The organism is Embleya sp. NPDC059237, from assembly GCF_042754105.1.
Lineage (GTDB): Bacteria > Actinomycetota > Actinomycetes > Streptomycetales > Streptomycetaceae > Embleya.
In genome coordinates, this window is sequence record NZ_JBHZAE010000007.1 from 504,979 (window position 1) to 590,169 (window position 85,191).

Annotated in this window: 57 protein-coding genes and 1 CRISPR repeat array (1 of these 58 only partly in view); of the genes, 37 read left to right on the forward strand and 20 right to left on the reverse strand. The window is 71.2% G+C overall.

Annotated features, from left to right (window positions below; genetic code table 11):
* Positions 1-881, forward strand: partial view of a tRNA pseudouridine(55) synthase TruB gene (truB, locus tag ACFXKZ_RS24480; protein ID WP_380003087.1) — the 3' portion only. 13 nt of this gene lie to the left of the window's left edge; the window shows 881 of its 894 coding nt (coding positions 14-894); the start codon falls outside the window, past its left edge; its stop codon occupies positions 879-881.
* Positions 882-996: 115 nt separating this feature from the next.
* Positions 997-1,947, forward strand: coding sequence for a bifunctional riboflavin kinase/FAD synthetase (locus ACFXKZ_RS24485; protein ID WP_380003088.1), 951 nt, complete (start codon positions 997-999; stop codon positions 1,945-1,947).
* Positions 1,948-2,000: 53 nt separating this feature from the next.
* Here the strand turns inward: ACFXKZ_RS24485 and ACFXKZ_RS24490 are convergent, their stop codons facing one another.
* The 3 genes from ACFXKZ_RS24490 to eccE form a co-directional block, all read right to left on the reverse strand.
* Complete coding sequence (locus ACFXKZ_RS24490) at positions 2,001-5,909, reverse strand: AAA family ATPase (RefSeq protein WP_380003089.1); 3,909 nt, start codon at positions 5,907-5,909, stop codon at positions 2,001-2,003.
* A 204-nt stretch (positions 5,910-6,113) separates the two neighbouring features.
* Entirely contained in the window at positions 6,114-6,944 is an 831-nt protein-coding gene (locus tag ACFXKZ_RS24495; protein WP_380003090.1) for a hypothetical protein, read from the reverse strand.
* Between the two features lie 40 nt (positions 6,945-6,984).
* Positions 6,985-8,271, reverse strand: coding sequence for a type VII secretion protein EccE (gene eccE, locus ACFXKZ_RS24500; protein WP_380003091.1), 1,287 nt, complete (start codon positions 8,269-8,271; stop codon positions 6,985-6,987).
* Positions 8,272-8,438: 167 nt separating this feature from the next.
* Between eccE and eccB the strand changes: the two genes are divergently transcribed.
* From eccB to ACFXKZ_RS24535, 7 genes are all read left to right on the forward strand, one after another.
* Positions 8,439-9,914: a type VII secretion protein EccB gene (eccB, locus tag ACFXKZ_RS24505; protein ID WP_380003092.1), complete on the forward strand. Its 1,476-nt coding sequence runs from the start codon at positions 8,439-8,441 to the stop codon at positions 9,912-9,914.
* Positions 9,915-10,190: 276 nt separating this feature from the next.
* Complete coding sequence (locus ACFXKZ_RS24510; protein WP_380003093.1) at positions 10,191-10,496, forward strand: WXG100 family type VII secretion target; 306 nt, start codon at positions 10,191-10,193, stop codon at positions 10,494-10,496.
* A 136-nt stretch (positions 10,497-10,632) separates the two neighbouring features.
* The gene (locus tag ACFXKZ_RS24515) at positions 10,633-10,920 is read left to right on the forward strand and encodes a WXG100 family type VII secretion target (RefSeq protein WP_078977448.1); all 288 of its coding nucleotides are present in this window, start codon (positions 10,633-10,635) and stop codon (positions 10,918-10,920) included.
* Positions 10,921-11,207: 287 nt separating this feature from the next.
* Positions 11,208-12,440 carry a type VII secretion-associated serine protease mycosin gene (gene mycP, locus ACFXKZ_RS24520; protein ID WP_380003095.1) on the forward strand — a complete coding sequence of 411 codons (1,233 nt, stop codon included), beginning with the start codon at positions 11,208-11,210 and terminating at the stop codon, positions 12,438-12,440.
* Between the two features lie 93 nt (positions 12,441-12,533).
* Positions 12,534-13,112 carry a hypothetical protein gene (locus ACFXKZ_RS24525; RefSeq protein ID WP_380003096.1) on the forward strand — a complete coding sequence of 193 codons (579 nt, stop codon included), beginning with the start codon at positions 12,534-12,536 and terminating at the stop codon, positions 13,110-13,112.
* A gap of 2 nt (positions 13,113-13,114) precedes the next feature.
* Positions 13,115-14,815, forward strand: coding sequence for an alpha/beta hydrolase (locus tag ACFXKZ_RS24530; protein WP_380003097.1), 1,701 nt, complete (start codon positions 13,115-13,117; stop codon positions 14,813-14,815).
* A 23-nt stretch (positions 14,816-14,838) separates the two neighbouring features.
* Positions 14,839-15,327 carry a hypothetical protein gene (locus ACFXKZ_RS24535; protein ID WP_380003098.1) on the forward strand — a complete coding sequence of 163 codons (489 nt, stop codon included), beginning with the start codon at positions 14,839-14,841 and terminating at the stop codon, positions 15,325-15,327.
* Between the two features lie 94 nt (positions 15,328-15,421).
* Here ACFXKZ_RS24535 and ACFXKZ_RS24540 read toward each other — a convergent pair whose 3' ends face one another.
* The 3 genes from ACFXKZ_RS24540 to eccCa form a co-directional block, all read right to left on the reverse strand.
* Positions 15,422-16,693: a S8 family serine peptidase gene (locus tag ACFXKZ_RS24540; RefSeq protein WP_380003099.1), complete on the reverse strand. Its 1,272-nt coding sequence runs from the start codon at positions 16,691-16,693 to the stop codon at positions 15,422-15,424.
* 1,657 nt (positions 16,694-18,350) lie between these two features.
* Complete coding sequence (locus ACFXKZ_RS24545; protein WP_380003100.1) at positions 18,351-18,752, reverse strand: hypothetical protein; 402 nt, start codon at positions 18,750-18,752, stop codon at positions 18,351-18,353.
* Between the two features lie 182 nt (positions 18,753-18,934).
* Positions 18,935-22,885 (reverse strand): type VII secretion protein EccCa, encoded by a 3,951-nt coding sequence (gene eccCa / locus ACFXKZ_RS24550; RefSeq protein ID WP_380003101.1) that lies wholly within the window; start codon positions 22,883-22,885, stop codon positions 18,935-18,937.
* A gap of 273 nt (positions 22,886-23,158) precedes the next feature.
* Between eccCa and eccD the strand changes: the two genes are divergently transcribed.
* The 6 genes from eccD to ACFXKZ_RS24580 all read left to right on the forward strand — a co-directional run bounded on the left by eccD (position 23,159) and on the right by ACFXKZ_RS24580 (position 30,240).
* The gene (gene eccD, locus ACFXKZ_RS24555; RefSeq protein WP_380003102.1) at positions 23,159-24,559 is read left to right on the forward strand and encodes a type VII secretion integral membrane protein EccD; all 1,401 of its coding nucleotides are present in this window, start codon (positions 23,159-23,161) and stop codon (positions 24,557-24,559) included.
* A 144-nt stretch (positions 24,560-24,703) separates the two neighbouring features.
* A complete protein-coding gene (gene rpsO, locus ACFXKZ_RS24560; protein WP_020553079.1) occupies positions 24,704-24,991 on the forward strand; it encodes a 30S ribosomal protein S15 in 288 nt (95 codons plus the stop codon).
* 327 nt (positions 24,992-25,318) lie between these two features.
* Complete coding sequence (locus ACFXKZ_RS24565) at positions 25,319-27,544, forward strand: polyribonucleotide nucleotidyltransferase (RefSeq protein ID WP_380003103.1); 2,226 nt, start codon at positions 25,319-25,321, stop codon at positions 27,542-27,544.
* On the forward strand, positions 27,541-28,902 hold the full coding sequence (locus ACFXKZ_RS24570) for a M16 family metallopeptidase (protein WP_380003104.1): 1,362 nt from the start codon (positions 27,541-27,543) through the stop codon (positions 28,900-28,902). Before ACFXKZ_RS24565 ends, ACFXKZ_RS24570 begins: the two co-directional genes overlap by 4 nt.
* A 124-nt stretch (positions 28,903-29,026) precedes the next feature.
* Entirely contained in the window at positions 29,027-29,779 is a 753-nt protein-coding gene (gene dapB, locus ACFXKZ_RS24575; RefSeq protein WP_380003105.1) for a 4-hydroxy-tetrahydrodipicolinate reductase, read from the forward strand.
* A 5-nt stretch (positions 29,780-29,784) separates the two neighbouring features.
* Positions 29,785-30,240 (forward strand): hypothetical protein, encoded by a 456-nt coding sequence (locus tag ACFXKZ_RS24580; protein ID WP_380003106.1) that lies wholly within the window; start codon positions 29,785-29,787, stop codon positions 30,238-30,240.
* Between the two features lie 159 nt (positions 30,241-30,399).
* Here ACFXKZ_RS24580 and ACFXKZ_RS24585 read toward each other — a convergent pair whose 3' ends face one another.
* Positions 30,400-31,119 (reverse strand): TetR/AcrR family transcriptional regulator, encoded by a 720-nt coding sequence (locus ACFXKZ_RS24585; protein WP_380003107.1) that lies wholly within the window; start codon positions 31,117-31,119, stop codon positions 30,400-30,402.
* 169 nt (positions 31,120-31,288) lie between these two features.
* Positions 31,289-31,834: a GNAT family N-acetyltransferase gene (locus tag ACFXKZ_RS24590; protein WP_380003108.1), complete on the reverse strand. Its 546-nt coding sequence runs from the start codon at positions 31,832-31,834 to the stop codon at positions 31,289-31,291.
* Between the two features lie 174 nt (positions 31,835-32,008).
* Between ACFXKZ_RS24590 and ACFXKZ_RS24595 the strand changes: the two genes are divergently transcribed.
* From ACFXKZ_RS24595 to ACFXKZ_RS24625, 7 genes are all read left to right on the forward strand, one after another.
* Positions 32,009-32,731, forward strand: coding sequence for a hypothetical protein (locus ACFXKZ_RS24595; RefSeq protein ID WP_380003109.1), 723 nt, complete (start codon positions 32,009-32,011; stop codon positions 32,729-32,731).
* 72 nt (positions 32,732-32,803) lie between these two features.
* Positions 32,804-33,544 carry an FAD-dependent thymidylate synthase gene (gene thyX, locus ACFXKZ_RS24600; RefSeq protein ID WP_380003110.1) on the forward strand — a complete coding sequence of 247 codons (741 nt, stop codon included), beginning with the start codon at positions 32,804-32,806 and terminating at the stop codon, positions 33,542-33,544.
* A 312-nt stretch (positions 33,545-33,856) separates the two neighbouring features.
* The gene (gene dapA, locus ACFXKZ_RS24605) at positions 33,857-34,756 is read left to right on the forward strand and encodes a 4-hydroxy-tetrahydrodipicolinate synthase (RefSeq protein ID WP_380003111.1); all 900 of its coding nucleotides are present in this window, start codon (positions 33,857-33,859) and stop codon (positions 34,754-34,756) included.
* Positions 34,757-34,883: 127 nt separating this feature from the next.
* Positions 34,884-36,572: a ribonuclease J gene (locus ACFXKZ_RS24610; RefSeq protein ID WP_126638412.1), complete on the forward strand. Its 1,689-nt coding sequence runs from the start codon at positions 34,884-34,886 to the stop codon at positions 36,570-36,572.
* 429 nt (positions 36,573-37,001) lie between these two features.
* Positions 37,002-37,505, forward strand: coding sequence for a peptidoglycan-binding protein (locus tag ACFXKZ_RS24615; protein WP_380003112.1), 504 nt, complete (start codon positions 37,002-37,004; stop codon positions 37,503-37,505).
* A 172-nt stretch (positions 37,506-37,677) separates the two neighbouring features.
* Entirely contained in the window at positions 37,678-38,598 is a 921-nt protein-coding gene (locus ACFXKZ_RS24620) for a type IV toxin-antitoxin system AbiEi family antitoxin domain-containing protein (protein WP_380003113.1), read from the forward strand.
* A 19-nt stretch (positions 38,599-38,617) separates the two neighbouring features.
* Positions 38,618-39,139, forward strand: coding sequence for a GNAT family N-acetyltransferase (locus ACFXKZ_RS24625; protein WP_380003114.1), 522 nt, complete (start codon positions 38,618-38,620; stop codon positions 39,137-39,139).
* Between the two features lie 677 nt (positions 39,140-39,816).
* Here the strand turns inward: ACFXKZ_RS24625 and ACFXKZ_RS24630 are convergent.
* Positions 39,817-42,339 carry a SpoIIE family protein phosphatase gene (locus ACFXKZ_RS24630; RefSeq protein ID WP_380003116.1) on the reverse strand — a complete coding sequence of 841 codons (2,523 nt, stop codon included), beginning with the start codon at positions 42,337-42,339 and terminating at the stop codon, positions 39,817-39,819.
* 319 nt (positions 42,340-42,658) lie between these two features.
* On the opposite strand from ACFXKZ_RS24630, the gene ACFXKZ_RS24635 reads away from it, so the two are divergent.
* From ACFXKZ_RS24635 to ACFXKZ_RS24670, 8 genes are all read left to right on the forward strand, one after another.
* Positions 42,659-48,352, forward strand: a complete 5,694-nt coding sequence (locus ACFXKZ_RS24635) for a HAMP domain-containing protein (protein ID WP_380003117.1) — start codon at positions 42,659-42,661, stop codon at positions 48,350-48,352.
* 401 nt (positions 48,353-48,753) lie between these two features.
* Positions 48,754-49,446, forward strand: coding sequence for a two-component system response regulator (locus tag ACFXKZ_RS24640; RefSeq protein WP_380003118.1), 693 nt, complete (start codon positions 48,754-48,756; stop codon positions 49,444-49,446).
* A gap of 110 nt (positions 49,447-49,556) precedes the next feature.
* Positions 49,557-52,070 (forward strand): DNA translocase FtsK, encoded by a 2,514-nt coding sequence (locus tag ACFXKZ_RS24645; RefSeq protein ID WP_380003119.1) that lies wholly within the window; start codon positions 49,557-49,559, stop codon positions 52,068-52,070.
* 57 nt (positions 52,071-52,127) lie between these two features.
* Positions 52,128-52,922 carry a helix-turn-helix domain-containing protein gene (locus tag ACFXKZ_RS24650; protein WP_380003120.1) on the forward strand — a complete coding sequence of 265 codons (795 nt, stop codon included), beginning with the start codon at positions 52,128-52,130 and terminating at the stop codon, positions 52,920-52,922.
* A gap of 81 nt (positions 52,923-53,003) precedes the next feature.
* Positions 53,004-54,503, forward strand: coding sequence for a 30S ribosomal protein S12 methylthiotransferase RimO (gene rimO, locus ACFXKZ_RS24655; RefSeq protein ID WP_380003122.1), 1,500 nt, complete (start codon positions 53,004-53,006; stop codon positions 54,501-54,503).
* Complete coding sequence (gene pgsA, locus ACFXKZ_RS24660) at positions 54,500-55,174, forward strand: CDP-diacylglycerol--glycerol-3-phosphate 3-phosphatidyltransferase (RefSeq protein WP_380003123.1); 675 nt, start codon at positions 54,500-54,502, stop codon at positions 55,172-55,174. The genes rimO and pgsA overlap by 4 nt, the downstream gene beginning before the upstream one ends.
* A 46-nt stretch (positions 55,175-55,220) precedes the next feature.
* Entirely contained in the window at positions 55,221-56,498 is a 1,278-nt protein-coding gene (locus ACFXKZ_RS24665; protein ID WP_380003124.1) for a CinA family nicotinamide mononucleotide deamidase-related protein, read from the forward strand.
* 244 nt (positions 56,499-56,742) lie between these two features.
* On the forward strand, positions 56,743-57,132 hold the full coding sequence (locus tag ACFXKZ_RS24670) for a helix-turn-helix domain-containing protein (RefSeq protein ID WP_078977475.1): 390 nt from the start codon (positions 56,743-56,745) through the stop codon (positions 57,130-57,132).
* 139 nt (positions 57,133-57,271) lie between these two features.
* On the opposite strand, the gene ACFXKZ_RS24675 is transcribed toward ACFXKZ_RS24670, so the two are convergent.
* The 4 genes from ACFXKZ_RS24675 to ACFXKZ_RS24690 all read right to left on the reverse strand — a co-directional run bounded on the left by ACFXKZ_RS24675 (position 57,272) and on the right by ACFXKZ_RS24690 (position 64,425).
* The gene (locus tag ACFXKZ_RS24675) at positions 57,272-58,069 is read right to left on the reverse strand and encodes an SDR family NAD(P)-dependent oxidoreductase (protein ID WP_380003125.1); all 798 of its coding nucleotides are present in this window, start codon (positions 58,067-58,069) and stop codon (positions 57,272-57,274) included.
* Positions 58,070-58,162: 93 nt separating this feature from the next.
* Positions 58,163-58,636, reverse strand: a complete 474-nt coding sequence (locus tag ACFXKZ_RS24680; protein ID WP_380003126.1) for a hypothetical protein — start codon at positions 58,634-58,636, stop codon at positions 58,163-58,165.
* Complete coding sequence (locus tag ACFXKZ_RS24685; RefSeq protein ID WP_380003128.1) at positions 58,633-59,466, reverse strand: DNA-formamidopyrimidine glycosylase family protein; 834 nt, start codon at positions 59,464-59,466, stop codon at positions 58,633-58,635. Before ACFXKZ_RS24685 ends, ACFXKZ_RS24680 begins: the two co-directional genes overlap by 4 nt.
* 354 nt (positions 59,467-59,820) lie before the next feature.
* The gene (locus ACFXKZ_RS24690; protein WP_380003129.1) at positions 59,821-64,425 is read right to left on the reverse strand and encodes an ATP-dependent helicase; all 4,605 of its coding nucleotides are present in this window, start codon (positions 64,423-64,425) and stop codon (positions 59,821-59,823) included.
* A gap of 101 nt (positions 64,426-64,526) precedes the next feature.
* On the opposite strand from ACFXKZ_RS24690, the gene ACFXKZ_RS24695 reads away from it, so the two are divergent.
* Entirely contained in the window at positions 64,527-64,724 is a 198-nt protein-coding gene (locus tag ACFXKZ_RS24695; protein WP_078977480.1) for a DUF3046 domain-containing protein, read from the forward strand.
* A 171-nt stretch (positions 64,725-64,895) separates the two neighbouring features.
* Positions 64,896-66,110, forward strand: coding sequence for an AI-2E family transporter (locus tag ACFXKZ_RS24700; RefSeq protein WP_380003130.1), 1,215 nt, complete (start codon positions 64,896-64,898; stop codon positions 66,108-66,110).
* Here the strand turns inward: ACFXKZ_RS24700 and ACFXKZ_RS24705 are convergent.
* Both ACFXKZ_RS24705 and panB read right to left on the reverse strand, forming a co-directional pair.
* Complete coding sequence (locus ACFXKZ_RS24705) at positions 66,083-66,889, reverse strand: site-2 protease family protein (protein ID WP_380003131.1); 807 nt, start codon at positions 66,887-66,889, stop codon at positions 66,083-66,085. The genes ACFXKZ_RS24700 and ACFXKZ_RS24705 overlap by 28 nt on opposite strands.
* Positions 66,890-66,957: 68 nt before the next feature.
* Positions 66,958-67,839, reverse strand: coding sequence for a 3-methyl-2-oxobutanoate hydroxymethyltransferase (gene panB / locus ACFXKZ_RS24710; protein WP_380003132.1), 882 nt, complete (start codon positions 67,837-67,839; stop codon positions 66,958-66,960).
* Between the two features lie 268 nt (positions 67,840-68,107).
* On the opposite strand from panB, the gene ACFXKZ_RS24715 reads away from it, so the two are divergent.
* From ACFXKZ_RS24715 to ACFXKZ_RS24725, 3 genes are all read left to right on the forward strand, one after another.
* A complete protein-coding gene (locus tag ACFXKZ_RS24715; RefSeq protein WP_380003133.1) occupies positions 68,108-69,715 on the forward strand; it encodes an MFS transporter in 1,608 nt (535 codons plus the stop codon).
* A 1-nt stretch (position 69,716) separates the two neighbouring features.
* A complete protein-coding gene (locus ACFXKZ_RS24720; protein WP_380003134.1) occupies positions 69,717-70,433 on the forward strand; it encodes a TetR/AcrR family transcriptional regulator in 717 nt (238 codons plus the stop codon).
* A 114-nt stretch (positions 70,434-70,547) separates the two neighbouring features.
* Positions 70,548-71,603: an endonuclease/exonuclease/phosphatase family protein gene (locus ACFXKZ_RS24725; RefSeq protein ID WP_380003135.1), complete on the forward strand. Its 1,056-nt coding sequence runs from the start codon at positions 70,548-70,550 to the stop codon at positions 71,601-71,603.
* Between the two features lie 72 nt (positions 71,604-71,675).
* Here ACFXKZ_RS24725 and ACFXKZ_RS24730 read toward each other — a convergent pair whose 3' ends face one another.
* Positions 71,676-73,463 carry an NAD+ synthase gene (locus ACFXKZ_RS24730; protein ID WP_380003136.1) on the reverse strand — a complete coding sequence of 596 codons (1,788 nt, stop codon included), beginning with the start codon at positions 73,461-73,463 and terminating at the stop codon, positions 71,676-71,678.
* 505 nt (positions 73,464-73,968) lie between these two features.
* Here ACFXKZ_RS24730 and ACFXKZ_RS24735 point away from each other — a divergent pair.
* On the forward strand, positions 73,969-75,330 hold the full coding sequence (locus ACFXKZ_RS24735) for a glutamine synthetase family protein (protein WP_078977486.1): 1,362 nt from the start codon (positions 73,969-73,971) through the stop codon (positions 75,328-75,330).
* Between the two features lie 297 nt (positions 75,331-75,627).
* Here the strand turns inward: ACFXKZ_RS24735 and ACFXKZ_RS24740 are convergent, their stop codons facing one another.
* On the reverse strand, positions 75,628-76,254 hold the full coding sequence (locus ACFXKZ_RS24740; protein WP_078977487.1) for a TetR/AcrR family transcriptional regulator: 627 nt from the start codon (positions 76,252-76,254) through the stop codon (positions 75,628-75,630).
* 244 nt (positions 76,255-76,498) lie between these two features.
* On the opposite strand from ACFXKZ_RS24740, the gene ACFXKZ_RS24745 reads away from it, so the two are divergent.
* Positions 76,499-79,516, forward strand: a complete 3,018-nt coding sequence (locus ACFXKZ_RS24745) for a bifunctional [glutamine synthetase] adenylyltransferase/[glutamine synthetase]-adenylyl-L-tyrosine phosphorylase (RefSeq protein WP_380003138.1) — start codon at positions 76,499-76,501, stop codon at positions 79,514-79,516.
* Here ACFXKZ_RS24745 and ACFXKZ_RS24750 read toward each other — a convergent pair.
* The 3 genes from ACFXKZ_RS24750 to ACFXKZ_RS24760 form a co-directional block, all read right to left on the reverse strand.
* Positions 79,480-80,439: a phosphatase PAP2 family protein gene (locus ACFXKZ_RS24750; protein WP_380003139.1), complete on the reverse strand. Its 960-nt coding sequence runs from the start codon at positions 80,437-80,439 to the stop codon at positions 79,480-79,482. The genes ACFXKZ_RS24745 and ACFXKZ_RS24750 overlap by 37 nt on opposite strands.
* 197 nt (positions 80,440-80,636) lie before the next feature.
* Positions 80,637-82,082, reverse strand: coding sequence for an MFS transporter (locus ACFXKZ_RS24755; protein ID WP_380003140.1), 1,446 nt, complete (start codon positions 82,080-82,082; stop codon positions 80,637-80,639).
* Between the two features lie 247 nt (positions 82,083-82,329).
* Positions 82,330-83,322: an HNH endonuclease gene (locus ACFXKZ_RS24760; protein WP_380003141.1), complete on the reverse strand. Its 993-nt coding sequence runs from the start codon at positions 83,320-83,322 to the stop codon at positions 82,330-82,332.
* 956 nt (positions 83,323-84,278) lie between these two features.
* A CRISPR array of direct repeats spans positions 84,279-85,099; the repeat unit is 29 nt; unit sequence CTGCTCCCCGCGCACGCGGGGATGGTCCC.
* The last annotated feature ends 92 nt before the right edge of the window (positions 85,100-85,191 follow it).

Below are 85,191 nucleotides of genomic sequence, written 5' to 3' on the forward strand. Positions count from 1 at the left end.
ACGCAGGACCCCCGCCGCCCGACGGTCTGGTGATCGTGGACAAGCCGGCCGGACTGACCTCGCACGACGTGGTGGGCCGGCTGCGCCGGATCGCCGGCACCCGTCGGGTGGGCCACGCCGGGACGTTGGACCCGATGGCCACCGGCGTCCTGGTGATCGGTGTCGAGAAGGCCACCCGCCTGCTCGGCCACCTCGCGCTCACCGAGAAGGGCTACGACGGCACGATCCGGCTCGGGCAGAACACGGTCACCGACGATGCCGAGGGCGAGGTCACCGATGCGACCCCGGCCGGGCATGTGGGCGACGCCGCGATCGCGGCGGGAGTGGCCGCGCTGACCGGGCCGATCATGCAGGTGCCCTCGAAGGTGTCGGCGATCAAGATCGACGGCAAGCGTTCCTACTCGCGGGTGCGGGCCGGCGAGGAGTTCGAGCTGGCCGCCCGACCGGTCACCGTGTCCGCGTTCGAGGTGCTGGCCACCCGGCGCGAGGGCGAGACGATCGACCTGGACGTGCGGGTGACCTGCTCGTCCGGCACCTACATCCGGGCGCTGGCCCGGGACTTGGGCACCGGGCTCGGCGTGGGCGGCCACCTGACGGCGCTGCGGCGCACCAGGGTCGGTCCGTACGGCCTGGACCGGGCTCGCACGCTGGAGGAGCTGGAGGAGTCCTTCGGCGTGTTGCCGATCGCGGACGCGGCGGCGGCGGCCTTCCCGCGCCGCGAGGTGAGCGAGGACGAGGCGCGGGCGGTCTCGCACGGCGGGCGGCTGCCGGCGGACGCGGCGTCGGGGCCGGTGGGCGTGTTCGGGCCGGACGGGACCTTTCTGGCGTTGGTGGAGAACAGCGGGGGCGTGGCCCGGCCGCTTGCGGTGTTCGTGGGCTGAGGTTGTCGGCTCGGGTCCGGGGTGATCGTTGCCACGGCGGGGTCGGGGCCGGGTGGGGGCCGGTACGTGGGAGGCTGGACCCGCGACACACCACGGAGAACGAGGAGCGGTTACGGTGCAGCGTTGGCGGGGCTTGGAGGACGTCCCCAGCGATTGGGGACGCTCCGTCGTCACGATCGGGTCCTATGACGGTGTGCATCGCGGACACCGGCGGACGATCGGCCGAGCGGTCGAGATCGGTCGCGAGCGCGGTCTGCCCGTGGTCGTGGTCACGTTCGACCCGCACCCCAGCGAGGTGGTCCGCCCGGGCAGCCATCCGCCGCTGCTGACGCCGCATTACCGGCGCGCGCAGTTGATGGCGGACCTCGGGGTGGCGGCGGTCCTGGTGCTCCCGTTCACCCTCGAATTCTCCCGGCAGAGCGCGGTCGACTTCGTCCGCCAGGTACTGGTGGACACGCTGCACGCGGCCGTGGTGGTCGAGGGACGCAACTTCCGTTTCGGCCACAAGGCGACGGGCAACGTCGCCCTCTTGGAGGAGTTGGGCGTGGCGAACGACTTCACCGTCGTCGAGCCGGAGCTGTTCGTCTCCGGCGAGGTGACCTTCTCGTCCACCGTGGTCCGGGCCCGGGTCGCCGAGGGCGACGTGGCGGGCGCGGCCGAACTGCTCGGCCGGCCGCACCGGGTCGAGGGTGTGGTGGTGCGCGGGGACCAGCGCGGGCGCGAACTGGGCTATCCGACGGCCAACCTCGAGGTGCTTCCGTATACGGCGATTCCGGCCGACGGGGTGTACGCGGGGTGGCTGGTGATCGACGGCGAGCGGTTGCCGGCGGCGATCTCGATCGGGACGAACCCGACCTTCGACGGTACGGAGCGCCGGGTCGAGGCGTACGCGCTGGACCGGACCGACCTCGACCTGTACGGGGTGCACGTCGCCGTGGACTTCCTCGAATACCTGCGCGGGACCGTGCGGTTCGAGTCGGTCGACGACCTGCTCGACCAGATGGCGCGGGACGTGAAGCGGGCACGCGAGTTGATCGACGCGACGGATCTCGACACCGCGGGCTGAGTGAACCGACGAGGGCCGCCCCGGAGATGTTCTCCGGGGCGGCCCTCGTGCGTTCAGCCCTGTCGCGGTGGTTGCCAGTCGCCGGGCGGGGGCTGCTGGTAGTACGGCTGTTGGGGCTGTGGTTGTTGCGGGTGCTGCGGCTGTTGTTGGTGTTGTTGGTGTTGTGGGTGCGGTTGTTGCGGGTGCTGTTGCTGCTGTTGGTATGGCTGCTGTTGCGGTTGGCCGTAATAGGGCTGCTGCGGCGGTTGTTGCCCGTACTGCGGTTGCCACTGCTGCTGTTGCTCGCCGGGCTGGGTGCGGTGGAAGTCCTCGGCGACCAGCGCGGCGAGTTCGAAGTACGCCTCGCGGGTCTTGGGGCGCATCATGTCGAGGTCCAACTCGGCGCCCGCGGACAGGTGTTCGTCGAAGGGGACGACCACGACCGCGCGGCAGCGGGTCTCGAAGTGGGCGACGATGTCCTCGGTCTTGACCATCTTGCCGGTCTCGCGGACCCCGGAGATCACCGTGATGCTGTTGGCCACGAGGTCGGCGTAGCCGTGTGCGACCAGCCAGTCGAGTGTGGTGCTGGCGCTGGTCGCGCCGTCCACGCTGGGCGTGCTGATCACGATCAACTGGTGGGCCAGGTCCAGGACTCCGCGCATCGCGCTGTAGAGCAGGCCGGTGCCGGAGTCGGTCAGGATGATCGGGTACTGCTTGCCGAGCAGGTCGATCACCGAGCGGTAGTCGTCGTCGTTGAACGTGGTCGACACCGCCGGGTCCACGTCGTTGGCCAGGATCTCCAGGCCGCTGGACGACTGTGAGGTGAACCGCCGGATGTCCATGTAACTGTGCACGTGGGCCATCGAGTTGACCAGGTCGCGAATGGTCGCGCCGGTCTCCCGGCGGACCCGGCGGCCGAGGGTGCCGGCGTCCGGGTTGGCGTCGATCGCGATCACCCGGTCCTGGCGCTCGGTGGCCAGGGTCGAGCCGAGGGCGGTGGTGGTCGTGGTCTTGCCGACGCCGCCCTTGAGGCTGATCACCGCGATCCGGTAGCAGCCCAGGACGGGTGTGCGGATGCGTTCGAGGCGTTCGGCGCGACGGGCGTCGGCGGACTTGCCGCCGAGCCGGAAGCGCGGGGTCTGCCGGCGGGGTTGCGGTTGTTTGCGCAGCAGGCGGTCGCTGGTCAGTTCGACGGCCGCGGTGTAGCCGAGGGGGGCGCCGCCGACGGTGCGCGCCGGGGCGCCGCCGCCGTCGGGGGACCAGGGCTGCTGCTGGGGCTGCGGGTTGCCCTGGGGCGGGGTGCCCGGGTGGTAGGGCTGGGGCGCCTCGGGGGGTTGGGCGGCGTATGGGTCGGCCGGGTTGAGGTGTTGGGGTGTGGGGTGGTTGGGGTATCCCGGTTGCCCTGGCTGTCCCGGTTGTCCCGGTTGTCCCGGTTGTACTGGCTGTCCCTGTGCTGCCGGTGCCGCCTGGGGGCCGGGGGCGCCGTGTGGGGGCGTGCCCTGGTGGGGCGGTTGGGCCTCGGGGGGCTGGGCGGCGACGGGGGGTTGGCCGTACGGGGGCTGCTGCGGGGCCGGGGCGCCCTGGGGCGGGGTGCCCTGGGCGTAGGGCGGTTGCGGGTGGCCGGGGTTGGGCTGTCCGTAGGGCGCGCCCTGGGCGTAGTCCGGTCCCTGGGGGCCGGGGGGTGCCTGGCCGTAGGGCGGCTGACCCGGCTGTGCCTGGGCGTACGGGTTGGGGCCGCCCTGCTGCGGATCGGGCTGTGGGTATGGGGCGTGGGCCTGTGGGCCGGGGGCGCCGTGCGGCGGGGTGCCCTGGGCGTACGGGGCGGGGGCCTGCTGGTAGGGGCCGGGGGCCTGGGCGTACGGCGGTTGGCCGCCGTGCTCCTGTTGCTCCGGCGCGGTGGTCTGGTCGTTGCCGCCGCCGAAGGCACGGCGCATCCACGAACGTTCGTCGCGCTGCTGCTGCGGGGGCGCGATCGGCGCACCACTCGGCGGCGGCAGCGGTTGCCCGGTCGGCGGCGGTGCCGAGCCGCCCCAGGCCTCGCCGTGGCCGGGGGCGGAGCCGGTCCAGGCCGGCGGCGGCAGCGGCGAACCCTGCGGGGCCGTCATCGGGCGCGGCGGGGCACCGGTCGGCGGGCCCTGCTGCGGGACGCCGGGCGGTGCGGCCATGTCGTCGGTGACGGGTGGGATCAGCCGGGTCGCCTGATCGGGGGTCGGGGCGCCCTGCTGACCGGGATAGGGCTGCGGGGCGCCCGGGTGCGCCGGGCCCTGGTACTGCGGGTAGGGCAGCGGCCCGCCCTGGGGCGGGGGCGGCTGCTGGGGCTGTCCGTAGGGCGGGTACGCGCCGGCGGGCGGCTGTTGCGCGGGGGCGGCCGGCGGGGCGGGGGGCTGGGGCTGTTGCGGATGCGCGGCGGCCGGTGGCTGCGGCACCTCCGTCGCTTCGGGGGCCCGGGGCGGCTGTGCTTCGCCGGCGTGGGGGGTGTACGGGTCCGCCTGGGGGTGCTGGTCGTAGCCCTGTGGCGACTGCGGTGGCGGCGCGGGTGCGTCGGCCGGCTGGGTCGGGAGGGCTTCCGGGGCGGCCGGGGCCGGTTCGTCGGCGGAGAGGCCGGGGATCGGCGTGCCGCCGGCGGGGGTGGTGGGTACGTCCTGCGGGTCGAACGGCGCGGGCGTGTCCGGGCGGGCTTCCGCCGCCGGGGGCGCGTCGTCGGCGCGGTCGGGTGCGGAGTCGGGCTGCGGGGCGGCGTCGCCGGGCGGACCGGCGGGCGACTGCTCCGGGGCCGCGGTGTCGGCCGGGCGCGCGTCGCCGGCCTCGACGTCGGGGCGGGGCGGCTCGATCGGCTCCGGGCGCTCCGAGCCGTCCGGGGCCGCGTCGACCGGAGCGCCGGTGGGCGGGTCGGCGGGACCGGGCTCGGCCGGTTCCGTGGTCGGCCGGCTCGGGTCGTGGGAAGGCGGTACGACCATGGTCGGGTCGCCGGGTGTGTGGGCCGGGCCGGGGTGGTTGGGGTCGCCGGACAGCGGGACGACGGTGGTGCGGTCGTCGGCCGGGGGAGTGGGCTCGGTCCGGTTTCCGTCGAACGACGGCGGGACGACCATCGTCGGGTCACCCGGGGTGAAGGTCGGGTCCGGGCGGTTTTGGTCGTGGGAGGGCGGTGCGACCGTCGTCCGGTCGTCCGTCGGTACGGGCGCGCCCGGGTGGTCCCGGTCGAGGGACGGGGGCACGACCGTTGTCGGGTCGCCGGGGGTGAACGGCTGATCCGGTCGGTTGTCCCGGGCGGCCGGCGGGGTGGCCGGGCCCGGGCGGTCCGGATCGGTCACCGGCGGCATGACCATGGTCTGGTCGCCGGGGGTGAAGGTCGGGCCGGGGCGGTCCTGCGCGACGGGTGGTTGGCCGCCGTACGGCAGGGGGGCCGCGGGCTCGGGTGGGGTGTACTGCGGCGGGACGACGGTGGTCGGCTCGCCCGTGCCGAACGCCGGTGGGGCCTGGGGCGCGGTGTTCGGGTGCGCCTCGCCGGGCCCGGCCGGGCGGTGCGCGCCGTGGTCGACGGCGGCCGGGGGCGCGGGCTCGTGCGTGCGGGCCTCGTGCGCGCGGGGGTCGCCGGCCGGCGGTCGGTGGGTGGGCTCGTGCGGCGGGGCGCCCGTTCCGGGCGGACCGGCGGGCGGCGGTACCGGTGCGCCGGAGCCGTACGGGCCCGGTGCGCCGGCGGTCGGTCCGGCCGGGTGCGCGGCGCCGTGGTCCGCCCCGTACGGCAGCGGCGCGGGCGCGTCCGGCGTGCGTGCCGGCGGCACGAGCGTGGGGTCCTCACTGCCGTAGCGGGGCGCCTGGCTCGGCCCCGGTGGTGCGGGCGCACGGACCCCGGACGGGGGTGGCGCGGGCGCGCCGCCGTCCTGGTGGGTGTACCACGAGGGCATGGTGAAGTCGGGTCCCGACCACTCCTCTTCCTCGTCCGCCCCCGCCTCGATGTGTGCGCCGTCCTGCTCGCTGCTCACGGTGTGGTCCTTCCGATCGTCCGGAGGCGGCTCGGCATCAGAGCACACGGCGCCGCCGTCGGCCGTACCCCGACCAGGGTCGAGGTTGCCCCCTACACGAGCCTCACAGCGTAGTCAGCGGCGTCGGCGGTCGTCGCCGGTCCGTCCCCTGTTCGCGTCGAGGCGGTGCGCGGAACCGCGCGGTCGGTGTGCCCGGACACCGGGTCAGTCCATCCGGCGCGGCGGTCCGAGCAGGTCGAGTTCGGCCCGAGTGGGCGTCAGCATCACGTACTTGCGCGATTTCCTGGTGCTCCACAGGGTCAGCTCGTCGGCGAGCGTGGGCAGCGCGGCCTCGTCCTCGCCGGGCAGGCTCAGCACGGTCGCGGCAGCCTGCGCCTCCATCGGCGAGACCCGCTGGATGCCGATCAGCCCGACGCCCGCGCCGATCCGCTGCCGGGCCTGCGCCGGGTCGAGGAAGGGCAGCAGGGTCAGCGTGGTCTGCCAGGCGGCCGGCGCGAGCCGATTGCGCGGCGGCCGGGCGCCGCAGTCGCGGACGACCAGGACCGGGCTGCCCGGAGTGGGGCCTTGCGGGCCGAGCCGACCCACCTGATGCACCGTCACGCACGGCTGCGCGCCGCCCGCGGCCTGGGCCATCGCGGACCACAGCTGCGGACGGCCGGACTCGATCGCCACCCGGGCGCCGATCGCCGCCGCCCGCAACGCGATGATCTGCACCACATACGCGCCGCCGACGAACGCCACCTCCAGCGGCTCGGGCCGGAACAGGCCCAGGACCGCCGGATCACGATCCGCGTCGACCCCGATCACCACGCCGTCGTCGCCCACCGGCAGGCCGAGCGCGGGCAACTGGGCGGCGGTCAGCAGGTGTCGCTCGTGGCGCGGGCCGATCAAGCGGGCCAGGCCCCCGCGGCGCGCCGGCCGTGGTGCGGGGGTGCCGGACCCCGGGGTCGGGGTCGGGGTCGGCGTCGGCGCGGGGGCCGGATTGCGCCCGTTCGGCGCCCGACGTCGGCCGCGGCCGGTGTTGGTCGTGCTCACAGGTGGATCCTCCCCGTACACATGCACATGTGACGCTTCGTCACGACAGGCCGCCGAGCGGCAGCGTGGCCAGCAGGGCCGGCTGCTGCTCCCAGTCGAGACGGGTCAGCCCGATCCGCTCGGAGCGCGCCCGGCGCTCCAGTTGCCGGGTCACGTCCGCCAGTTCGCTGCCGGAGCGGGCGGCGATCCGTACGTGCGTGGTGAGCGCGGTGGTCCCGCCCACGCCGTGGGTGGCGGTCAGCGCGAAGGTGGTGGCGATCGCCGGCGTCGCGGTCAGCGCGCCCACCAGGTCGGAGGTGCGCCTCTGGGTCAACTGCGGCCAGTGGTTCGCCCAATAGGTGGTGTGCCACCGGTCGTCGCAGCGCCACGCGCGCTTGGACTCGGTGGTCCGCCGCCCGCCGCGCCCGTACTGGCGCGTGGTGCGGTTCACGCTGCACGAGGTGGCGAGCGCCTGGACCAACTCGGCCTCGTCCAGGGCCCGGGCCTCGAAACCGGCCCCGGTCAGGTTGCCGGCGAGCTGGTTGACCGCGCGCAACAGCGCCCGCTGGGCGCCCTCCTCGCCACCGCCGCGCGCGGCCACCGCGCCCGCGCACAGCTCGGGTTCGAAGCGCAGCGCGATCCAGGTCAGCCGCAGCGCGGGCACGTCGTGCAGGCCCTGCTCGACGAGTTGCCGGTAGGAACGGGTGGCCAGCGCCTCCTCGGGCAGGTGGGTGGCCGGCGCCGGCTGGGTGTGCTGGACCACCTGGACCGAGGCCAGCGTCACGTCGTCCACGTCGAGCGTGCTCACGATCGCGGGCAGCGGCAGCGGGCGTTGGGCCCGCGAGGGGCGCAGCGGTTCGTCGCGCGAGGTGACCAGCAGTACGGCGGTGAGGAAGGTGCCGTCGCCGATCAGGCCGATCGAGCGGCGGTCGCGGTCGGTGACCGAGGTGGTGGTCAACCGCGGCGCGCACTCCAATACCGGGACCAGGACCGGGTCCGCGTCGTCCGGCACGGCCGGCATCCGACGCCTGCGGCGGAAGTCGTACACGATCGGCAACCACTGCGCGAGCCACCGGCCGCGCAGCCGCACGAGCGCGGGCACCACCAGCAGGATCGCCACCGCGCCCAGACCGATCAGCACCGCGAGGTTGGTGGCCAGGCCGATCGCGACCAGCAGTACGGCGAGTTGGATCAGTACGATCTGCTGGACCAGCACGCCGCCGATCCGCCCCGCGCGCGGATGTACCCGCAACGAGGCGCGTTGGGGCGGCGTCGGTGGTGACGTCCCGTCGGGTGGTGTGGGCGGGCGGGTCTGCCGATGCGTCCCTACCGGCGTGGGTGCGGCCACGTTTGTAGATCCCCCATGTCACGACTTGTCCCCGTACGCCGTCGCCCGAGTGTCACAACGGGTGCGGCACACCGTACGGTACGGGGCCGGGGGTCTGGCCGCGACCCTGCGACCGCGGCGGTGGTAGAACCGTCAGCCGGAGCGTTCGGTCGATCACGGGGAGAACGATGGCATCGCGCCGCGAGCAACTTGAGGCGTACATCTTCGCGCGCCGCCGCATGGTGGCGGCCTTCCTGCAACCCGCGCCCGGCGGGGGCACCGAGGAGAACGCCCCCAAGCCGATGCGGATGGTCACGCCCAGCATCGTGGTCGCGATGCTGGTGCTGGCCGGGTTCGGGGTCGTCGGTCTGATCAAGCCCGGGACGCCGCCCGGTTGGAAGGACAAGAGCAGTCTGATCGTGGGCCGCGACTCGGCCAGCCGATACGTCTTCCTCGACGGCAAGCTGCACCCCGTGCTCAATATCGCTTCGGGCCGACTGCTCCTGGACCCGGGCAACTTCAAGGTCAACATGGTGCCGGAGAAGCAGCTCAACAGCGTGAGTCACGGCGCGCCGCTGGGTATTCCGAACGCGCCGGACCGGCTGCCCACGGCCAAGGAGGTCCGGGGGCGCAAGTCCTGGACCGTGTGCGAGCGTCCGGCGATCGGCAAGGACGGCAGGCCCGACCCGGCCGGCGAGCCGCAGCGCAGCGTGTTCATCGGCGCGGCTCCGGCGGACGGGCCGCTCGCCCCCGGGCAGGGGCTGTTCGTCCAGGACCGCAACCAGCGCAAGTACCTCGTCTACCAGGGCAAGCGCTACGCGGTGGAGGCGCCGACCGTGATCGGCGCGCTCAACCTGGTCGGCATACCGGCACAGCCGATGAGCGACTCGTGGCTGGCCACGCTGATCGACGGCGGGGTGATCGACCACCCGCTGCCGGCCGACTACGGCAAGCCCACCTCGCTGCCGCTGGCTCGGGAGTACAACAGGATCGGCATCGTGTTGCGGGCCGAGGGTGGTGCCCAGCGGCAGAACTACGTGGTCACCGGGGAGGGTGTGATGCCGATCAGCGAGCTGACCGCCGTCCTGCTCACCACGAACCCGAGGGTCAAGGAGGCGTACGGCAACACGCCGCCGAACGCGTTCCCGGTGAACATCGGCACGCTCGGCACCGCCGTGGTGCAGGACCGCACCTACGCCGCGGACAAGGGGTGGCCGGAGATCCCGCCGACCCCGATGAACCGGATGACTCGCAACGACCTGGAGCTGCCGCGCAACGTGGTGTGCAACACCTTCGCCGACGACTGGCGCGGCACCCAGCCGGTGACCACGCAGTCCGCGGGGACCCGGCCGCCGGAGCAACTGGTCGACGGCATGGGCGGGGTGTGGGTCAAGCCCGGCGCGGGGGCGCTGTACCGCGAGGTCACCGGTACGCCCGAGGGCGGTCCGATGTATCTGGTCGCCGACTCGGGACTGCGCTACAGCGTGCCGGAGGAGGCGCAGGTCGGCGGTGCGCAGGCGCAGTCCGGGCAGGAGAGCGAGGCGAAGCAGCGCCTGGGGTACAAGGGTGTGGAGGCGAAGCCGTTGCCCCGGGCGTGGTCGGAACTGGTGTCGCGGGGACCGCAGTTGAGTACGGCCGATGCCAAGAAGCCACAGGGATCCTGAGCCTGGGGGCCGGAGTTGAGGTAGCGTCGTGGGGGTCGTGAGTGGCGACGAACCGACCCGAAAGCACCACTGAAGACCTGCGCATTGCACTGGACCCGCAGGGGTATTCACTGGGTCAAGGTTCCGTAACCTTGCGTAGGGCGTCGCTTGGGTGGCGTCCGGGGTTGCGGTTAGAGTTCCCACGACGTCGCAACGGTGACGTTGGTGCGGGGGCGCCCGACACGGGTGACACGAACCTTCCCTCGCGCACGTCTGTCTCATGGGGGATGGTGAAACATGGCAGGTGAAGCGTTCAAGATCACTCCGCAGATGTTGGCGGAGTTGTCGAAGAAGGTTCAGGGTGTCGCGACCGACCTCGAGGCGGCCATCCAGGAGATGAACCGCAAGGTCGACGCGATCGAGGGTCAGTGGCAGGGCGCTGCCAGGACCCAGTTCGACCCGCTGCAGGAGCAGGCCGTACAGAAGGCGCTCGGGGTCAAGCGCGCTCTGGAGGCCATCTCGGGGGCGATGGGCCACAACGCCAATTCGTACGACCAGACCGAGACGACGGTGTCCGGCAACATCTCGAAGTTGATGTTCTGACCGAGGTTCGTTCCGGGATTCGTACCGTCGTCGCCGTGCGCCTGGTCGCCCCCGTCGCCGACGGTCGAGTCCGCTCTCGTGGCGCTCGGGGCGATGCCCCGGTCGTACGCCCGTCATCCGACACTGGGGAGAAAGCATGTCGCAGGTAGTTGTCACTTTCGCTGCGCTCGAACAGGCCGCAGCCGATATTCGCGCCCTCAACGCCCGTCTCGCCGACATGCAGTCGGGTCTGAAGCGGGACATCTCGCCGGTCACCGAGTCGTGGTCCGGTGACGCCCGCGAGGGTTACCTCGTCCAGCAGGCGAGCTGGGACCAGAACGCGCAGGGGCTGCAGGACGCGCTCAACGGCATCGCCGACGGCCTGATGCGCGCGGCCGACGCGTACCGCCAGACCGAGGCGTCGAACGCCAAGATGTGGCAGTAGTCGCTGCTTCGATCTCGGCGCGGTGCGTCGTCGGCGAAGTGCGTGTGTGCGAGTGCGCGTGCGCATGTGTGCGCGAAGGCGTGAGTGTGCGAGTGCATGTGTGTGCGAGAGCGTGTGTGAGTGAGAGCGTGTGTGCGTGAGTGGCGTGATGTGAGGAGGCGGGCCGGTGCCCGCCTCCTCCCGCGTCCGTCATCGGTCTTACGGGGGCCGGGGACACCCAGAAGACGAATCGCCCGGCCCGGTGGACCGGGATCGGGCGGACGGTGATCCGGAAGGCGAACGAACCGATGCGACCCGTGCGGCGACGGTGGGCGGCACCCCTTCTGGCGCTGGGTCTGGTGCTTCCCGCCGGATCGGTGGGCGCTGCCTCGGCCGACGGGGGTCCGGCGCACACCGCACTGCTCGCGGGGAGCGACTGCCAGTACCCGTCCAAGCCGATGCCCGGCAAGCCGTGGTCGTTGCAACGGGTGTTGCTCGACGAGCTGTGGCAGAAGGCGACCGGCAAGGGCGTCACGGTCGCGGTGATCGACAGCGGGATAGACGACGACAACCCGCAGTTGGCGCCCGCGATCGTGGCCGGCAAGGACTTCTTCAACGACAAGGCGAACGGCACCGACGACACCAACGGCCACGGCACGATGGCCGCGGGCATCATCGCGGCCCGGCCCGGGGATCGGCTCACCCCCAGGCTGGAGACCGGATTCGCCGGGATCGCGCCCGAGGCGATGCTGCTGCCGATCCGGCAGAACGGCGGCGACGACGCGACCAAGGGCAACGAGGACACCCTGGCCCAGGCGATCGACTTCGCGGTCGCGGGAGGTGCTTCGGTGATCAACATCTCGCAGGACACCGTGGGCGGCCAGGAGCCGGGCCAAAAGTTGCAGGACGCGATCCAGCGCGCGCTGGCCAAGCAGGTCGTGGTGGTGGCCGCGGCCGGCAACTCCGGCGACAAGGACAACCTCGACTCGTGGCCCGCGAAGTATCCGGGCGTGCTGGGCGTCGGCGCCGCCGACCGCAACAACGAGCGAGCGCCGTTCTCGCAGAACAAGCCGTACGTGGGCGTGATGGCGCCCGGCGTGGACATGTGGTCGACGGTCCCCAAGGGCGGCCACTGCCGGGGCGACGGCACCTCGTTCGCGACGCCGTACGTGGCGGGCGTCGCGGCGCTGATCCGCTCGGCGCACCCGAACTACACCGCGGCCCAGGTGATCACCCTGATCGAACAGACCGCACAGCGCACCGCCCCGGGCCACGTGGACGGCGTCGGCTGGGGCGTGGTCGACCCCCTGCGCGCCCTCGCCTTCACCGGGGTACCCGGCTCCGTCCCGGTCCCCGACCCCAAGGTCGACCGCAGCACGGAACTGGTCAACGTGGCCCCACTGGCCCACGGCCCCTCCCGAGCCGACCGCGACCGCCGCAAGGCCTCGGTGATCCTTTTCGTCGCGATCGGGCTCACGATCGTGGTGATCTGCGGCGCAATCGTCATCCGCGACGCCCGCAACCCCCCTTCACCCGGCTGAACCCCGACCGGCACTTGGTTTCCGACCACCAGGGCCTGCCCGACCGTCGTCGGCGCGCTTGGTGACTCCTTTACCCCGATCAGCGGAGCGAGAATGACTGAGCACAACATTCCCGACACAAATATAAACCGGGCTCTGTCACCCGAATATTTCCGAGTGGACCCGACCGGCCCGACTTCGAATCCACTCCTTTCTGCTCCGGCCGCGTCCCGGCCACCCGTGCCGTCGGCGGACACCGATCCGGCTCTGTTCAATGTTGGGCCCAAGTTCGCCGACAACCCGGACGGTGAGCGGGCCGAGCCGGGGATGAATCAGATTCTCAGTGGCCCCGGGGCGCGTACGGCATTACCCGAGGTCATGTCTCCGGTCCTTTCGTCCCCGGGGAACAACTTCACGGTCGATATCGAGAAACTCGTTCCTGCGGCCGGCAAGGCAGTCTCCATCGGCCAAGACCTCAAAGTTGTGAGTGGAGACGTGGGCCACGGTCCGCCGATCGGGACGCCGGGCTTCAAAACCGGATTCCAGATGGGTGAATTGAGCCGGGAATGGTCGGCCGCAATAATGCGACTGGCGAATGGATCCCAGGCGGCTGCCGACAAGATCTATCGCACTCGGACAAAGTATCGTGAGAACGAGACCGAGTTGAAGACGATGTTCGGCGGAAAGCCCTAGATATGGTCAACTTTGTCGAACTCAGGGACGCAAAGTTCGATGGGTGGCGTGAGTTTGCCGCTGCCTGGAGTAAAGCGACCACCCGTCTGCACGACCTGGAGAGATCCTTTCGGGCCGGCGTCAACGACGTGGTCGAGCAGGCCGGGTGGAAGGGTATATCGGCGCAGACCGCCGACAAGGATCTCGAACGTGTCGTTCGACAGATTGCCCTCTCCGCCATGCAGGCCCAATCGATAGGGTCCGCTGCCGACCAGGCGGCAGCCGAGATGCCGGTCATCCAGAACGCCTTGTTGACAGCCGTGCGGGAGGCGGAGGCGGCCGGGATAAAGGTCTCGGATTCAGGTGGGGGTTTCGTCCTCGACGCTTCTGCACCTCGCGGCGCAGGTGGAGGGGCTGCACCCGGCGATCCGGCCAAAATGCAAACCTTGCTGGATGAATTCAAGCGGCGCTTGGATACGATCATTCGTCAGGCATGCGAGGTGGATGACAAGTTTGCCGGAGTGCTTGCCGGACTCAATCCCTCGGATGTTGCCGCGACGGCACTGAACTCGTGGGAAAATGCCCAGGAGGATGCTCGTCGCGTCGCCGCTCTCCACGGTGTGAACGGCCTTCCAAAGGATATGGACCCCGCCGGATCGGCAGCCTGGTGGAGAGGGTTGACGGAGGAGCAGCGGCGCCTTTACCTGAGCAGCTACCCACACGAGATAGGGAGTATGGACGGGATTCCGGCCGCCGACCGTGACAAGGCGAATCGGAGGGCGCTCGATGCGCGACTGGCCGATTTGTCGGGACGGCCGCTGAGCGATGGAGAATTCCGGGAGATCAAGAATCTCCAGGCTATAGAGTCCGCCTTGACGAAGAACGGAACCTGTGCCGCGGACGACTCGGGAATACTGCTGCTGAAGTTCGGCAACAAGTTCCTCGACGGCCAGGTGGTCATGTCGATCGGAAATCCAGACCTGGCTCGGCACACCGCGATCCTGATACCTGGCACGAATACCGATGTGGCGGGTGGTTTGGAAGGGCAGATGAAGCGTCTGGACAAGATCCAGGATGCTTCCGACCGGCTGACTCCCCAGGCAGGTGATGTGGCGTCGGTTTTCTGGCTGGACTACGACGCTCCCGAAGCTTCTTTCGGTGGACTCGACAAGCCTTGGGAATCGAAAGTCTCCAGCGTCATCGGCTGGGATCGATCGCAGGAGGGCGCGCCGCGTCTCGATACCTTCGTCGGTGGCCTGCGTGCTCAATCCACGGACCACCACATCAGTGTCGTCGCACACAGCTATGGATCGTCTCTTCTGGGTGATGCCGGACGGAAGGGCGACGGCATTGCGGTCGACGACATGATCGTGGTGGGGAGTCCCGGCACGCATACCAACAGCGCCGATGACCTGCACATCGACCCTCGCCACTTTTGGGCCGAGGCCGCGGACGACGACGGAATACCAGGACTGGGCGCGGCAAGCCACGCCGGATGGCAGGCCGAGCACGGTAAGACTCTGCCGCATGAAAAGGACTTCGGCGGAAATCGGCTCGTGGCATCACCGGGCGATCACAGTAGCTACTGGAGCATGAATGGCGATCAACCGGCTTCGAGTCTCGAGAATCAGGCAAGAGTGATCATGGGGCTCTACGACGATCCCAACCCTGCTCGCCGTCCGGAACTCGAGCACGGTCGGCTCCCGACTGCACCGAAGCCATGAGGACCGGTCGAATCCTGGTTTCGGTGCTCGGTTTGCTCGTCTTCGGTTCAGCATGCGGAGGAGATATGTCGAAAAACGACGAGCCGTTGCGCGTCAAGCCCCTAGATGATACTCGGGCGATCGCGGAGCGGTATGCCCGAGCCGTGCTGGACGTCATCGGCGCCCCGGTCACACCGCAGGGGCTTTCCTCGAAGGATGGCCCCTGTGAAGGTCTCGACGGCAGCGTCTCCGACGCCGATTCCTATTCCCTGCTGCATATGTACAACGTGATCGTGGCGCCCGCGCACCAAGTGGAGGCGCTTCGCCGAGTCCGCGATGCATTTACGGCGCAGGGGGTGAAGGTTGTGCAGGACGAGATCTATGACATTCCGGAAAGTCCGGGAGGTAAGGTTTCAGGAGTCGGCGAGGCCGATGGCTTTCGAATCCTGGTGAGCAGTACTGCGCCACCCGAGCAAATCACGGTCTGGGTGACCTCCCCTTGCTTTGCGAAACCGGGTCGGGGTCCGAAATAGACCGACCGCTGCGGTTGCGCCGGACCGGCTCTGCCCGCGTGGCGTCGCGCCTGCCGACGAGCGCGAATGTGGTGACGTCCTTCCGGTGACCCGTTCAGCGCCCGTCGTAGGTGCGGCCTTGGTGGTAGGGCGGCGGCGCGAGGGGGGCTTGGTGATAGGCGAGTTCGCGGGCTCGGCGGCGGCGCATGGTGACGACGGCGGCGCCGGCGCCGAGGACGACGACGGCTGCGGTGCCGATGAGGATCGGGATGAGGAGGCTGTCCCCGTCGTCGGACTTGCCGGCGACTGCCGCCGAGGGCGCGGTACTTGCGGGTGGCGCAGTTGGCGCAGGTGGGCCGCTGGACGCGCCGGTGGTGGGCGGCGCACTCGGCTTGTCCCCACGCACGCCGACGAGCGGATTCACATCGGCCGGCCCAGGCGTGTCGGTGGCAGCAAGGGCTTTGCGGGGACTCACGGCCCCATAGCCAAAGGTGTCGGAAGGAACAGGCTCGGTAGGCCGGTTGGCAGTATCGATCAGCCGCCGAATGACCTGATTCGCAGTCCAATCGGGATGCACCGACCACACAAGCGCCGCCACCCCAGAGGTAAGTGCGGTGGCATCACTGGAACCGGTGCCAAGGCAGTAGTGCGTCTGCGTGACGCAAGCGCTGGGGATGTCTTGTCCCGGCGCGGCGAGAGAGATCCACGACCCTTGCACGCTGTTCGAGGCTGGCTCACCAGCACGATTTACCGCGCTGACCGATAGAACGCCTGGATAGGCGGCGGGATATACGGGCACACCTGACTGGTTCCGTGGTGTGTTGCCCCCAGCCGCGACGAGCAGTTTCCCCTTGCTGAGGGCATACGCGACGGCTTCCCTCAGCTCCGGGATGGTGAGCTGTATGCCGACTGAGAGATTGATGACCTTGGCCGGAGAATCAGCGGCGCGGCGTATACCTTCGGCTGTAGACGCTGGGTCGATCCCTCCTACTGGAGCTGGATTGATGCGGAAGGGCAGGATCTTGGAATCCGGAGCGACCCCGAAGGCTCCTTGACCGCCCCCTGCTCGGCCTTGCCCGGCAATGAGGCTGGCCATACCGGTGCCGTGCCCCTCCTGGTCGCCTGGAGTATTGAGACTCGGCAGAACACGTCCGGCAAGATCCTCATGGGTGGCATCGACGCCCGTGTCGACAACGGCAACCGTGACCCCCGCTCCGCGCGAAATCCTCCAGATGTCGTCGATCTTCCATGTATCCAGGTGCCACTGTTGAGCGCGGATGGAGTCGGCATGAGCGGGGGTGGCGGAGACTCCCGCGCCGATCATGGTCGTCAAGAGCAAGCCGACCACAACAGACATCTGGGAGGCTCGGGCGAAGCGTCCGCTCATGCGGCGAAGGTGTCCTTCCTCAGGCAGCGCTGTGAGCGCTGGTCATTCGATGACCGGTGGTACTACGCCGGGCTGGCGTGAACCGTCCCAGACATTGTCGTCATCCTGTGCGGGGCGGGGAGCGCGTCGAATCTGTTCCGAGCGTGCTCCGCCAGTGAAAGGCGTTCGACGGCCGGGACTCGGCCTCGGCGCCCGATCATCGGTACCCCCGGAAGCTGGCTCGTCGCCTTGCGCTGGCAATGCGCGCAGCCTGGGGGAGTGGCGACGTGTCGGAGTTCCCGAGGCGTCCCCTACAGAACCGCCCCTCGACGCCGCAAGCCTGCGGTTGGATCCGCCGGTGGAGGAGGGGCTGCCAGCGATACCCATACCCGGCGCTCCGGGCATACCGCTAGTACGCCCGTGCGAACCGCCACCGGCCGGACCACCCGACCCGTTTGCATTCATGGTGCGTGCATCCTGGCCGGTGGTGAACAATCCTCGCCCGCCGCTGGTGCCGGGCGTAACGCCACTACGAGGCATGGCTCCCGGTATCCCCGGGCCTCCGCCCGGTATAGCGCCGGGGATGGTTCCGCTGCGGGAAGGTGAACCGGGGACACCGTTGCGCGGGCGGGAGCCGGGGATGCCAGCAGCGCGTCCCTGGCCTGGCACTCCAGGGCTGCTGCTAGGGAACGAGGGGAGGTTGCTCAGCGGAACTCCGGTCGGCCCGCTGCCCACCGGAGGGCTCGACCCCGCTGGCCCATTGGAAGCTTGAGGTGTCCAGGAAATGTCCGCCGTCGTGGCTGGCGCATTGAGGGGACCGTTCCCTTGAAGATTGGTGGATTGCGGCACATAGGGGCCGACCGGCCCGCTTGCGCCAGAAGTTCCGCCATACGGTGGGGAGCCTTGCGGAGCGGAGTAGATGCCGGAGCTTGGGCGACTCGAACCCGAAGTGGTCTTGCTGTCAACGTAACCAGGGTTGGTTGATCGACTGCTCCCTGCGTTATCTCCCGGTCCGACAATGGCCGTCCAACCGTGCTCGGGATCGCCCGGTGGCTTCGGGAACACCGGTGCTGGTAGCGCTTGTAGGTCTGCGGCGGCGACTCTGTATGTCGAGGCCAATGTGCGCATTTGGGTTACTGCTTCGCGGTGGGCTGCGTCTACCTGGGCCTTGGCTTCCTCGTGGGCCTTGATTGGGTCGACGCCGCCGGGGGGTGGGTTTGTGGCGGCTGAGACGACCGCTACCGGGCCCTGGTTGGCTGTGGCCAGGACTGTCGGGGGCACCCGTGGCATGCGCATCTTGGCCACGAAGATTTGTTGGCCCACGTGGTTGACGTGGGTGCCGGCTGCCGAGACGTAGTCGCCGAGGCCGGTTGCGGCGGCCGTGACGCCGCCGGCCCACGTGCGGAAGCTTTCCGCTGCCGGGCCCTCCCAGGCGCCGCTGAGGGCCTGGATGCACTTGGTGAGGCCGTCGGTGGCGGTTTGGATGCGTTGGGCGGTTCCGTGCAGCTTGTCGGCGTAGACACCCAGTGCCGAGGGGTTCGCCCCGGCGATCATCGCCTGCAGTTGTTCGAGCGTGTATCCCTCGAAGTCGGTTCCGCCGCCGCCCGGTCCCCCGGTCGGCGCGCCGTCCGCGTGCACCATCAGATTCCCCCCACGACGCCGGATTCGTGTAGTCGTGTCATTCCAGACCCACCGTGCCGCCCGACTTGGTCGTCGATCCCGTCGTCACCGGCGTCTGTCCACCCTGGCCGATCCGCGCCATGATCTCGTTCAGCGCGCGGCGCGTGTCGTCGTCCACGTCGGCCGTGTTCGCGCCGGTCACCTTGATCGACAACTTCATTGCCGTGATCTGGTCGTGCAGCGTGGCGATCAGTGCGCGCAATCGGGTGGCGGTCTCCTGGATCACTCCGCCGATCATCGGGGCCTCCGCGAAGGACACGCCCAAGTCGGTCGCGCCGATCCCGTGTTCGGCCGCGTTCGCCCCCGGATCCTCGCCGATCAGATCGGCGAGCACTCCCTCCAACGCCCCCTGAAACTTCTCCAGCATCTCCAGGCTGATCTGAAAACCGGATCCCGCCATAGCCAACGTTTCCCCCGGGCTTGGTGACCTTCGGCCGCGACCCTCCCCGGCGGACGTCGGACACGCCTGCGCGTCGCGGCGCTGACCATTGATCCACGAATGGTCAGCGGACCGCAAGAGGAGGCTGACGTTCCGTTATAACTATTCGGATGGTGGGTTCGGCATACCGACGCGAAATGCCGTCAGTTGTCCGGCAGCCAGGCCGTCTGGATCAGCTGCACGCCTCGCCGCCTGGTGATCAACTGGCCACGCCCCGGCGGGAGTTGGGTCGGTTTGACATTGGCCATCAGGGCGCCCTCGTCCCGGTTGCCGGACAGGATCAGGCCGGACGTGCCCAGGTCGAGGAGCTTTTGCAGCACGGGCTCGTACAGCGCGCGGCCCGCACCGCCGCTGCTGCGGGCGATGATCAGGTGCAGGCCGACATCGCGGGCCAGCGGCAGGAACTCGGCGATGCTGCCCACCGGGTTGCCGCTGGAGGAGGCCACCAAGTCGTAGTCGTCGATCAGCAGGAACAGCTCCGGGCCGCTCCACCAGCTCCGGTTGCGCAGCTGTTCCTGCGTCACCTCCGGCCCCGGGAGCCGCCGTTCGATGCCGCCGCGGATCTCGGCCATGAACGAGGTCAGCGCCGGTGCCGCCGCCGCGTACTCCAGCAGGTGCGACTCCGGGACCACGTCCAAGAGCGTGCGCCGGTAATCGGACACGATGATCCGCGCCTCGGCCGGGGTGTACCGCTCGGCGATGCCCCGGGAGAGCAGCCGCAGGAAGTTGGTCTTGCCCGACTCGCTCTCGCCGAACAGCACGAAGTTCGTGTCGACGTTGAAGTCCAGGTACACCGGGCTGAGCGTCTGCTCGTCCACACCGATCGGGATCCCCCGGCCGGACACCTGCGCCGGCGTCGGCAACTGCTCGTACGGCAGCAACATCGGCAACACCCGCACCGGCGGCGCGGGCGGGCCCGCCCACGCCGCCTTGACCGCGCCGACCATCGCCGCCATGCCCTCGCCCAGGTCCTCCGCCGTCGACGAGCCGTCGATCCGGGGCAGCGCGGCCAGGAAGTGCAGCTTGTCCGGGGACAGACCGCGACCGGGCGCGCCGGAGGGCACGTTCGCCGCGAGCCGCCGGTCGACCTCGGACTCCATCGTCTCGCCGAGCCGCAGTTCGAGCCGGGTCTGGATCTGGTCCTTCAGCGCGGGCCGGATCTCCGGATGCCGGGACGCGGAGAGCACCACGTGCACCCCGAAGCCCAGACCGCGCGTGGCGATGTCGGTGACCTCGGCCTCCAGCGCGTCGAAGTCGTTGCGCAGGGTCAACCAGCCGTCGACGAACAGGAAGACGTCACCCCACGCCTCGTCCGGCAGCGTGCCCGCGGCGCGGCGTCGGCGGAATGTGTCGATCGAGTCGATGTTGTTGACCCGGAACATCTCTTCGCGCCGGTCCAGGATGCCCTTGACCTCGCTGACGATCCGGCGCACCCGCTCGGCGTCGAGCCGGCCCGCCACCCCGCCCACGTGCGGCAGATCGCTCAGCGCGACCATCCCGCCGCCGCCGAAGTCCAGGACGTAGAACTGCACCTCGGCCGGCGTGTGGGTGAGCGCGAACGAGGTGATCATGGTGCGCATCAGCGTGCTCTTGCCGCTGCGCGGGCCGCCCACGACGAGGGCGTGGCCGGCCGCGCCGGACAGGTCCGCGTACATCACGTCGCGGCGCTGCTCGAACGGCTTGTCCACCAGGCCCAGCGGCACCACGAGGCGGCCGTTCGCCCCCCATTCGGGCGAGCTCAACCCGCGCTCCGCGGTGACGCGCAGCGGCGGCAACATCCGGTCCACCGAGTTGGACTCGGCCAGCGGCGGCAGCCACACCTGGTGCGCCGGCGGGCCCTGGTTGACCATCCGCCGCACGATCACGTCGAGCACGGTGTCCGCGAGCGCGCTGTCGACGTCCGGCTCGGGCTCGGGCTCCGGTGGCAGGTCCGGCTGTCGGTTCCACGTGTTCGCGGCCGTCCACCGGCTGTCGAACAGCACCGGCATCGGCGAGCCCGTGCGGTTGCGCCGGATCCGGTCCGAGGCGCGGTAGGTGCCGGACACGTACGCGGCCTTGAACTGCACCATCGACTCGGTGTCGAACTTGAGGTAACCCGCGCCGGGCACCGACGGCAGGTGGTACGCGTCGGGCACGCCGATCGCCGCGCGCGACTCGGCGGCGGAGAAGGTGCGCAACCCGATCCGGTAGGACAGATAGGTGTCCAACCCGCGCAGCCGACCCTCCTCCAGCCGCTGCGACGCGAGCAGCAGGTGTACGCCGAGCGATCGGCCGATGCGGCCGATCTGGATGAACATGTCGATGAAGTCCGGCTTGGCGGTCAGCAGTTCGCTGAACTCGTCGATGATGATCACCAGCGAGGGCAGCGGCTCCAGGGCCGCGCCGGCCACCCGGGCCCGCTCGTAGTCGTGCATGTTGGCGTAGTTGCCCGCCGAACGCAGCAACTCCTGGCGTCGGTTCAGCTCACCGGTGATCGAGTCGCGCATGCGGTCGACCAGGGTCAGGTCGTCGGAGAGGTTGGTGATCACCGCCGCCACGTGCGGCATGTCCGACATTCCGGAGAAGGTCGCGCCACCCTTGAAGTCGGCGAGCACGAAGTTGAGGATCTCCGAGCTGTGCGTGGTCGCCAGGCCGAGCACCAGGGTGCGCAGCAGCTCCGACTTGCCGGAACCGGTCGCGCCGACGCACAGGCCGTGCGGACCCATGCCCTCCATCGCCGCTTCCTTGAGGTCCAGCATGATCGGCTCGCCGTTCTGGCCGATCCCGATCGGCACCCGCAGCCGGTCGTTCGGCGGCCTGGGCCGCCAGGTCTGCGATACGTCCACCTGGGCCGCGTCGCCGATGCCCATCAGGTCGGTGAAGTCCAGATTGGCCAGCAGCGGTTCGTCGTCGTCGTTCGCCGACAGCCGCAGCGGCGCGAGCTTGCGGGCCAGCGCCTCCGCGTCGCCCGCCGACAGGAAGTCGGGCACCCCCTCGTACGCGCCCGCCGTCGACTCCAGCGTCAGCCGGTCCTCCTCGGCGATGATCGCCAGCCCGCCGCGCAACTCGTCCAGCGGCCCGGGGACCACCTCGACGATGGTCACGCCCTGCAACCCGTCCGCGCCCGCCAGCAGCGAGTTGGCCGGCACCCCGCCGCCGTCGAGCACCACCACCAGATGCGGCTGGTCCGGCACCGGCTGCGCACCGGCCGCGAACCGCGAACGCCCGGCCAACTCCTCGGCCAGCCACTCCTCGATCTCGCCGAGGTCGCCGGCGATCATCCGCACCGAGCCCGCGCCGTCCGACTGGGACGGGTGCTGCACGTGCGGCAGCCACTTGAGCCAGTCCCAACGAGGCAGCGAGTTCGTGTCGCACGCGACCACGATGCGCACGTCGTCGGGGGAGTGCAGCACCGCGAGTTGGCCCAGCATCGACCGGGTCAGCCCGTACACCCGCTCCGGCTCGCCCGAGACGGTCAGGTGATAGAAGGAGCGCAGCGAGACCGCCATCGGCAGATCGTCCAGCGTCGCCTGGGTGCGCAGGAACCGCCGCATGGCGTCCGCGCACAGCGGCTCCAACTCCTCCAGCGGCGCGGTGTCCGGAGCCACCAGCGGGGTGGACAACTGCTGCTGACCCACCCCGACCCGGACCTGCCCGAAGTCGGGGTCACCGGCCCGCCGTTCCCAGATCCGCCGCTCGCCCGCGGCCACCGACCACAACTGGCCCGGATCCGGATGCGTCCACAACTGCGCGTCGCGCTGCTTGCGGGCGGTCCGCCGGACCTCCTTGCGCTGCTGGGCGAGGTACTTGAGGTAGTCGCGCCGGGAGTCGAGCATCTGCACCCGGTTGCCGCCACGCGACTTGAGGATGTTCGCGACCACCATGACCAGCGACGAGATCATCATCATGCCGCCCATGACCATCATCATCTTGGGCGCGCCCGGCATGAAGAAGAAGCCCGCCGACCCGAGCATGCCCATCATCGGGAGCACGCTCATGATCCAGTTCTGATCGGTCGGGCGCTCCAACTCGGGTGGCGATTGGAGTCGGATCTCCTCCGTGGGGACAGGAGAGGGCAGCACCCTGGGCGGGCGCTTGACGATGACCACGGTCAAGGTGAATCAGCCTCATCCGTCGCGAGGATCCCGGACACGGATCGAACCCGCCGCAAAGCACGGAAAAGGAGCAGGTGATGTGAGTCAACCCACCCCGTCAGGGTCGTCTCCATGACACACGGTGGACCGGTGGTCCGTTCGTGTGTGCGCCGCATACTACTGGCCGGTCTTCCCGGCGCCACCGTCGCGCGAAGCGGTGACGTATAGAGTCGTCGTCCCGCCCCCTCGGGGTCGCGGGACACGGGGCGGCTACAAGCAGGGGGATCTGCACAGGTGAACTCCACGACCACGACGGTCACCACCGGGTTCGCCCGGATCACCGTCATCGCACCGGACTGTCGCGTAGACCTCGCGCTGCCGGAGGAGGTCCCGCTCGCGGAGCTGTACCCGGAGATCCTGCGGCTGTCGGGGCAGACCCAGCGCAACGGCGCGGTGACCGGCTTTCAGCTCACCAGGCTCGACGGCGAGGCGTTGGACAGCGGACTCACGCTGGCCGCGCAAAACGTGCGCGACGGCGAACTGCTGCGCTTCACGGCGCTCGCGGACGCGCCGCCCCCGCCGGTGTACGACGACGTCGCCGACTCGGTGGCCACCTCCGTCACCGGCGACAACCGGCTGTGGACGCCGGAGATGTTGCGCATCGCCGGCCTGTCCGGCGCGGCCGTCTTCTTCACCCTCGGCGCCGTCGTGCTCTGGCGCATGACCCCCCTGCCGCACGGCCTGCCCGCCATCGTCGGCGGCTCGCTGGCTCTGGTGCTGACCGTGGTCGCAGGCGTGCGCGCCCGGGTGTACGGGGACCACTCCGGCGGCGCCGTGCTCGGCCTCGGTGCGCTGCCGAACGCGTTCCTGGCGGGCCTGGGCCTGATCGAGCCGCCGGTCCGCGAGGGCCCGGGCCGGGTCCAGTTCCTGGTCGCCTGCGTCGCCGTGCTCGTCGTCTCCACCCTGATCGCCGCCCTGCTGCCCGCCCGCGGCGCCGTCTACATCGCGGGCGCCGGCGCCGGCGCCCTGGGCACGCTCGCCACCTTCGGCCTGATCACCGTCGACGGCGCCCCCCGCGAGGCCGCCGCGGTCACCGGCACCGTCGCCCTCGCCATGATCGCCTTCCTGCCCTCCTGGGCGGCCCGCCTGGCCCGGCTGCCGATCGGCTTCCTGCCCTCCGACGCGCCGACCTCCCGCCAGAGCGACACCCTCGACCACGCCGACGTCGCCGCCCGCGCCCGCCGCGGCCACGAGGTGCTCAGCGGCCTGGCCGGCGCCTGCGCCGCCGCGCTCGTCGCCTCCTGCGTCGTGCTCGGCAGCGTCGACACCCTGTGGGCCCGGGCCCTGACCGCCGTACTCGCCCTGGTCACCCTGTGCCGGGCCCGCCTGTTCCGGCACACCACCCAGGTCACCGTCCTGTACACGGCCGGCCTGCTCGCCCTGGCGATGTTGTTCGTCGGACTGGCCCTGGACACCGGCATGGCGGACAAGGAGCGCCAGGGTTGGATCTTCGCGCTGGTCTGCGTGGTCGGCGCGCTGCTCGCGATCGTGGCGACCACCGTGCCCTCGCGCGGCCTGTCCCCCTTCTGGGGGCGGCTGATGGACGTGCTCGAAGGCATGCTGATGGTGTCGGTCGTACCGCTGTGCCTGGCGGTGCTGGATCTGTACGACAAGCTGCGGAACATCACGGCCTGATGCGCTCCTGCTAGGGTTGTCCGTATCCCGGAGCCGCGTGCCCGGGATGCGTGCTGCCCACGGGCCGCGCGCCCGCACCATGTGAGCCCAGTCGCCGCCGTGAGTAAGACCGGTGGCGCTCACCACCTTGCAGAGGGAGAACACGTGTCGCTCGACACCGCAACGAAGAAGCAGATCATGGCCGACTACGCCACCAAGGAAGGCGACACCGGCTCCCCCGAGGTGCAGGTCGCGATCCTGAGCTACCGGATCAACGAGCTCACCGCGCACCTCAAGGAGCACAAGCACGACCACCACAGCCGCCGGGGCCTGCTGCTCCTGGTCGGCCAGCGTCGTCGCCTGCTCGGCTACCTGGCCAAGAAGGACATCGAGCGCTACCGCACGCTGACCGACCGCCTGAGCATCCGCCGCAGCGGCGTCGGCATCCGCTAGCAACACACGACGGGGGAGCGGCTTGCACAAGCCGCTCCTTCGCCGTATCCGGACGCCGTCTTTGTAGGCTGTGTTCCGCACGCGGGCATCCGCGGTGAGATAGAACAAGACAATCGACGTCGGTCGTGCCTCGCGCACGCCCGACGACGAGGACGAACGACAAACACTGGGAGCGCCGCGTCGCGACCAAGGCGCCGACCTCCAGCGCCGGTCCTCGGTAGTGGCCCCCGGGTAACGCACCCGGGTGCTTCGATCGAAGACCGGCACGGTCGGCCCTCAGGCGTCATGCGCCGCGGACCTCCCTCGAAACGAACGAGGAGGGCACCCGTGGAGGGTCCCGACATCAGCTTCGCCGAAGCAGTCATCGAGAACGGCACCTTCGGCAACCGCACCATCCGCTTCGAGACCGGCCGCCTCGCCAAGCAGGCCGCCGGCTCCGCCGTGGTCTACCTGGACGACGACACCATGGTGCTCTCGGCCACCACCGCCTCGAAGCGCCCCAAGGACCAGCTCGACTTCTTCCCCCTGACGGTGGACGTCGAGGAGCGCATGTACGCCGCGGGCAAGATCCCCGGCTCCTTCTTCCGCCGCGAGGGCCGCCCGTCCGAGGACGCCGTGCTCACCTGTCGGCTGATCGACCGTCCGCTGCGCCCGTCCTTCAAGAAGGGCCTGCGCAACGAGATCCAGATCGTCGAGACGATCATGGCGCTCAACCCGGACCACCTGTACGACGTGGTCGCGATCAACGCGGCCTCGATGTCCACCCAGCTCGCGGGCCTGCCGTTCTCCGGCCCGATCGGCGGCGTCCGGGTGGCGCTGATCGACGGCACCTGGGTCGGCTTCCCGACGCACACCGAGCTCGAGCGCGCCGTGTTCGACATGGTCGTCGCGGGCCGTGTGCTCGACGACGGCGACGTGGCGATCATGATGGTCGAGGCCGAGGCCACGACCGGCACGATCGAGCTGGTCAAGGGCGGCGCCGAGGCGCCGACCGAGGAGGTCGTCGCCGACGGCCTCGAGGCCGCCAAGAAGTTCATCAAGGCGCTGTGCGCCGCGCAGGTCGAGGTGGCCGACAAGGCCGCCAAGGAGACCGGCGAGTTCCCGGTCTACCTGGACTACCAGGACGACGTCTTCGAGGCGCTGGCCGCCGCGGTGACCGACGAGCTGTCGGCCGCGCTGACCATCGCCGGCAAGCAGGCCCGCGAGAGCGAGCTCGACCGGGTCAAGGACCTGGCCGCGGAGAAGCTGCTCCCGGCGTTCGAGGGTCGCGAGAAGGAGATCGGCGGCGCGTTCCGCGCGCTGACCAAGAAGCTCGTCCGGCAGCGCGTGCTGCGCGACAAGGTGCGCATCGACGGTCGCGGGCTGACCGACATCCGCACCCTGTCGGCCGAGGTCGAGGTCATCCCGCGCGTGCACGGCTCGGCCCTGTTCGAGCGCGGCGAGACCCAGATCCTGGGCATCACCACGCTGAACATGCTGCGCATGGAGCAGATGCTCGACACGCTCTCGCCCGAGACGCGCAAGCGCTACATGCACAACTACAACTTCCCGCCGTACTCGGTCGGCGAGACCGGCCGCGTGGGCTCGCCCAAGCGCCGCGAGATCGGCCACGGTGCGCTCGCCGAGCGCGCCCTGCTGCCGGTGCTGCCCGCGCGCGAGGACTTCCCGTACGCGATCCGCCAGGTGTCCGAGGCGCTCGGCTCCAACGGCTCGACCTCGATGGGCTCGGTCTGCGCGTCCACGATGTCGCTGCTCAACGCCGGTGTGCCGCTCCGGGCGCCGGTCGCGGGCATCGCGATGGGCCTGATCTCGGACGAGGTCGACGGCAAGACCGAGTACGTGTGCCTGACCGACATCCTCGGTGCCGAGGACGCGTACGGCGACATGGACTTCAAGGTCGCCGGCACCAAGGAGTTCGTCACCGCGCTCCAGCTCGACACCAAGCTGGACGGCATTCCCGCGTCGGTGCTGGCCGCGGCGCTCAAGCAGGCCAAGGACGCCCGTCTGCACATCCTCGACGTGATGATGGAGGCGATCGACACTCCGGACGAGATGTCGAAGTTCGCGCCGCGCATCATCACCGTCAAGATCCCGGTGGACAAGATCGGCGAGGTCATCGGCCCGAAGGGCAAGATGATCAACCAGATCCAGGACGACACCGGTGCCGAGATCACCATCGAGGACGATGGCACGATCTACATCGGTGCCTCGGACGGCACCTCGGCCGAGGCCGCGCGGGCGACGATCAACGCGATCGCCAACCCGACGATGCCCGAGGTCGGGGAGCGTTACCTGGGTACGGTTGTCAAGACCACCACGTTCGGCGCGTTCGTGTCGCTCATGCCCGGCAAGGACGGCCTGCTGCACATCTCGCAGCTGCGCAAGATCGCCGGTGGCAAGCGCGTCGAGAACGTCGACGACGTGATCAAGGTCGGCGACAAGGTGCAGGTCGAGATCGCCGAGATCGACCAGCGCGGCAAGCTGTCGCTCGTCCCGGTCATCGAGGGCGAAGGCGACGCCGCCGAGGACACCGAGGACGCTGCCGCCAAGTGACGTCCTCCTCGTCGAAGAACCAGGCCGCTGCGTCCGCGCAGCGGCCTGGTTCCACGAAGACCCTGCTGCGTGACGCGGACGGTGTGGGTGCCGTCCGCCGCACGGTCCTGCCCGGCGGCCTGCGGGTGATCACCGAGAACATGCCGTCCGTGCGCTCCGCGACCTTCGGCATCTGGGTCGGGGTGGGCTCGCGCGACGAGACCCCCGCCCTGGCCGGCACCTCGCACTACCTCGAACACCTGCTGTTCAAGGGCACCGCGAAGCGCGACGCACTGGAGATCTCCGCGGAACTGGACGCCGTCGGTGGTGAGATGAACGCGTTCACCACCAAGGAGTACACGTGCTACTACGCACGCGTGCTCGACACCGACCTCCCGCTCGCCATCGACGTGATCTGCGACATGGTGACCGGCTCGCTGATCGACTCCGAGGACGTGGACGCCGAACGCGGCGTGATCCTCGAGGAGATCGCGATGAACGAGGACGAGCCCGGCGACCTGGTGCACGAACTCTTCTACGACGCGATGCTCGGCGACGCCCCGCTCGGGCGGCCCGTATTGGGCACCGTCGAGTCGATCAACGCGCTCACCCGGACCCAGATCAACGGTTACTACCGGCGCCGGTACAAGGCGCCGAACATGGTGGTGACCGCGGCCGGCAACGTCGACCACGCCAAGGTGGTCCGGCTGGTCAAGAAGGCGTTCGCGCAGGTCAAGGTGGACGAGGGCGCGGTGGCCGCGGCGCCGCGCGTCGGCGGTCGCGGGACCCGCGCGGCCGGCAGCGTCCGGGTGCTCAACCGGCCGACCGAGCAGGCCCACCTGGTCCTGGGGATGCCCGGCCTGGCCCGCGACGACGACCGGCGGTTCGCGCTCAGCGTGCTCAACACGGCGCTGGGCGGCGGGATGAGCTCGCGCCTGTTCCAGGAGATCCGGGAAAAGCGCGGGCTGGCCTACTCGGTCTACTCGTTCCACTCCGGCTACGCCGACCTGGGCGTGTTCGGGATCTATGCCGGCTGCCAGCCCAAGAAGGCCCGCCAGGTGATCGAGATCTGCCGGACCGAGCTGGAGCGGGTGGTGCACGACGGGCTGCCCCGGGACGAGATCGATCGGGCGATCGGCCAGCTGCGCGGCTCGACCGTGCTCGGCCTGGAGGACACCGGGTCGCGGATGAGCCGGATCGGCAAGAGCGAACTCGTCTACGGCGAGCACCTGTCCGTCGACGAGGTGCTGGCCCGGATCGCCGCGGTGACCGCCGACGAGATCCACGACGTGGCGAAGGTCCTGTTCGCCGCGCGGCCGACGCTGGCCGTGGTCGGACCGTTCGCCGACGACGCGGACTTCGTCGCCGTGTCGGCCTGAACGACGGCGAAACCGTGCCGGCCGGGTCGCGAGCGGGTCGGCGGGCACGGAAGTTGGTGCGCTGCGATCGGCCGCGGTGCCGATCGGGGCGAAGAACTGTGCTGACGGGAGAGTGCGCGACATCATGACTGCGATCCGGGTGGGTGTGATCGGTGCGGCCGGCCGCATGGGCACCGAGGTGTGCCGTGCCGTCGAGGCGGCGGACGACCTCGAACTGGTGGCGCGTGTCGACGAGGGAGACGACCTCGCCGACCTCGCGAAGGCGGGTGCGCAGGTCGCCGTGGACTTCACCCATCCGGGTGTGGTCATGGGCAACCTGGAGTACTGCGCGGGCGCCGGGATCCACGCCGTCGTCGGCACCAGCGGCTTCACCCCCGACCGCTTGGCGCAGTTGCGCGAGTGGCTGGCGAAGAGCCCGGAAACCGGCGTTTTGATCGCGCCGAACTTCGGCATCGGCGCGGTGCTGATGATGCGGTTCGCGGCCCAGGCGGCGCGCTTTTACGAGTCGGTCGAGATCGTCGAACTGCACCACCCGAACAAGGTCGACGCGCCCAGCGGCACCGCCCGCCGGACCGCCGAGCTGATCGCCGAGGCACGGGAGGGCGCCGGCCTCGGGGAGATGCCCGACGCGACGGTGGACGACCCGGACGGTGCGCGCGGTGGCAAGGTCGACGGCGTGCCGGTGCACGCGGTCCGGCTGCGCGGCCTGGTCGCCCACCAGGAGGTGCTGCTCGGCGACGACGGCGAGATGTTGACCATCCGGCACGACTCGTTCCAGCGCACGTCCTTCATGCCGGGTGTGCTGCTCGGGGTGCGTCGTGTGGTCTCCACGCCCGGCCTGACCGTGGGCCTGGAACACTTCCTCGATCTGGGCTGAGCATCGTGAGGCAACGTGTCACCGCGCTCGTGCTGATCGCGGTTCTGGTCTTCTACGTGTTCCTCGTCGGCAGTCGCGGCATGATCGCGATTCGCGACGGGCGGCCGGTCACCGTCGTGCTCGGGCTGGCGATCCTGCTCGTGCCGGTGGTGGGCGCCTGGTACATCTGGCGCGAGGTGCGCTTCGGCTTCGCGATGCAGCGGCTGGCCCGCGAGTTGGCGGCCGAGGGCGGGCTGCCGGCCGACGAGTTGGCCCGCACCCCCGGCGGGCGGGTCGATCGGGACAGCGCCGACGAGGTGTTCGAGCGGCGCAAGGCCGAGGTGGAGGCCGCGCCGGACGACTGGCGGGGCTGGTATCGGCTGGCCGTGGCCTACGGCGACGCGCGCGACAACGCGCGCGGGCGCCGGGCGATGCTGACCGCGATCCGCCTGCACGCGGGCCGGGCGCCGGCCACGCGTTAGCGCGTGTCTTCAAGCCCCCGTCGGGTTCCGCGGCGTTCGGTGCTGTGCATCGGCGTGCCGGAGAAGCAGGTGCATAGTGGTTCTATTCGCCTGTTTCTCCGGGGCGGCGAGGTGCGGTGCCGGGCGTTGTGGAGCCCGACAGGGGCTTGAAGACACGCGCTAGGGTCTGGCGCCGGCCGGGTGGTCGAGTGTCGCGGGGCCGGGCGGGTGGGGCGTGGCCGGCTGCGCGGCGGTCGGGTCCAGGGCGGTGAGCAGCCGGGCCGATACGGGCGCGGCCAGGATGCCCGCCACCGCGTCCACCAGGTCCTCCACGAACGCCGCGGGCGGCAGCACGTCGTGCGCCTGCCCCTCGTGGACGCGCTGCTCGCGATCGGCCGTCGCGTGTACGGCCAGGCTGCCGCCCAGGCGCAGCCGGTTGCGTCGCACCGCGCTCGGCAGGTGGCCCAGGGCCAGATCGATCAGGTGGGCGAACTCCGGCGAGCTGCCCTCCAGGCCCATCGCCGGCAGCGCATAGGCGGAGGCGCCCGGGTGCTGGTGCACCCGGGCCAGAAAGCGTAGGTAGAAGCTGCCCCCGACGTCGATCTGTTCGGCCAGCGGGCGCACCATGGCCTCGGCCAGGGCCCGGGGGTCCCGGTCGAGGCCGGCCCGGACCAGTGCGCGGACCAGGTCCTCGCGGCGCCCGTTGACCGCCGCGAGCCGGAAGCCGAAGATCGCCCGGATCAATTCCTCTTTGCTGCCGAAGTGGTACTGCGCGGCGGAATTGTTGCGCTGACTCGCCGCGACACTGATCCGGCGCAGCGAGACCGCGTCGATTCCGTGTACGGCGAACAGCCGCTCGGCGGTGAGCAGAAGGCGCTCGCGGGTCGGAGTTCGGCTCACGGCGCCCACGTTAAGTCGGCTGACTTACCCACTTCAATGGCACGTCGGTGTGGTCTTCACCGTGTTCGTCGGCCGTTTCGCCGCCGATTTCCCGCTCGCGTCACGGGATTGCCGTCGGGCGGAAACGGATCGACCCCGGAGTGGGGCGACGAACGTGGTCGGATTTTGCTCAGGGCATCGGGGAGACCGCCGTGTGCAGTCGCACCTGGCGGATCACCGCGCCGCCGGGCTCGTCCACCCACAGTTCGCGGGTGGCGCCGTCCGCGGCCCAGCCCGCGCCGGTCAGGAAGTCGTACAGCGGCTTGTCGTTCTCCAGGACCCAGGTCACCAGCGTGTCCACGCCGTCGGACACCGCGTCCGCGACGACCGCGGTGAGCAGCCGGGAGGCGTGCCCCTCGCGCTGTCGGGCCGGGTCGATCACCAGGATCGCCAACTCGCCCGCCCGGGCCGGGTCGAGGTCCTCGTCCGAGCCGGGGACGAGGGCCGCGAAGCCGGCCGCGGTGGAGCCCGTGCAGGCCACGAGCACGCGGTGGCGCGGTGAGGGTGGCGCGATCGCGGCGTCCTCCCACTCGGCGGCCAACGCCTCGGGTGTGGCCGCCGCCAAGGCCGCGGCGGGCAGCACGCCGGTGTAGGCGTCGTGCCAGGCCCGGGCGTGCGCGGCGCCCAGGGCGGGGCCGTCTCCGGCGTGGGCCGGCCGTACGTAGCAATCGCTCATGTGGTGCCCCCATCGTCGAGTTCGGCCGATTCTCGCGCGCCCGACGGTTTCCTGTCCGCCGCTCGCCGAACGCACACACCCGTGGGCGACACGCGCCGCCGGCGTTCCCGCCCCCGCGCGCGTCGTGCGACGCTGTCGGCCAAGGATTGGTGGGCGCGGCAGCGGAGGATGGTCATGGGGGTCCGGGTCCGACGAATCGCCCCGGTGTGCGCGGTGGTCGCGGTGCTCGCGACCGGCTGCATGGTGGGTCCGACGATCGACGACGAGAAGCCGAAGCCGGCCGCGGCCGGCCCCACCGGCAATCCGCCGGATCTGCCCGACAAGAATCCGACCGACGGCTCGACCCCGGCGGCCCCGCCGCCCTCGGGCGCGCCGCCGCCGTCCGGCGGGACCGGACAGAAGAAGCAGACGCACACCTACTCGAACGGGCTGACCGTCACCGCCCTGGCGCCGGCGGTGACCCGGACGGCGGCCGTGCCCGGCGAGCGGCGGGAGACGGTCGACGTGGCGATTCCGATCCGCTACGGCAACCGCACCGGATCGAACCTGGTCGCCGAACTGTTCCAGGTGACCCTGTACGCGGGGCCGGACGCGCTGCCGTGCGCCCTCGCCAAGGTCGGCTCGGCGCGCAGCGGCCCGGGTGAGGTCGCGGTGAACGCCGACACGGTGATCACCTACAACTTCGCGGTGCCGAGGGAGCTGGTCGGGAAGCTGGAGGTCCAGGTGCAGCCGTACATGGGCCGACTGGACCGGGTGACCTTCACGACATCCGCGGCGCTGCCGGCGGGTGCGCCGACGCGGCCCGCCGAGGGGCCGTCGACCCAGCCGAGCACGGTGGTGGTGCCGCGCTCCACGCCGACGGGCACGGGGACGAGCGCGGCTCCGAGCGGTGGTTAGGCTTATCCGCCGCCGCACCCCCCTTCATCGACGCACGGCTGCGTGCGTTCGTCCGACGAGGAGCCACCCCGCGTGACCGAAACACCCCAGGAGAAGTCGGCTGTTCGATTCCGGGACGACGTGACCGTCGAACTGATCAAGCACAGCGCCTCGGACCAGGACGTGCTGTGGGCCGCCAGGGTCTCCACGGCGGGGGAGAAGTCCCTCGACGAGTTGGACAAGGACGCCTCGCGCTCCAGGGGATTGATCAACTACCTGATGCGCGACAAGCACGGCAGCCCGTTCGAGCACAACTCGATGACCTTCTTCGTCAGCGCCCCGATCTTCGTCTTCCGCGAATTCCACCGCCACCGCGTCGGATGGTCTTACAACGAGGAAAGCGGGCGTTATCGGGAGCTATTGCCGGTGTTCTATGTGCCTGCGACGGAGCGGCGGCTGGTGCAGCGGGGCAAGCCGGGGGCGTACGAGTTCGTCGACGGCACGGCCGAGCAGCACGCGGTGGTCGACGAGGCGACGCGGGCGGGCTACGAGGCGGCGTACGCGGCCTACCGGCGCATGCTGGAGGCGGGTGTCGCGCGGGAGGTGGCGCGAACCACGTTGCCGGTCGGGCTGTACTCGTCGATGTACGCGACCTGCAACGCGCGCTCCCTGATGCACTTCCTGGGACTGCGCACCAGGCATGACGACGCGACCTTCCCATCGTTCCCGCAGCGCGAGATCGAGATGGTCGCGGAGCGGATGGAGGCGGCCTGGGCGGAGTTGATGCCGCTGACGTACGCGGCGTTCAACGCCAACGGTCGGGTCGCGCCGTAGGGGGCGAGGGCGGGGCAGGGGCCGGCTGAGCCGTCCGAGTGGTCAAATCGGCACATAGGGTGACATTGGAAATTTTTCGCCAGAATCCCTAAGGTTTCGCCCCTCGTGGTCGATACTGAAAGAGATCAGGCGCTGCTCGAACCCCCGAGCGGGCAGCGCCTGGTCCCTTGTTTTGTGCGGCCCGGTCCCCGGTTTCGTTCGGGTCTCGTTCGGGCCGATGGGGCGGGCTCCCGGGCGATGGAGGTCTCGGTGGAGGTCTCATAGGGCGGGTGCTACCCGCAGGTCAGGTGCGGGCCCGGTACGGTTTGGGCCATGGCTCCGACGTCTACCCCCCAGACCCCCTTCGGCCGGGTCCTCACCGCGATGGTGACCCCCTTCACGGCCGACGGTGCGCTCGACCTCCCCGGCGCCCAGCGCCTGGCCGCTCATCTTGTCGATGCCGGCAACGACGGACTCGTCGTCAACGGCACCACCGGCGAGTCGCCCACCACGAGCGACGCGGAGAAAGAGCAGCTGGTCCGGGCGGTTCTGGAGGCCGTGGGCGATCGCGCGTTCGTGGTCGCCGGTGTGGGTACCAACGACACTCGGCACACGGTCGAGCTGGCCCGGCAGGCGGAGGCCGCCGGTGCGCACGGTCTGCTCGCGGTCACCCCGTACTACAGCAAGCCCCCGCAGGAGGGCCTGTACCGGCACTTCACCACGGTCGCCGACGCGACCGGGCTGCCGGTGATGCTGTACGACATCCCCGGTCGCAGCGCCGTGCCGGTCGAGACCGAGACCCTGGTCCGGCTCGCGGAGCACCCCCGGATCGTGGCGAACAAGGACGCCAAGGGCGACCTCGCCTCGGCTAGTTGGGTGATGGCGCGCACCGACATGGTGTACTACAGCGGTGAGGACATGCTGAACCTGCCGCTCCTGTCCATCGGCGCGGTCGGTGTGGTGAGCGTGGTCGGACACCTCGTTTCGGCGGAGCTCCGCGCGATGATCGACGCCTTCACGGCCGGCGACGTCGCCAAGGCGCGCGAGATCCACCAGCGTCTTCTTCCGGTGTACACCGGCATTTTTCGTACCCAGGGCGTGATCCTCACCAAGGCCGCACTGGGATTGCAGGGCCTGCCCGCCGGGCCGCTGCGGCTGCCGCTGATCGATGCCGACGAGGCACAGATCGCGCAGCTGAGGCAGGATCTTTCGGCGGGTGGGGTAGAGCTGTAAACAGGAATATCTGTAAGTAGTGCCCCGGGCGGGTACCACACCCGCTCGGGCCGAACACGAGCTTTTGCGCGTTCCCGTCCGGCCGAGTATCGATCGGCCGGACGGCGGCACGTGGCGAGGAGAGAACTTGAGCCATCCCCACCCCGAATTCGGCCCGCCGCCGGTGCTGCCGAAGGGCGGCCTTCGGGTCACCCCGCTGGGCGGCCTCGGCGAGATCGGCCGAAACATGACCGTCTTCGAGTTCGACGGCCGGCTGCTGATCGTCGACTGCGGGGTGCTGTTCCCCGAGGAGGAGCAGCCCGGAGTCGACCTCATCCTGCCGGACTTCAGCTCGATCCGGGATCGCCTCGACGACATCGAGGCGGTCATCCTGACCCACGGGCACGAGGACCACATCGGTGCGGTCCCGTACCTGCTGCGGGAGAAGGCCGACATCCCGCTGATCGGGTCGAAGCTGACCCTCGCCTTCATCGAGGCGAAGCTCACCGAGCACCGCATCCGGCCGTACACCCTCGAGGTCAAGGAAGGCGACATCGAGCGGCTGGGGCCGTTCGAGTGCGAGTTCATCTCGGTGAACCACTCGATCCCGGACGCGCTCGCACTGGCGATCCGCACCGAGGCCGGCACCGTCGTGCACACCGGCGACTTCAAGATGGACCAGTTGCCGCTGGACAACCGGCTCACCGACCTGCCGGCGTTCGCCCGGCTGGGCACCGAGGGCATCGATCTGCTGCTCGTGGACTCCACGAACGCCGAGGTCCCGGGCTTCATCCCGGCCGAGCGGGACATCGCGGGCGTGCTGGACCGGGTCTTCGCCGACGCCGACCAGCGGATCATCGTGGCCAGCTTCGCGAGCCACGTGCACCGCATCCAGCAGGTGCTCGACACTGCGTACGCCTACGAGCGCAAGGTCGCCTTCGTCGGCCGCTCGATGGTGCGCAACATGAAGATCGCCGGGGAACTCGGCTATCTGAAGATCCCCGCAGGCCTGGTCGTGGACGTCAAGACGCTCGACGACCTGCCGCCGGACGAGGTGGTCCTCGTCTGTACCGGCTCGCAGGGCGAGCCGATGGCGGCGCTGTCGCGGATGGCCAACCGTTCGCACCAGCAGATCCGGATCGTCGAGGGCGACACCGTGGTGCTCGCGTCCTCGCTGATCCCGGGCAACGAGACCTCGGTCTACCGGGTGATCAACGGGCTGACCCGGTGGGGCGCCAAGGTCGTGCACAAGGGCAACGCCAAGGTGCACGTCTCCGGCCACGCCTCGGCCGGTGAACTGCTGTACTTCTTCAACCTCACGCGCCCGCGCAACCTGATGCCCGTGCACGGCGAATGGCGCCATCTGCGCGCCGCCGCCGATCTGGGCGTCAAGACCGGGGTGCGCAAGGACCGGGTGGTCCTCGCCGAGGACGGGCTGACCGTCGACCTGGTCGACGGTGTCGCCAAGATCACCGGGAAGGTGCAGGCCGGATACGTCTACGTTGACGGTTTGTCCGTGGGCGACGTGACCGAGTCCTCGCTCAAGGACCGTCGGATCCTGGGCGAGGAGGGCTTCGTGTCCGTGTTCCTCGCCGTGGACTCCAGCTCGGGCAAGGTGGTCGGCGGGCCGACCATCACGGCGCGGGGATCGGGTATCGACGACGCCCGGTTCGACGCGGTGATCCCGAAGATCGAGGAGATGCTGCAGAAGGCCGCCGCCGACGGGGTGGCGGAGCCGTATCAGTTGCAGCAGCAGGTGCGGCGGATCGTGGGCAAGTGGGTGTCGGACACCTATCGGCGCCGGCCGATGATTCTGCCGGTTGTGGTGGAGGTCTGAGACCTCCTCGATCGTTTTGCGCGGGGCCCGCTACGAAATCTTCGTAGCGGGCCCTGTGTGGTTTGGGGGCGGGGGGTGGGCGTGGGCGTGGGCGTGGTTCGGGGGAGTCGGCGGTTGTGGTCGGTGGCGGTGGCGGGTTGTCGACCGGATGTGCGAGGCGGTGGGTGTGGGGGTGGCTGCGTTTGGCGGGTCTTGGCGGGGCCTTGGTGGGCCTTGGCGGGCTTGTCGTGGTGCGGGGGAGGGTGATGGTGGCGTGAAGCTGGGGTGGCTGGGGAGTTTGTGGCCTTTTTTGTGGTGTGAAGGTCGGGTTCTCGTACTTATGGGTGGCTCGACTGCCGGCTCCTAACGTCGGTCGTGTTCGGAGGGCAGCCGCTCTCCGGGCGCTGGACAGGTCGACACGGTCGACAGGATCGGCAGTCAGGAGCACACATGTATGCGGTACAGCGGAATCGGCGTTGCGGCGGCCCACGACGGGGCGCTCCGCCGCCCGCGCCGTGGGGCGCGCCGATCTCGGTGCCCGGGCGGCGGCCGGTCGCCCGGTTCGGGCGATCGCGGCGTGGGCGGGTCGCGGCGCTCGCGCTGAGCTCGTGTGCGGCGCTGGGTCTGGGCGCGGGGATGACGGGCCCCGTCTCGCCGGCGGCGGCCGCCCCGCGCTGCGACCACGTGGCGAAGGACAACCGGCCGGAGCTGCGTGAGGGGGATCGGGACGACGCGGTCGCCCAGGTGCAGTGCCTGATCGACACGAGGTCCGGAGCCCCCGGCGAGTTGCCTGAGACCGGGGTGTTCGACGCGGCCACCGCGGACGGGGTCCGGTGGGTGCAGAAGTGCAACGGCCTCGATCCGTCGGGGGTCACGAACGAGGCCACCTGGAAGGTGCTCTATCGCGCGAAGAAGGGATGCGGGCGGCAGGCGGAGCACACCGGCACCGAGTAGCGGGTGCGGGCCGGGCGGGAGGCGGAAGGGGCGTCGGCGGGTCGGCCGGGGTCGGGTCGTGGGGGCGGCCGGGCCGAAGTCGTACACAGGCCGGGTGTGATGGTCACACCCATCCCGGGGGCTGTGGACGACGGGCGGCGCGCGTGGAGGGGGCGCGCGCACACTGGCCCGCATGACGCCGACCGATCTTTCCGCACTGCTGTCCCGGCCCTTCACCCTCGCCGTCGCCGCCCGCCACGGGGTCGGCCGGTCGGTCGTCCGACGCCTGGTGCGCGACGGCGACGTGCGTCGGGTCATACACGGGGTCTACGTCGGCGCGCACGTCGACGACACGCCGGAGGTGCGGGCCCGGGCCGCGGTCATGGTTCTGCCCCGCGGGGCCGTGGTCTGTGGGCGCACCGCGGCGAGGTTGTACGGCGTGCGGGTTCCGGCGCGGCCCCGGACGCAGGCACGGCGCGTGGCACCGATCGAAGTGGTCGTGCCGGTGGGGGCGGCTCTGCCCCGCCGGCACGGCTGCCGGGCGCGGATCATGGCGCTCGGGCCGGGGGAGACGGTGTGGCGGGCCGGGATTCCGGTCACCTCGCCCGCCCGGACCGCGGCGGACCTGGTCCGGACCTCGGATCGGGAGACCGGCGTGGTGGTGCTCGACGGGTTCCTGCGGGCCGGGCTGATCGCGCCCGACGCGTTGTCGGCAATGGTCGAGCGCTACGCCGGACATCCGGGGCGCCATCGGCTCGCCGAGGTGGTGCGGCTGGCCGACCGGCGCAGCGCGGGTGAGGACGAGACCCGGCTGCGGCTGGCGCTGCTCGACGCCGGGGTGCCGGCGGCCGAGGTCGGCTGGGAGATCCGGTCGGCGTTCGGTCGGGTCCTGAAGCGCTTTGCGCTGGCCTGGCCGGGGGCGCGGGTCGGGGTGGAGCTGACCGACGACCGGCAGTGGGTCAGGGCGCGGCCTCGGAGCATCGCCGGGCAGAGCTGGCTCGTGTTGCACTGCCCGACGCTCCAGGCGCGCGAGCGGCCGGCGGCCACGGTCGCCCGGATCGGATCGGAGTTGCGGCTGCGGGAGCGGCGAAATCGCGGCGACATCGCCGCGTAGGCGCCGGCATGCTGCGGCGATGAACGTGAACGAGGCAGGGCCGGTGGTCACCGATCGGCTGGAGTTGATTCCGGTCGAGGTCGGTCACGCCGAGGAGATGGCGCGGGTGCTGGGCGATCCGGCGCTGCACACCTTCATCGGTGGTGAGCCGGAGGACGTGGACGCGCTGCGGGCGCGCTACACGCGCTGGGCGAAGGGATCGCCGGATCCCGGCGTGGTCTGGTTGAACCGGGTGATCCGGCTGCGGTCGCGGGGGTCTCTGGTGGGCACGGTCCAGGCCACGGTGGGGCCAGGTCCGGTCGCCGAGGTGGCCTGGGTGGTGGGAACCGCCTGGCAGGGCCGGGGCATCGCCAAGGAGGCGGCGGTCGCGTGGGTGGCCTGGCTCCGGGCCGGAGGCATCGAAGAGATCCGCGCCCACATCCACCCGGCCAACACGGCCTCCGCCGCAGTAGCCGAAGCGGCGTCCCTGACCCCCACCGAAACCTGGCGGCAAGGCGAACAACGCTGGTCCACGACCCGCACGACGCCAACACCCAAGTGAACCCGACCACCCCACCCGGAGCCGCCTCACGCCCCGCCCGGCCACGCTCTCCACCGGCACCCGGCCGAGCCCGGCCGGACTCGACCCACCGACCCCAGAGCCACCCCAGACCGGCCCCACTGCACCCTCCACCCGTGCCCGAGCCGGTCCCCGGCCGGCCCCACCCACTTGTCCTGAAGTCGTCCACGACTGGCGCTGCCGCCCCCGCCGGCGCGAGGGTGGGTCTGATCGGCTCTGCCCCGCCCTGGAGTATTTCCGCGACCGGCCCTGCTGCGCTGCCCGCCGGCGCCCGGGTCGGTCCGGCCGGCCGGATCGGACCACCCGGTCTGGAGCTGTTCCGCGACCTGCCCCGCTGCGCTCTCCGCCGGCGCGCGCGGGTGGGTCGATCGGCCCATCCACGCCGGAGTTGGCCCTTGACTCGCCGCGCTGTGCTCTCCGCCCGCGCCCCGGTGGTCCGGCCTGTGTTCGGACTGCGGCCTCGGTTTGGTGGGGGCTTGTGCTTCCGTGGTGGCTTTTGTATGGGGCTGGTTGAGGGAGGGATGGGCCTCGTGCCGGTTTGGGCCGGCGGGCGGCATCGGGTGGGTGGCTGCCGCTGGGGCTTGCGCCGGCTGCGGGTTGGTTCGGCTGGTGGGGTGGGGTGGGGTCTACGTTGGGGGGCTTTGTGGTGTGGGCCGGGGTTAGTCGTCGCCGGAGACTCTCAGGACCAGGATGGCCATGTCGTCTCGGGCCTGTTCTTCGGCGAATTGTTCGACCGCGCGGTGGATTCGGGCCGCTACCGCACCGGCGGTCAGGCCCGTGCAGCCGGACAGGACCTCGGCCAGGCCGTCGTCGCCGAGCATGCGGGTGCCCTCGCGGCGTTCGGTGACGCCGTCGGTGACGCAGACCAGGACGTCGCCCGGGTCCAGGTCCACCGTCTCCAGGACCAGGTCGACCTCGTCCAGGACGCCGAGCAGCGGCTGCGGGGTGGCCACCGCGTCGACCGTGCCGTCGGGGCGCAGGCGCAGCGGGAGCGGGTGGCCCGCGGAGACCAGGCTCAGGCGTACGCCGCCGCCGTCGCGGTGGGTCATGTGACCGTGCAGGAGGGTCAGGAACCGGCTGCGCGGGCCCTCGTCCAGGATCGCGGTGTTCAGCCGTTGCAGGACGGCGGGCACCGACATGCCCTCGCGGGTCAGCAACCGCAACGCCGTGCGGGCGAGTCCGGTGACCGCGGCGGCCTCCGGGCCGGTGCCGCACACGTCGCCGATGGCGAAGCCCCACTTGTCCTCGCCGATGGTGAACAGGTCGTAGAAGTCGCCGCCGACCTCGTTGCCCTCGCCGGAGGCCTGGTAGACGACCTCGACGTCCACCCCCGGCACCTTGGGCAGTTCCGGCGGCAGCAGGCTGCGCTGGAGGGCCTGGCTGGTCGCGTTGCGCTCCGAGTACAGCCGGGCGTTGTCCATCGCCAACGCGGCGCGGCGGGACAGGTCCTCGGCGAGTTCCAGGGTGTCCCGGCGGAACCGGTCGCCGGCCAGAATGCCGAAGGTCAGCATGCCGATGCCGCGCCCCCGGGCGACCAGCGGCAGCGTGACCGCCTCGCCGGTGACCAGGTCGGTGTGCTCGCGGACCACCTCCGGGTCCAGCGACCGCAGGCCCAGCCAGCGCCGGGCGCCGGGCGTGGGCTGCGCGCGCGGCGCCTCGGCGCGGTCCAGCAGTGCGCGCAGGTCGTCGATCCGCATCTCGTCGGCGTGCCACACCACGCTCAACACCGGCGCGTGCGACTCGCCGGTGTGTACCGCACACCACGTGCCCAGTCGCGGCACCACGATCTGGGCGATCATGGCCAGCGTCATCTCCGGGTCGAGGGTGCCGGCCAGCAGGTCGGACGCCTCGGCGAGGAAGGACAGCGAGCCGCGCCGGACCCGCTCCAACTCGGACAGGCGCGCGCTCTCCACGGTCAGCGAGACCCGGTCGGCGGCGCGCTGGAGCCGGGCCGCGTCGTCGTTGTCGAAGCGGGCCGCCGACTCCGAGGCGACGCCGAGCGTGCCGGTGAGCCGGCCCTCGACCTTGAGCGGAACGGTCACCGCCGAGCGCATCCGGGTCCCCTGCAGGATCGGCACTGCGTCGGGCCCGGCCTCCAAGTCCTCGTGCACGGCGGGCATCCGGGCCGAGCCGTAACGGCCCACCGAGGTCTCCACCGGCACCCGCGACAGCCGATGCACCGCGCCCGCCAGGCCGGTGGTCGCGCGCACCTCCATCTCGCTCTCGTCGTCGGTGGCCAGCAGCACGAACGCGGCGTCGGCGTCGAGCAGGTCGCGGGCACGTTCGACCGCGCGCTGGAGCAGGTCCTCCAGGCCCAGTCGGTTCAGCCCGTCGATCCCGTCCCATTCGCTGTCCACCGGGATCGCCGCCCCGGCGCGACCACGTGAGGCGTCCCGGTTCTCCAGCAGCGCGCGGGCCTGCGCGGGCACCAGGAGCGCGACCAGCGCGGGGTCGCCGTCGGCGTCGCGCAGCCGCACGTGCGAGGCGAAGACGCGCGTGGCTACCCCGTCGGCGGCGCGCACGTCGTACCCGCCCTGCCAACGGGACAGCTCCAGCATCTCGTCCAGCGTCAGCTCGGTGCCCGGCGTCTGCGGCCAGGCGACCAGGTCGCCCAGCGCCATGCCGATCGCCTCGGTGTCACTCAGACCGAACAACCGGGCCGCCTCGGGGCTCCAGTGGGTCACCTTGCGCGAGGCGTCGGCGTGCACCACCGCCACGCAGACCGGCACCGCGGCATCGGGCAGCGCGTTGGCGGGCAGCAGCGGCCCGGCCGAACTGGTCGCCGAGACCGGGTCGGGCAGTTCGAGCCGGAACCACACCCGTTTGACGTTCTTGGCGTATTCGACCCCCCACGCCGACGCCAGCGACGCGGACAGGAACAGCCCGCGGCCGCTCTCGTCGCCGTCGTCGAAGCCGGTCGCCGGCTCCGGCAACTCGCGGCTGGGGTAGTGGTCGGTGACCTCGATCTGGACGCCGCCGTCGTAGCGCACGCACGAGACCTCGGCCGAGGTGCCCGCGTGCACGATCGCATTGGTGACCAACTCGCTGGTCAGCAATACGGCGTCGTCGACCACGTCGCCGGCGTCCCAGTCGGTGAGCGTCTTGCGGACGAACGAGCGTGCGGCCGCCACGGACCTGCCCTCGGGTGCGAAGGCAGCGCTCATCCGGGCAGTGATGAGCATGCTCGTTCCCTGATCCATACACTCCCGCATCTGCGACGAACGGCGGCTGCGGTGACGAATCCGGCTCCACAGTCCGGCAGATTCGCACCCTATCGGTTTCGGACGATCGGGCGGACCCCTTCCAAACAGTGACGCATCGATCACGATTCCGACAGATGTTCCGTCCGAGCGTGCCATTCGGGCCCGCACTTTCCGGATGACAAGCACCATCCTCCCGGACCGCCTCTGCTCTCAACCCTGTGAGTGAAAGACTGTGGACGGCAAGCGGCCGGAGGCACGGACGGTCGCGGCGAATCGGGTCCGGCGGAGGAAATGCGAGATGGCGAAGGCTTCCCCAGCGCAGGCGCGGACTGCGGCCGTCCGGCAGGGCCGGCACGACGAGCAGGATCTGCGGCGTCTGCTGGCCGCCCTGACCGGCGTCCGTGACGGCAACTTCCGCAAGCGCCTGACGGTCTCCGGCGACGGGATCATGTCCGAGATCGCCGTCGTGTTCAACGACATGGTCGAGCGCAACCAGCACCTGTCCGGCGAGTTGGCCCGGGTGCGTCGGGTGGTCGGTCGAGAGGGCAAGCTGACCGAGCGGCTGGACCCGGGCCCGGGCGAGGGTGCCTGGGCGACGAGCATCGACGCGGCCAACGCGCTCGTCGAGGACCTGGTGCGCCCCACCGTCGAGGTCGGCCGGGTGCTGGCCGCGGTCGCCGAGGGCGATCTGTCCCAGCGCATGGACCTGCGGATCGCCGAACAGCCGCTGCGTGGCGAGTTCCTGCGGATGGGCCGCACCGCCAACGGACTGGTGGACCAGCTCAGCGCGTTCGCCGACGAGGTCACCCGGGTGGCCCGCGAGGTCGGTACCGAGGGCAAACTCGGCGGGCAGGCCCGGGTGCGCGGCGTCTCCGGCAGCTGGAAGGACCTCACCGACTCGGTCAACACGATGGCCAGCCGATTGACCCTCCAGGTGCGCGACATCGCCCTGGTGACCACCGCCGTGGCCAAGGGGGATCTGTCCCGCACGGTCACCGTCGAGGTGGCCGGCGAGATGCTGGAGCTGAAGGAGACCGTCAACACGATGGTCGACCAGCTCTCCGGCTTCGCCCAGGAGGTGACCCGGGTGGCCCGCGAGGTGGGCACCGAGGGCCGCCTGGGCGGCCAGGCCCGGGTCGAGGGCGTCTCGGGGACCTGGAAGGACCTCACCGACTCGGTCAACATCATGGCGGGCAACCTGACCGCCCAGGTCCGCGACATCGCCCAGGTGACCAAGGCGGTCGCGTACGGCGACCTGTCGCAGACCATCACCGTGTCCGCGCGCGGCGAGATGGCCCAGCTCGCCGAGACGATCAACGCGATGACCGGCACGCTGCGCACGTTCGCCTCCGAGGTGACCCGCGTGGCGCGCGAGGTCGGCTTCGAGGGCCGGCTCGGCGGCCAGGCCCAGGTCCCCGGCGGCGCGGGCATCTGGAAGGACCTGACCGACTCGGTCAACACCGCCTTCTTCAACCTCACCGCGCAGGTCCGCGACATCGCCGGGGTGACCACGGCGGTCGCCCAGGGCGACCTGTCGCAGAAGATCACCGTGGACGTCTCCGGCGAGATGCTGGAGCTCAAGAACACCGTCAACACCATGGTCGGCCAGCTGTCGGCCTTTGCCTCCGAGGTCACCCGAGTCGCCCGCGAGGTGGGCAGCGAGGGCATCCTGGGCGGCCAGGCGCAGGTCTCCGGCGTGGCCGGCACGTGGAAGGACCTGACCGACTCGGTCAACGTGATGGCCGGCAACCTGACCGGCCAGGTCCGCAACATCGCCCAGGTCTCCACGGCCGTGGCCCGGGGCGACCTGTCGCAGAAGATCACGGTCGACGTCTCCGGCGAGATGCTGGAGCTCAAGAACACCGTGAACACCATGGTGGACCAGCTGTCCGCGTTCGCCTCCGAGGTCACCCGGGTCGCCCGCGAGGTCGGCGGCGAGGGCCGGCTCGGCGGCCAGGCCCGGGTGGTGCCGGGCGTTGCGGGTGTGTGGCTCGACCTCACCGACTCGGTGAACTTCATGGCGGGCAACCTCACCGCCCAGGTCCGCAACATCGCCGAGGTGACCACGGCGGTCGCGCGCGGCGACCTGTCCAAAAAGATCGACGTGGACGCCCGGGGCGAGATCCTGGAGGTCAAGAACACCGTCAACACGATGGTCGACCAGCTCTCCGCGTTCGCCGACGAGGTCACCCGGGTGGCCCGCGAGGTGGGCACCGAGGGCCGACTGGGCGGTCAGGCCCAGGTGCTCGGGGTGGCCGGGGTGTGGCGCGACCTGACCTACTCGGTCAACTCGATGGCCGGAAACCTCACCGAACAGGTGCGCAGTCTGGGCCAGGTGACCACCGCCGTGGCCCGCGGCGACCTGTCGCAGAAGATCACGGTGGACGCCCGGGGCGAGATCCTCGAACTCAAGAACACCGTGAACACCATGGTCGACCAGCTCTCCGGCTTCGCCGACGAGGTCACCCGGGTGGCCCGCGAGGTGGGTACCGAGGGCCGCCTCGGCGGGCAGGCCGACGTCAAGGGTGTCTCCGGCACCTGGAAGGACCTCACCGAGTCGGTCAACGTGATGGCCGGCAATCTGACCGGCCAGGTGCGCAGCATCGCCGACGTGACCACGGCGGTGGCCACGGGCGATCTGTCCAAGAAGATCACCGTCGACGCCCGGGGCGAGATCCTGGAGCTGAAGGAGACCGTCAACACGATGGTCGACCAGCTCTCCGCGTTCGCCGACGAGGTGACCCGGGTGGCCCGCGAGGTGGGTACCGAGGGCCGACTCGGCGGGCAGGCGCGGGTGCGCGGGGTCTCCGGCATCTGGAAGGACCTGACCGACAACGTCAACGTCATGGCCAACAACCTGACGTCCCAGGTGCGCAACATCGCCCAGGTGGCCACCGCCGTCGCCGACGGCGACCTGTCCCAGAAGAGCACCGTCGAGGCCAAGGGCGAGATGGCGGGCCTGGCGGGCACGATCAACACGATGGTCGACACGCTGCGCGCGTTCGCCGACGAGGTCACCCGCGTGGCCCGCGAGGTGGGCACCGAGGGTATCCTGGGCGGCCAGGCACACGTGCCCGGCGTCTCGGGCACCTGGAAGGACCTGACCGACAACGTCAACTCGATGGCGGACAACCTCACCGGCCAGGTCCGCAACATCGCCAAGGTAACCACCGCGATCGCCGGCGGCGACCTGTCGCAGAAGATCGACGTGGACGCGCGCGGCGAGATGCTGGAGCTCAAGACCACCATCAACACCATGGTCGACCAGCTCTCGGCGTTCGCCGGCGAAGTCACGCGCGTGGCGCGCGAGGTGGGCACCGAGGGCATGCTGGGCGGCCAGGCCGAGGTCGAGGGCGTCTCCGGTACCTGGAAGCAACTCACCGAGAACGTCAACGAGTTGGCCGGCAACCTGACCCGCCAGGTGCGGGCCATCGCCGAGGTCGCCACCGCCGTGACCCGGGGCGACCTGTCGTTGCAGATCGCGGTGGACGCGTCCGGAGAGCTCGACGAGCTCAAGGACAACATCAACCAGATGATCTACAACCTGCGCGAGACCACCCGGGCCAACCGGGAGCAGGACTGGCTCAAGACCAACCTGGCCCGGATCTCCGGTCTCATGCAGGGCCGTCGCGACCTGATGGCGGTCGCCGCGCTGATCATGAGCGAGCTGACCCCGGTCGTGGACGCCCAGCACGGCGCCTTCTTCCTGGCCGAGTTGACCCAGGAGGACGTGGTCGAGCTGCGGCTGATCGCCTCCTACGGCTACCAGGACGGCGGCGGCGTGCCCACCCGCTTCCGGCTCGGCCAGTCGCTGGTCGGCCAGGCCGCGCTGGAGAAGCGCTCGATCCTGATCCTGGACGCGCCGCCCGGCTACATCAAGATCGCCTCCGGTCTGGGTGAGGCCGCCCCGGCGAACGTGATCGTGCTGCCGGTGCTGTTCGAGGACCAACTGCTCGGCGTGCTCGAACTCGCCTCCTTCCGCCCGTTCACCAAGGTGCACCGCAACTTCCTGGAGCAGCTGAACGAGCAGATCGGGGTCACGGTCAACACGATCATGGCCAACTCGCGCACCGAGATGCTGCTCGCCGAGTCGCAGCGACTGACCGAGGAACTCCAGGAACGGTCCGAGGAGTTGCAGCGCCAGCAGGGCGAGCTGCGGCACTCCAACGCCGAGTTGGAGGACAAGGCGGCGCTGCTCGCCCGGCAGAACCGGGACATCGAGATCAAGAACCGGGAGATCGAACAGGCCCGGCAGGCGCTGGAGGAGCGGGCCGAGCAGCTCGCGCTGTCCTCCAAGTACAAGTCCGAGTTCCTGGCCAACATGTCGCACGAGCTGCGCACCCCGCTGAACAGCCTGCTGATCCTGGCCAAGTTGCTCGCCGACAACGTCGAGGGCAACCTGACCCGCAAGCAGGTCGAGTTCGCCGAGACCATCCACGGCGCCGGATCCGACCTGCTCCAGCTGATCAACGACATCCTGGACCTGTCCAAGGTGCAGGCCGGGAAGATGGATGTGCGTCCCGCGCGGATCGCGCTGGCCCAGCTGATGGACTACGTCGAGGCCACCATCCGCCCGCTGACCTCGGAGAAGAACCTCGAGTTCACGGTGCACGTCTCGCCCGCGGTGCCCGGGATCCTGTTCACCGACGAGCAGCGGCTGCAACAGGTGTTGCGCAACCTGCTCTCCAACGCGGTCAAGTTCACCGACTCCGGCTCGGTCGAGGTGTTGATCACGCTCACCGACGACATCCCGCTGACCAACACCGAGTTGGACAACGCGGAACACGCGGTGGCCTTCTCGGTGATCGACACCGGCATCGGCATCGCGGTGGACAAGCTCAAGGTGATCTTCGAGGCGTTCCAGCAGGCCGACGGCACCACCAGCCGCCGCTACGGCGGCACGGGCCTGGGCCTGTCGATCAGCCGGGAGATCGCCTGGCTGCTCGGCGGCGAGATCCACGCGGAGAGCATGCCGGGACGCGGCAGCACGTTCACCCTCTACCTCCCGCTGGACAGCGTCCTGGTCCCGGGCGACGAGATCGGCCACGACCGCGACATCGAGTTGCCGCCGACCCCGTACCGGGCGGCGCTGCCCGCCGCGGCGCCGTCCACCCCGCTGCTCAGCGACGCACCGGAGTTGCCCGGGGAGGGGGAGGACGAGCCCGACGACACGGGCGAGGCGGCGCCGCGCCGGGTCCTGGTGGTGGAGACGCCGCAGTCCGACGGCGCGCCGCTGAGCACCGCGCTGGCCGGGCTCGACGGGCAGATCGACCTGAGCACCGCCGCCGACGAGGGCGAGGCGGTGCGCCTGCTTGCCGAGGCGCCGCCCGCGTGCCTGGTGGTGGACCTGCGGCTGCCCGACGAGGGCGCGTGGCAGGTGCTCGACGCGGTCGCCTCGCGGAGCGAATTGCAGAGCCTGCCGGTCGTGGTGCACGTTCCGGCCCGCCCGACCCGCTCCGAGTCGGGCCGGCTGCGCGGCTACCGGCGCCGGATCGTGCTGCTCCAGCGGGTCTCCACCCCCGACGCGCTGGCCCGGGCGGTGCTGGGCGCCACCGGGCCGGTGCGGGCCGACCACACCGGCCCCGCCAAGCCGGTGGTCGAGCCGTTCGAGGGCACCTTCGACGGCGAGCGGGTGTTGATCGTCGACGACGACGTGCGCAACGTGTTCGCGTTGACCAGCGTGCTGGAGCAGTACGGACTCAGCGTGCTGTACGCGGAGAACGGCCGCGAGGGCATCGAAGTGCTCCAGGGACACGACGACATCGCGATCGTGCTGATGGACGTGATGATGCCGGAGATGGACGGATACGCCACCACGTCGGCGATTCGCCGGATGCCGCAGTACGCGGGGTTGCCGATCATCGCGTTGACCGCCAAGGCGATGAAGGGGGATCAGGAGAAGAGCATCGACTCCGGCGCCTCCGACTACGTGGCCAAGCCGGTCGACACGCGGCACTTGTTGGGACTCATCCGCACTTGGCTCGACCACTAGTTCGCTTCTCGGGTGGCAAGCACCACATGATGGAACCCGTATGGTCGAACCGGCGTTGAAGGGGTGGAGGGGTCGATGGGGTGTTGTCGCAACCGTAGGTCGGGCTGTGGTGACACCATGCGGTCGTCTGTTCCGGAATACCTGCCGAGCCGATCGCCTGGCCACTACCATGACCGGGACGAGCATCACCCGGAACGTGTGCTCGACCGGCGTGGAGTGCGTCGGGGCGATCTCGGCCGACGGTGTGCCGGGCCGAACCGTGTCGATCGAGGCCGTGTCATTCTGGGCAGCGTCAGCAGTGCCGGCAGTGTCAACCAGGCAAACCGAAAACATGCACAAGGACGAGTGGAGCCGACCGATACGCGGGGTCACCCACCGTGTCGGATCGAAGAGGGTGGGCCATGACGGAGAAGGCCAAGATCCTCCTGGTCGATGACCGTCAGGAGAATCTGCTCGCCCTGGAGGCGATCCTGTCCGCGCTGGACCAGACCCTGGTTCGGGCGCACTCGGGCGAGGAAGCCCTCAAGGCGCTGCTCACGGACGAGTTCGCGGTGATTCTGCTCGACGTCCAGATGCCCGGAATGGACGGGTTCGAGACGGCCGCGCACATCAAGCGGCGGGAGAAGACCCGCGATATCCCGATCATCTTCCTGACCGCGATCAACCACGGCCCGCACCACACCTTCCGCGGTTACGCGGCAGGTGCGGTCGACTACATCTCCAAGCCCTTCGACCCGTGGGTGCTGCGCGCCAAGGTCTCGGTCTTCGTGGACCTGTACAAGAAGAACTGCCAGTTGCGCGAGCAGGCCACGCTGCTGCGCGGGCGCCTGGAGGGGCCCGCCGGCGGCGACCGGGCCGGGGCGGACGTGATCGCGGAGTTGTCCACCCGGTTGGCCGCGGTCGAGGAGCAGGCCGACGGCATGGCCAAGCAGGTCGAGTCGACCGACGACCCGATCCTGGCCGCCTCCGCGGTGCAACTGCGCCGCCGGGTGGCCCGGATGCGCGCCGCGCTCGACGCCCTCGCGCCGGCCACGGCCGGCCACGGCGGACCCCCGCTGGTCCCGGCCCCGGACAAGGGCGAGGCGGCCGGCTGACCTCGGGGCGCCCGCGCGGACCGGACCGTCGACGACGGCCCGGTCCGACACGGCGCGCGCTCCGGGCCGGGACGCATGAGGTGGAGAGGGTCCACCGGTAACCTCGGGACATGGCCACACGTGCGTCCGGCGGCGGAGCGCAACCGCGCACGGCCGCGAAGAAGAAGGCTCCCGCCAAGAAGGCGGCCCCACCCCCACCTCCCCCGCCGAAACTGCTCGGTGGGGTGCCCGCGTTGCTCGGGAAGGCGCTCAAGGGGCTGTGGCTGGGGCTGGCGCACGCGTTCGGTTCGCTCGCGCGGGGCATCGGCTCCGGCGCGCGCGGACTCGACCCCGCGCATCGTCGGGACGGGCTGGGGCTGGCCCTGCTCGGCCTGGCGATAGTGATCGCCGCGGGCGCGTGGGGCACCATCGACGGCGCGGTCGGCGAGGGGGTCAACGCGGTCGTCGCGGGCCTGGTCGGCCGACTGGACGTGCTGGTGCCGTTCCTGGTCGGCGCGTTGGGCGTGCGGGTGATGCGCCATCCCGACCAGAAGGACGCCACCGGGCGGATCGTGATCGGCTGTACGGCGCTGGTGTGCGCGGTGCTCGGGCTGATCCACGTCGGGTGCGGGACGCCGCAGCCCGGTGACGGTGCGGCGGCGATGCGCGACGCGGGCGGGCTGGTCGGCTGGGCGTTCGCGACGCCGCCGGTGCACCTGGTCACCCGGTGGGTTGCGGTGCCGCTGCTGGTGCTGCTGATCGTGTTCGGGCTGCTCGTGGTCACCGCGACGCCGATCAACGCGGCGCCGGAACGCCTCGGAGTCTTCCTCGGCTTCATCGAGGGCCCCGAGCCGGAGCCGTACGACGAGGACGACGACCGCCCGAGCGGGTTCGCCGGCTTCGACGAGGACGACGAGCCCGCGCCGGCGCCGGTGCGCAAACCCCGACCGCGCCGCCGGCCGAGCCCGGCCGGCAAAACCGGCCATCCGGACGCGGTCGACGTGGCCGCGGCCGCCGCCGCGGCGCTGGACGCGGGCGACGCCGGCCTGGTCGTCCCGCCCGCCCGCTCGCGCAAGGCCGCCGCCGCTCGGGTGGTGACCGATCTGCGGGCCCGCGTCGCCGACGCCCCGGCGCACACCCCCGCGCCGCCGCGCAGCGAGCAACTCAGGCTCTCCGGCGACATCACCTACCACCTGCCCGGCCCCGCACTGCTGCGCAAGGGCCCGCCCGCCAAGGCCCGCAGCAAGGCCAACGACGACGTGGTCGCGGCGCTGTCCAAGGTCTTCGAGCAGTTCAACGTCGACGCGCAGGTCACCGGCTTCTCCCGGGGCCCGACGGTGACCCGCTACGTGATCGAGCTGGGCCCGGCGGTCAAGGTGGAGCGGATCACCGCGCTGGCCAAGAACATCGCCTACGCCGTGGCCAGCCCGGACGTACGGATCATCAGCCCGATCCCCGGCAAGTCCGCGGTGGGCATCGAGATCCCCAACACCGACCGCGAGATGGTCAGCCTCGGCGACATCCTGGCCTCCGACACCGCCGCCGGCGACGCGCACCCGATGATCGCCGCGCTGGGCAAGGACGTCGAGGGCAACGACGTGGTGGCCAACCTGGCCAAGATGCCGCACCTCCTTGTGGCGGGCGCCACCGGCGCGGGCAAGTCGAGCTGCATCAACGGCCTGATCACCTCGATCATGATGCGCGCCACGCCGGAGGAGGTGCGGATGGTGCTGGTCGACCCCAAACGGGTCGAACTCACCACCTACGAGGGCATTCCCCATCTGATCACGCCGATCATCACCAACCCGAAGAAGGCCGCCGAGGCGTTGCAGTGGGTCGTGCGCGAGATGGACATGCGCTACGACGACCTGGCCAACTTCGGCTTCCGGCACGTCGACGACTTCAACGTCGCGGTGCGCGCCGGCAAGCTGAAGGTGCCGCCGGGCAGCGAGCGCGACATCCAGCCCTACCCGTACCTGCTGGTGATCGTCGACGAGTTGGCCGACCTGATGATGGTCGCGCCGCGCGACGTCGAGGACTCGATCGTGCGGATCACCCAGCTCGCCCGTGCCGCGGGCATCCACCTCGTGCTGGCCACCCAGCGGCCCAGCGTGGACGTGGTCACCGGTCTGATCAAGGCCAACGTGCCCTCGCGGCTCGCGTTCGCCACCTCCTCGCTGGCGGACAGCCGGGTCATCCTGGACCAGCCCGGCGCGGAGAAGCTGATCGGCAAGGGCGACGCGCTGTTCCTGCCGATGGGCGCGAGCAAGCCGATCCGGATGCAGGGCGCCTACGTCACCGAGGAGGAGATCGAGGCGATCGCCCGGCACTGCAAGGAGCAGTTGCAGCCGGAGTACCGCGACGAGGTCACCGCGGGGCCGGATCGCAAGAAGCAGGTGGACGAGGACGTCGGCGACGACCTCGACCTGCTCTGCCAAGCGGTCGAATTGGTGGTGTCCACCCAGTTCGGCTCGACCTCGATGCTCCAGCGCAAGCTGCGCGTCGGCTTCGCCAAGGCGGGCCGGCTGATGGATCTGATGGAGAGCCGGGACATCGTCGGACCGAGCGAGGGCTCCAAGGCGCGCGAGGTGTTGATCAAACCGGATGAAATCGAGCAGGTTATGGCCACGTTGCGCGGAGAATGATCTGACTTAAGTGATGATTGGTGTCAGTCGTGATGAATGACGCATAAGGGGCGAAAAGTGTCGATCGGTCAGAGCCTCGCCGAGGCGCGCGTACGGGCCGGTCTCACCGTGGAACGGCTCAGTGAGGTCACCCGGATCCGACAGGTCGTCATCGAAGGAATCGAACACGACGACTTCGAGCCGTGCGGGGGCGACTTCTACGCTCGCGGCCACATTCGCACCCTGGCGCGTGCCACGGGCCTGGAACCCGCGCCGCTGATCGCCGAGTACGACCACACCGTCGGCGGCACGAGCACCCCCCGGCCCACCGAGATCTTCGACTCGCCGCGCAAGTCGATCGAATACCGCCGCCCCAACTGGACCCTGGCCATGGGCGTCGCCGTGGTCATCGTGCTGATCTTCGCCTTCGTACAACTCGCCGGCGGCCGGGCCGACGACGACGAGAAGGAGACCGCGTCCCGGGTCGCCCCGACCACCGCCGCCCCCGCGGCACCGGCCCCGCCGCCCCCGCCGCCGTCCTCGGCCGCGCCGGTGAGCAAGGCGCCGGCATTCCCGCCCGGCGTCGTGGTCACCATCACCGCCGTCGACGGGCGCAGTTGGATCCGCGCGTTCGACTCCAGGGACAGGCAGATCCTGGAGACAATCCTGGACAAGGGTGAGGCCAAGACCTTCGAGGACCCCGCACAGCTGCAGGTCCAGGTCGGCAATTCGGGCGCCGCGCGACTGAACGTCAACGGCCGCGACCTGGGCCCGGCGGGCGAGGACGGCGAGGTGGTCAACCGCACGTTCGTCCCCGGCGACCCCATCCCGCAGATGCGGACGAGCGCGTCGGCGACCCCGTCGCCCCGGTGACCGGGCATCGTGACCTCCCCGGAACCATCCGACGCTTCCCTGCGTCCGGTCCACGTCCGCGCCTGACGTAGGCTTTCCGGCATGTCCGCCCGCGATACCACCCGCCCCGCCGCCCCGGCCGAGAGCCCCGCCGCCCTGCGCACCGTCGCCCTGGTCACCCTCGGCTGCGCCCGCAACGAGGTGGACTCCGAGGAACTCGCCGGCCGGCTCGAGGCCGACGGGTGGGCCCTCGTCGAGGACGCCGCGGACGCCTCCGTCGTCATGGTCAACACCTGCGGATTCGTCGAGTCCGCCAAGAAGGACTCGATCGACACCGTCCTGGAGGCCGCCGACCTCAAGGGCGACGGCCGCACCCAGGCCGTGGTGGCGGTCGGCTGCCTGGCCGAGCGCTACGGCGACCAGCTCGCGGGCGCGCTGCCCGAGGCCGACGCCGTGCTCGGCTTCGACGACTACGGCGACATCTCCGGCCGGCTGCGCTCGATCCTGGCCGGCGAGAGCCACATCCCGCACGCGCCCCGCGACCGCCGCGCACTGCTGCCGATCACCCCCGTCGAGCGCCAGGCCGCCGACGTCGCGGTGCCCGGCCACGGCATCCCCGAGGATCTGCCCGAGGGCGTCGCGCCCGCCTCCGGGCCGCGCGCCCTGCGCCGCAGGCTCGGTTCGGGGCCGGTGGCCTCGCTCAAGCTCGCCTCCGGCTGCGACCGCCGCTGCTCGTTCTGCGCCATCCCCTCCTTCCGCGGCTCGTTCCTGTCCCGCCGCCCCTCCGACGTGCTCGCCGAGGCCCGCTGGCTGGCCGAGCAGGGCGTCCGCGAGATCGTCCTGGTCAGCGAGAACTCCACGTCCTACGGCAAGGACCTGGGCGACCTGCGCCTGCTGGAGACGCTGCTGCCGGAACTGGTCGCCGTCGAGGGCATCGAGCGGGTCCGGGTCAACTACCTCCAGCCCGCCGAGATGCGCCCGACGCTGATCGACGTGATCACCGGCACGCCCGGCGTCGCGCCCTACTTCGACCTGTCCTTCCAGCACGCCTCCGAGCCGGTGCTGCGCCGGATGCGTCGATTCGGCTCGGTCGAGGCGTTCGTCACCCTCATGGAGCAGATCCGGGCCAAGGCCCCAGAGGCCGGCGCCCGATCGAACTTCATCGTCGGCTTCCCCGGCGAGACCGAGCAGGACGTGGACGACCTGGAGCGTTTCCTGATCGCCGCCCGGCTCGACGCGATCGGCGTGTTCGGCTACTCCGATGAGGACGGCACCGAGGCGGCGAACTATCCCGACAAGCTCGACGCCGACGTGATCGAGGCCCGCGTGCAGCGGATCTCCCGGCTCGCCGAGGAACTGGTCGCACAACGCGCCGAGGACCGGATCGGCACCGAGATCGTCGTGCTGATCGAGGAACTCGGCGAGGACGGCAGCGCCGAGGGCCACGCGGCCCACCAGGCCCCCGAGACCGACGGCTCGACCACGGTGGTCGGCGAGGGCCTGCGCGTGGGCGACTTCGTCCGGGTCCGGGTCACCGACAGCGAGGGCGCCGACCTGTACGGCGAGGCGATCGACGTGATCGTGCGCGGGGGCGATCGGTGACGGCCGAACCGGCACCGCCGCGCCGGCGCCCGGCCGAGGCCGTTCGGGCCGCCGCCGCCAACCACCCGCCGAAGCCCGACCGCCTCGGCGACCCCACCACCTCCGTCAGCGCCTGGAACGCCGCCAACGCGCTCACGCTGATGCGGGTGGCCCTGGTGCCGGTCTTCGTCACCCTGCTGCTTCAGGACGGCGGCCACGACCCCGCCTGGCGCGCCTGGGCTTGGGCCGCGTTCACCGTGGCCAGCATCAGCGACCTGTTCGACGGCAAGCTCGCCCGGATGCACAACCTGGTCACCGACTTCGGCAAACTCGTCGACCCGATTGCCGACAAGGCGCTGATGGGCGCCGCGTTGATCAGCCTGTCCGCGCTCGGCGACCTGCCCTGGTGGGTCACCCTGGTGGTGCTCGCCCGGGAGATCGGCATCACCCTGCTGCGCTTTTGGGTGATCCGCCACGGCGTGATCCCGGCCAGCCGGGGCGGCAAGGCCAAGACCATGCTCCAGGGCAGCGCGATCGGGATGTACACACTGGTCATGACCGGCCCGCTGGCCACCACCCGGGCCTGGATCATGGCGGCCGCGGTCATCGTTACCGTGGTGACCGGCCTGGACTACATCGTCAAGGCCGTACGACTGCGACGCGGCACCCCGGTGCCCGCCGGACAGGGCTGACCGTCGGGACGAATCCCGACCACGGGGGAAGCGGGGAAGCGGGACCATGCGCGAATTGAAGATCGAACTCGTCGCGGTGGGGGACGAGTTGCTGGTCGGCGACGTGGAGAACACGAATGCCGGCACGCTCGGCCGCCGACTCACCGCCGCCGGTCTGCGGGTGAGTGGGGTGTCCACGGTGGGCGACGGCCTCGACGCGATGATCGACGTCCTCACCCAGGCCGTCCGGCGCGCCGACGCGGTGATCGTCTCCGGCGGCCTCGGCCCCACCTCCGACGACCGCACCCGCGAGGCGATCGCCGCCGTCGCCGGTGTGCCGTTGCGCCGCGACCCGGCGATCGAGGACTGGCTGCGCCGGCGCTACCGGGGCCTGAACCGCACCCTCACCGCGCTCGGCCTCCAGCAGGCCGACGTCCCCGAGGGCGGGCGCAGCCTGCCCAACGCGAATGGCAGCGCGCCCGGCATCGCGGTGGTGATCGGCGACGTGGCGGTCTACGCGATCCCCGGCCCGCCGCACGAGATGATCGCGATGACCGAGGAGCAGGTCCTGCCCGACCTGCTGCGCCGCGCGGGCGAGCCGCCGACGCGTGCGCAGCGCCAACTGCTCACCGCCTCGATCGGCGAGGGGGTGATCGCCGCGATGCTCGAACCGCTGGAGAAGGAACTCGCCCGGGACGGCGCGGTCGAGGTCGCCTACCTGGCCACCGCCGGACAGACCCGGGTCAAGCTCACCTCCGCCACACCCGGCGGCGCCGCCGAGGTGGACGCCGCCGCCGCGCGGGCGCGCGAACTGCTCGGCGGGTGTGTCTACGGCGAGGCCGGCGACACCCTCGCCGGCGTGGTGCTCGACCTGCTGCGCGGGCGCGACGCCACCGTCGCGGTGGCCGAATCGCTCACCGGCGGCCTGATCGCCGCCGAGCTGACCTCGGTGCCCGGCGCGTCCGCGAGCGTGCGCGGCTCGGTCACCGCGTACGCCACCGACCTCAAGGGCTCGGTGCTCGGCGTGGACACCGATCTGCTCGCCGCGGAGGGCGCGGTTCACCCGGACGTGGCCGCGCGCATGGCCGAGGGTGTGCGCGACGTCATGTCGGGTACGTACGGGGTGGCCACGACGGGGGTCGCCGGTCCGGACCCCCAGGACGGAAAGCCCGTGGGCACCGTATACATCGCGGTGGCCGGCCCCGAGGGAACAATCGTGCTCTCCCTGCTGTTCTCGGGCAGTCGGGGCAGGATCCGCGAGATGACCACGGTCCGTGCGCTCGACCTGCTCCGGTGTGTGGTGGCCGGTCTGCCGGCCGAGCAGGACCCGGCGTGTACGGGGTGACCGGGCCCGCCGATCGGCCGACGAGACCATGGCGGCCGGGCGTCCGGGGAAGATACGAAAGGCCGGCCGAGGACGTGCTGCGAATCGAGGTGGGAGTGAACCGGAACGCCTATGGACCCTGGGGACCCCCGCCGTCAAGGTTCCACGCCCTGAGTGAACAGGACGGCAAGGCGGGCACACCCGCACGGTCGGGCAGGTACGGTGGGGCTGTGACCCCCCGAGCCGCCCTAGGAGGGAGCGACCGATGATCCTGCTCCGTCGCCTGCTGGGTGACGTGCTGCGGCGCCAGCGCCAGCGTCAGGGTCGCACCCTGCGCGAGGTTTCGTCCTCAGCCCGGGTATCCCTTGGCTACCTGTCCGAGGTCGAGCGCGGCCAGAAGGAAGCCTCGTCCGAACTGCTCGCCGCGATCTGCGACGCGCTGGACGTGCGCATGTCCGTGCTCATGCGGGAGGTCAGCGACGAGCTGGCCCTCGCCGAGCTGGCCTCGGCCGAGGCGATGCGCCCGGTCCTGGAGCCGGTGGGTGCCGGCTTCACGCCGAACGAGCGCGCCACCGAGCGTCAGAACAACGACCGGACGTCGGGCGCCGCCCCGATCGCCGGCGACAACGCGGTGAGCGTGGTGGTGGCGGCCTGAGCCGCGTCCGCGCGCCGGGCACCCGCCGGGTGTCGCGCACCGGACACCGGGCCCGATCGACCCGAACACGACACCGAGGCCCCGTCCCTGTTATCGGGAGACGGGGCCTCGGCATGGGCGGGACCGACGGGCGGGCGGCCTACCAGGGCATCGCGACGCCGCCGTTGGGGCGCAGGATCTGGCCGGTCACGAACTTGGCGGCGTCCGAGGCGAGGTAGGCCACCGCGTAGGAGATGTCGGTGGGCTCGCCGACGGTGCGCAGCGGGGCCATCCGGGCCATCGGCGCGGCGACCGCGGCCTTGCGCTCCTCGTCCTCGTTGCCGTCCGCGTCGGTCCAGTGCCGGCCCGTCATCCCGGTGACGATCCAGCCCGGCGCGACCGCGTTGACCCGCACGCCCCGCGGGCCGACCTCGGTGGCCAGCGTCTTGGTCAACTGCACCACCGCGGCCTTGGCCGCGCCGTAGCACAGCAGCCCGGAGGTGGCGGTGTCCACCGCGCCGGAGGCCATGTTGACGATGCTGCCGAAGCCTTGCCCCGACATCACCCGCGCGGCGGCGCGGCAGCCGAAGAAGACGCCCTTGAAGTTGATCGCCAGGACCCGGTCGAGGTCGGCCTCCTCGGTCTCGATCACCGTGCTCAGGTGCATCACCCCGGCGATGTTGGCGAGTACGTCGAGCCGGCCGTGCGCGGCGACCGTGTCGTCGATCAGCGCGTCGACCTGCACGGCCCGCGAGGTGTCCACGGCGGCGGCGGTCGCGGCGCCGCCGGCGGCCACGATCGCCTCGGCGGTCTCCTGCGCCCCGGCCTCGTGGATGTCCGCGCAGACCACGGTCGCGCCCAGTTCGGCCAAGACCTCGGCGCTGGAGCGGCCGATGCCCGACGCCGCGCCGGTGACGACGGCGACCCGGCCGGTCAGATCGAGGGCTTCACGGAACACGGGTGACCTCCCGGCGCTGGTCGAGTATGGCGCGCCGACCGTACGAGCCATCTGACGAACAGTCAATAAAGGTGTGGGCCGGGGAGATCGGCGTCACCGCAGGCCCTCCTGGCGGCGGCACCAGCGGTGCGTCTCGCCGCCGGCGGGGAACACGCCGGCCGCCGCGAGGGCGTCGCACGGGTCGGTGGGCATACGCGCCGGCCGTCCGGTTCGGCCGCCGCCGGTGTGCGCCGACCGGGGCGGGTGGGCCGGGCCGGTCTCCGTCCGGGGGCGCGGGCGGGCGGCGGGCGGCGCGGCGTCCTCGGTGGGATCGCCCGCCGGCGGCGTCGGGTGTTCGGTCGGGGTCGGCTCGGCTGTGCCGCCCGCCAGGGCGGTGATCGCCGGCGCGGGCTCGCCGGCGAGCGGGTCGACGGGGGAGGGGGCGCCGGTCGGCCGGTGCGGCGCGGCGGCCGCGGGCGGGGTCTGCGGGCGCGGTGCGGGAGTCGGCGCGGACACCGAGGTGCAGCCGGCCGAGGCCAGGAACAGCACGGGCAGCACCAGGACGGGCAGGATCCGGGGAGGGGTCATGCCCGGTACGACGAACCACCCGGTCGTCGGTCACCGGGTGTACCTCCATCGGGTGACGGCTGGCAACGCGGACACCAAAAGGTCACCCTCGGCGGATCGCCCACATCGGCCCGCCGGATCCCGCTGCCGCAACGTGCGCACGGGCGACCGGCGCGCCCGTAGACCCAGTGGCGCCGGCCCGGGCGGGTATCGCCGGTGGTGATGTGCCCGACCCGGTCCCGATTGGCCGCGAGCAGGCGCTGGGCCAGTACCGCCCAGGCGAGCGGGTCACCCGCCTCGGCGACCGGGGTCCACGGCGCGACGCCGCGCAGGAAGCACAGCTCGGCCCGGTACACATTGCCGATCCCGGCCAGATTGCGCTGATCGAGCAGCGCCTCGCCGATCGGCCGGCGCGGGCGGGCGGCCAGCCGCCGGGCCGCCTCGGGCGCGTCCCAGTCCGGGCCGAGCAGGTCCGGGCCCAGATGCCCGACCACGCTCGACTCGTCGGCGGCGCGCAGCAGCTCCACCACCGGCATCCGCATCCCGATCACGGTGTGTGCGGTATTGGCCAGCACCAGTCGGATCGCGTGCCAGGGGCGGGGCAGCGGGTGCGCGCCGGTGTCCTGGACGTGCCAGGTGCCGTCCATCCGCAGGTGGGTGTGCAGCGTGACGCCGCCCTCGACGCGGGTCAGCAGGTGTTTGCCGCGCGGGACCACTTCGAGCACCGAGCGGCCGGTCAGATCCACCGTCGCCAGCGCGGGCACCCGGAAGTCGGTCACGGTCAGCTCGCGCTCCACGAGGGCCGCGCGCAGTCGCCGCGCCGCCTGGTACACGGTGTCGCCTTCGGGCATACCGCCATTGTCCCGGCCGTGCCGCCGGCCGTGCGCCCGGCCCGGGGCCGGCCCCCGAGTCCCCCCGGACCCGTCGGTGCGGCCGCCCCCGGGGGTCGGTGACGCCACGGGACGCGCGCCGGCGCGCGCTGCTTCGCGGTACACGGACCGACGTCGCGAACGCGCGGCCAGGAACACGTCCGCGACGCCGGATCCGAGTGCACCCGACCGTGACGCGTGCAGGGTCGCCACGGGCGGGGTGGTGCCGGCCGGTCCACCAGGATCACTCCCGGGTCGCCGTCCGTGACCACGATCCTGCGGGATGTACATGACCGGGGTGTTTCGCGGACCGGGCGCTCGTGTAACGAAACGATGTCACCCTCGGAGGCGGAGCCCCTTCGGGGTGGCATGGAACCCGGCCGCCTCCAGCGCCTTGCCCAGCGAGGAGGTCAGCACCTCGGCGCCGTCGGCCTTCTCCACGGTCAGCTTGCCCAGCGCGCCCGCGCGCACCGCGTCGGCCAGCGCCGCGGCCGCCGGACCCACCCGATCCGGGTCGTCGGTCCAGGACAGCAGGGTGCGACCGCCGCGTTCGACGTACAGGATCGGCTCGCCGTCGAGCAGGATCACCAGCGCGCCGGCCTTGCGCCCGGGCCGGTGGCCGCCGCCGGCCTCGCCCGCTCGGTCCGGCCAGGGCAGCGCGGCGCCGTACGGGTTGGCCGGGTCGGCGGCGGCCAGCACCACCGCGTCGGGCCGCTCGTGCGGTTCGCGGCGCTCGCTCGCGTTGTGCACCGCGCGCAGCCGGTCCACCGCGCCGTCGGCGGCGAACTGGGCAGCGCCCAGGCCCTCCACGAAGTAGCCGCGGCGGACCCGGCCGCCCTCCTCGAACACGCTCAGCACCTTGTACGCCGCCGCGAAGCCGCCGGGGCTGCCCTCGGCGACCACCGCGCCGCGGGTGACCACGCCGTGCCGGTCGAGCAGCGTCTCGGCCAGCGCGTGGGCGCGCCGGGTCGGGTCCGGCTCGGGCACGGGGGCCAGCGACCAGCGCCCGGCCACGGTCGGCGGCCCGGTGCGCGCGCTCGCCACGGGGCGGCCCCGACTCAGGCCCGCGTACCGCCCGCGCGGGGTCGCCCGCCGGGCCCGGTGCGCGGTCGAGCCGGAGGTGCGCCCCGAGCCGAGCAGCGCGCGCAGCGGGGTGAGCGTGTCCCCGGTGACCCGCCCGGCCCACACCAGGTCCCACAGCGCCTCGGCGATCGCCGCCTCCGACGCCGGCGTCTCCGGGGCCAGCCGCTCGGTCAACTGCCGGAAGAACAGCGCGTAGCCGCCGTCGAGCGCGGTCAGGATCGCCCGGTGCAGATCGCCCGTGTCCAGCGGCACCGGAGGCGGCAGCAGGTAGGGAGCCGCGTCGGCGAGGTAGAGCGAGAGCCACCCGTCCTTGCCGGGCAGCGCGCCGTGCCCGGCCCAGAGCACCTCGCCCGCCGCGCACAACTCGTCCAGCATCGCGGGCGTGTAGCCGACCACGCGCGAGGGCAACACCAGCTTCTCCAGCGCCGACGCGGGCACGCTCGCGCCCTGCAACTGCTCGATCACCCGGACCAGGCCGTCCAAGCCGCGCACCCCGCTCGCCCCCACGCCCTGCCACGCGGTGAGGAAGCGGGCGAGGGCGACCGGCGGCACCGGCTCCACCTCGTGCCGCAGTGCGGCCAGCGAACGACGCCGGAGCATCCGCAACACCTCGGCGCCGCACCACTCCAGGCCGGACCCGCCCGGGCGGAACTCGCCGGAGACCACCTGCCCGTTCGCGGCCAGCCGCTCCAGCGTGCCGGTGGTCACCGCCACGCCCAGGCCGAACCGGGCCGCGGCCTCGCCCGCGCGAAACGGCCCGTGGGTACGCGCGTGCCGGGCCAGCAGATCACCCAGCGGGTCCTTGACCGGCTCGGTGAACGCCTCGGGGACCCCGACCGGCAGCGGCGTGCCCAGCGCGTCGCGCAACCGGCCGGCGTCCTCGATGCCGGCCCAGCGCTCCTCGCCCGCGATCCGCACCCGGATCACCCGCCGGGCCCGCTCCAGAGCGGTCAGCCACTCCTGCTCGAAGCCCGGCTCGGCCCGCGCCGCCACCTCGGCGGTGGTCAGCGGTCCGAGCAACCGCAGCAGATCCGCCACCCCCTCCGCGTCCCGCACCCGGCGATCCTCGGCCAGCCGCTGCAACTCGCTCTCGGTGCGCGCCAACACCTCCGGGTCCAGCAACTCGCGCAGCTCGGCCTGCCCCAGCAACTCGGCAAGGAGTCGCGAGTCCAGTGCCAGCGCCGCCGCCCGCCGCTCGGCCAGCGGCGAGTCGCCCTCGTACATGAACTGCGCGACGTAGCCGAACAGCAGCGAGCGGGCGAACGGCGACGGCTCGGTCGTGGTCACCTCGACGATGCGCACCGCGCGCGTGGCGATGTCGCGCATCAGCCCGGTCAGGCCGGGTACGTCGAATACGTCCTGCAGGCACTCGCGCATCGTCTCCAGGACGATCGGGAACGAGCCGTACTCGCTCGCCACCGCGAGCAGTTGGGCCGAACGCTGCCGTTGCTGCCACAGCGGGGTGCGTCGACCCGGCATCCGGCGCGGCAGCAGCAGCGCGCGGGCCGCGCACTCGCGAAAGCGCGACGCGAACAGCGCCGAGCCGCCCACCTCGGCGGTCACCAGCGGCTCGACCTCGGCCTCCTCGAACACCGCGAAGTCCGGCGGCAGCGCACCGGCCGCCAGGTCCTCGGGGGCGTCGCCGAACGGGTCGCCGGTGTCGGGCAGCCGCAGCACGATCCCGTCGTCGCCGTGCATCGTCTGTACGTCCAGACCGGTGCGCTCGCGCAGCCGGGCCGCGATGGCCAGCGCCCACGGCGCGTGCACCTGCGCGCCGAACGGCGAGTGCACCACCACGCGCCAGTCGCCCAGCTCGTCGCGGAAACGCTCGACCACGATGGTCCGGTCGTCGGGGACGTGGCCGCACGCCTCGCGCTGCTCGCCCAGATAGCCGAGGAGGTTGTCCACCGCCCACGGGTCCAGGCCCGCGGCGGCCACCCGCTCGCGCGCCCGATCCGCCGGCAGCGCGCCCACCTCGCGGACGAACGCGCCCAGCGCGCGGCCCAGTTCCACCGGCCGGCCGAGCGCGTCGCCGTGCCAGAACGGCAGCTTGCCGGGCACCCCGGGGGCGGGCGAGACCAGCACCTTGTCGTGGGTGATGTCCTCGATCCGCCAGGAGGAGGTGCCGAGCGTGAACACGTCGCCCACGCGCGACTCGTAGACCATCTCCTCGTCCAACTCGCCCACGCGCGACTTCGCCTCGCCCGCGACCAGGAACACCCCGAACAGGCCGCGGTCGGGGATGGTGCCGCCGGAGGTGACCGCGAGCCGCTGCGCGCCCGGGCGGGCGGACAACACGCCGGCCACCCGGTCCCACACGATGCGCGGGCGCAACTCGGCGAACGCGTCGGAGGGGTAGCGGCCCGCGAGCATGTCCAGGGTCGCCTCGAAGGCCGACGCGGGCAGCGCGGTGAACGGCGCCGCCCGGCGGATCAGCGCGAGCAGCGCGTCCACGTCGCGGTCCTCGACCGAGACCATCGAGACGATCTGTTGGGCGAGCACGTCCAGCGGATTGCGCGGCCCGCGCACCGACTCGATCGCGCCCTCGCGCATCCGCTCGGTGACCACCGCGGTCTGGACCAGGTCGCCGCGGAACTTCGGGAAGACCACACCCCGGGAGACCGCGCCCACCTGGTGGCCGGCCCGACCCACCCGCTGCAGGCCGGAGGCCACCGAGGGCGGCGACTCGACCTGGACGACCAGGTCCACCGCGCCCATGTCGATGCCCAGCTCCAGGCTGGAAGTGGCCACCACCGCCGGCAGCCGGCCTGCCTTCAGGTCCTCCTCCACCTGGGCCCGCTGCTCCTTGGACACCGAGCCGTGGTGGGCCCGGGCGAGCAGTGGCGGCGCCCCCTTGCTGCTCCCGGCCTGGGCCATCAGCTCGGCGGGCGAGGCGTCCTGCGGCAACTCCTCGCCGGTCGCCCGCTCGTAGGCGATCTCGTTCAGCCGGCCGCACAGCCGCTCGGCCAGGCGGCGCGAGTTGGCGAACACGATGGTCGAGCGGTGCGCCTGGATCAGGTCGACGATGCGCTCCTCGACGTGCGGCCACACCGAGGTCTTGCGCTCGTTGCCGGCCTCGTCGAAGTCGCCGGTGCCGCCGCCCAACTCGCCCATGTCCTCGACCGGGACCACCACGGACAGCTCGAACGTCTTGGCCGACGGCGGCTGGACCACGTGCACCTCGCCCGTGGCGCGCATCCACCGGGCCACCTCGTCGACCGGGCGCACGGTCGCCGACAGGCCGATCCGGCGGGCGGGTCGCTCCAGGAGTTCGTCCAGCCGCTCCAGGCTCAGCGCCAGGTGTGCGCCGCGCTTGGTGCCGGCGACCGCGTGCACCTCGTCCACGATGACCGTGTCCACCCCGCGCAGCGCCTCGCGGGCCTGCGAGGTGAGCAGCAGGAACAACGACTCGGGCGTGGTGATCAGGATGTCCGGCGGCTTGGTCGCGAACCGGCGCCGATCGGCCGCGGGGGTGTCGCCGGAGCGCACCCCCACGGTCACCTCGGGCTCGGGCAGGCCCAGCCGCACCGACGCCTGCCGGATGCCGGTGAGCGGGCTGCGCAGGTTGCGCTCGACGTCGACCGCGAGCGCCTTGAGCGGCGAGATGTACAACACCCGGCAGCGTCGCCGGGGATCCTCCGGCAGCGGCTCGGCGGCGAGCCGGTCGAGCGCGGACAGGAACGCGGCGAGCGTCTTGCCGGAACCGGTCGGGGCGACGACCAGCGCGTCCTTGCCCTCGGCGATCGCCCGCCAGGCGCCCTCCTGGGCCCGGGTCGGCGCGTGGAAGGCGCCGGTGAACCACGCCCGGGTGGCGGGGGAGAAGCCGGCCAGGACGGAAGCGGAATCGTCGTGTGGCATAACTCCCCATGGTGCCCGGTGGCTCCGACATTCGCGTCGGCCGACAGGCGGGCGGCGGTGTGGGCGGCGGGCCGGCCGGCCCGCACCGGGATACTGGTCGTATGGGACTCACCGACTTCTGGCGACGCATGCGCGCGCACTTCGGCGACTCGTACTTCGAGTCCTTCGCCCGCGACCACGTGATGTCCGAACTGGGCGGGCGTACCGTGCACGAGGCACTGGCCGCGGGCATCGACGCCAAGGACGTCTGGCGGGGCGTGTGCGTGTCGATGGACCTGCCGACCACCAAACGCGCCTGAGCCCGGCGACCGGACCGGGACCCGGCGGAGCCGGCGCGCGGCGTGCTCGGCCTCGTCGCGCCGGTCCGTGCGGGCGAATCTGCACAAAACGACCCAGCGTGACGCTCTAGTCTCTTTCTGTCATACGACGCATGGCACCACACATGCCACGCGACCGGACAGGGAGCCCACGTGACCACACCCGACACCCGGACCACCCGGGTCGCGGCGCGCGACCGCATGCCGTCCTGGTTGCCGCGGGCGGTGTTCCTGGTCCTCGTGATGATCGCCGGCTTCCGGCTGCTCGGCTGGACCCTGAACCAGTTGCGCACGCTGCTGATCGACCTGCTGGTGGCCTTCTTCCTCGCGCTCGCGTTCGAGCCCGCCGTGGACCGGCTCGCCCGCCGCGGGATGCGGCGCGGCGTGGCCACCGCGATCGCGTTCGTGGTGGTCTTCCTGGCCTGCGCAGGATTTCTGGCCGTGGTCGGCTCGCTCCTGGTGGACCAGGTGGTTGCCTTCGCGAACCACCTGCCGCGCTACCTGGAGGACCTGGTCGCGTGGGTGAACCGCACCTTCGGCACCGATCTGACCGTGGAGAAGGTCCAGGGGAAGATCTTCAAGGACACCGGCACCGTGCAGGGCTACGCCGAGCAGGTGGCCAACCACGCGCTCGGCTGGTCCGCCCGGATCGTCGGCGCGCTGTTCCAGCTCTTCACCATCGCGCTGTTCACCTTCTACTTCACCGCCGAGGGCCCGCGGATACGGCGCGCGGTGTGCTCGCTGCTGCCGCCCGGCCACCAGGCCGAGGTGTTGCGCGGGTGGGAGATCGCGATCGACAAGACCGGCGGATACCTCTACTCGCGCGCCGCGCTCGCGCTGATCTCGGCGTTCGCGCACTACGTCGCGTTCCTGATCCTCGACCTGCCGTACGCGATCCCGCTGGCGTTGTGGGTCGGGCTGATCTCGCAGTTCGTACCGACCGTGGGCACCTACATCGCGATCGTGCTGCCCGCGCTGATCGCGCTGACGGTGAGCCCGGCGACCGCCGTGTGGGTGGTGCTGTTCGCGACCGCCTACCAGCAGTTCGAGAACTACCTGCTGCACCCGAGGATCACCGCGCGCACGGTGGAGATCCACCCGGCGGTGGCGTTCGGCTCGGTGATCGCGGGCGCCGCGCTGCTCGGTGCGGTGGGCGCGCTGATCGCGATCCCGGTGACGGCCACCGCGCAGGCGTTTATCGGGAGCTACCTGCACCGCTACGAGGTGCCCGAACACCACCTGACGCCCGACGAGACCCGGCCGCCGAGGCGGCCGGGTCGGCTGAGCCGGCTGTGGCGGCGGAGCGGGGACCCGGCGGGCCCGGCGGGGGATACGGACGCTCAGGACCAGAAGCGGAACAGCCGGTAGCCGTCGTTGGCCAGGTATGGCGACACGTCCAGCGCGTCGGTGATGTGGTCGACCACGTCGTAGAAGTAGTGGTTGACCGACGGCGACCACAACAGCGCGAACAGGAACAGGATCGCGTAGGGCGCGTACGGTGCGATGGCCCGGCGGAACTCGAAGGGCAACCACGGCTCCAGCACGCCGTATCCGTCCAGACCCGGCACCGGCAGCAGGTTCAGCACCGCCGCGATCACCTGGAGCTGGATCAGGAACGAGAACGCGGCCACGAAGGTCGCGCTCGCCCCGTCCACCACGCCGGACGACAGCAGCAGCGCGAGTACGCCGGCCAGCACGGCGTTGGTCAGCGGTCCGACCGCCGACACCAGACTGTTGCGGGCCCGGCCGCGGATCGCGCCGCGGTCCAGGTAGACCGCGCCGCCGCTGAGCGGGATCCCGCCGAGCAGCACGAAGACGGTCGGCAGGATGAAGGACAGCAGTGGGTCGCTGTACTTGAGCGGGTCCAGGGTCAGATAACCCTTGCCCACCACGCTGTGGTCGCCCGAGCGCAGCGCGGCGAAGGCGTGCGCGAACTCGTGCAGGCACAACGAGACCAGCCAACCCGACATGACCAGCAGGAACACGCTGGTGCGGGTGGCGGCCTCGGAGGTGCCGTCGTCGTGCCACGCGTACCAGCCCGAGGCGACGCAGACCGCGACGATGGCGAGGAAGACCGGGCTCGGCCGCACATGGCGCAGCGAGCCGGCCGCGGGACGGCGGCCGTAATCTCCATAGGGGTGCGTCACGAACTGCTCCAGACAGGCGGAAGGGCCGTACGACCGGGAGTTCGCATCGTACGGCCCTGCCGGGACACTCAGTGGAACGCGTGTTCCGGTGCCGGGTAGGCACCGCCGACCACGTCGCCCGCGAACGCCTTGGCGGCGTCGCCGAGCGCGCTGCGCAGGTCGACGTACTGCTTGACGAACTTGGGGGTGTGGCCGGTGGTCATGCCGGCCATGTCGGTCCACACCAGCACCTGTGCGTCGGTGCCCGCGCCCGCGCCGATGCCGACGGTGGGGATGTCGAGGAGGTCGGTGACCCGGGCGGCCAGCTCCTCCGGCACACACTCCAGGACCACCGCGAACGCGCCCGCGGCCTGCATCGCCTTGGCGTCGGCAATCAACTGCTCGGCGCTCTCCGCGTCCCGCCCCTGCACCCGGTAGCCGCCGAAGGCGTGCACCGACTGCGGGGTGAGCCCGAGGTGGGCCATCACCGGGACACCCGCGGCGACCAGGGCCTCGACCTGGGGTACCGAGCGCCGCCCGCCCTCCAGCTTGACCGCGCCGGCGCCGGCCTCCTTGAGGAAGCGCACGCCGTTGCGCAGCGCCTGCTCGGGGGATTCCTGGTACGAGCCGAACGGCAGGTCGGCCACGATCAGCGCGCGCTTGGTGCCGCGCACGACCGAGCCGGTGAGCATCACGAGCTGGTCCATCGTGACCGGCACGGTGTTCTCGTAGCCGAGGTGGTTGTTGCCGGCCGAGTCGCCGACCAGAAGTACGGGGATGCCCGCGTCGTCGAAGACCGAGGCGACCATCGCGTCGTACGCGGTGAGCATCGGCCACCGCTCGCCGGCCCGCTTGGCCCGGGCCAGGTCGCGCACGGTGACCCGGCGCCCGGTTCCGTCGCCGCCGTACAGGGTCAGTCCCGGACCCTCGGCCGAAGCGGATATCGGCTGCGCGGACTTGTTGCTGGACATGGTGTTCTCCCGACTCGAGGCGCTCGGACGGCGTCCCCGGACAAGGCCATGGTGACATGCCTCCGAACAGCACAACAGAGGCGTCGGGCGGGGGATTCCGGGTGGCCGGAGGCCGGTCGGGAGCCGGTCGGGAGCCGGTCGCGTGCAGGTCGCGGGCCGCGACGTTTGCCGAGGCTTTGCAATACGAGACCGTCTCGTTTCGTAAAGGCTCGCTAGCCTGAGGGGGAATCGAGCAGTGTCCACGTGTCGTACGAATCGAGCCTCACCCGTGACCGCAGCGAACGTTCCCCCGATACGCACCGTCGACGAGCACATACACCGCCGGCGCTGGGCCATCCTCGGCGTCCTGGTGATCAGCCTGCTGGTCGTCGTCCTCGACAACTCCATCCTCAACGTCGCGATCAAGACCATCGCCGACCCGGACAAGGGTCTGGGCGCCACCCAGAGCGAACTCCAATGGGCGATCAACTCCTACACGCTGGTCTTCGCCGGCCTGCTGTTCACCGCCGGCATCCTGGGCGACCGCTTCGGTCGCAAACGCACGCTGCTGTTCGGCATGGTGATCTTCGGTCTCGCCTCGTTGCTGTCCGCCTACTCGCAAAACCCGGGGCAACTGATCGCGGCGCGCGCGGTGATGGGATTCGGCGGCGCGTTCGTGATGCCGGCCACGCTCTCCATCATCAGCAACGTCTTCGAGCCGCAGGAGCGGCCCAAGGCGATCGGCATCTGGTCCGGCGCGGTGGGTCTCGCGATCGCGATCGGCCCGATCACCGGCGGCGCGCTGCTGGACCACTTCTGGTGGGGCTCGGTGTTCCTGATCAACGTCCCGATCGTGATCGTCGGCATCGTCGCGATGCTGGTGCTCGTGCCGGACTCGCGTGATCCCCGCCCGGGCCGGCTCGACCCGATCGGGGTGGTGCTGTCCATCGCGGGCCTGGTCTCGCTGGTCTACGGCATCATCCGCGGCGGCGACGCGGGCTGGGGCAGCATCGAGGTGATCGGCACGATCGTGCTCGGCTTGGCCGTACTCGCCTTCTTCGTCTGGTTCGAAAAGCGCAGCGACCACCCCGCGCTCGACGTGCGGTTCTTCCGCGACCCGGCGTTCTCCGCCGCGGCCGCCGCGATCGGCCTGGTCTTCTTCGCGCTCCTCGGCGTGACCTTCTTCATGGCGTTCTACCTGCAGAGCGTGCGCGGCTACACCCCGCTCCAGACCGGTCTGCTGCTGCTCCCGCTGGCCGTTGCGCAACTGTTGTTCTCGGCGCGCAGCTCGGTGATGGTCAAGCGGTTCGGGGTGCGCGCGGTGACCACCGGCGGCATGCTGCTGGTCGGCCTGAGCTTCCTGTCCTTCCTCTGGATGGACCGCACCTCGCCGATCTGGATCCTGTGCGTGGTCTTCTTCTTCCAGGGCGCGGGCATGGCGCACGTGATGCCGCCGGCCACCAACTCGATCATGTCCTCGCTGCCGCGCGAGAAGGCCGGCGCCGGATCCGCGGTCAGCAACACCGTGCGCCAGGTGGGCGGTGCCCTCGGCGTGGCGATCCTGGGCTCGGTGTTGTCCTCGGTCTACCGGGACCGGATCTCCGGCGACCTCGACAAGCTGCCGCCGAACGTGCCGCGCGGCCCGGCCGGCGACTCGGTCGAGGCCACCCTCGCGGTCGCCGGCCGGCTCGGCGACCGGGGCGCGGCGCTGGTCGACCCGGCCAAGGACGGCTTCATCGACGCGATGCACGCGGCCTCGATCGGTTCGGCGGTGGTCGGCCTGATCGGCGCGGTCGTGGTGTTCCTGTGGATGCCGCGCCGCGATGCCGGGCAGACTGCCCCGGGAGCGGGCCGACCCGGGGAGCCCGTCGAGGAACAGCGCTCCGCGAAGGTCTGACATGCAGCCTGCGACATCCCGATCAGCGGTCGAGCCGACGTCGGCCGACCCCACCGTGCACACCGACCCCGCCGTCGAGGCCGACGTCGGCCCCACCGTCGGGATCGACGTCGAAGACCCCGGCGCGGCGGACAAGCCGCGCCGGGGTCGGCCCCGCAGCGAAGAGGCCGAACGGGCGATCCTGCACGCGACGTTGCGACTGCTCGCCGAGCACCAAAGCATCACCGGCCTGTCCGTCGAGGCGGTGGCCCAGGAGGCGGGGGTGGGCAAGGCCACCATCTACCGCCGCTGGCCCGGCAAGGAGGCGCTGATCATCGCGGCGATCGAGGCCGCCGAGGTGACCCCGACCGTGCTCGCGGGCCGCTCGTTGCGCGAGGACCTGGTCAGCGTGTTGGAGAACATGCGCCGGCAGGCCATCGACAAGCGCGGCGACGGCCTGATGGGGGTGGTCGCGGGCGAGATCCGCAACCACCCGGAGCTGCATCGGCGCTACCACGAGGTGGTGGTGGAAAAGCGCCGGGCGATCCTGCGGGATCTGCTCCAGCGCGGGATGGACTCCGGCGAGCTGCGCGCCGACCTTCCGATGGAAGTCCTGATGGACCTCGTCACGGGCCCCATACTGGTACGCAAGCTCGTACGGGAGAACGCGAGTCTGGATCCGGAGCTGCCGGGCCAACTCGCGGACGCGCTGCTCGGCGGAATCCGCGCTCGCTCCTGAGCCCAAAGGGAACCTATCGGCCGCTTCCCGGCGTCCGTTTCGACGTAGGCGACGTTTTGTTCGTACGTTGACGCGGACAGTCGGGACCCGTACCCCGGGACATCAGGAGGCAGCATGACGTGGCCCACCACGACCGACACCGGAGCCGAGCCGCAGCCGGCCGGCGACGGCGGTCCGCGGCGCGGGTCACGTTGGTCGTGGGAATCGATCCGGGACGGCGCGGTCCGCGTCTGGCGCACCCCGCCGTGGCGGCGCGGCCGGGTGATCGCGGTGTTCGCGGTGCTGGCCGCGCTGCCGATGGCCTTCCACCGGCTCGTGCCCAACACCCCGGGCAACTGGGGCAGCTTCATCGAGACCTTCCTGCCCTGGGCGGGCCTGGTCGTCCCGGTGCTGCTGGTCTGCGCGGCGATCCGCCGCTCGTGGACCGCGGTCGCCGCGACGATGTTGCCGGTCCTGGTCTGGGTGACCATGTTCGGCGGCTTCTTCCTGCCCGGCCGCGGCGGCGGCCCGCACGACCTGCGGGTGGTCAGCCACAACGTCAACGCGGGCAACCCCGACCCGGCCGGCACCGCGCGCTCGCTGCTCGGCTCGGGCGCCGACGTGATCGCGCTCGAGGAGCTGCCCGAGGGCGCGTGGAAGCAGTACAACGCCGTGCTCAAGGACCGCTACCCGAACGTGCAGCACGAGGGCACGGTGGCGGTGTGGACCACGGCCCGCTTCTTGATGAGCAAGGCCGAGGCGATCGACGTCGGGATGGGCTTCACCCGGGCGCTGCGCACCGTGATCACCACGCCCAAGGGCGACGTGCCCTTCTACGTCGCGCACCTGGCGTCGGTGCGTTTCGGCCCGAGCGGCTTCACCGTCGGCGACCGCAACCGCACGATCGACCGGCTCGCCTCGTCGCTCGCGGTCGAGACCGCGCCGCACGTGATCCTGGTCGGCGACCTCAACGGCACCACCGACGACCGCGCGCTGCGCCCGGTCACCCGCTACCTGCGCGACGCCCAGGACACGGCGGGCACGGGCATGGGCTTCACCTGGCCCGAGTCGTTCCCCATGGCCGCGATCGACCACATCATGTACCGAGGCATGACCGCGGCCGACGCAAAGGTCCTCGGCAGCACCCCGAGCGACCACAAACCGGTCCAGGCGGACCTGCGCCTGAAGTGAGGCATCGCGAAGTCGCCTGCCGCAGGGCCCGACCGCATCGGTCGGGCCCTGCGGGTGTCCCGGCTTGCGGGCTCAGGCCGGTCCGGCTCCCGGTCGGCCGCTTTCGCGCCAGCGGCTGGTGATGGGTAGGCGGCGGTCGCGGCCGAAGGCCTTGAGGGAGATCTTGGTGCCCGGGGGGTATTGGCGCCGCTTGTACTCGGCGGTGTCGACGAGGGCCAGGATGCGGTCCACCAGTGCCGGTTCGAAGCCTGCGGCCACGATTGCGTCGCGGCCCATGTCCCGTTCGACGTAGTCGTCCAGGATGTCGTCGAGCAGTTCGTAGGGCGGCAGCGAGTCGGTGTCGACCTGGCCCGGCCGCAGCTCGGCGCTGGGCGGCTTGGTGATCGAGTTGACCGGGATCGGCGCGACCTCGCCGCGCCGCTCGGCCTCGGCGTTGCGCCAGCGGGCCAGCCGCCACACCGCGGTCTTGGGCACGTCCTTGATCGGTGCGAAGCCGCCCACCGCGTCGCCGTACAGGGTGGAGTAGCCGCAGGCCAGCTCGCTCTTGTTGCCGGTGGCCAGGACCAGGTGGCCCTCCTGGTTGGACAGGCCCATCAGGGTGGTGCCGCGCACCCGTGCCTGGAGGTTCTCCTCGGCCAGGCCGGTCAACCCGAGCGCGGCCAGGTAGGCGTCGACCATCGGCGCGATCGGCACCTGCCGGTAGTCGAGCCCGATGCGCTCGGCGGTGTCGGCCGCGTCGTCCCTGGAGTGTTCGGAGGAGTAGCTGCTGGGCATCGAGACGCCGTACACGTTGCCGCCGCCCACCGCGTCGGCCGCGATCGCCGCGACCAGGGCCGAGTCGATCCCGCCGGACAGGCCGAGCAGGACCGACTTGAAGCCGTTCTTGGCCACGTAGTCGCGCAGACCGGTGACCAGTGCCCGGTAGATCTCCGCGTCGTCGGACAGGGCCGGCGCAATGGTGTGCTCGGCGGCGGGCGCGGGCGGCGGCGCGGACTCCTCCGTCAGCACCACGTGCCGGATCGTCAGGTCGTCGGCCACCGTGTCGTCCGTGCGGGCGAGTCGGGCGTCGACGGTGCGCTGCGGCAGGTCCAGGTCGGCCACGAGTAGTTCCTCGTGGAACTGTGCGGCGCGCGAGAGCAGCCGGCCCTCGGCGTCCACGATCAGCGAGTCGCCGTCGAAGACCAGCTCGTCCTGCCCGCCGAAGGCGTTGACGTAGGCGAGTGTGCAGTCGGCCTCGCGGGCCCGGCGGCGGACCAGGTCGAGCCGCGAATCGTCCTTGCTCACCTCGTACGGCGACGCGTTGATCGACAGCAGCAGACCCACCCGGGCGGCGCGCGCGGCGGCCACCGGTCCGCCCTCCTGCCACAGGTCCTCGCAGACCGCGATCGCGATGTCCACCCCGCCGATCCGAACGACCAGGAGCCGGTCGCCGGGCACGAAGTAGCGGTATTCGTCGAAGACGCCGTAGTTGGGCAGGTGGTGCTTGGCCGAGCGGGCCACGATCCGGCCCCGGTGCAGCACCGCGACCGCGTTCTGCGGGGCGCCGGCCGGACGGCCCAGGCGCGGCGCGGACTCCTCGCACCGGTCCAGATACCCGACCACCACCGCGATCTCGCCCAGCCCCTCGGCGGCGAGCCGGTCGGCGAGGCCCTCCATGGCCAGTCGGGATGCCTCGACGAAGGACGAGCGCAGAGCCAGGTCCTCGACGGGGTAGCCGGTCAGGGCCATCTCCGGGAAGGCCACGAGTGTCGCGCCGCGCTCGGCGGCCCGCCGGGTGCGGCCGACCACCAGTTCGGCGTTGCCGTCGAGGTCGCCGACCGTGGGGTCGATCTGGCTGAGGGCGATGCGAATCCGGGTCACGCGTTCCAATGTACCCGACCCTTGACGTCAAAGTGACGAATAGTCGACGTGGGCCCGGCGCAAGCCACCCGTGGCCCGCCCACGACCCATCCGCGACCCGTCCGCGCGGACCGGACGCGGCGTGCGGTGGCGGCCCCTCGGCCGGACGGAAAACCGCAGGCCAACAGCGGGCGAAAGGCGTCCGCCCGGGCGGGCCCGGGGCTCGGCGTCGAACCGCCCGGAGGATACCCTTGGCACGGTTCACCACCGGGCCCCGACGACTCGCCCGACGGGATTCCCCGACGGGTGTGATGCCGCACGAAACAGCCGCCCCGCAGGTCGTCCCCGAGCGGTTTCGGGGTACCGGAGCACGGGGCGTGGCGAAGCACGGCGGTAGCAGTACGCGGCCGAGGACGCAACGCAAAGGGCACGTAATGTGCTCGAAACCCCGCAGCGGGATACTCGGGTGCCCGCGGTGCCCCTGCCGATCGCTCACAGGCCGTCCGACCTGCAAGGATAGGGAATTATGGATAAGCAGCAGGAGTTCGTGCTCCGCACCCTCGAGGAGCGCGACATCCGGTTCGTGCGGCTCTGGTTCACCGACGTGCTCGGCTTCCTGAAATCCGTCGCGGTGGCACCGGCCGAACTCGAGCAGGCGTTCGCCGAGGGCATCGGCTTCGACGGCTCGGCGATCGAGGGCTTCGCGCGCGTGCACGAGTCGGACATGCTCGCCAAGCCGGACCCGGCCACGTTCCAGATACTGCCTTGGCGGGCCGAGGCCCCCGGTACCGCTCGCATGTTCTGCGACATCCTGATGCCCGACGGCTCGCCGTCCTTCGCCGATCCGCGCTACGTGCTCAAGCGCACCCTGGAGCGGGCCTCGGAGAAGGGCTTCACCTTCTACACGCACCCCGAGATCGAGTTCTTCCTGCTGAAGGAGAAGCCGGTCGACGGGACCCCGCCGACGCCGATCGACCACAGCGGTTACTTCGACCACACCCCGCAGCCGGTCGGCCAGGACTTCCGCCGCCAGGCGATCACCATGCTCGAGAACATGGGCATCTCGGTCGAGTTCAGCCACCACGAGGGCGCGCCGGGCCAGCAGGAGATCGACCTGCGCTATGCCGACGCGCTGAGCACGGCGGACAACATCATGACCTTCCGCCTCGTGGTCAAGGAGGTCGCGCTGGAGCAGGGCGTGCACGCGTCCTTCATGCCCAAGCCGTTCTCCGAGCACCCGGGCTCGGGGATGCACACGCACCTGTCCCTGTTCGAGGGCGACCGCAACGCGTTCTACGAGGCCGGCGCCGAGTACCAACTCTCCAAGGTCGGCCGCTCGTTCATCGCGGGGCTGCTGCGGCACGCGGGCGAGATGGCCGCGATCACGAACCAGTGGGTCAACTCGTACAAGCGGCTGTGGGGCGCATCGGCGCGCACCGCGGGCATGGGCGGCGAGGCGCCGTCGTACATCTGCTGGGGCCACAACAACCGCTCCGCCCTGGTGCGGGTGCCGATGTACAAGCCCACCAAGGGGCAGTCCACCCGGATCGAGGTGCGCCAGATCGACTCGGCGTGCAACCCCTACCTGGCGTACGCGGTGCTGCTCGGCGCCGGGCTCAAGGGCGTCGAGGAGGGCTACGAGCTGCCCCCGGGCGCCGAGGACGACGTGTGGGCGCTGACCGACGCCGAGCGGCGCGCGCTCGGCATCGCGCCGCTGCCGCAGAACCTGGCCGAGGCGATCGCGCTGATGGAGCGCAGCGAGCTGCTGCCGGAGATCCTGGGCGAGCACGTCTTCGAGTTCTTCCTGCGCAACAAGCGGCACGAGTGGGAGGAGTACCGCCAGCAGGTGACTCCCTTCGAGCTGAAGCGCTACCTGCCGGTGCTCTGAGGCGGCGCCGGCACGGCTGCGGGTCCGGCACCGCACCGGCTCCGTTTCACGGCCGGCAACGCCCCCGGTCCGGCACCGTCCCGACTCCAGGGCTCCACCACGTCGAACGGCCCGACCCCGCCGGGGGATCGGGCCGTCGGTCGTCGGGCGGCGGCGGGGCGGTCGGACGTATGGGCCGCCGGGGGCTCGGGATATCCGTGTCCGGGATATCCGTGTCCGAGGCATCCCCGCCCGGACGTGCTCGGGACGTCCCCGCCCGGGACCTGCCCGGGACGTCCGCGCCCGGGACGTCCGCGCTCAGGACATCGGCGGGCCGAGCAACTCCAGGATGTAGCGGACGTAGGCGTCCTTCTCCTCGCCCTGCGGCAGCAGCTGCGGCGCGCCCCGGCGGATCAGCGCGATGCCGACGGTCATGGTCAGCGCGGTCAGCGCATGCCGGTAGGCGGCGTCGGCGGGCAGGCCCAACTCCTCGGTCAGCCGGGCGCCGAACTCCAGCCGCCGGCGGGTGACCTGCTCCAGGATCGGGCCGACCACCGGGTGCTGGGCGTGGATCAGCAGTGTGGTGGTGATGTCCGCGCCGCTGGGCGCGGTGAACGCGTACTCGGTGAGTCGGCGCCCACGCTCGACCGGATCCTCGATCCGTTCGGCCGCGGCCATCAGTTCCTCGGACTCGGCCACCCAGCGCTCCAGTGCGGCCTGGATGAGCGAGTCGCGATCCTTGAAGTGCCAGTAGAAACTGCCCTTGGTGGTGCCGAGGCGTTCCGCGAGGGGTTCCACCGCGACCGCGCCCAGGCCGCCTTCCCGCATCGCCTCCAGGGCCGCTCGAGCCCAGTCCTCTCGGCTGAGGGTGCGGCGGCCGGGGCGAGCGGACCGTTCCGGTTCGTCGTCTGATTGAACCCTCTCCGAGGGAACACCGTTGCGCATGGCACCTACGCTAACGTAGGGTGACGTCCCGTACGGTGGCGTATGGCGGCTCGTCGCTACGGAGGCCTCTTCGGGCCGTGGGACGGACGGCTCGCAGAGTGGAATCGCCGTTCACCACCGGACGAGGGCGCGCCGCACATGTGTTCGCCGCGGTCGGGGGGCTCGGCGAACCCCCGGTGCGGCGCGTCCACATTCCCAGTTCCGTTCTTGATCGATCAGTCGTTTGACCGGATACGCTCGGCCGGTGACCTCTGTGGATCAGCCTCGCGAACCGGCGGCCACCGACGGGCGTCTGGTGCGACTGGGCTTCACCGACATCGCGAGCGCCGCGCGCAACCTGCGCGATCCGGCCCTGCTTGGCGCGGGCGACGACCCGCTCTTCCTGGACGCGCTGGCCGCCACCGCCGACCCCGACCTTGCGCTGCTCGGCCTGGTCCGACTCGCCGAGGCCGCCGCCGACCGCTCGGTCCTGCTGTCCACGCTCGCGTCCGCGAAGCCCTTCCGGGACCGGATACTGGGCGTCCTCGGGGTCAGCGCCGCGCTCGGCGACCACCTCGCCCGGCACCCCGACGACTGGCGCTCCCTGGTCACCTACGACGTTCGCGACGCCCGGCCCACGCCGGCCTACTTCCACACCGAACTCACCGGCGCGCTCACCGGCCTGCGCGGCGACCCGGCGCTCGACGCGCTACGCATCGGCTACCGGCGCTGCCTGCTCTCCATCGCCGCACGCGACGTGTGCGGCTTCGCCGACGAGCCGACCGTGGCCGCCGAACTCGCCGACCTGGCCGGCGCCACCCTGGACGCCGCGCTCGACCTGGTCCGCCGCGAGCATCCGGTCGAGGCCGAACAGTGCCGGCTGGCGGTGATCGGCATGGGCAAGTGCGGCGGACGCGAACTCAACTACATCAGCGACGTGGACGTGGTTTTCGTCGCCGAAGCCCCGCCCGGCGTGTCGGAGGGCAGCGCGGTCGCCGCCGCCAACCGGCTCGCCGGCGCCCTGATGCGGGCCTGCTCGGCGACCACCGTCGAGGGCTCGATCTGGGAGGTCGACGCCAACCTGCGCCCCGAGGGCCGCAACGGCCCGCTCACCCGGACCCTGGCCAGCCACCTCGCCTACTACGAACGCTGGGCCAAGACCTGGGAGTTCCAGGCCCTGCTCAAGGCCCGCCCGGTGGCCGGCGACCCGGCCCTGGGGCGCAAGTACATGGACAGCGTCTCGCCCATGGTGTGGACCGCGGCCGGCCGGGAGAACTTCGTCGCCGACGTACAGGCGATGCGCCGCCGGGTGGTGGACAGCATCCCCGCGCGCGAGGTGGCCCGCGAGGTCAAGCTCGGGCCGGGCGGGCTGCGCGACATCGAATTCGCCGTGCAGCTGCTCCAGTTGGTGCACGGCAAGTCCGACCCGACGCTGCGCCACGGCTCCACCCTGCAGGCGCTTGCCGCGCTGTCCGCCGGCGGCTACGTGGGCCGTGACGACGCCGCCGGGCTGAACGCCGCGTATCGCTTCCTGCGCACCCTCGAACACCGCATCCAACTCTTCCGGCTGCGCCGCACCCACCTGCTGCCCACCGACCCGGACGAACTGCGCCGGATCGCCCGCTCGATGGGCATGCGCTCCAACCCGGTGGGCGAGTTGGAGAAGGCCTGGAAGCAGCAGACGCTGGAGGTGCGCCGGCTGCACGAGAAACTGTTCTACCGGCCGCTCCTGGACGCGGTCGCCCGACTCAAGCCGGGCGAGCAGCGGCTCACCGCCGAGGCCGCGCGGGCCCGGTTCGAGGCGCTGGGCTATGCCGACCCGGCCGCCGCGATGCGCCACCTGGAGGCGCTGGCGTCCGGGGTCAGCAGGCGGGCCTCGATCCAGCGCACGCTGTTGCCGGTGATGCTGAGCTGGTTCGCCGACTCGGCCGACCCCGACGCCGGTCTGCTCGCCTTCCGGCAGGTCTCCGACGCGCTCGGCAACACGCACTGGTACCTGCGGCTGCTGCGCGACTCGGGGGCGGGTGCCTCCGGGGCGGCGGCGGAGAACATGGCGCGGGTGCTGGCGTCGGGGCGGCTCGCGCCGGATCTGCTGCTGCGCGCGCCCGAGGCGGTGGCGATACTCGGTGACGGGGACGGGTTGGGGCCGCGTTCGCGGGCAGCGCTCGAGACCGAGATCCTGGCCGCGGTCGGGCGGGCGCCCGGGCCGGAGAGCGCGGTACAGGCGGCGCGCAGCGTGCGCCGACGGGAGCTGTTTCGGATCGTCGCCGCCGACGTGCTGGGCCGGCTGGACGTGGACGCCATCGGCCGGGCGCTGACCGACGTCAACGCCGCGACGCTGACCGGCGCGCTGCGGGCCGCCGTCGACGGGTACGAGCGCGAGCAGGGGCCGATCCCGGCCCGGATCGCGATCATTGCGATGGGCCGGTTCGGCGGCTACGAGCAGGGATACGGCAGCGACGCCGACGTGATGTTCGTGTACGAGCCGATCGAGGGCGCGCCGGAGGAGCCGGCCGCCAAGGCCGCCCAGCGGGTGTGCAACGAGGTGCGCCGGCTGCTGCAGATCCCGTCCACCGACCCGCCGCTGCTGATCGACGCCGACCTGCGCCCCGAGGGCCGGCAGGGCCCGCTGGTGCGCACGCTCGCGTCGTACCGGGCCTACTACGAGCGCTGGTCCAAGCTGTGGGAGAGCCAGGCCCTGCTGCGCGCCGACGTCACCTCGGGCGACGCCGACCTGGGCCGGCGGTTCCTGGCACTGGTCGAACCGGTGCGCTACCCGTGCCCAGGGATCGACGACGGCCAGGTCCGCGAGATCCGCCGGATGAAGGCCCGGATCGAGGCCGAGCGGCTGCCGCGCGGAGCCGACCCGACCATGCACACCAAGCTCGGCCGGGGCGGTCTGGCCGACGTGGAGTGGGTGGTGCAACTGCTCCAGCTGCGGCACGCGCACGAGGTTCCCACGCTGCGGGTGACCGGCACCCGACAGGGGTTGGCGGCGGCCCGGGAGGCGGGGCTGCTCGACGCGCACGACGCCCGGATCCTGGACGACGCGTGGGTCGAGGCCACCCGGGTGCGCAACGCGGTGATGATCGTGCGCGGCCGGTCCTCCGACAGCTTCCCGTCCGATGTGCGCGAGTTGGGCGGGGTGGCCCGGTTGCTCGGGCACGCGTCGGACGAGACCGGCAGTCTGCTGGAGGAGTATCGGCGGGTGACCAGGCTGGCGCGGGCCGTGGTGGAGCGGGTCTTCTACGGCGAGGACGAGACTTCGACGGGCTCGCGCTGAGGCTTCGCGCGAGGGGCGTCGGGCGTGTGGTCGTCGTCGGCTTTCTTGTCCGTCGGCGGTGGCGGCGCGGCCCGCGGGTCGTCCGGCGGATACTGCGGGAAGCGGTACGCGGAGCGTCCGTTGACCAGGCACTGGACGCCGAAGGCCGCGGCCAGGGTGATCCAGCCGCCGACCGCGTCGAGCACGAAGTGGTTGCCGGTCGCCACGATCACGAACAGGGTGGCGATCGGGTACAGGACGCCCAGCACCTTGGCCCACAACGGCCGGGCGAACATCACGATCGCGAGCGCGCACCACGTCGACCAGCCGATGTGCATCGACGGCATCGCCGCGTACTGGTTGGAGACGTTCTTCATGTCGCCGGACGCCATCGATCCCCACGTGTGGTGGACCAGGACGGTGTCGATGTAGTCCGCGCCGGGCAGCAGTCGCGGCGGCGCGAGGGCGTAGAAGAAGTAGCCGAACAGGGCCAGCCCGGTGGTCAGGAACAACACCGTGCGCACGGCCCGGTAGCGGCCGGGATGTTTGTGGAACAGCCACACCAGGACACCGATGGTGACCACGAAGTGCAGTGTGGCGTAGTAGTAGTTCATCGGCACGATCAACCACGTGATGCCGTTGACGGCGTGGTTCACGCTGTGTTCGATGTCGATGTGCAGTGCCTTCTCGACATCGAGGAGTTGCCAGGCGCGGTCGACCGCGAGGTGTTCACGCTCGGGCACCGCGTTGCGGATCAGTGAGTACACCCAGTAGCTCAGCGCCACCAACGCGAGTTCGACCACGAATCGCGGACGACGCGGCGTGTGCAGATATACCCGCAATCGGGTCATCGTGGGGATCGGCTGCATGGTTGTCCGTCCGGCTTCGTCGGTCAGCCGTCGCCCCGACGGCGGCATGGTCTCTCGGCTCGGATTGCCCCCCATGACTCAAGTCTGCCAGAGCCCGCCCCCGAGCCGATCACCCCGTGGGGCCATCCGAGGGCGGTCTTCTCCGTCTTCGGACGGAGGAAACGCACGTCGCGAGGGTGCACGAAGGCCGCCCTCCGTGGGGATGGAGGGCGGCCTTCGGAGTGTCGGACGAGGTCCGTGAGATCGGTCGGGGCCCGTGGGCCGGTGTGTGATCAGGGGGTCGGGACGGACTCGGGGGCAGGATCGGCGGAGGTCGGGTCGGCGGCACCGGCGGGCTTGCGCAGGGTGATCGCGGCGATCACCGCGCCGGCGGCGGCGATGGCGGAGGCACCGAGGAACGCGGCGGAAAAGCCGTCGGTGAGCGCGCCGGGGTTTCCGACCTCCTGGGCGCCGTGCGCGGCGGCGACGGCGGTCATCGCGGCCAGGCCGAGGGCCGAGCCGATCTGGTAGCTGGTGTTGACGATGCCGGAGGCGAGGCCGCCCTCCTCGGGACGGGCGCTGGAGATCGCGGTGCCCAGGGACGGGATGAAGGCGAGCGCCATGCCGGCGGCGGCGAGCAGGGAGGCCGGCAGCACGTCCACCCAGTAGTTGCCGTCGGAGCGGACGAAGGACAGCCACAACATGCCACCGGCGAGCGCGATCAGACCGGTGACCACCAGCGGGTTGGGACCGAAACGGGCGATCAGGCGCGGTGCGAGCACGATCATCATGAGCATGATGGCCACGGTCATCGGCAGCAGGGCCGAGCCGGAGGCGAAGGCGCCCAGGCCGAGCACCTGCTGGAGGTAGAGGTTGAGGAAGAACCACATCGGGATCCAGGCCGCGGCCATCAGCAACTGGGCCAGGTTGGCCCCGGCGAGGTTGGGCGTACGCAGGATGCGCAGCGGCATCAGCGGCTCGGCCTTCTTCGCCTGGAGCAGCAGGAACAGGGCGATCAGGCCGATGCCGGCGGCGAGGACCACCAGGGTCTCGGCGGAGCCCCACCCGGTCTCGGGGGCACGCACGACGGCGTAGACGGCGACGCCGAGTCCGGCGGTGGCGAGGATGGCGCCGAGCACGTCGATCGAACCGCGCCGGGCGGGGGCGTCCGGCATCAGCGACGGCGTGGCGACCAGGGCGAGTACGGCGACGGGGATGTTGATGTAGAAGACCCACGGCCAGCTGGCGTATTCGGTGATCAGGCCGCCCAGGAAGACACCGGCGGTGCCACCGGCGGGCGCGGCGGCGCCGTACAGCGCGAACGCCTTGGTCAGCTCCTTGGGATTGCCGCCGAAGAGCATCATCAGCAGGGTCAGCGCCGAGGGCGCGATGAGCGCGGCACCGACACCCTGGACGGCCCGCCCGGCCAGCTCGATCCACACCTCGCCGGCGAGCCCGGCGGCCAGCGACCCGACACCCAGGATCGCCCAGCCGAGCGAGAACACCCGCTTGGCGCCGAACAGGTCGGACAGCCGCCCACCGAGCAGGAGCAGCCCGCCGAACGCGACCACGTAGGCGTTGAAGACCCAGGACAGGTTCTCCTGCGAGAACCCGAGATCGGTACGCATCTCGGGCAGGGCCACGCCGATGATCGACGTGTCCATGATGACCATGAACTGCGCAAGCGCAATGAGCGCAAGCGCCGTCCAGCGACGCGGATTGGCTTGTGGTTCGGACATCGCGATCACTCCATAGATACGACCGGGGGGTATCCGGCGACCAGGAACATACCCGAGGGGGGTATGCAAAATCCAGAGCTGCGCGAAAAATACCTGAGGGGGGTATGCAATCAGCGTGCGTAAAGCCTCATGTCATGCCAAAACGCCCGCGCCGGGGCGATGCCGCGGAGGGCGCGGCAAAGCCCGGCGCGGAGGGGTGACGGAGGCCGGGAGGCCGGGTCCCGGAGCCCGGAAGGCTGGGAGACCGTTACTTCGCGAGCGACGCCCGGAGCTGATCGATCGTCAGCCACGGTTCACCGCGGTGCACCATGCGGTGACAGTTGGCACAGACGAGCACAAGATCGGCGAGCCTGGTCTGGCCCTCCCCGGCCACGTGCAGCGGCACCACGTGATGGCACTCGATGTAGCCGGCCCCGTGCGCACCGTACTTCGCCTCGAAGTCGAAGTCGCACACGGTGCAACCCAGGTGGCCCCGTTCGCGCAGGACCTCGGCGATCTTGCGTTCCCGCAGGCCGTGGTCGCGTTCCCGGTAGAGGTGCCGCCGAGCGAGGAGGCGTCCCTCCGGAGCGCTGTACTCCTCGAGCTCTTCGAGCGGCGTCTCGGGAAGCCGGAGCAACTCGCCGGAGCGCAGCCCGGACCCGATGCGCCGCGCGGCCTCGGCCATGGTGCTCGGCGCGGCGAGGAACGCGTGCAGGACCTCGACGTCCGCCCGGCCGCTCCTGCCGCGGGTCGGGTTGCCGATGCCCCGCGCCCGGCGGGTACGGAGGTCCCTGATCTTGCCGGCCACGGCCTCCGGATCTCGGAAGCCGGCTCCCCGCGTCGCTTCGGGATGGAAGGGCAGCTTCTGCAACAGTCGGGAGAGCTCGACCACGCGCTCGTCACCCGGGTCGATGTCCGCCCACCCATCGCCCGCCGGCAGCGCGCAGGCCAGCACCAACTCGTCCCAGACCCATGCTGGTCCGGACTCCCGCGTGCGTACCTCGAACCCGAGCCTGCGCAGCCACCCGGCGGCGGCTGCCCTACCCCCGCTGAACTCGTCCGCCCGCAGCGCCCGCCCCTGGCAGTAGCGATGGGCCACACCCGCGACGGCCTTGGAGTCGTAGTCCTTGCCCTCGTGAACCAGGACGTACTTCCGAGCCGGCTTGAACCCGTAACTCGCGAGGAAGTCGTCGGTCCCGAGCCGATCGCACTCCGCAAGAGCTTGCAAGACGGCGTCGCGGGTAAGCTCCCCGATCCTCATCACCCGAGTCTGTCAGCGCCCCACCCCAACCCACCACCGCCGATGCCCCAATTCCCGCAAGCCACCACCGACCCCGCCTCCGAGAGGACGACGGGGCCACCCTCGGGGGGTTCGGATATCGAAGAAGTGATCCGGGCGATCCGCTGACCTGCGGAAATGCCGTGGCATGGGCCCTGACCTACACAAACACCTTGCCTGACTGCTCATCGTTTCGTGCCATTTCCTGCCCTGGTGTGCCCTTCCTGCGCCCTGTTTCTCGGCAGAGGCCGCTCCCCGCGACAGCCGGCGGGCCCCCGATTGCGGCCGTCCAGCCCGGCGGGAAGGCCGTGAGCAGCCGGTCGAAGAGCCCACCGTCACTTCAACTCCTCCCAAACCGACACTTCCGCGAAACCGGCCACAGGGCCGCCGCGCCGTTGATGTCCACGCCCAGCGACGCCTCGAAGCGGCGCCGCACCGTGGCCTCTCTGGTGAAGGAACGGTCCACACCGACACGGCATTTTTCAACTCTCGGCACCCATGTGACGCACAGTACGGCGCGGCCCCAACAGTGCCGCGCCGTACGCGTTTTCCCAGCTCGGAGCCCACCTGCACGCCGGCCTGGTATGCCACCCCAGCCCCCGCTCGCAAGCGTCCGGACCCACCAGGATCTTGACTCGAACGAACATGCGTGGCACCCGGATTGCGCCTCGGCAGCACGAATCGTGGGGTGGCACAGCCACGCGCCTACCATGCAAGAACTGGTAATCGAGCTGGACAACCGATGCCCTCGCGGCCGCAGCCAAGGAAGTACCGTTCCGCCAGGGACTCATGAGCCTCGGTCCCGATGGTCGGTTGAGGTCCAGGCGCCACAAGCAAGGTTACATATGTCGCATTTTCAATAAAAGCAACTAATATCCGATTCAACAAAACTACTCGTAAACGCACCCGTCGAGACCTAAACCCGCAGGTCATCAAGACTGCTCCCCGCGCACGCGGGGATGGTCCCACCGGGCGGGTCGTCTGTGGACGCTGCGCGGCCTGCTCCCCGCGCACGCGGGGATGGTCCCGACGCTCCGACGCCGATCGCGCGCGGCCCGGCCTGCTCCCCGCGCACGCGGGGATGGTCCCTAATAGCGATTTTCCACACGTGGATTCTCCACTGCTCCCCGCGCACGCGGGGATGGTCCCGAGTACACCGGGCCGCCGTCGGCGAACTCCAGCTGCTCCCCGCGCACGCGGGGATGGTCCCCACAGGTTCACCCACGGGTTTTCGTAGATCGGCTGCTCCCCGCGCACGCGGGGATGGTCCCGCATCGCCACCCATCTCGGCGTGGACCCCGGCCTGCTCCCCGCGCACGCGGGGGTGGTCCCGATCCCGCGTCGCCACGGCTCCGGGCCCGGCCCTGCTCCCCGCGCACGCGGGGATGGTCCCATCGCCCGGCCGGCGAGGAGGGCGACACCCGCCTGCTCCCCGCGCACGCGGGGATGGTCCCAGAGAGTCCAAAGGAGATCCGGGAGGCTGCCACTGCTCCCCGCGCACGCGGGGATGGTCCCGGCCGCCTCGGTGACCTTGATGAGGCGTGCGTCTGCTCCCCGCGCACGCGGGGATGGTCCCCCGCCGCGGGCCCCGCCACCGGCACGAACCCCCTGCTCCCCGCGCACGCGGGGATGGTCCCCTCGGCATCCGGTTGTCGGAGGCGGGGCGGCGCTGCTCCCCGCGCACGCGGGGATGGTCCCTGACGAGGTAAAGCGCCTGGCGGCGGGTCAGGCTGCTCCCCGCGCACGCGGGGATGGTCCTGAGGGGCCCCGCGTTTTCCGGACGCCTTGTTTGCTGTCCTTCTATGCCGCGAGTCCGAGTCCGTCGTGGTCGCGCAGAGCTTCGAGTGGTGT

What these genes read in the sequence shown, in the direction of transcription:
- ACFXKZ_RS24620 (WP_380003113.1), top strand. Translation starts at nt 37,678, where the DNA reads ATGACGCCGACCGATCTTTCCGCACTGCTGTCCCGGCCCTTCACCCTC.
- dapA (WP_380003111.1), top strand. Translation starts at nt 33,857, where the DNA reads ATGGCTCCGACGTCTACCCCCCAGACCCCCTTCGGCCGGGTCCTCACC.
- ACFXKZ_RS24515 (WP_078977448.1), top strand. Translation starts at nt 10,633, where the DNA reads ATGTCGCAGGTAGTTGTCACTTTCGCTGCGCTCGAACAGGCCGCAGCC.
- ACFXKZ_RS24680 (WP_380003126.1), bottom strand. Translation starts at nt 58,636, where the DNA reads ATGACCCCTCCCCGGATCCTGCCCGTCCTGGTGCTGCCCGTGCTGTTC.
- ACFXKZ_RS24635 (WP_380003117.1), top strand. Translation starts at nt 42,659, where the DNA reads ATGGCGAAGGCTTCCCCAGCGCAGGCGCGGACTGCGGCCGTCCGGCAG.
- ACFXKZ_RS24670 (WP_078977475.1), top strand. Translation starts at nt 56,743, where the DNA reads ATGATCCTGCTCCGTCGCCTGCTGGGTGACGTGCTGCGGCGCCAGCGC.
- ACFXKZ_RS24625 (WP_380003114.1), top strand. Translation starts at nt 38,618, where the DNA reads ATGAACGTGAACGAGGCAGGGCCGGTGGTCACCGATCGGCTGGAGTTG.
- ACFXKZ_RS24525 (WP_380003096.1), top strand. Translation starts at nt 12,534, where the DNA reads ATGACTGAGCACAACATTCCCGACACAAATATAAACCGGGCTCTGTCA.
- panB (WP_380003132.1), bottom strand. Translation starts at nt 67,839, where the DNA reads ATGTCCAGCAACAAGTCCGCGCAGCCGATATCCGCTTCGGCCGAGGGT.
- ACFXKZ_RS24595 (WP_380003109.1), top strand. Translation starts at nt 32,009, where the DNA reads ATGGGGGTCCGGGTCCGACGAATCGCCCCGGTGTGCGCGGTGGTCGCG.
- ACFXKZ_RS24590 (WP_380003108.1), bottom strand. Translation starts at nt 31,834, where the DNA reads ATGAGCGATTGCTACGTACGGCCGGCCCACGCCGGAGACGGCCCCGCC.
- ACFXKZ_RS24735 (WP_078977486.1), top strand. Translation starts at nt 73,969, where the DNA reads ATGGATAAGCAGCAGGAGTTCGTGCTCCGCACCCTCGAGGAGCGCGAC.
- ACFXKZ_RS24690 (WP_380003129.1), bottom strand. Translation starts at nt 64,425, where the DNA reads ATGCCACACGACGATTCCGCTTCCGTCCTGGCCGGCTTCTCCCCCGCC.
- ACFXKZ_RS24540 (WP_380003099.1), bottom strand. Translation starts at nt 16,693, where the DNA reads ATGAGCGGACGCTTCGCCCGAGCCTCCCAGATGTCTGTTGTGGTCGGC.
- mycP (WP_380003095.1), top strand. Translation starts at nt 11,208, where the DNA reads ATGCGACCCGTGCGGCGACGGTGGGCGGCACCCCTTCTGGCGCTGGGT.
- ACFXKZ_RS24640 (WP_380003118.1), top strand. Translation starts at nt 48,754, where the DNA reads ATGACGGAGAAGGCCAAGATCCTCCTGGTCGATGACCGTCAGGAGAAT.
- ACFXKZ_RS24685 (WP_380003128.1), bottom strand. Translation starts at nt 59,466, where the DNA reads ATGCCCGAAGGCGACACCGTGTACCAGGCGGCGCGGCGACTGCGCGCG.
- ACFXKZ_RS24510 (WP_380003093.1), top strand. Translation starts at nt 10,191, where the DNA reads ATGGCAGGTGAAGCGTTCAAGATCACTCCGCAGATGTTGGCGGAGTTG.
- dapB (WP_380003105.1), top strand. Translation starts at nt 29,027, where the DNA reads ATGACTGCGATCCGGGTGGGTGTGATCGGTGCGGCCGGCCGCATGGGC.
- ACFXKZ_RS24750 (WP_380003139.1), bottom strand. Translation starts at nt 80,439, where the DNA reads ATGGGGGGCAATCCGAGCCGAGAGACCATGCCGCCGTCGGGGCGACGG.
- ACFXKZ_RS24645 (WP_380003119.1), top strand. Translation starts at nt 49,557, where the DNA reads ATGGCCACACGTGCGTCCGGCGGCGGAGCGCAACCGCGCACGGCCGCG.
- ACFXKZ_RS24630 (WP_380003116.1), bottom strand. Translation starts at nt 42,339, where the DNA reads ATGCTCATCACTGCCCGGATGAGCGCTGCCTTCGCACCCGAGGGCAGG.
- ACFXKZ_RS24740 (WP_078977487.1), bottom strand. Translation starts at nt 76,254, where the DNA reads ATGCGCAACGGTGTTCCCTCGGAGAGGGTTCAATCAGACGACGAACCG.
- ACFXKZ_RS24720 (WP_380003134.1), top strand. Translation starts at nt 69,717, where the DNA reads ATGCAGCCTGCGACATCCCGATCAGCGGTCGAGCCGACGTCGGCCGAC.
- ACFXKZ_RS24530 (WP_380003097.1), top strand. Translation starts at nt 13,115, where the DNA reads ATGGTCAACTTTGTCGAACTCAGGGACGCAAAGTTCGATGGGTGGCGT.
- ACFXKZ_RS24615 (WP_380003112.1), top strand. Translation starts at nt 37,002, where the DNA reads ATGTATGCGGTACAGCGGAATCGGCGTTGCGGCGGCCCACGACGGGGC.
- ACFXKZ_RS24755 (WP_380003140.1), bottom strand. Translation starts at nt 82,082, where the DNA reads ATGTCCGAACCACAAGCCAATCCGCGTCGCTGGACGGCGCTTGCGCTC.
- ACFXKZ_RS24695 (WP_078977480.1), top strand. Translation starts at nt 64,527, where the DNA reads ATGGGACTCACCGACTTCTGGCGACGCATGCGCGCGCACTTCGGCGAC.
- ACFXKZ_RS24545 (WP_380003100.1), bottom strand. Translation starts at nt 18,752, where the DNA reads ATGGCGGGATCCGGTTTTCAGATCAGCCTGGAGATGCTGGAGAAGTTT.
- ACFXKZ_RS24665 (WP_380003124.1), top strand. Translation starts at nt 55,221, where the DNA reads ATGCGCGAATTGAAGATCGAACTCGTCGCGGTGGGGGACGAGTTGCTG.
- rimO (WP_380003122.1), top strand. Translation starts at nt 53,004, where the DNA reads ATGTCCGCCCGCGATACCACCCGCCCCGCCGCCCCGGCCGAGAGCCCC.
- ACFXKZ_RS24760 (WP_380003141.1), bottom strand. Translation starts at nt 83,322, where the DNA reads ATGAGGATCGGGGAGCTTACCCGCGACGCCGTCTTGCAAGCTCTTGCG.
- eccB (WP_380003092.1), top strand. Translation starts at nt 8,439, where the DNA reads ATGGCATCGCGCCGCGAGCAACTTGAGGCGTACATCTTCGCGCGCCGC.
- ACFXKZ_RS24725 (WP_380003135.1), top strand. Translation starts at nt 70,548, where the DNA reads ATGACGTGGCCCACCACGACCGACACCGGAGCCGAGCCGCAGCCGGCC.